Origin of the sequence: Acidovorax sp. KKS102, from assembly GCF_000302535.1 — a bacterium.
GTDB lineage: Bacteria > Pseudomonadota > Gammaproteobacteria > Burkholderiales > Burkholderiaceae_C > Acidovorax.
In genome coordinates this window covers 684269-799611 of sequence record NC_018708.1, presented here as the reverse complement: position 1 = coordinate 799611, position 115343 = coordinate 684269, and the positions used below count along the sequence as shown (strand labels likewise).

The following is a 115343-nucleotide window of genomic DNA, read 5'->3' as shown; positions in this document are numbered from 1 at the left end:
GGCAGATCGTGCACCCGCTGGACTGGCAGACCGAGCGCCCCGTGCCGCTGCTGCGCAACGTGATGCGGCTGACCGCGCCCAACCCTGGCGTGATGACCGGCCCTGGCACCAACAGCTATCTGGTGGGCGACCCGGCCACGGGCTTCATCGCCATCGACCCCGGCCCGGCCGACGCCGAGCACCTGGACAAGCTCTGGCGTGCAGCGGGGGGCGACATCCGCATGATTGTGTGCACCCACTCGCACGCCGACCATTCCCCCGGCGCCGCGCCACTGCAGGCGATGTGTGTGCAGGCTGGCAAGGCACGCCCGCCCGTTCTGGGCCTGCCGTCCGCCCCCACGGCCCGCGCGGCCAGCCAGTTCACCCCCGACCGGGCGCTACAAAATAATGAGTTGCTCGTGCTTGAAGGACTAGCACCTGAAGGCAAAATCACCCATACCCTGCAGGTGATCCACACCCCAGGCCATGCGGCCAACCACCTGTGCCTGCTGCTGGTGGAAGACGCGCTGCTGTTCAGTGGTGACCACATCCTGAACGGCAGCACCACCGTGATCGACCCGCCCGACGGCAATATGGCCGACTACCTGGATTCGCTAGACCGGCTGGATGCGGTCTGCGCCGAGCTCGGCGTGGAGTTCATCCTGCCCGCGCACGGCTACGTGCTCGGGGGCCCGGTCCTCGGTGCCCGCAATGCCATCGCCAAGCTCAAGGCCCACCGCCTGGCACGTGAGGCCAAGGTGCTGGCCGCCATGCAGGCGCTGCCGCAAGGCAGCATGGACGACTGGGTGCGCCACGCCTACGACGATGTACCGCCGCGCATGTGGCCCGTGGCCCAGCGCTCGCTGCTGGCGCATGTGGAGCGCATCCGCTCTCTGCAGCCCGGCAACAACTGAGCCACAAGAACACCAAGACCACCTTCAATATTCAATGACCGACAAGAACCCCGACCCCACCCACATCCGCCTGGCCAAACGCGTGGCTGAACAACTGAACTGCTCGCGCAGCACGGCCGAGCAATTCATCGAGGGCGGCTTTGTGAGCGTGGACGGCCAGATCGAGGAGGCTCCCGGCGCGCGCGTGCGCCCCGATCAGGCGGTGGCCGTGGCGCCCGATGCCAGCCTGCTGGCGCTGACCCCGGTCACCTTGCTGCTGCACAAGCCCGCAGGGTTTGAAGCCGGTCTGGGCCTGCCGGGCGCAGCCACAGGGCAGGCGGCCCACGCCAGCCGCAGCCAGGGGGCGCCACAGGCACTCACGCTGCTCAATGCCGCGTCGCACCTGCCGGAAGACGCGTCGGGCATCCGCGTGCTGCAGCGCCACTTCAAGCAGCTCGAATGCTTCACCACCCTGCCCACCGAGGCCAGCGGCCTGGTGGTCTACACGCAAGACAAACGCATCGCGCGCAAGCTGGCCGAAGACATCGAGGTGCTGGAGCAAGAGTGCATCGTCGAGGTCAAGGGCGACATCGCGCCCAATGGCCTGCAGCGCCTGTGCCATGGACTCACATTCAACGGCCGCCCCCTGCCCCCCATCAAGGTGAGCTGGCAGAACGAGACCAAGCTGCGCTTTGCGCTCAAGGGCATCCGCCCCGGCCAAATCCCTGCCATGTGCGAAGTAGTGGGTCTGACGGTGGTGGGCATCAAGCGCATCCGCATCGGCCGCGTGCCGCTGGCCAAGGTGCCCGAGGGGCAATGGCGCTACCTGCAGCCGTGGGAGAAGTTCTAAGAATCTGCTCTAAGCGCTTACGGGCCCAGCGGCGCACTGCCGATGCGCAAGGGACAGGGGATGCACATATGCTCCTGAAAACATAGCTGTCAGCGCTTTTACAACAAGCGCTTCAGGCCTTTTCCATTTGAACTCCATCGATCCACACCGCTGCTACACTGCGCAGCACTCTGGAGGGAGTTCATGAACACAAACCAATCGTCAGGCGGCGCTGCGGGGCCGATGTCCAACTTCATGCCGATGAACATCGATGCCCACCCGCTCGAGTTCACGGGCAGCGGTGGCGAGTATTTCCGGGTCTGGATCGTCAACGTGCTGTTGTCCATCGTCACGCTGGGCATCTACACCCCCTGGGCACGCCGCCGCACCGCCCAGTATTTCTACAGCCACACGCTGGTGGCCGGCAGCCCCCTCGAATTCACCGCGCAGCAGCGCAAGATGGTGATGGGCTTTGTGCTGCTGATGCTGCTGACCATTGCCTACAACCTGGCCGCCAACACCGGGCAGGACACAGCGGTGGGCCTGTTCCTGCTGGCCGGCGCAGCGCTGGCGCCTTTCATCTGGGCCAGCGCCATGCGGTTTCGCCTGGGGGCCACGCGGTGGCGCGGGCTGCGACTGCAGTTCACTGCCAGCTGGAAAGAGGTCTACATCGCCAGCTGGCCTGTGTTTGCGCTGGCGCTGGTGTGGTTTGGCGTGTTTTATGGTCTGCAGCTGCTGTCGCCCGACCTGGCCCAGGCGCTGGAGGCCATCGAAGAAGAGGGCAAGAAACAACCCATGCCCCGCTTCACGCCCGCCATGGGCGGCTTGGTACTGCTGGGCCTGGTGCTGTCGGTGCTGTGCGTGATCCGCACCGAATACAACTTCAAGAGCCTCTTGGTGCTCAAGGCCCAGGTGGGTGCCGAGCGAGGCCGCTGGAAGCCGGTGTACATGGACTTCGTCAAGGTGTGGATGGCCACCGTGGCTGTGTTCATCCTGTGCGTGGTGGGGTTCTCGGCGCTGATCGGCATCCTCGCAGGCAGCTCCATCGCCCTGGTGGCCAGCCAGAGCGATCGCCTGGGCCTGTGGATGTTTGTGGTGATCATCGTGTCCATCATCGCGGGCATCTTTATGCTGATCCTGGCGTCGGCACCGGCCCGCGCATACCGCGAGGCACGCATGTTCCAGCTGATGTGGAACAACATCGGCGTGAGCCACGTGGCCCGCTTCAAGTGCCACCTCAAGAGCGGCCGCTACGTGTGGCTGCGCATCAAGAACATGCTGCTTACCCTGCTGACGTTGGGGCTGTACCGCCCGTTTGCGCGGGTCAGCGAATACCGCATGAAGTGCGAGTCCGTCACCCTGCACGTCAAGGGTGGCGTGGAGCAGGTGACCGGCGCCATGGTGCGCCAGCAGCAGGGTGGCCTGGGCGATGCGCTGGCGGATGCCGCTGGCCTCGACCTCATCGGTTGACCATGTCGGCGCCCGAGCACCCCGCCCTGGTCCCCGGGCGCTGGTTTGACGGCCAGAGCAGCAAGGCCCGTCCGGTGGTGGTGAGCCTGCGGCCCACACCGCAAGGCCCATCGCTGGTGCTGCATCCGCTCTCGCAGCCGGGTGCCGAACCGGTGGTCTTTACCTGGAAGCAGGTGGGCTGGCCGGAGGCCTGGAACGAGCGCAAGCCGCAGCCCCGCGTGGTCGTCGATCTGCGCGACCATGGCAGCGTGGAGATCGATGCCGTGGCCGAATGGCGCGCCGCACTGGCTGCTGCAGGCGAGCGCCCCGGCATCGCACAACGCATGCAGACCCGCTGGCCCGTGCTGCTGGGCGTGACGGCCGCCGCCGTCATTGGCCTCACGCTGTTCTACCGCTACGGCACACCCTGGGCGGCCACGCAGCTCACGCGGTTTGTGCCCATCAGCTGGGAGACCAGCGTGGCCGAGAACGTGCTCCAGCAGATGGACAACGGCACCCTGAAGCCCAGCAAGCTGCCCAAGGAGCGACAAGACCAGCTCAAGGCGCGTTTTGATGCCCTGGTGCAGCAGACGCCCCCTGGCCTGCAGCGTTACTCCGGCTACCGGCCGCCTTTGTCCCTGGAGTTCCGATCCGGTATGGGTGCCAATGCCTTTGCGCTGCCCGGCGGCAAGATCGTGATGACCGACGGCATCGTGAAGGCAGCGGCCGACAAGGGCCTGGACGACAACGCATTGGTGGGCGTGCTGGCCCACGAGGTCGGCCACGTGGTGCAGCGCCACACCACGCGCATGGTGGTGCAGCAGGGCGTACTCAACATGGGCCTGGGGCTGGCGCTGGGCGATGTGTCTGGCATCGTCTCTACGGGTGCATCCTTGCTGACCGGCCTGGCCTACAGCCGCAGCCATGAGCGCGAGGCCGACTGCTACGCCATCGCCGTCATGCGCCACGCCGCACTGCCCACAGCGCCCATGGGCCAGCTGCTGCTGGCGATTGCGCGCGAAGAGGCCCAGAAAAAGGACCAGGGCAAGGGCCCGACCGCCGCGGCATCGGCGCCCTCCTCCGGGGCCAGCACACCCGATGCAGTACGCCAGCGCAAGGTGGCTCAGGAGATCGGCTCGCACCCTGTCTGGTCGCTGCTGAGCAGCCACCCCGACACGGTGGAGCGTGCGACAGAGCTGGAGCGGGGGCAAGCACCCCATTGCGCAAAAAATTGAACACAGCCCCGCCACAGGGGCGGCGTGCTCACCACACGACCCTTGGCGAGTCGGGGTGGAAATAAAGTGTGAAGCGCGCCGATAAGCCGGATTCTGTGCACCACGGTTGCCCGCAGTGTGACCGCCATTAATCTGGGCCGGGTGTCGCCACCACGGCTCGGTGCTACCTACCCGCCAGCTCTGCGGAACCACATCAACGCTGGCCTACTTGGTATTGCTGCGCGTAGAGATTGCCCGTTTCACCCCCGGTGGTTTGCCTTGCGGCACTCCCCCGGGACTCGTCTCTGTTGCTCTGATCCTCACCTCACGGTGGGCAGCCGTTAGCTGCTACGCTGTCCTGTGCAGTCCGGACGTTCCTCCAGTGCCTGGTTTCCCAGATTGCACCAGCGGCGGTCTGGCGTGCTTCACGGGCGGGATTATCGCCCAGCACCCGATGCCCGCTCCCAGTCCAGCCCAAACCGCGCTAGGTACTTGCGCAGCCGGTCGGCGTCATTGATCACGGTGCGCTGCGTGCGCGAGGCCTGGAACAACAGGCGCCCCGCGTCCGACAAGGTGCGCGACTGGCGGCAGACTTGCAGCACGGCGGCCAATTGCAACTGGTCAAAGAGGTCCATGGACTCCACCACCTCGTCACCCAGCAAAGCCGCGAGTTCGTCGCGCCCCACAGCTCCTGCGACGGGAGCCAGACCATGGCGCGCATCGCTCGCGGGCTGCCACAGCCAGCGCAGGCGGGCAGTTTCGGCTTCGACCAGCGGCAGGCCAATGCGGCCGCTGTCGGCCAGCGTGGCCAGGCGTGTCACGCTGGCCGAGAGGTCGCGGAAGTTGCCGGTCCACAGCGCCTCGGGCGACTGGGCATAGCGCAGGTAGGCGGCGCGCGCCTCGTTGGAAAAGCGCACACTGCGGCCCAACTCTTCGCCCGCGCGCTGCAGCAGGTGATCCACGTTGGGCTCGATGTCCTCGGGCCGCTGGGCCAGGCCAGGCAGCACATAGCTCCAGAGGTTGATGCGCGCAAACAGATCCTCACGAAAGCGCCCGGCCGCCACCTCGGTGCGCAGGTCACGGTTGGTGCCCGCCACGAGCTGAAAGTCGCTCTCCACCTCGCGGTCGCTGCCCAGGGGGTAGAAACGCTTTTCTTCCACGGCCTTGAGCAGCATGGCCTGCTCGTCTGCGCCCAGCTCGCCAATCTCGTCGAGGAACAGCAAGCCTCTGTGCGCCGTGCGCAGCAGGCCCGCGCGGTCGGCCGCCGCGCCGGTGAACGAACCTTTCTTGTGGCCGAACAGGGTGGACGCGGCGCCATCACCATGCAACGTGGCGCAGTTCACTTCCACAAACTCGCCCTCCACCTGGTGGCGGGCCTTCTTCAGCTCGAACATGCGCCGCGCCAGGTGCGACTTGCCCGCGCCCGTGGGCCCGGTGAACAGGATGGGCGCGCGCGAGCGCACTGCAACGCGCTCCACCTCGTCGATCAGCGCGTTGAAGCGGGCGTTGCGCGTGGCAATGCCGCTTTTGAGGAACTGCACCGCGTCCTGCTGCTCGGCGCCAAAGCGCTGCGCGATCACGTCGTAGCGCGAGAGGTCCAGGTCGATCAGCGTGTAGCTGCCCGGGTCGCCCATCTGCTGGCGCTTGGGCGGCGAGGTTTGCACCAGCACGCCCGGAATGCGGCGCGACTCCACCAGCAAAAACAGGCAGATCTGCGCGACGTGCGTGCCGGTGGTGATGTGCGTCCAGTACTCCTCGCGCTCGGTGTCAAAGCGGTAGGCCTGCGTCCAGTCGTATAGCTGGGCATAGACCTCGCCAAAGTCCCAGGGGTCGGCGATGGGCAGCGGCACCAGGTTCACCGTGGTTTCGGGCGAGGCGGTGGCCATGTCCGCGCGCACCTGCTGGGCCAGCTCGCGGTGCGGCGGGGTGTAGAGCAGCTCCAGCCGTTCGATCACCACGTCCTCATGCTGCACCAGGGACACGGTGGGGCGCCATTTCTCCCACCGGCCAGCGCCCTTGCCAGAGTCCAGCTGAGTGCCCAGGAACCCGATGACCACCTTGTCTTTTCGCATATTTTTATCTATTTAACTAGCTTTCATTCTAGTTATCTTGATATCCAAGCGCTCAATCAATTTCACCCAACAGGAAATACCCTTTACAAATCAACAACTTGCGCACACCTAACGACTTGCATTGCAAGCTGGCACACATCTGGCAATAGAAGAAGCATCCAGCGCAAGCGGTGACCGCTCACAGGCTGGGGTTAGGACAAATGTTCGCCCCACCGGTGCCGGGCGTCCGGGGCCTTCGGGTTCTGTTGATGTTCTGCATGCCGCACATCGCCAACGCTGGGTAGCGGCACGGTCGCGGTGACCACTCCGAAAGGATGTATCTGGTTCGACTCCAGGCGTGCCACCACTGGTAGCTCAGTCTGGTAGAGCCCCGCCGAAAGGCGGTTGTCGCAGGTTCGATTCCTGCCCACGGTCGCAAGACCTTGTTTGGAAGTACCGGTCGAAAGACCACCCGCCGAACGCGGGGAGAGGCCCCGAGGTTGCGCAGCGACCGCAAGGGATTCACCCCGTCAGCCGGCGGCGGTTTGTGCCAGCACCCGGCACAGCCCGCGCCCGCAGCCAGCCGTGCTGCCGCCCTCCCCTCCTGGGGGCTGAGGCAGTAACCACGGCGCACTGCTAGGCCCAGGCTGCACCCCCTGGCACCCCGCCATCGCTGTAACGGCAACCCGATACGACAACGAAGAAGAGAGAGGAAAAAGAGATGCTGACGAAGATGTTCCAACGCGCCACCGTGAAGAAAAACGAACGCGCCCTACTGCTGCGCAACGGCAGCTTTGACCGCGTGCTGCGCAGCGGCACCTACTGGCTGTTTGCGGGCACCGACCAGTTGCGCGTGGAAACCTTCGCCCTGGAACAACCCGCCTTCACCCACGGCCTGACCGAGTACCTGATGGCGCAAGAGCCCGCCGTGGTGGCCGCCGAGTTTGTGCAGGTGAGCCTGTCGGAAACCTAAGTGGGCTTGCGCAGCGAAAACGGCGTGCTGGTCGAGATCTTGCCGCCCGGCACCCGCCGCCTTTATTGGAAAGGCCTGGTGGAGGTGAGCGTGCAAGTGGTGGACCTGCAATCGGGCGCTGAACTGCCCGCCGCACTGGTGGCGCGATTGACGCAAACCCAACTGCGCCAGCGCAGCGTGACCGGCTTGGCCGGTGTGCTGCAGGTGCAGGTGCCCGAGGGCCAGTGCGGCCTGCTGACGGTGGACGGCAAGGTGGAACGCCTGCTCACGGCTGGCACCTACGCCTTCTGGAAGTACGGCCGCACTGTGGCCGTGGAGCTGGTGGACCTGCGCCTGCAAGCCGTGGAGGTGTCAGGCCAGGACATCATGACCCGTGACAAGGTAAGCCTGCGCCTGAACCTGTGCGCCACCTACCGCTACACCGATGTGCTGCGCGCTTTTGCCCAATTGCAAAAGCCTGCCGACCACCTGTACCGCGAGCTGCAGTTTGCGCTGCGCGCCGCCGTGGGCACCCGCACGCTCGATGAGCTGCTGGAGAACAAGACGGTGATCGACGACGTGGTGACCGCACACATGGCCGCCAAGCTGTTGCCCTATGGCATGCAGCTGGAAAGCGTGGGCGTGAAGGACATCGTGCTGCCGGGCGAGATGAAAACCATCCTGACCCAGGTGGTGCAAGCCCAGAAGCAGGCCGAGGCCAACGTGATCCGCCGCCGCGAAGAAACCGCCGCCACGCGCTCGCTGCTCAACACCGCCAAGGTGATGGAGGACAACCCCGTCGCCCTGCACATGAAGGAGCTGGAGACGCTGGAGCGCGTGGCCGAGCGCATCGACAAGATCTCGGTGTTTGGCGGCCTGGACCAGGTGCTGAATGGCCTGGTGAAGATGCGCTGAGCCACGGGTGAAAAGGATATGGGCGCGCTGGCACAGAAGGGAGCGCCACTGCCAAAAATGTTGTTATTGCGGGCAGCTCGGGTAACACCGAGTACAGCGGGAGAGTCGGTGAACGGGCAAAGTTGAGGATGCAGGTGCTGGCTCCGATGAAGGGTCTGCCACTGGCGCGCGTTTCCAACCGTTCACTGGGCCAGTGGATTCAAGCACCCTGGTCGCTGTATTGATGCGGGTTCGAATCCCGTCGCGTCCACCAGACAAAGCAGAAAAGAGAACTGCCATGAAAAAGAAGAAAACCGGAGCCAACTCAGTATTGGAATACACACCAAGCAATGTGCTGGAAGCCGCGACACAAGCGGCCTACAAAGCGTTTGCGCATTACCAAGCACCGGATCACCTGCTGGACGTGTGTACCGCCTGCTGCATGAATGCCGAGCTGGAGCGTGAGATGCGACACCTTCCTCTGCGCCAACTGACCCAGAGGCATTTCTACGAGTACAACGATTCGGCCAAGAGCCAGGTGCAGCCTGCGCGCGAGATCAAATACCTGGCCCCACGGCTGCTGGAACTGCTCGCCGAAGGTGCCCGGCTGCACCACTCCACCGAGCTGTACCTGGACCGCTTGGGGCGGTGCGAGCCCGGTTCGTTTTCAGCGACGGAACAGGCGGCGCTGCAGGGCTTTGCGCTGGCGTACTTTGCACAAGGGTTGGAGCAATGGCCCGCAGCCAGCGATTCGCTCTTCCAGGGCGATAACGCCTTCTCCATCTTGCTCATGTGGGCCTATGCCCGCGTGCCGCTGGAGCCCCTGCTGCAACACTGGCTGGAATGCGAAAGCGACGCATCGACCCTGAACTTTGTAGACGCGTGCTATTGGGACTATGTGTGGTACTCCAACCAGATGGGCAATGCGTTTGCCACGGATGAGGTCGAATACAAACGCACCATGGAGGAATGGCTGAACAGGCCAGCCACCAAAGCGCGTTGGACAGAAAAGCTCATGCGGCTGGTGGATGCGGGCCCTGCCAGTTCCTGGTTGCCAGCGGGGGCCGTGGACCACCATTGCTACCCGCTCCCGGAGCGGATCACCGCGGTCTTTGACGCAATGGCTGCATGACGAACATCGCCACAAAAAAGAAATACAACGAAGAAACAACGAGAAAAGAACCATGAACTACGAACAACTCGAAATCCCGAACGGCGTGCCCGTGAAGATGTGGACGAACGGCGTGCCCGTGGAAGAAGACGCCAAGAACCAGCTGCGCAACATTGCGCGCCTGCCCATCGTGTTCAAGCACGTGGCGGTGATGCCCGATGTGCACCTGGGGATCGGTGCGACCATCGGCTCGGTGGTGCCCACCCTCAAGGCCATCATCCCCGCTGCGGTGGGGGTGGACCTGGGGTGCGGAATGATGGCGTGCAAAACCACGCTCACGGCCAGCGACCTGCCGGACAACCTGTCTGGCGTGCGCACCGCCATCGAACGCGCCGTGCCCGTGGGGATGACCCCCAAGCGTTTCGGCCGCGACAAGGGAAGCTGGGATACGCCGCCCGCCGAGACCGACCGCGCCTGGGCCGCGCTGGTGGATGAGTTCGACGAGATTTGTGAAGCGCACCCGCGCATCAAGAACACGAACAACTACAAGCACCTCGGAACGCTCGGAACGGGCAACCACTTCATCGAGATCTGCCTGGACGAACATCAGTCCGTGTGGGTGATGCTGCACTCCGGCTCACGCGGTGTGGGGAACGCCATCGGCACCCACTTCATTGAGCTGGCCAAGAAGGACGCCGAGATGAACCAGCGCAATCTGCCCGATAAGGACCTGGCGTACTTTGAAGAAGGTGCGCAGTACTTCGGCGACTACGTGAAGGCCGTGGGGTGGGCACAAAAGTTTGCCGCCGCCAACCGCGAAGTGATGATGGGCCGCGTGATCGCCGCGCTGCGCAAGGTGATCCCCAAGCCGTTCGAAACGCACATTGAGGCGGTGAACTGCCACCACAACTACGTGCAACGCGAGACGCACTTCGGGCAAGACGTGTTCGTGACCCGCAAGGGCGCGGTGAGTGCAGAGCAGGGCAAGCTGGGGATCATCCCGGGGAGCATGGGCGCCAAGAGCTTTATCGTGCGCGGAAAAGGCAACCCCGAGAGCTTCAACAGCTGCAGCCACGGCGCGGGCCGCACCATGAGCCGCACCAAGGCCAAGAAGCTGTTCACCGTGGAAGACCAGATCAAGGCGACCGAGGGCGTGGAATGCCGCAAGGACGCCGACGTGATCGACGAGATCCCGATGGCTTACAAGAACATCGATGCGGTGATGGCGGCGCAGGAAGACCTGGTGGAAGTGGTGTACACGCTCAAGCAGGTGGTGTGTGTGAAGGGGTGACGCAAATGCAACGACAAGCAGTCCGCTTGAGCGACGGTAGCTGCGCATTCCTTTTTCAATCCCTTGACGGGCATTGGGCCTGTCCGGTGTGCGGGAGTTTTGGGCTGCTCAATCAACCTTATCTGGATGGCGGAGGAGCCTCATTCGAAATGTGCCAGTGCGGATTCGAGTTTGGGTACGACGACGACCCCGGGGCGTCGAAATTGGCTGTACCAGAAGTGCAGGCAAATTGGGCGGCGTGGAGAGATCGGCTACTCACGCGCACTTCAGGTGGGGAGCGCGCCCAACTCGTCCTCAATCTCCAATTGATTGGTGTTCAAGTGACAGATTGACCGCCAACCAAAACCTTCAGCCTGCTCGAAGCGGGCTGCTTATGAAAATTCATAGCTAGTAGCGCTTACCCAGTAAGCGCTACAGCCCATTTTTATGCATACAACAGAACAACAAGAAATGCTGCGCTCCGCCCACCCGGTGGAGCCCCACATGCGCACGCAGGTGCTGGAAGCCCTGCGCGACATCGAAGCCCGGAACGACGTGACAGTGCTGTTTGCCTGCGAATCCGGCAGCCGGGGCTGGGGCTTTGCCTCGCCCGACAGCGACTACGACGTGCGCTTTATCTACGTGAACCGTCTGCCTTGGTACCTGACGGTGGCGCCCGGGCGTGACGTGATCGAGCTGCCGATCAGCGGCGACCTGGATGTGAACGGCTGGGACCTTCGCAAGGCCCTGGGCCTGCTGCGCGAGTCCAACCCCACGCTGCTCGAATGGCTGGGCTCACCCATCGTCTACCGCGAAGAGGCAGACACCATGGCGCAGTTCCGCGCGCTGGCGGCGCAAGTGTTCTCCAACGCCAAGGGCTGGCACCACTACGCATCCATGGCCAAGAAGAACTTTCGAGAGCACCTGCAGGCCGACGCGGTGCGCTACAAAAAGTACCTGTACGTGCTGCGCCCGCTGCTGGCCGCGCGCTGGATACGCACGCAGCCCGGTGTGCCGCCTATGCGCTTTGCCGAGCTGGCCCAGCACACGCTCCACCCCGTGCACGATGCAGCACTGGTCGCCGAGATCAACGCCCTGCTGGAGGTGAAGATGCGCGCAGGCGAAGCCGCCACCAGCCCGCGCTGGCCTGGCATCCATGCGTTCATCGAAGCCGAGCTGGCGTGCGATGCGGCCGAGCCGGTGCAGCCGCTGCCCGTGCCTGGGCATGCCGCGCTGGATGCGCTGCTGCATGACACGGTGCTGCGGTTCAGCAAGCGCCCCAAGGGTGCGGCGGAGACATCGCCATGACAGAACGCTCTGTAACGCCCCTCACCCTCGACGGCTCCACCGGCGAAGGCGGCGGGCAAATCCTGCGCACGGGCCTGGCCCTGTCCATGGTCACAGGCCGCCCGCTGCACATCAATCGCATCCGCGCCGGGCGGCCCAAGCCGGGCCTCATGCGCCAGCACCTGGCCTGCGTGCAGGCGGCGGTGGCTGTGTGCGGCGGGCAGGCCGAGGGCGCGGAGCTGAACTCGCAGACGCTGGTGTTCACGCCCGGCGACGTACGGGCGGGCGACTACCGTTTTCAGATCGCCACCGCAGGCAGCTGCCTGCTGGTGCTGCAGACGGTGCTGCCCGCGCTGATGCTGGCCGACGGGCCGAGCAAGGTCGAACTGGCGGGCGGCACGCACAACCCGATGGCGCCGCCGTTTGATTTTCTGGAGCGCGCCTTTGCGCCGCTCGTGCGGCGGCTAGGGGTGGGGCTGGAACTGCAACTGCAGCGGCGGGGCTTTTACCCCGCCGGGGGCGGCGAGCTGGTGGCGCACATCGCACCTGCCACACCCGCCCGACCTCTGGCGCCGGTGGATGTGCTGGAGCGCGGCCCGTTGCAAAACGGCTGGGGCGAGGCGCTGGCACCCGGCCTGGCGCGCCACATAGCGACGCGGGAGCTGGAGGTGCTGGGCCAGCGCATGGGCTGGACGTTTGAGGGCGGACAACTGCGCCAGCCGCCCACGCGCCAGAACGAAGGGCCGGGCAATGCGCTGATCGCCACGCTGGAGTACGCGCAGGTGACCGAGGTGTTTTGCCAGTTGGGCGAACGCAGCCTGTCGGCCGAGCAGGTGGCCAAGCGGCTGGTGGACGAAGTGCGCGCCTACCAGCGCAGCACCGGCGCGCTGGGCCCACACCTGGCGGACCAGTGGATGCTGCCGCTGGCCCTGGCGGTGTGGCGCAGCGGGCAGGCTGCCAGCTACACCTGCAGCGAGGTGACGCAGCACACGGACACCAACGCGCAGACCATTGCGATGGGCCTGCCGGTCCGGGTGCAGATCACGCCCGCAGCGGGCGCCATGCGCGTGGAGGTATCGCCCCTGTCTTGACAGGCGCTGCAGCGGCCGCCCCATACCCTGGCTATATCCATATGGCCAGAGCCGTAGAACAAGTGGTTCAGAATGCGCGTCACAGACCTTCCACTTTGTGTCCAACCCAACGCTTAACAGGAGACGCCATGAAAGTTGACAACATTCTGCAAACCATCGGCAAAACGCCCCACGTGCGCATCAACCGCCTGTTTGGCCCTGGCGCCAATGTGTGGGTGAAGTCGGAGCGCAGCAACCCCGGCGGTTCCATCAAGGACCGCATTGCGCTGGCGATGGTGGAGGACGCGGAAAAGTCTGGCGCGCTCCAACCCGGCGGCACCATCATCGAGCCCACCAGCGGCAACACCGGCATCGGCCTGGCGCTGGTAGCGGCCGTCAAGGGCTATAGGCTGATCCTCGTGATGCCCGACAGCATGAGCATCGAGCGCCGCCGCCTGATGCTGGCCTATGGCGCGCAGTTTGACCTGACGCCGCGCGAAAAGGGCATGAAGGGCGCGATTGCCCGTGCCCAAGAGCTGCAGGCGCAGACACCCGGCGCGTGGATTCCGCAGCAGTTCGAGAACCCCGCCAATATCGACATCCATGTGCGCACCACGGCGCAAGAGATCCTGGCCGACTTCCCTGACGGGCTGGACGCCATCATCACCGGCGTGGGCACCGGCGGCCACCTGACGGGTACTGCGCGCGTGCTCAAGGCGAAATTTCCGCAGCTCAAGGTGTTTGCGGTGGAGCCCACGGCCTCGCCCGTCATCTCGGGCGGCGCGCCCTCGCCCCACCCCATCCAGGGCATTGGCGCGGGCTTCATCCCCAAGAACCTGGACACCAGCGTGCTTGACGGCGTGATCCAGGTCGATGCCGAACCCGCGCGCGAATACGCCCGCCGCTCTGCGCGCGAAGAGGGCATCCTGGTGGGCATCTCGTCCGGCGCTACCTTGGCCGCCATTGCCCAGAAGCTGCCCGAGCTGCCCGCAGGCGCCAAGGTGCTGGGCTTCAACTACGACACGGGCGAGCGCTACCTGTCGGTGGAAGGCTTCCTGCCGGCCTGATGGCCGCCGACGCGCCCCGCGCTATCACCAGGGCCCTTCGGGGCCCTTTTTTTTGGGCAGCGCAGCACAAGGCCACGGCCAGCCGTCCTACAGCGATAACGCGCTCGGGCCAGAACAATCAAGGTTCGCACCGGCCCACCTTTGCGGTGGCTTCGCCGGAGCCCCTTCCAACGATTGCAACTGCCCATGGCCCCGAACTCCGCGACAGACTCTCAGCCTATTGCGTTCAAGGTGCTCACCGTGAACGTGCACAAGGGCTTCACCACCTTCAACCGGCGCTTCATGCTGCATGAGCTGCGCGAGGCCGTGCGCGACGTGGCGGCGGACCTGGTGTTCTTGCAGGAAGTGCTGGGCACGCACCACCGGCATGCCAGCCGGTTCGCCAACTTTCCGCAGGTGCCGCACTACGAGTTTCTGGCCGACTCCCTCTGGTCGCAGTACGCCTACGGGCGCAATGCGGTTTACGACAACGGCCACCATGGCAATGCGCTGTTGTCCAAGTTTCCTATCACGCACTACGAGAACCACGACATCTCGGTGAGCGGGCCCGAGCGGCGCGGGATGCTGCACTGCGTGCTGCAGCCCCCGGGGCACCATCTGCCCGTGCACGCAGTCTGTGTGCACCTGGGCCTGCAAGAGGCGCACCGGCAGCACCAGCTGCGCCGCGTATGCGATCTGGTCAACAGCTTTCCCGCCAATGAGGCTGTGGTGCTGGCTGGGGATTTCAATGACTGGCGCCACCGCGCACACGACATCCTGCACCGCGAAGCGGGCTTGCAGGAGGTGTTTGTGCAGGCCTTTGGCCGGGCGGTGCGCACGTTTCCCGCGGCGATGCCGCTGCTGGCGCTTGACCGCATTTATGTGCGCAACGCCACCGTGCACTCGCCGCTGACGCTGCCCAAGAAGCCGTGGGACAAGCTCTCGGACCATGCGCCCCTGGCTGCGGAGATCCTGCTATGAAACGCCCTGCCTTCAGCACGCCCCGCGCCCTGCGCGCACCCCGGTCCTCGCGCTGGGTGCCCGGCAACCATTTTGAGTTGCTAGAAAACGGCGAGGAGTTCTTTCCCCGCGTGTTCCAGGCCATTGCCGACGCCCGGCGCGAGGTGATGCTGGAGACCTTCATCCTGTTCGAGGACAAGATCGGCCAGCAGCTGCACGCGGCGCTGCTGGCGGCCGCCCAGCGGGGTGTGGAGGTACACGTGCTGGTGGACGGCTTTGGCTCACCCGACCTGTCAGACCGGTTTGTCGGCAGCCTGGTGGAGGCGGGCGTGCACTTTCGCATCTTTGACCCGGGCCGCCGCTTCCTGGGCCAGCGGCTGAACATGCTGCGCCGCATGCACCGCAAGATCGTGGTGGTGGACGGGCACCTGGGGTTCATTGGCGGCATCAACTACTCGGCCGACCATGTGGCCGACTTTGGCCCCGAGGCCAAGCAGGACTACGCCGTGCAGGTGCGCGGCCCCATCGTGGCGCAGATGCACCACTTCACTCGCGAGGCTGTTCTGAGCCGCCAGGAGCGCAAGCGCCACCAGGCTGCCGGCATCACCGGGCGCCCGCACGCGGGCACCGCGCACGCGATGTTTGTGACACGGGACAACCAGCAGCACACCAACGACATCGAGCGCCATTACCGCGTGGCCCTGCGCGCAGCGCGCAGCCGGGTCGTGATTGCGAATGCCTACTTCTTCCCCGGCTACCGCTTCATCCGCGAGATGCGGCGCGCCGCGAAACGGGGGGTGGATGTGCGCATCATCCTGCAAGGCCAGCCCGACATGCCCATCGTGAAGACGGCGGCCAGCCTGCTGTATGACCACCTGCAGCGCGCAGGGGTGCGGGTGTACGAATACTGCGACCGCCCGCTGCACGGCAAGGTGGCGCTGGTGGACGAGGACTGGTCCACCGTGGGCTCCAGCAACCTCGACCCGCTGAGCCTGTCGCTGAACCTGGAGGCCAACGTGATCATCCAGGACCGCGCCTTCAACACCCACCTGCACAGGCGCCTGTCGCACCTGATGGAGCACAGCTGCAAGCAGGTCGAAGCCACAGCGCCCAGCCGCTGGAACGGCCTGCGCCTGCTGCGCAGCTATGCGGTGTTCCATCTGCTGCGCTGGTTCCCCGCCTGGGCGGGCTGGCTGCCCCGGCACGAGCCCCACATCACGCTCGCCAACCCGGGTGCCGCAGAGCCCGCAGGCAGCCCCGCCACCTGAGCGGGCAGGCGCACCCCATGGCCACCCCCACGCTGCACGCGGACACCCAGGCGGGCGGCGCCACCGACGCCCTGCAGGCGCCATCCAGCAGAAGCAGCAACCGCCACACCCCCAGTGGATGGCGCTACTGGCCGCAGCAGGCCTGGTGGCCCTGGCTCACCCGGGGGCTCGCCATCGCCTTCTTTGCGGTGGTTGCCGCGCTGATCTTTCGGCAGGCGCGCACGGTGGACTGGCCCGCCGTGCTGCAAGCCCTGCGCGATCTGCCCACCGCCGCACTGGCGCTGGGCGGCGCGCTGGCGCTGCTGAGCCACTTCACCTACGGCAGCTTTGACTGGGTGGGGCGCCATTGCAGCGGCCACCGCCTGCCGCGTGGCACCACCCTGGCCATCGCCATGACGAGCTATCCGTTCACGCTCAACCTGGGCTCGCTGATCGGGGGGGTGGGCGTGCGCTACCGGCTGTATGCCCGGCGCGGCGTGGCCCCCGGCACCATCGGCCAGGTGGTGGGCACCAGCATCGTGACCAACTGGGTGGGCTACCTGCTGCTGGCCGGGGTGCTGGCCTGGCTGTGGCAGCCGCCTGCAGTGGCCGGGTGGACGGTAGCGCCCTGGCAGTGGCGCCTGGGCGGCACGGTGCTGGGCTGCTTGCCGCTGGTTTACCTGGCACTGTGCGCGGTGCGCAGAGGCCGTGCAATCACGCTGCGGGGTCACGCTTTTCCACTGCCGCGCTGGCCCGTGGCTCTGTGGCAGATCGCGGCATCGGCCACCAACTGGATGCTGATGGGCGCCGCACTGTGGGCGGTGTTGCAACACCAGGTGCCCTACCCCGCCGCCCTGGCCACCGTGCTGCTGGGGGCCGTGGCCGGGCTGGTGCTGCGCGTGCCTGCAGGCCTGGGCGTGCTGGAGGCCGTGGGCGTGGCGCTGCTGGCCACCGACGCATTGGGGCAGGAACAGGTGCTGGCGGCACTGCTGGCCTACCGGGCGCTGTACTACTTTGGGCCCTTGGTGCTGGCGGCCGTGGCACTGGGCGTGGCCGAGCTGCGATGGCGCCAGCGGCCTGCCCAGGACGCCTAAACACGTCCTGACAACAAAAATTCAGCCAAAACCGCCGGATGCGCTAGTGCAAAATGCCTTGATTGCTATCATTTTTTATAGCCAGCGCCTCCCACACCCCGGTCGCGTAGGCCGGTGGGGTTCCGCCCGCTGCGCAGACCCCGTATCATCCCGGCCCCACGCCATTGCTTTTCGCCCGATCGACACGGGCCCGCAAGACCATGATCCGACTCTCTGAAATCCGGCTGCCGTTCACCGCTGCCGAAGCCCCCGAGGCGCCCCTGCGCGCCGCTGTCACCCACATCCTGGGCATCTCCGACGCCGACATCGCCCACCTGCACGTCTTCAAGCGCAGCTTTGATGCCCGCAAGGCCGATCTGCTGGCCGTGTACATCGTGGACATCACGCTGGCCCAGCCCGAGCGCGAAGCCGCGCTGCTCGCCCAGTTTGCAGGCAACCCGCACATCCAGCCCACGCCCGACATGGCCTGGCACCCCGTGGGCCAGGCACCTGCCAACCTGCCCCTGCGCCCTGTGGTGGTGGGCTTTGGCCCCTGCGGCATTTTTGCGGCACTGGTGCTGGCGCAAATGGGCTTCAAGCCCATCGTGCTGGAGCGCGGCAAGACCGTGCGCGAACGCACCAAAGACACCTGGGGCCTGTGGCGCAAGCGCGAGCTGCATGCCGAAAGCAACGTGCAATTTGGCGAAGGCGGCGCAGGCACCTTCAGCGACGGCAAACTCTACAGCCAGATCAAGGACCCACGCCACCTGGGCCGCAAGGTGATGAACGAGTTCGTCAAAGCCGGTGCTCCCGAAGAAATCCTGTATGTGGCCCACCCGCACATCGGCACCTTCAAGCTGGTGAAGGTGGTGGAGAACCTGCGCGAGCAGATCATTGCGCTGGGCGGCGAGATCCGCTTTGAGCAGCGCGTGACGGACGTGATCATTGAAGGCACAGGAGCCAATCGCCACCTGCGCGGCCTCAAGGTGCTGAACCAGGCCACGGGCGAAACCACCGAGCTGCGGGCCGACCATGTGGTGATGGCGCTGGGCCACAGCTCGCGCGACACCTTTGCCATGCTGTACGAGCGCGGCGTGGCGATGGAGGCCAAGCCGTTCTCCGTGGGCTTCCGTATCGAACACCCGCAGGGCGTGATCGACCGCGCCCGCTGGGGCCGCCACGCGGGCCACCCGCTCTTGGGTGCGGCCGACTACAAGCTGGTGCATCACGCCAGCAATGGCCGCGCGGTGTACAGCTTTTGCATGTGCCCCGGCGGCACCGTGGTGGCCGCCACCAGCGAGCCGAACCGCGTGGTGACCAACGGCATGAGCCAGTATTCGCGCAACGAGCGCAATGCCAACGCGGGCATGGTGGTGGGCATCGACCCGCGCGACTACCCGCAGGACGCGCAGGCGTTTGAAACCCACCTGGGCCAGACCTACGGCGTGGAAGCAATGCCCGCCGGGCAGTTCCACCCGCTGTCGGGCAGCGTGCTGCAGCGCCAGCTCGAATCCAACGCCTTTGTGCTGGGCGGGCGCGACTACAGCGCGCCGGGCCAACTGGTGGGCGAGTTCATTGCCGGCAAGCCATCGACCCAGCTGGGCAGCGTGGAGCCGTCGTACAAACCCGGCGTGGCCCTGGGCGACCTGCACGCCGCCCTGCCCGGCTACGCCATTGAGGCGCTGCGCGAGGCCTTGCCGGTGTTCGGCCGAAAGTTCAAGGGCTTTGACATGCACGACGCGGTGCTGACGGGCGTGGAGACGCGCACCTCGTCGCCGCTCAAGATCGGGCGCGGCGACAACCTGCAAAGCCTGAACACGCCCGGCCTGTACCCGGCGGGCGAAGGCGCCAGCTACGCGGGCGGCATTCTGTCGGCGGGCGTGGATGGCATCAAGGTCGGTGAAGCCGTGGCGCGCAGCCTGCTCGGCGCGGCCGCATGATGCGGGCGCCCAGCCTGCCGCAGTTTGCAGCGGCGACCCTGGCCATGGCCGCCGTGGTGCTGGCGTCCAACATCCTGGTGCAGTTCCCGCTCAATGACTGGCTCACCTGGGGCGCCATCACCTACCCGGTGGCTTTTCTGGTGAGCGAACTTGTGAACCGCGCCCACGGCCCGCAGCAGGCGCGGCGGGTGGCGTGGGTGGGGTTTGCGGTGGCGGTGGCGGCCTCGCTGGTGCTGGCGCCGGTGCGCATTGCCATCGCGTCGGGCACCGCGTTTTTGCTCTCGCAGTGGCTGGACATCAGCGTGTTCGACCGCCTGCGCCACGGTACCTGGTGGCGCGCGCCGCTGGTGGCCACGCTGCTCGCAGCGGTGCTGGACACCGCCGTGTTCTGGAGCATTGCGTTTGCAGGCACCAGCGACCCGTGGGTCACCTGGGCGCTGGGGGACCTGGGCGTGAAGCTGGGGCTGGGGGTGGCGCTGCTGCTGCCATTTCGCCTGCTCATCGGCCGCCAGCTGGCAACGCACCACCGCGCGGCCTGAGCCGCACGGCGCCCGTCTTCTTTCCGCTTCTTTTTACTTGCGCTGCAAAAAGTCCACGGCCAGCGCGGCCAGACTGCGTGCGCCGGTGGGCAGCTGGTCTTCGTCGATGTCGAACAGCGCAGAGTGGTTGGGCGGCGCCTTGGCAAACTCCTTGCCCTTGGGTGGCGCACCCAGGAAGTAGAAGAAGCCCGGCACGACCTTCTGGAACTCCGAGAAGTCTTCGGACCCAGCGACCTTGGGGATCACCATGGTCTTGCCGCCCATCGCCAGGTTCAGCGCGGGCAGCGAGGCCTGCGTGAGCTGGGCGGGGTTGGTGGTCACGGGATAGGCCACGGGGCCAAAACGCACGCTGGCCTTGGCGCCGCTGGCAGCAGCAATCGACTCGGCCGTGGTGGTGATGCGCTTGAGCGCTTCCTGCCGCATGTCTTCGTCAAACGTGCGCAGCGTGCCCAACATCTCCACCTTGTCGGGGATGATGTTGTAGCGCGTGCCGCCCTGGATCTGGCCGATGGTGACCACGGCCGGTTCCTGGCTGATGTTGAGCTGGCGGCTCACCACGGTCTGCAGGCCCATCACCACCTGGCTGGCGGCCACGATGGGGTCGATGGTGGCCCAGGGCGACGAGCCATGGCCACCCCGCCCTTCCACATGGATGGTGATGTTGTCCGACCCGGCCATCAGCGGGCCGCTGCGGTAGCCCACCACGCCACCAGGCAGGTTGGAGGTGATGTGCAGCCCGTAGATGGCCTGCACGTCCTTGAGCGCACCGGCTTCGATCATGGCCTTGGCGCCGAAGCTGGGCACCTTGCCGCTGGCATCGGGCTCCACCGGCGCGCCCTCTTCGGCGGGCTGGAAGATGAACTTGATCGTGCCGGGCAGCTGGGCCTTCATGCCCGCCAGCACTTCGGCCGCGCCCATCAGCATGGCGGTGTGGGCGTCATGGCCACAGGCGTGCATCACAGGCACTTCCTTGCCCAGGTAGTTGGCCTTGGCCTTGCTGGCAAACGGCAGACCGGTGTTCTCCTGCACGGGCAGCGCGTCCATGTCGGCGCGCAGGGCCACCACCTTGCCGGGCAGGCCGCCCTTGAGCGTGCCCACCACGCCGGTGCCGCCCACGCCGGTCTGCACTTCCATGCCCAGCTTCTTCAGGTGCTCGGCCACCAGCTTGGCGGTGCGCACTTCCTGGCCCGAGAGTTCGGGGTGGGAATGGATGTCGCGGCGCCAGTTGACCATCTTGGGCGCCACGGCCGTCACGGCGGCGTCGATGGCCTGCAGGCCGGCGGCATCCAGCGCCTGGGCCTGGGCGGACGATGCGAACGTGAGCCCGCTGAGAAGCAGGCCGGTGGCCAGCGAGATGGCAGAGAGGGGTTTGTGCATGAGGCAGATCCGTGCAGGAAGTGAAAACAAAAGGGAACGCAGCAAAAAACGCACGTTCATGCTACGGGCCCACCCCGCGCTGCAGACAAGCGAAAATGGCCATCCACAGAGCCAATATCGCCATGCCCCGTTCTTCTGTCCTGTCTGCGACGGCACCGGTTTTTCGCATCGACATCCCGCTGCTGCCCGAATCAGCGGTGGGCAACGCACTGCAGTTCATCGACCTCTTGCGCGGCGCCAACCTGCTGGCCGGCCTGCGAGGTGGTGCAGGCTCGCCCCGCCTAGCCTGGCGGCTGCTGGATGCCCAGGGCCAGCCCCTGCCGCACCAGCCGGGCCCGCTGGCGGTCTACACGCAGCCCACGGCGGCGCCGGCCGACAGCCCCGCACAGGCCTGGTTCATCCCCTCGTTCCACGCGGCCGACATCCCGGCCATCCGCGATGTGGCGTCGCGCCACCGCGCCCTCTCGCGCCAGATCGGCATTGCGCTGGATGCCGGGCACAAGGTGCTTACCGTGGGCAACGGTGCCTGGCTGGCGGCGCAGAGCGGGCGCCTGCAGGGCCGCCGCGGCTGCCTGCCGTGGTTCTACCTGGCCGGGTTTGAGCGGGACTTTCCCGAGGTGGGGCTGGACGCCGGTCACGACCTGAGCGATGACGGCCCCTGGCTCAGCTGCGCGCTGCCCCACAGCCTGGGGGAGATGGCGATTGCTCTGGTGCGCCACGCGCTGGGCGATGCGCTGGCCCAGACCTGCGCCAGCGTGCTGCGGCCCGACCACGACCGCGCCCGTGCCGCCCTGCAGGCCAACGCGCAGCAACACATCCCCGCCACACGCGACAGCACCCTGGCCCGCGCCATGGCCTGGATGGAGAACCATCTGGACGAACCGTACTCGCTGGCCCGATTGGCCGAAGCGGCGGCGGTGAGCCCGCGCACCTTGCTGCGGCACTTTCAGCAGGAGCTGTCGCAGTCGCCGCTGGACCACTTGCACAGCCTGCGCTGCGCACGCGCCAAGGTGCTGCTGGAGGTGACGCTGGAGAGTGTGCCCAGCATTGCGGTGGCCTGCGGCTATGCCGACCCGGCTGCGTTCCGCCGCATCTTTGTGCGCTACACCGGCATGGCACCGGGGGAGTACCGCAAGCGCCACGCCTTGCGTGCGCCGCGCAGGCGCTGGCGGGTGGATGTGGGGGCATGAGACGCAGCAGCCTCTCCGCCCCGCTGCGAACGCGGTCCCACCACCGTTCCTCCTTGACCTGAATCAACACCCGCAGCGGACAGCGCGCAACACTGGAAGCCCTTGGGCCGACCATGCATCCGCACGCGCGGCGCAAGGGTTCGCGCCCAGCGCGCCTTCACCGGAGCCACCCCATGTCCACTGCCGCACCGACCACATCCCCGGCACCTGCCCCTGCATCGGCGAGCCTCGCCAAACGGCTCGGCCTGCTCGGCGCCCTGGTGGCGCTGCTGGCCGTGCTGGCCTTGCCCACCCCGGCCGGGTTGCCGGTGGCGGGGCAGACCATGCTGGCCATCCTCGCGTTCGCGGTGATCGTCTGGATGACCGAAGCGCTCGAATACTCGGTGAGCGCGGTGGTGATCGTCGCGCTGATGGTGTTCTTGCTGGCCTACGCACCCAGCGTGGCCAAACCCGATGGCGCGGACATGGGCACGGGCGCGGCGCTGAACCTCGCACTCTCGGGCTTTGCCAACAGCGCCGTGGCGCTGGTCGCTGCCGCGTGTTTCATTGCGTCGGCCATGACCGCCACGGGGCTCGACCGGCGCATCGCGCTCACGGTGCTGTCCAAAGTCGGCGCCCAGACGCACCACATCGTGATCGGGGCCATGGTGGTGGGCTTTCTGCTGTCGTTCATCGTGCCCAGTACCACGGCGCGCGTGGCCTGCCTGATGCCGATCATGATGGGCTTTGTGCTGGCCTTCAAGGTAGACCGCAAGAGCCGCTTTGCCGCGCTGCTGGTCATCACCACGGCGCAGACGGCCAGCATCTGGAACGTGGGCGTCAAGACCGCCGCCGCGCAGAACATGGTGGCCATCGGCTTCATCGAAAAGCAGCTCGGTGCGCAGATCACCTGGGGCGAATGGTTTGTGGCGGCCGCCCCATTTGCAGCCCTGATGACGGTGGCGCTGTTCTTCATCATGACGCGCATGATGAAGCCCGAGATGAAGGAAATTGCGGGCGGGCAGGAGACCATTCGGCAGCAGCTGGCCGAACTGGGCCCGATGACGCTGAACCAGTGGAAGCTGCTGGCCGTGGTGCTGGTGCTGCTGGGGTTCTGGTCCACCGAGAAGGTGCTGCACGACTTTGACACCACCTCCACCACCATTGCTGCCGTGGCGCTGATGCTGTTTCCGCGCATCGGCGTGATGGACTGGAAGCAGTCGCAAAAGGGGTTCCCGTGGGGTACGGTGGTGCTGTTCGCGGTGGGCATCAGCGTGGGCTCTGCGCTGCTGCAGACCAAGGCGGCGGGATGGCTGGCCCAGCTCATCGTGGGCCACCTGGGCCTGCAGATGGCGTCGGCCTTTGCCATCCTGATGCTGCTGTCCGCGTTCCTGATCGTCATTCACCTGGGCTTTGCCAGCGCCACGGCGCTGGCGTCCACCATGATTCCCATCGTCATCAGCGTGCTGTCCACCGTGCAGACGCCTGGCATCAACATCGTGGGCATGACGATGATCCTGCAGTTCGTGGTGAGCTTTGGCTTCATCCTGCCGGTGAACGCGCCGCAGAACATGATCGCCTACGGCACCGACACCTTCGACGCGCACGACTTCGTGCGCACCGGCATCGTGATCACGCTGACCGGGGTGATCCTGCTGGTGGTTTTTGCGCTGACCTACTGGCCGTGGCTGGGGCTGATGGTGACCCGCACCTGACCTGCAGGCTTACCGCAGCGCCTTCTGGCCCCCAGCGGCTGCAGGCAGGCGGAAGGCCTCCACCAGCTCGGCCAGTTGCTGCGCCTGCACGCGCAGGCCTTGCGCGGCGGCGGACGACTCTTCCACCAGCGCGGCGTTCTGCTGGGTCATCTGGTCGAGCTGCGAGACCGCCTCGCCCACCTGGCTGAGGCCCGTGGTCTGCTCGCGGGCGGCAGTGCTGATCTCGCCAATGATGGTAGCCACCTGCTGCACGGACTGGACGATCTCGCCCATGGTGCTGCCAGCGGCGTGGACCAGCTGCGTGCCCTCGTCCACCTGCCGTACGCTGTCGCTGATCAAGCCCCCGATCTCCTTGGCCGCCGTGGCCGAGCGCTGGGCCAAGCTGCGCACTTCGCTGGCCACCACCGCAAAGCCCCGCCCCTGCTCGCCCGCACGGGCCGCCTCCACGGCAGCGTTCAGCGCCAGGATGTTGGTCTGGAAGGCAATGCCATCGATGACGCTGGTGATGTCCGCTATGCGGCGCGACGACAGCGCAATGCCATCCATGGTGCCCACGACACGGTCCACCGCCTCGCGCCCGCGCTGGGCGACGCTGCTGGCGCCAGTGGCCAGGGTGCTGGCCTGCGCAGCCGCGTCGGCGCTGTGGCGCACGGTGGCCAGCAGCTCCTCCATGCTGGCGGCGATCTCTTCGAGGTTGGAGGCCGTCTGCTCGGTGCGGGCCGACAGGTCGCTGTTGCCCGCCGCGATCTCGCTGCTGGCCCCGGCCACCGACGTGCTGGCCTGGCGCATGCCCACCACCAGCTCGGCCAGCCGCGCCTGCATGCCGCCCAGGCGCGCCAGCAGCGCTTGCAGTTCGTCGCGGTTACCCGCCTGCGGCGCGGGCACGGGGGAGGTGAGGTCGCCTTCGGCAATGCGGTCAGTCACTTCGGACGCATGGGCCAAGGGCTGCAGGATGGAGCGCGACAGCAGCCAGGCGCAGGCCAGGCTCAGCAGCAGGCCCACCAGCGAGCCCGCTGCCAGCAGCGTGATGCCCTGGCTCTCGCTGCGGGCCGCAGCGGCGCGCGCCTCGGCCACGCGCTGGCGCTGGTAGTCGGCCAGCTTGTCCACGGCAGCGGCATAGGCGTCAGCGGCAGGGCGCAGCTGGTTGGCAATGGCGTCGGGCGGCAAGGCCTCGCCCGCCTTGCGGCGCTTGACGAGGTCGTCCCGAACCGTGCGAAAGCCGTTGCCGGCCTTGTCAATGGTGTCGAACAAGGCCTGCGATTCCGGGTCTGCCGCCAGCTCGTCCAGGCGCTTGCGTACTTCGGACGAGCGGGCCGAGGTGGTCTTGCGGTCGGCGTCGATGCGTGCCGCATAGGTGGGGTTGTTATCGATCTCCAGCAGCGTTTCGGCGCGGGCCGAGCTGAGCACCACGATGGCGTGCAGCTCCCGCGCCAGCAGCGCGCGCTCGGACGACGCACCGCCCAGGTCGTCCGCAATGTCCTGCAGCCCGGCCAGCCGCCAGATGCCCACCGCCGCCGACAGGGACATGACGAGGCAGACCACACCAAAAGCCAGGGCCAGGCGGACGGCAACACGTGCGTGGGAGATGGACATGGGAGGCTCTCGTGAGGGTGATTGGGACAACGCGGGCCTACCGTTCAGGGAGGCACCCGTCGGGAATGTATCGACAAAAGGTTACAAGTCCTTGAGCCGGCACACAACAGGCCCCACCCTGCCGGAGCGCCAAAGCAACAGCCGCCCAACAGCTGCCCGCACACCCACAAAAAAAGCCGCCACAGTGCAAGACTGTGGCGGCCCTCGGGTCGGTCAGGCGCAGCGCCTGCAGCGGGTTAATGCTGCTGCTGAGCGTTTTGCAACGCAGCAATGCGCTCTTCGATGGGCGGGTGGGTGCTGAACAGCTTGCCAATGCCACCGGCGATGCCCATGGCCGCCACGCTCTTGGGCAGCTCGCCGGGGTGCATGCCGCCCAGGCGGGCCAGCGCGTTGATCATGGGCTGGCGGCGTCCCATCAGCTGGGCAGCGCCTGCGTCGGCGCGGAACTCGCGCTGGCGGCTGAACCAGGCCACGATCATCGCGGCCAGGAAGCCCAGCACGATGTCGAGCACGATGGTGGTCACGTAGTAGCCGATGCCGGGGCCCGAGCTGTTCTCGTCGTTCTTGCGCAGAAAGCTGTCCACCGCATAGCCAATCACGCGCGACAGGAACACCACAAAGGTGTTCATCACGCCCTGGATCAGCGTCATGGTCACCATGTCGCCGTTGGCGATGTGGGCCACTTCATGGCCGATCACGGCCTCGACCTCTTCGCGCGTCATGCCCTGCAGCAGGCCGGTGGACACGGCCACCAGCGCCGAGTTCTTGAACGCGCCCGTGGCAAAGGCATTGGGGTCGCCTTCAAAGATGCCGACTTCAGGCATGCCGATCTGGGCCTGGTCGGCGAACTTGCGCACGGTCTCGACGATCCAGCGCTCGTCGGGCGAGCCGGAGCCGTCGATCACGCGCACGCCCGAGGTCCACTTGGCCATGGGCTTGCTGATGAGCAGCGAGATGATCGCGCCGCCAAAACCCATGACCAGCGCGAAGCCCAGCAGCGCGCCCAGGTTCAGGCCGTTGGCCGTGAGGTAGCGGTTGACGCCCAGCAGGCTGGCCACCACCCCCAGCACGACAACGACGGCCAGGTTGGTCATCACAAACAAAAGGATCCGCTTCATGGAATGGTTTCTCCGTGGGGTAAACAACAACGAGTGTTTGCTGGCTCAGATGGGGGCCGGGTGCCGCGCTTCAAGCGCCGCCACCCTGGGTGACAACGGCACCCGCCCCATGGCCGCGATTGCATCGCGCTATGGTAGGTGCAAACCCCGGCCAGGGCCTTATCACACAAGGCTTGGCGGGAATTACGGCACAGGCGCTGCGCGCAAGGGCCGGAACACCTGCGCATCGTCATAGAAGCCCGGCGCCTCGTTGGCAGGCCACCAGCCGGGCACGCCCAGCACCGGCAGCGGCGTGAAGGGCTTGGTGGACCATGCCGAGGCTTCTACCTGATCGGCCAGCCACCCATCCACATACGCTATTGAATTCATAGCTACCGGCGCATGAAATACGTGCGCCACCATGGGTTTTCGTGGAGAGACCAGCTTTTCGAGCAGTGCGTGCCCGAACAGCACCAGCCGGGCCTCGCGCCACAGCGGGCGCAGGTCGATGAACAGGCGCTGCCAGTCCCTCGCCCGGAGCGCGTCCCACAGGGCATCCGGCGCCTGCAGCAGTGCGCCGTTTTCATCAAACACCGTGAGTGCATCGCGCAGCGGTCCGCGCACGGCCTGCACGCCATCGGCGGCGATGGCCTGGGCCTGCAGCTGGTTCAGGCGCCGCTTGGTTCGCGGAAACTGCAGCCAGACCAGGCCGTTGAAGAAGTCGTGCAGGTTGTCGCGCGTGGGCACACGGCGGGTGTCCCAGATGTACTGCTCGTAGGCGGTGCCTTCGGGTAGGTCGGACTGGGGGACGAAGACCACCGGGGCAGCCTGTGGCGCTGCGGTCTGCAATGTCTGGTGCACCGATGGGTCATCCTGCAGCAGCTGCTGGGCCAGGGGTTGGCCCAGGGCGCGCCACGGCGCCAGCCAGGGAGCGCTCCAGTCGATGGCGTCGAAAGGCTGACTTACACCAGCCGCCACGGCAGGGCTTCACCGGCGCGCAGGGGCTTGAGTTCGGCTTCGCCAAACGCAAAGCTGTCGGGCGGTGTCCACGACTCGCGGCGCAGGGTGATGGTGCCGGTGTTGCGCGGCAGGCTGTAGAAGTCCGGGCCGTGGAAGCTGGCAAAGCCTTCGAGCTGGTCGAGCGCACCGGCGTTGTCGAATGCCTCGGCATACATCTCGATGGCGGCGTGGGCGGTGTAGCAGCCCGCGCAGCCGGTGGCGTGCTCCTTGAGGTGCGCCGGGTGGGGTGCGCTGTCGGTGCCCAGAAAGAACTTGCCGCTGCCGCTGGTGGCGGCCTGCACCAGGGCCACGCGGTGCGTTTCGCGTTTGAGCACGGGCAGGCAGTAGTAGTGCGGACGCACGCCGCCGATGAAGATGGCGTTGCGGTTGTACAGCAGGTGGTGCGCGGTGATGGTGGCGGCCGTGAAGCGGTCGGCCTGCATCACGTAGTCGGCCGCGTCCTTGGTGGTGATGTGCTCGAAGACGATCTTCAGCTCGGGGAAGTCGCGGCGCAGCGGGATGAGTTGCTGCTCGATGAACACGGCCTCGCGGTCGAACAGGTCGATGTCGCTGCTGGTGACCTCGCCGTGCACCAGCAGGAGCATGCCGGCCTTCTGCATCGCTTCGAGCGTTTTGTAGGTCTTGCGGATGTCGGTCACGCCCGCATCGCTGTTGGTGGTGGCGCCTGCGGGGTAGAGCTTGCAGGCCACCACGCCGGCGGCCTTGGCGCGCACGATTTCTTCGGGCGGCAGGTTGTCCGTCAGGTACAGCGTCATCAGCGGCTCGAACTGCATACCGGCGGGCACGGCGGCCAGGATGCGCTGCTTGTACGCCAGGGCCTGCTCGGCCGTGGTGACCGGTGGGCGCAGGTTGGGCATGATGATGGCGCGGCCGAACTGGGCGGCCGTGTGCGGCACAACGGTGTGCAAGGGCTCGCCGTCGCGCACATGCAGGTGCCAGTCGTCGGGGCGGGTGATGGTGAGGGTTTCGGGGGCTGCAGTCATGGGTGTGATTGTCCCATTGTGGGCAAGAGGCTCCCAAACGCTCTCATTTTCATAGCTGTCAAGGCATATGAACGTAGCGCTACCGAGCAAAATCGCTCAAAACCGGCGCGCTACGGGCAGGTGGACCGGTTTATTCGGCGGTGATGCCCGCGCGTTTGACGACTGCGCCGAACTTCACCATGCGGTCGGCCATCATCTTTTCGAACGCAGCGGGCGGCATCTCTTCCGGCACGATCACGCCCCGGTCCTTGAGGTTGGCCACCATGGCGGGCGACGTGGCCACCTGGCGCACGGCTTTGTACAGGGTCTGCACCACAGACTCGGGCGTGCCGGCCGGGGCGGCCAGACCGGTCCAGGAGGTAAGGTTCAGCTCGGGGTGGCCCACCTCGGCCATGGTGGGCACGCCCGGCAGCTGCGGCAGCCGCTGGTCGGCGGCCACAGCCAGGGCGCGCACCTTACCCGCCTGGATATGCGGCAGCATGATGACCAGGTTGTCGAGGATGAACTGCACCTCGTTGCCCAGCACGCCCGTGATCAGCGGCGTGCCCCCACGGTAGGGAATGTGCGTGGTGAACACGCCCGTGGACACCTTGAGCATTTCCACATTGAGCTGGCCCATGCTGCCCACGCCGCCGCTGCCGTAGTTGAGCTTGCCCGGGTTCTTCTTGGCGTAGTCGATGAACTCCTTGAAGGTCTTGAACGGCAGGCTGCTGTGCACCACCAGCGCGTTGGGCTGGCGGCCCAGGATGGCGATGTTCTCAAAATCCTTGACCGGGTCGTAGCCGATCTTGGGCTGGGTCAGCGGGTTGGCCAGGTGACTGCTTTGCGACGACACGACCAGGGTGTAGCCATCGGCCTTGGAGCGCGCCACATACTGCGCGCCCACCGAGCCACCCGCGCCGGCGCGGTTTTCCACCACGATGGGCACGCCCAGCACGCGCGACAGCGGCTCGGAATACTGGCGCGCCATGATGTCCACCGACCCACCCGGCGGGAAGGGCACCACCAGCGTGATCGGGCGCGAAGGGAACTTGTCTTGCGCCATGGCGGGCAATGCAGCAAGGCCTGCGAGGCCCAGGCCAGTGGTCAGGAGATGGCGGCGGGAAGTGGTGGCGGTCATGGCAGTCAAGGAACTCAGAAAACGGGTCAAAACAGGTCCAGCAGGTCCCACAGGGACGGAAAGAATCAGGGGTGTGCCAGCACGGCCAGTGCCACGGCTTGTGCGCGGGGCACGAAGGTGGACAGCTCGCAGTACTCGCGCTCGGTGTGCGGGTGGCCGCCCACGGGGCCGGTGGCGCACAGCGTGGGCACGCCCACCGAGGCGGTGAGGCCGCTGTCGGCCGCGCCGCCGGTGAACTCGCCCTGCACCTCAAAGCCCAGCGCACGCGCGCCCTGCTGGTACAGCGCCAGCAGGTAGTCGGGCGTGGGCTTCATGGGCAGAGAGCGGCGCGTGGTGGTGATGCGGCCCTGGGTGCGGGGCACGCATTCATCTTCGACGATGGCGCGCACGCGCTCCAGCAGGTCGTCAGGGTTGGTGTCGGCGGTAAAGCGCAAGTCCACCTCGGCGCGCGCGTGAGGGGCCACCATGTTGGGCACGATGCCGCCCTGCACCACGCCCACGTTGCAGGTCACGCCCGTGGCAGTGTCAGTCAGCGCGTGCAGCGCCAGCGTCTTGCGCGCCAGGGCGTCAATGGCGCTGGCACCTGCGGCGTGGTTGATGCCCGCATGTGCGGCCACGCCCTGCACCTCGAACTCCACCACCATCGAGCCCTTGCGGCTGGTGACCACGTTGCCGCTGACGCGGCCGGGCTCGGCATTGAACACTGCACGCGCGCCACGCACGCGGGCCATGATGAGATCGCGCGTGGCGGGCGAGCCGACCTCTTCGTCACACGAGAAGAACAGGTGCAGAGGGGCCTTCAGCCCACCGCAGCGTGCAAAGGCCTCGGCGACAAACACATTGAGCACCAAGCCCGACTTCATGTCGGCCACGCCGGGGCCATAGGCGCGCCCCGCTTCTTCGCGGTAGGGGCGCTTGGCCACCGTGCCATCGGGAAACACCGTGTCCATGTGCCCCATGAGGATGATGGGCGCGCCATCGGCTGCAGCGCCCTCTGCCGGGTTGACCTGCGCGTGCAGCAGCACGCCATAGCCGGGCACGGGCTCGAACTGCACGGGCACGCCGGCCGCCTGCAGGCGCTCGGCCAAAGCATGCGCCACCGCCGTCACGCCCGCTTCATTGCGGCTGCCGCTCTCGATGTTGACCACTTTTTGCAACAGGTCTTGCATGGCCTGCTGCTGCCGGGCCAGCCAGTCCAGCACCTGAGCATGCACCGGCAGTCGGGTTTCGTTCGGGGTATTGAGCATCTTTGTCCTTGGGAAACGCCCGGGTGGGGGCAAAATTTGGGTCGCAGTGTTGCATGCGACTCCGGGCTTTGCAACGTATTTTGCACGATTGAGTACTTTATGAAATCATCATTGCAAGAATCCACCGCCTTGCTCACCGAGCGGCTGGCCCGCCAGGACGCCGACCTGACCGCCAGCGAACGGGCGCTGGCCGAGGCCCTGGGGCGCGACTACCCCCACGCCCTGCTGGAGTCCGCCACCGCCCTCGCTGCGCGCACTGGCACCAGTGCATCGACCGTGGTGCGGCTGTTTGCCAAGCTGGGCTACGGCAGCTATGCCGAGGCCCAGCGTGAGGCGCGGGCCGAGGTCACTGCCCTGCTGCAAACGGCCGGGCAGCGCGCCCCAGTCACCATCGGCACCCGACGCAGCCTGCAGCAGTGTGTGGACGATGCGCTGCTGCACGACCAGCACAACCTCACCACCACGCGCGACGGACTGGACATGGCGGCCTTCGAGGCCATGGTGACGCGCATCGCACAGGGCAAGGGGCGCATTTTTGTGCTGGCGCAGATCAACAGCGCCCCGGTGGCCGCCTGGCTGGCGCTGCACCTGAACATGTGCCGCCCCGGCGTGCACGAGCTGGGGGCTGGCGCGGTGGACGCAACCGACCAGCTGCTGTGGATCCAGCCCGAGGACGCTTTGCTGGTGTTCAGCATCCGCCGCTACGCCAGCGGGCCGGTGAAAGTGGCGCAGCGCTTTCGCGACGCGGGCGCCCAGGTGCTGGCCATCACCGACAGCGCCGCTGCGCCCTTGGCCGCCATGGCCCACCTCCGGCTGCAGGTACGCACATCCAATGCGTCGCCGTTCGACTCGTACACCGCTGCGTTCTTCCTGTGCAATGCGCTGGTGTCGGCCGTGGCGCAGCTGCGGCACAAGGCGGTGTCCGAGGCGCTGAAGCGGCGCGACGACCTGTGGACGGATTTTGAGTCCCAGCTCATTGTGGAAGGCCCTTCGCCCTCCGGTCGAAGGGGCAAGCGCTAGCCTGCGCGCAGCACGCGTCTCCAGCAACCGGGGGGCCATGAAAAAAGCGCTCCGAGGAGCGCCTTTTCGTTGCACCGCGCCGTGCGACGCGGAGTGCAAGGCAGCATTCAGTGCTGCAGGATCTTGTTGAGAAAGTCCTTGGTGCGGGGCTGGCGCGCATCGGGGTTGTTGAAGAACTCGTCCTTCGAGCAGTCTTCCAGGATCTTGCCGCCCACGTCCATGAAGATCACGCGGTTGCTCACCTTGCGCGCAAAGCCCATTTCGTGGGTCACACACATCATGGTCATGCCTTCGTTGGCCAGGCCCACCATCACGTCCAGCACTTCGCCGACCATTTCGGGGTCGAGCGCCGACGTGGGTTCGTCGAACAGCATCACGATGGGGTCCATGGAGAGAGCGCGCGCGATGGCCACACGCTGCTGCTGGCCGCCCGAGAGCTGGCCGGGGAACTTGTCCTTGTGCGCAATCAGGCCCACACGTTCCAGCATCTTGAGGCCGCGCTTCTTGGCGTCGTCCGCGCTGCGGCCCAGCACCTTGATCTGCGCGATCGTCAGGTTGTCCGTCACCGACAGGTGGGGGAACAGCTCGAAGTGCTGGAACACCATGCCCACACGGCTGCGCAGCTTGGGCAGGTTGGTGCTGGGGTCATGCAGCTTCACGCCATCGACCGTGATCTCGCCCTTCTGGAAGGGTTCGAGCGCATTGATGGTCTTGATGAGCGTGGACTTGCCGGAGCCCGACGGGCCGCACACCACCACCACTTCACCCTTGTTGATGGTGGCCGAGCACTCGTTGAGTACCTGCACCGGGCCATACCACTTGGATACGTTCTTGAGTTCGATCATTTCTTTTTCCTCAATCCAATCTCTTTAGCACCAGCGTCGATCAGCGGATGATCGCGATCTTCTGGTGCAGGCGCTTGACCATCCAGGACAGCGCGTAGCACATCACGAAGTACAGAACCGCAGCCGCCAGGTACGCCTCGATCGGACGGCCAAAGTTCTTGCCTGCCACTTCAAAGCCCTTGAGCATGTCGTAGGCGCCAATGGCATAGACCAGCGACGTGTCCTGGAACAGGATGATGGTCTGCGTGAGCAGCACGGGCAGCATGTTGCGGAACGCCTGGGGCAGCACCACCAGCTTCATGTTCTGGCCGTAGGTCATGCCCAGCGCCTGGCCTGCATACACCTGGCCGCGCGGGATGGACTGGATGCCCGCACGCATGATTTCGCTGAAGTACGCCGCTTCAAAGGCGATGAAGGTGATGACGGCAGACACTTCCGCACCGATAGGGCGGCCGATGATGGCCGGCACCAGCAGGAAGAACCACAGGATCACCATCACCAGCGGGATGGAGCGCATGCCGTTGACGTAGATGGTGGCGGGCACATCCAGCCACTTCTTGCCCGACAGGCGCATGAGCGCCAGCACGGTGCCGAACAGCACGCCGCCTACGGTCGCCACCAGCGTGAGGATCAGGCTGAAATACAGCCCCTTGAGCACGAAGTTGGAGATCAGGTCCCAGTTGTAGAAGGAGAAATCGAGATTCATATCAATGCCCCCCTCCGGCCGCGCCACTCACAACCATGCCCGGGATGCGCGCACGCTTTTCAATGAAGGCCATGATGCGGTTGATGGCAAACGCCGAGAGGATGTACAGCGTAGTCACCGCCAGGTAGACCTCAATGCCGCGCGAGGTTTCTTCCTGCGCCTGCATGGCGAACATGGTGAGTTCGGCCACCGACACGGCAAACGCCACGGACGAGTTCTTGAAGATGTTCATCGTCTCGCTGGTCAGCGGCGGAATGATGATGCGAAACGCCATGGGCAGCAGCACATAGCGGTAAGTCTGGAACGTGGTGAACCCCATGGCCATGCCGGCGTACCGCTGGCCGCGTGGCAGGGCCTGAATGCCCGAGCGCACCTGCTCGGCGATACGCGCCGAGGTAAAGAAACCCAACGCCAACACCACCAGCGCAAAACCGGGCACGCCGCGCAGCACCGGGAACAGGGTGGGCAGCACGTGGTACCAGAGGAAAATCTGCACCAGCAGCGGAATATTGCGAAACAGCTCGACCCAGGCATTACCCAGCCGAACGATCATCGGACGGTCCTGCAACGTGCGCAGCGTACCGATGATGGAACCCAACACAAGTGCCAGCAGCAGCGCCAGCAGCGAAACGGACACGGTCCAGCCCCAGGCCGACAGCATCCAGTCCAGGTACGTGATGTCGCCGCCCTTGCCAAAGCAGCTTTGCACGACTTCCCGGTCCATGGTGTCCTGGCAGAACACCTGCCAATCCCAACTCATAGGAGCACCCCTTCAAATTTTGGTTATGCGTTGGGCGCCACCCTTGGCCCACCCAACAAAAAAGCCCCTTCAAACCGGTTGGCCGAAGGGGCACAAGCGTTGCGAAGATTACTTCTTGGCGTAGTCTTCCATGGGCTTGTCGTTGGGGTTGGCCCAGGCTGCCTTGGTGGCGTCAGACATGGGCAGACCGATCTTGGTGTTGGTCGGTGGCACGGGTTGCATGAACCATTTGTCGTACAGCTTGGCCAGCGAGCCGTCGGCGATCTGGCGCTTGATGGAGTCGTCCACGGCCTTCTTGAAGGCAGGGTCGTCCTTCCGCAGCATGCAGGCGATGGGTTCCACGCTCAGAACTTCACCAACGATCTTGTAGTCGGCGGGGTTCTTGGACTTGGAGATGTTGGCAGCCAGGATGGAGCCGTCCATCACGAACGCGTCAGCGCGGCCGGTTTCCAGCATCAGGAAGCTGTCAGCGTGGTCCTTGCCGAACACTTCCTTGAAGTCGATGCCGCCAGCACGTTCGTGCTTGCGCAGGGTCTGCACGGAGGTGGTGCCGGTGGTGGTGGCCACAGTCTTGCCGTTCAGGTCCTTGATGGAGTTGATGCCCGAATTGGCCTTCACCACGGTGCGCACTTCTTCCACGTAGGTGGTCACGGCAAAAGCCACGTCCTTCTGGCGGGCGGCGTTGTTGGTGGTGGAGCCGCACTCCAGGTCCACAGTGCCGTTGGTCACCAGGGGGATGCGGTTCTGCGAGGTGACGGGCTGGTACTTGATGTCCAGCTTGGCCAGGCCCAGCTGCTTCTGGATGTCGTGCAGGACGATTTCACCCATTTCGGTGTGGAAACCCACGTACTTGCCGTTGCCCAGCGTGTACGAAAGACCCGAAGACTCGCGCACGCCGAGCGTCACGCTGCCGGAGGCCTTGATCTTGGCCAGAGTGTCATTGGCCTGGGCAAATACGCTGCCAGCAGCCAAGGCGGTCACGGCAACCGCGAGCAAATGTTTCTTCATAGGGATCTCCTTGTGTTGAAAACGAAAAAAGGGGCGGATTTTAGAGACAAGGGCCTGCCGGGGGTAACCAGTCAGAACCACACTCCAAAAAGGGGTAGTACGCAACCCAGAGTATTAGTCAGAACGGGACCTGGTCTGTAGGGTATTTCCAGAAGTCGCGCAACAAGTAACTGACCGGCAGGTTCAGCACCGTGTTGTTGGGCGGAATGGGTTTGTTGAACCACTTGTCGTAAATCGGATAAATCTCGCGGCTGGTGATCAGGCGGCGCATTTCCTCGTCCACCAGCTTTTTGAACTCGGGGTCGTTCTTGGGCAGCATGATGGCCAGGGGCTCGGTCGTCATGAAGCGGCCCACCACCTTGAGCGCCTTGGGGTCGGGCCGCCCTGCAGCCAGTCCGTACAGCAGCACGTCGTCCATCACAAACGCGTCGGCCTCGCCCTTTTCCACCATCTCCACGGCCTTGGCATGGTCGGGCGCCTCCACGATGGTGATGCCCATCAACCGTTCACGGTTGGCCTGGTCGGCCGCCTTCAGGGGCGTGGTGCCTTTGGTGGACACCAGTTTCTTGCCATTGAGGTCCTCCACCTTGTCAATGCTGCTGGAGGCCTTGACCAGGAGCCGTGCTCCAGTGATGAAGTGGGGAACGGTGAAGGCCACCCTCTGGCGCCGCTCGGCATTGTTCGTCGTGGAGCCACACTCAATGTCGGCCTTGCCCTGTTCGATCAATGCCATGCGGTTGGCCGAGGTGGCAGGCACCAGATCGATCTCCATGTCCTTCTTGCCGGTCTTCTTGCGCACCAGCTCGGCCATGCGCAGGCACAGGTCCATCGCATAGCCCACAGGTTTGCCCGACTGGCTGTCGATGTAAGAGAAAGGCACCGAGGATTCGCGGTAGGCAATGACCAGCTTGCCGCCCCCGGCCACGCGTTCCAGCACGCTGGTCTGCGCAGACGCACCGACCGCACAGCACAGTGCTGCGAGGCCCCAGGCCCATACCCAATGCTGAATTTTCATACGATGCCTCTGTGACGGAATGAACCGGGTTTGCAATCTTCGTGCCACCGTGGGGCCCTTCCAAGGCACACGCTGCGCTCTACCGATCCGGCGATGGCGCAGACTGTACGTGTCCAACCGATGAAATTCCAATGCCGTTTGGGCGCACAACTATGCAAACTGTTTATGTCCGTATTTACCCTTAGCATGAGGCCGCTTGGGCCTGCAGGTAGGTCCACAGCGCTTGCGCTGTGCCTTTGGGGGCATCCTTGCCATTGGGCTTTTCGCGGTAGGCGCGCACATCCATGGTCATTTGCAGGCCTTCGGCGTCCGGGGGTGCGGCACTGACGAGGCGGCGCGAGCGCAGTTCCTTCTTCACGGCGCTGTGCGGCAAGAAGGCCACGCCGTGCCCTTCCAGCGCCATGGCCTTGAGGCCCTCGGCCATGTCGGTCTCGTACACGCGCTCCAGGTGGATGGGTGTCTGCGACTGCTTGAGGATGAGTTCGGTCACCCGCCCCAGGTAAGCGCCGGGCGCATAGCCCAGGTAGGGCAGCGGCTGCCCCGCTCGGCCCGGCAGGCGGTGCACGGGCTGGCCGTCAGCGTCGGCCTTGCTGTAGGGCGATAGCACCTCCTGCCCCAGGCTGACCATTTCATAACGGTCGGCGTCGAGCTGAAACGGCTGCGAAGGGTGGTGGTAGGCAATCAGCAAATCGCAACCGCCCTCCACCAGCCGCATCACGGCGTCGTGCACATTCAGCGCAATCAGGCGGCTTTTGAACGGGCCGAACTTGTCGTGCAGGCTGGACACCCAGGCCGGGAAGAACGTGAACGCCAGCGTGTGGGGCACAGCAAACTCGATCATGTCCTTGCCCGCGCTGGTGTGCGCACGCAGCATGGCGCGCGTGTTCTGCAGCGACTGGAGCATCTCCAGGGCCTGGTCGTAGAGGGTTTTGCCGGCCGGGGTCAGCCGGGTGGGGTAGGAGCTGCGGTCCACCAGATCGGTGCCGGCCCAGGCCTCCAGCGCCTGGATCCGCCGCGAGAACGCGGGCTGGGTCACATGCCGCAGCTGCGCTGACCGGCTGAAGCTGCGGGTTTCCGCAAGACTGACGAAATCTTCAAGCCACTTGGTTTCCATCGGCGCATTATCCGCGCGCGGGCTGGAGCCTGCTGGCCGCAGGCATGAGGGTTTACACAGTGCGGACGCGGCGCACCAATGGTGTGCATGCATAGCAACCCATCGCATAATAGAAAGCGGCGCCTACAGCGCTCCGCGTCGAGGCCCCTGGTGCACAACACTGCCGGGCAGGGCGACCCGCCTATCCCGTGTTTGTTCTCCTCCTCCCCCTGCCCCATGTCCTCCTCCTCTCCCCAAGGGCCTGCGACCGACGCACTGCCCGGCGCCGCGAGTCCCGAGGCCGAGCCCCGCTCGCTGCGCCTTGAAGACTGGCTCACCGTCATCGTCATGGCGGCCCTCGCACTCATCACCTTTGCCAACGTGCTGGTGCGTTACTTCACCAACTCCTCGTTTGCCTGGACCGAAGAAATCTCGGTGTTCCTGATGATCGCGCTGGCGCTCATCGCAGGTTCTGCCGCCGTGGCGCGCGACCAGCACATCCGTATCGAATACTTTGCCGAAGGCGGCTCTGCGGTGCGCAGCAAACGCCTGTCCATGCTGGGCGCGGCCACGGTGGCCCTGCTGTTTGGCGTCATCGCCGTCCTGAGCGTGCGTGTGGTGTGGGACGACTACAGCTTCGGCGAAACCTCGCCCGGCATTGGCGTGCCGCAGTGGTGGTACTCGATCTGGCTGCCTGTGTTCTCGGCGCTCATCACGGCGCGCGCCATCGGGCTGTTCATTCGCCGCAGCCGCAGCACGGTCAACGATGCCGCCCCGGCGCCCCAGGACGCGCAACCATGATCGCCACGCTGCTTTTTGTGGCCTTTTTGGGCCTGATGTTTGTGGGCGTGCCCATTGGCGCCGCGCTCGGCCTGGCCGGTGCCGCCGCCATCGCACTGGCCAATGCCGACAGCCAGTGGTTCGGCCTGCTGGCCGTGCCGCAGAACTTCTACGCGGGCCTGGGCAAATACCCGCTGCTGGCCATCCCGATGTTCGTGCTGGTGGGCTCGATCTTCGACCGCTCGGGCGTGGCACTGCGCCTCGTGAACTTTGCCGTGGCCATCGTCGGGCGCGGCCCGGGCATGCTGCCGCTGGTGGCCATTGCGGTGGCCATGTTCCTCGGCGGCATCTCGGGCTCCGGCCCGGCCAATGCAGCCGCCGTGGGCGGCGTGATGATCGCGGCCATGTCGCGTGCGGGCTACCCGCCCTCGTTCTCGGCCAGTGTGGTGGGCGCGGCTGCGGCCACCGACATCCTGATCCCGCCCTCGGTGGCGTTCATCATCTACTCGGTGCTCGTGCCGGGGGCCTCGGTGCCCGCGCTGTTTGCGGCGGGCATGGTGCCCGGCGTGCTGGCTGGTGTGGCGCTGATCGTGCCCGCCGTGTGGATGGCGCGCAAACACAAGATGGGCGCGCTGGAGGCCGAAATGCCCCGCCCCCCATTCTGGAAGAGCCTGCGCGAGGCCACCTGGGGTCTGGCAGCGCCGGTGCTGATTTTGGGCGGCATGCGTGCGGGCTGGTTCACGCCCACCGAGGCAGCCGTGGTGGCCGTGTTCTACGGCCTGTTCGTGGGCATGGTGATCCACCGCACGATCACCGTGCGCGACCTGTTTCCCATCCTGCGTGAATCGGGCGAGCTGTCGGCGGTGATCCTCATCGTGGTGTCGCTCGCGGGCATCTTTGCGTATTCACTCTCCACGTTAGGCGTGATCGACCCGGTGGCCAACGCCATCGTGAATTCGGGTCTGGGCGAGTACGGCGTGCTGGCGCTGCTCATCGTGCTGCTCATCACCGTGGGCATGTTCCTCGACGGCATCTCGATCTTCCTGATCTTCGTGCCGCTTTTGTTGCCCATCATGCAGCACTACCAATGGGACCCCGTATGGTTCGGCGTGATCCTGACCCTCAAGGTGGCGCTGGGCCAGTTCACCCCGCCGCTGGCCGTGAACCTGATGGTGTCGTGCCGCATTGCCGGTGTGCGCATGGAATCCACCGTGCGCTGGGTGGGCTGGATGTTGTTTGCCATGTTCCTCGTGATGGTGGCCGTGATCGCCTTCCCGCAACTGGCCCTGTGGCTGCCCGCCAAGCTGGGCTACTGACCTCTTTTGATGAATTTCTAACCAGGAGACTGAAACAATGAAACTGCGCACCTTCCTCACTTCGGCCGTGGCCGCTGCCGCTGCCCTTGCCTTCACTGCACCGGCTGCCATCGCGCAAACCGCGTACAAGAGCGAATACCGCATGTCGCTGGTGCTGGGCACGGCCTTCCCCTGGGGCAAGGGCGGCGAGCTGTGGGCCAACAAGGTGCGCGAGCGCACCAATGGCCGCATCAACATCAAGCTCTACCCCGGCGTGTCGCTGATCCAGGGCGACCAGACGCGCGAGTTCAGCGCGCTGCGCCAGGGCGTGATCGACATGGCCGTGGGCTCCACCATCAACTGGTCGCCCCAGGTCAAGCAGCTCAACCTGTTCTCCCTGCCCTTCCTGTTCCCTGACTACGCCGCTGTGGACGCGGTGACGCAGGGTGATGTGGGCAAGCAGATCTTCACCACGCTGGATAAGGCAGGCGTCGTGCCCCTCGCCTGGGGTGAAAACGGCTACCGCGAAATCTCCAACTCCAAGCTGGCCATCAAGAGCCCTGCCGACCTCAAGGGCCTGAAGATCCGCGTTGTGGGCTCGCCCCTGTTCCTGGACACCTTCACCGCGCTGGGCGCCAACCCCACGCAGATGAGCTGGGCCGATGCACAGCCCGCGTTTGCCAGCGGCGCCGTGGACGGCCAGGAGAACCCCATCGCCGTGTATCAGGCAGCCAAGCTGCACACCGTGGCTCAGAAGCACATCACCATGTGGGGCTACGTGAACGACCCGCTGGTGTTCGTGGTGAACAAGGACATCTGGGCTTCATGGACCCCTGCGGACCGTGAGATCGTGAAGCAGGCCGCCATCGACGCCGGCAAGGAAGAAATCGCTATTGCCCGCAAAGGCATGGTCGAGGCCGACAAGCCCCTGCTCAAGGAAATCGCGGCCAACGGCGTGACCGTCACGCAGCTGTCCGCCGCCGAGCGCGACGCGTTCGTGAAGGCCACGCGCCCCGTGTACGAAAAGTGGAAGGGCCAGATCGGCGCCGACCTCGTGGGCTCTGCCGAGAAGGCCATTGCTGCACGCAAGAAGTGACCCTTGAGTGGGTCCGTCCGTTACCGGTGCGCGACAGTCGCCCGGTGTTTGCCAAAGCCCCGCCATGGCGGGGCTTTTTGCTGGGTGGGCGCGAAAGCGACAGCTGGGGAAGCGCCCGCGATTTCACTATTCATTTGATAGCACCTAATGCATATTGCACTAGCGCTACCGGCCGCTTTCACTTCAAATCATCGGGAACTGGGTGCTTGACCGCGTTTTTGCGCAGCTTGTGCTCCACTGCCTCGGCCAGGTCCACGCCCGCGTGGTCCGCGAGCTGCAGCAGGTACAGCAGCACGTCGGCCACCTCATCGGCAATGGGCTCCTTCAGCGCCGGGTCCTCACGCACGGCGAGCGACTGCTCCGGCGTCATCCACTGAAAGATCTCGGCCAGCTCGGCCGCCTCGACCATCAGCGCCATTGCCAGGTTCTTGGGGGTGTGGAACGGCTGCCACTGCCGCTCTGCCGCAAATGCGCGCAACCGGGCCTGCAGCGCCGTCAGATCGACAGACATTCCATTGCTCCTGATTCAATAGCTACAAGCGAATATTCCACCTGCGCTAGCGGCCTGAAATACCTGAAACCCATCACACCGGCGTGACCGGTGCCTCGCCCGCCAGGTGGCGCCGGGCGTTCTCCATGAACCGGTCTACCGAGGCCTGCACGGCCTCGGGCGACCAGCCCGCCACGTGCGGTGTGAGCACCACGTTGTCCAGGTCCAGCAGCTCGGCCGGGGGCGCGGGCTCGCTCTCGTACACATCCAGGCCCGCTGCGGCTATGCGGCCTTCGCGCAGGGCTGCGGCCAGGGCAGCGGTGTCGATCACGCTGCCGCGCGCGATGTTGACCACCACGCCACGCGGGCCCAGCGCATTCAACACATCTGCGTTGACCAGATGCTTGGTACCCGCCCCCCCAGGCGTGGCGATGACAAGAAAGTCTGCCCACTCGACCAGCGCTGCCACATCGGCAAAGTAGCGGTAAGGCACATCGGTGCGGGCGCTGCGGTTGTGGTAGCCCACCTCGATCTCGAAGCCCAGGGCGCGCTGCGCAATCTTCTTGCCAATGGTGCCCAGGCCGATGATGCCCAGGCGCTTGTGCGACACATTGGGGGGCAGCGGCAAAGCGGTGCGCCAGATGCCTGCGCGGGTGGCCTTGTCCAGCGGCAGGATGCGGCGCTGTGCGGCAATCAGCAGGCCCCAGGTGTGGTCGGCCACGCAGTCGTCGTTGGTGCCTGCACCGGTGGCCACCACAATGCCGCGCGCCTTGGCATGGGCCACCGCCACGTTCTCGTAGCCTGCGCCCAGTGCGCAGATGAGGGTGAGCGCGGGCAGCGCATCGATCTGCGCCGGGCTCAGGCCCACCGAGCCGATGGTGAGCACGACCCGCACGCGGCTGCCGTGCTGCGCGATGGCAGCGGCGGCCTGCGGCGCGTCAGGGGCGTAGATCACTTCAAAGGTCTGGGCCATCTGGGCGATGTGCTCTTCAGACAAAAACATGAGGGCGAGAAGGACGGGCTTCATGGATGACAAATCGCGAAACAAATGAAAGAGAGAAAGACGCGGTTCAAGCGGAGGCATCGCTTTGCTGGAGGGACCACATGCTCGCGTAGCGGCCCCCCAAGGCCAGCAGCTGCGCGTGCGTGCCGCGTTCGATGATGCGGCCCGCGTCCATGACCAGGATCTCGTGCGCTTCCACCACCGTGGACAGGCGGTGGGCAATCACCAGCGTGGTCTTGTTCTGCGCCACGCCCTGCAGCTCGGCCTGGATGGCGCGCTCGTTGGCGGAGTCCAGCGCGCTGGTGGCTTCGTCAAAGATCAGGATGGGCGGGTTCTTGAGCAACGTGCGCGCTATCGCCACGCGCTGCTTTTCGCCGCCCGAGAGCTTGAGCCCCCGCTCGCCCACCATGGTGGCGTAACCCTTGGGCGTGCTGGCGATGAAGTCGTGGATGCGCGCGGCGCGGGCAGCGGCTTCGATCTCGTCCTGCGTGGCACCGGGGCGGCCGTAGGCAATGTTGTAGGCCACGGTGTCGTTGAACAGCACGGTGTCCTGCGGCACGATGCCAATGGCCTGGCGCACGCTGGCCTGCGTCACGCTGCGGATCTCCTGCCCCGCAATGGTGATGCGGCCTCGCTGGATGTCGTAGAAGCGGAACAGCAGCCGCGCCAGCGTGCTTTTGCCCGAGCCCGAGGGCCCGACCACTGCCACCGTCTTGCCCGCCGGAATCTCGAAGCTGATGCCCTGCAGGATGGTGCGCCCGCCCTTGGGGTCATACGCAAACACCACGTCCTCGAAGCGCACGGTGGGCTGGTCCAACCCTGCCAGCGGCTGGGCGCCGGGGGCATCGGCCACCTCGCGCTCCTTGTCCATCAGCGTGAACATCTTGTCCAGGTCGGTGAGGCTTTGCTTGATCTCGCGGTAGATCACCCCCAGGAAGTTGAGCGGGATGTAGAGCTGGATCATGAACGCGTTGACCATGACCAGGTCGCCCAGCGTCATGCGGCCATCGACCACGCCCTGCGTGGCGCGCCACAGCATGGCCACCAAGCCCACGGCAATGATGAGCTGCTGGCCGGTGTTGAGCATGGACAGCGTGGTCTGGCTCTTCAGGCGCGCACGGCGCAGGCGCTCCAGGCTTTCGTCGTAGCGGCGGGCCTCAAAGCCTTCGTTGTTGAAGTACTTCACCGTCTCGTAGTTGAGCAGCGAATCCACGGCCTTGGAATGCGCGGCCGAGTCGAACTCGTTGGCCTCGCGGCGGAACTGGGTCCGCCACTCGGTCACCAGCACCGTGAAGGTGATGTACAGCGCCAACGCCGCCAGCGTGATCCACGCAAACCAGGCGTCGAACTTGATGGCCAGCACCGACAGCACCAGCACCACCTCGACCAGCGTGGCCACCACGTTGAACAGGGTGAAGGAGATCAGCGACTCGATGCCGCGCACACCGCGCTCGATGTCGCGCGTCATGCCGCCGGTCTGCCGCTCCAGGTGAAAGCGCAGGCTCAGGGCATGCAGGTGCTCAAAGGTCTGCAGCGCAATCGAGCGCGCCGCGCCCTGGGTGGCCTTGGCAAACACCAGCTCGCGCAGCTCGGTGAACAGCGAGGTGGACAACCGCAGCGCGCCATAGGCCACCAGCAGCCCCACGGGCACCACCAGCAGCGCGGTGGGGTCACCCGGCTTCAGGCTCATGGCATCGACCAGCGTCTTAAGCAGGATGGGTACGCCCACGTTGGCGAACTTGGCGCCCACCATGAAGACGATGGCGGCGATCACGCGCCACTTGTATTGCCACAGGTAGGGCAGCAATCGGTGCAGGGTGGCCCAGTCCGACTGGACCGGCGCGGGGCTGGCGGCCGTGCCACTGGCAGTGGCACCGGCAGCGGTGGGGGCAGTTTCGCCGTGGTGGCGCATGGGGGACAATTCCGGTTGTTGTTTTTACCGACCTGGCTGATGCCCAGGTGGTTTTTCTCGGGGCGCAAGGCCTGGTGAAACCACCGGTTTCCCCAAGGATTGGCTCAGCCCCAACCGAGATTGTGCCCATGTCTGCTGTTTTCAGCCCACCACCCGCCGCATTGCCCACCGACAAGGAACTGGTGCTCAAGGTCATCCCCATGCCCGCCGACACCAACGGCAATGGCGACATCTTTGGCGGATGGGTGATGGCGCAGGTGGACTTGGCGGGCTCCGTGCTGCCCGCGCGCTACATCCAGGGTCGCATGGCCACGGTGGCGGTCAATGAATTCATCTTCAAGCAGCCCGTGCGCGTGGGCGACATCCTGTCGTTCTTCTCGGCCATCACGCGGGTGGGCAACACCTCAGTCACCGTGGAGGTGGAGGTGTATGCCGAGCGTTTTTCCGCCCAGGGGCAGTATGTGAAAGTGACCGAGGCGCGCCTGACGTACGTGGCCATCGACCACCAGGGCAGGCCGCGCCCGGTGCCGAAGCACAACGCGCCTGCGTGAGCGAATTAGTAGCAGCCCAGGTGGGTGGGCCGCGCCGGGCGGCGCCCGCCCGTGCAACGGTCCAGGGCTTGGATCAAGCCGCCAACGCGGCGGGCTCTGCCCTCAATGGCGCTGCGGCGCGCTGTGCACTGCTGGACGAGGAGGTAGAAAACCCAGCCTCGATCTCACCCGCCAGCTGGCCGCCCTCTTCCACCACGAGCTTGCCGTAGCGGATCTTGCCATTGACCTTGCCCGAGCTGTAGATCACGAGCTTCTGCCGCACGGTGAGCGTGCCGTTGAACTCGCCGTGAATCTCGGCAATGTCGATCTCGGCCGAGCCCTTGAACGCTCCGTTCTCCGAAATCTGGATCACGCGCGAGTCCATCGTGGCCTCGACGGTGCCCTCGACCACGAGGGTGTCGCAGTCGGTGATCTCCACGCCCTTGAGCTTGATGTTGGGGCCCACCGTGAGCTTGCTGCCCGAGCTGTCGCTGGCGCTGCTGGGCCTGGGGGCTGCCGCTGGGGGCACCGGCTGTGCCGATGCGGCACCGTTGTTCACCGCATTGCTCCCCAATACGGAGCCTGAGGTGGTGCTGCTGCGGGGTTGGAACGATTCGGGTTCACGCTTGCCAAAGAAGGGGTTTTGCACGGCCATCAGATCTCCTTGAAAAGAGGCCATGCTAGGTTTGCGGCGCGCAAAAAAATGCCCTCGTTACGCAAGAACCGTAACCAAACGGTTCGATGGTTGCATGCGCTTGCAGGGCTTGCGGGATCACACATCCGTAAGAGCCTGTTTACGATCTCCCAGGGGTCGCGCAGCGGTCTTTGCGGGATGGGATGCAAGGCGCGGTGCGCAGTGGATAGCTTGGCTATCCACAAGCGCCGCAACGCTGCAGACCGCCCGCAAAGGCCACTGCCCGGAGGGTTGGAGCGAAATCGGGTGATTGAACGCCCCGGTTACTTGCATGGGCATCAGCCCATGCGGCGCACCCGAGGCATCCACTCATTCCGATTGCGCTCCAACGCGATCCCCTGCGAGATCGTAAACAGGCTCTTACATCCTGCGGCGCACGCGTCAGGACACGATGTAGGCCGCCGCCCCCGCCGACATGATCTGCCCGTCTGGCCCGAGAAACTCCATGCGCGTGGTGGCAACACGGGAGCCCAGGCGCAGCACCTGCGCGCGCAGTTCGAAGTGGCTGCCAATGCCGGGGCGCAGGTAGTCGATGCGCAGGTCGATGGTGCCCAGCTTGGAAAAGCGGTGCAGGCGCTGCTCGGGCGGCTCGTCCAGGTGCTTGGCGCCAATCGCGGCCATCACGGCCAGCCCACCCATGGCGTCGAGCCCAGCGCTGATCACGCCGCCGTGGATGCGGTTGTAGGCGTAGTGGCCCACCAGGTCGGGCTTCATGTCGATGCGGCCCACCACGCCGTCAGGCGCCAGGGCGGTGATCTTGAGCCCCAGAACCTGGTTGAACACGATTTTTTCTTCAAAGATGGACTTGAGCCCGGCAATGAACTCGGGCTCGAAAGCCTGGGGCTGGGAGGGAATGGTTTTGCTCATGGTGTGCTGTGGGCGGCCCGGCGGGGCGTTGCGCCTGCCGGAGACCGATGACTCCTGTTTTTATAGCTGCTGGCGCTTGATACACCAGCACCTGCGCCCATTTTGGCTCAGAACTCGCCGTGGCGCCCTTGCCCGGCCGCAAAACGCGAGGCTCCGCGCAGCGCCTCGGCCAGGCATTCCCGGCCACCCGCCCACTCCCGCAGCAGCGCCTGCTGCAGGGGCAAGCCCTCGGCGGCCAGCGCGCTGGCACGGTCGGCACGCAAGGTGGGCTGCGGAAAGGCGGCCAGCTGGTGGGCCAGCGCCAGGGCGGCTTCCAGCGCCTGCCCAGTGGGCACCACGCGATTGCACAGGCCCATGCGCAGGGCCTCGTCGGCCTCGACCTTGCGACCGGTCAGGATCAAGTCCAGCGCATGCGACAGGCCCACCAGGCGCGGCAGCCGCACGGTGCCGCCATCAATCAGAGGTACGCCAAAGCGGCGGCAGAACACGCCCATGTACGCGTCCTCTGCCATCACGCGCAGGTCGCACCACAGCGCCAGCTCCATGCCGCCCGCCACCGCCGCGCCTTCGATGGCCGCGATCACCGGCTTGGACAACTGCAGACGGCTGGGCCCCATGGGCCCGGGCGGGTGGACGGTATCGGCCGTGAAGTCCAGCGTGTCTGCGAGCGCCTCAGGGGTGACGCCGTCGGCCAGCAAACGCGCGCCCGATTGCAGGTCCCAGCCCGCGCAGAAATGCCCGCCAGCCCCCTGGAACACCGCCACATGGGCACTGTCGTCTTGCTCAAAGGCCACAAAGGCAGCGTGCAGCGCGTGGGCGGTCCCGGCATCGACGGCGTTGCGCACGCCAGGCCGGCGCAATGTCACCAGCGTGACACCACCTTGCGTTTCAACCTCTACCGACATGTGCGTCTCCTGTGGCGGGGGGGCCGAAACCTGCTCTCCCACCCGACGTTATTCCTATTGCGCAGGGTGCAGCACTGCGTCAATATGCGCCGCAACCTGCTCACAGGCCCCATCAGGGTTAGCCCCGAGTGCGGTCTGTGCCGGGCACGTGCACCATTATTTATGCAAAGCAATCGCTTTGTAAAAATATTCTGCAGGTCTTGTGCCCACAGGGTTTCACAAAGTGCGTGCTGCCAGCCGCCACACGCTTTGCGCCCACCGGCTCAGGTCTCAATCTGGAGAGCCAGTGTGCAATTTGTGCAACTGTTGATCAGCGGTGTCTCCCAGGGGTGCATCTATGGCCTGATCGCGCTGGGCTTTGTGCTCATCTACAAGGCCACGGAGACCGTGAGCTTTGCCCAGGGCGAACTCATGATGCTCGGCGCCTTCTGCGGGCTGGCACTCATGACGGTGCTGGGCTTTCCCTTCTGGGTGGCGGTGATCGCCAGCATCCTGGCCATGGGCTGCTTCGGCGTGGTGCTGGAGCGCGCCGTGATCCGCCCCATCCTCGGCCAGCCCGCCTTCTCCATCGTCATGCTCACCATCGGCATCGGCTACGTGTTGCGCGGGCTGGTGACCATGATCCCCAACATCGGCACCGAGACGCACACGCTGCCCGTGCCCTACAAGGACCTGTCGTTTCGCCTCGGTGCGCTGGTGCTCAACGCCGAGCAGCTGGTGGTGATTGGCGCCACGGGCGTGCTGTGCGCGCTGCTGTTCGCCATGTTCCGCTACAGCAAGCTGGGCATTGCCATGCAGGCGTCGTCGCAGAACCAGCTGGCCGCGTACTACATGGGCATTCCGGTGCAGCGGCTCAACGGCCTGGCCTGGGGGCTGGCCGCTGCGGTGGCGGCGGTGGCGGGCCTGCTGCTGGCGCCCATCACCTTCGTGCACGCCAACATGGGGCTGATCGGTCTCAAGGCCTTCCCGGCCGCCGTGGTGGGGGGCTTTGGCAGCCTGCCCGGCGCCATCGTCGGCGGACTGGTGATCGGCATCGTCGAATCGCTCTCGGGCTTCTACCTGCCCGATGGATTCAAGGACACGGCCGCGTACATCGTGGTGCTGATCATGCTGATGGTCAAACCGAATGGACTCTTCGGCGAGAAGCTGAGAAAGAAAGTCTGACCCATGCGCTTTCTCTTCAAGACCTCGTACGAGCAAGACATTCGCCTCGCCAAGCATGGCGGCCATGTGTTCTGGTACAGCCTCCTGTGCCTGGCCCTCGTCGCCGCGCCCTGGGTGGCGCCTGAATACTGGCTGGCTCAGCTCACCTTTGTGCTCATCTACGCCATCGTGGGCCTGGGGCTGATGCTGCTGGCGGGCTTCACGGGGCTGTTCTCGCTAGGGCATGCGGCGTTTTTGGGGGTGGGGGCGTACACCCAAGCGGTACTCACGGGCATGGGCTGGCCGTTTGCGCTGTCGCTGGCCTGCGCGGCGGGGCTGTCGGCTGCGGTGGGGGTGGTGGTGGGGTTGCCCGCGCTGCGCGTGAAGGGCATCTATCTGGGCATGGCCACGCTGTCGTTCGGCTTTATTGTGGAAGAGGTGTTTGCGCGCTGGGAGTCGGTGACCGGCGGCAACTCGGGCAAGCACCTGGTGCCGCCACAGATCGCGGGCTACTCATTCGAGACCACGGAGTCGTTCTACTTCTTGTGCCTGGTGATCGCGGTGGTGAGCACGCTCGCCATCCTGAACCTGCTGCGCTCGCCCACAGGTCGCGCGTTTGTCGCCATCCGTGATTCAGAGATTTCGGCACAGAGCATGGGCATCCACCTCGCGCGCTACAAGACGCTGTCGTTCTCCATATCGGCCGCGCTCGCAGGCATCGGCGGGGCGTTGTACGCGCACAAGCTGCAGTTCATCTCGCCCGACCAGTTCAACATCCTGCAGTCCATCGACCTGCTGCTGATGATCGTGATCGGTGGGCTGGGCTCGGTGCACGGCGCCTTTTTGGGTGCGATCTTCCTGATCTCCATGCCGCAGCTCATCTCCCTGGGCAAGGACTGGTTGCCAGACTCCATCGGCCAGTCACCCGGCCTGCAGGCGGTGGTGTACGGCGTGGTGCTGATTGCGTTTGTGCTGTTCGAGCCCATGGGCTTGTATGGCCGCTGGCTCAAGGTGCGCACCTGGCTGCAGATGTTCCCGTTCTACCGCAAGGGCCTGTTCAAGCGGCAGAAGTCGTTCCAGAAATCGGATCGCTTGAAATGAGACACCCCCCTGAGTCGCTTCGCGCCTTCCCCCCGCTCTCGCTTCGCTGCGCTGCGCGGGCAGGGGGACAACGCCCTCGCTGCGGGGCGGCCCTTGCTCGGCGTTCTTGGCCTAGGCCACGCCAGTCTCAACCCACACGCAACAGTACGAGCGCAATGGAGGGAGCACTGTGACGACCGATGTGCTTCTCAGCGCCCAGAACCTCAGCGTGCGCTTTGGCGGCGTGCTGGCGGTCAACAACGTGAGCTTTGACGTGCGGCGCGGCGAGGTGTTCACCCTCATCGGCCCCAACGGCGCGGGCAAGACCACGGTGTTCAACCTCATCAGCCGCATCTACACGCCCACCACCGGCACCATTGCCTATGCGGGCCCCGGCGGCGCCATGCTGCCGCTCACCGACCAGCCGCCCCACAAGGTGGCGGGCCTGGGCATTGCGCGGACGTTTCAGAACATCGAGCTGTTTGAGCACGCCAGCGTGCTGCACAACCTGCTGATCGGCCGCCACACCCGGCAGCACAGCAGCCTGTGGGCCGAGATGTTCTTCACGCGCAAGGTGCGTGAGGGCGAAGTTCAGGCGCGCGAGAAGGCCGAGCAGGTCATCGACTTTCTCGACCTGCAGCACTACCGCGACACCATGGTGGCCGGCCTGCCCTACGGCGTGCGCAAGGTGGTGGAGCTTGCGCGCGCGCTGTGCACCGAGCCGCAGCTGCTGCTGCTCGACGAGCCCTCTTCGGGCCTGAACGTGGAAGAGACCGACGACATGGCCTTCTGGATCCAGGACATCCAGCACGAGCTGGGCATCACGGTGCTGATGGTGGAACACGATATGTCGCTGGTGTCCAAGGTGTCCGACCGCGTGCTGGCCATGAACCAGGGCGAGGTGGTGGCCATGGGCACGCCGCGCGAGGTGCAGACGCACCCAGGGGTGATCGAGGCGTACCTGGGCACCATCGATGACGTGAGCAACCTGCGCCGGCCTGCGGGTTCCAGCATGGGAGTCCGCACATGAACGCCGTGCTGTCCACCCCCGCCACCAGCCCGGCAGCCAGCGCCGCCGACCAGCCCCTGCTGCGCCTGCAGAATGTGGAGAGCGCCTACGGTCCCATCAAGGCCATCCGGGGCGTAAGCCTGCAGGTGCGGCGCGGCGAAATCGCCGCCGTGCTGGGCAGCAACGGGGCGGGCAAGACCACCATCCTCAAGACCATCAGCGGCATCATCGACCCCCGCAAGGGCTCCATCGAATTCCAGGGCGCCGACATCACCGCCAACGACCCAGCCGCGATCGTGCGCAGGGGACTCATGCATGTGCCCGAGGGGCGCGAGGTGTTCCCGCTGCTGTCCGTGCGTGACAACCTGCTGATGGGCGCCTACACCCGCGCCGACAAGGACGCAGTGGCGCGCGACATCGAGACGGTGTTCGGCTACTTCCCCATCCTGAAGGAGCGCGCCGCGCAGGATGCGGGCCTGCTCTCGGGCGGGCAGCAGCAGATGCTGGCCATCTCGCGCGCACTCATGGCCAACCCCGAACTCATCCTGCTGGACGAGCCCAGCCTGGGCCTCTCCCCCAAGCTCACCAAGGAGATCTTCGAGATCGTGGTGCGCATCAACCGCGAGCGCGGCACCACCATTCTGCTGGTGGAGCAGAACGCCAACATGGCGCTCAACGCATCGGACTACGGCTATGTGCTGGAGAACGGCCGCATCGTGATGGAAGACAGCTGCGAGCGCCTGCGCGAGAAGGACGACATCAAGGAGTTCTACCTCGGCATGAAGGACGAAGGCGTGCGGGGCGAGCGGCGGTGGAAGAAGAAAAAGACCTGGAGATGACATGAAGCTCCCCCTGAGTCGCTTCGCGCCTTCCCCCTCTCTCGAATCGCTGCACGAGTCGGGAGGGAGACGCCCCCAGCGCGGCGGGGCGGCCCTTGCGCGGGGGCACTGGCCTTGGCCCCGCCAGTTTCATACGCTGCAAATCAAGCAATGCGGAGTGGACCACTGACATGTCGAATCTTTGGGACCTCGATCACATCCAGCCCGCAGGCACCGACGTGCTGGCGGGCGACACCATCGCCGCCATGTTCTGGAACGCTGTGGCCGAGCGCGGCCCGCGCGTGTGGATGCGGCAAAAAGAGCTGGGCATCTGGAAGAGCTGGACCTGGGACCAGACGGCCGAGGCCGTGCGCGAGATTGCCGGCGGCCTGATGTCGCTGGGCTTTGCGCCGGGTGAGTGCGCATCCATCCTTTCCAACACCAACATCGAATGGGTGCTGGCCGACCTGGCCGTGCTGAGCTGCGGCGGCGTGGCCAACGGCATCTACCCCACCGATGCGGCGGCGCAGGTGCACTACCTGTGTGAAGACTCGCGCACCACCGTGCTGTTTGTGGAAGACGACGAGCAGCTCGACAAGGCGCTGGAAGTGCGCAACAACCTGCCCCTGCTGCGCAAGGTGGTGGTGTTCGACATGGAAGGCCTGCGCAGCCTGAACGACCCCGATGTGCTGAGCCTTGCGGCCCTGCGCGATCTGGGCCGCGCCTGGAATACACAACACCCCGACGCACTGATGCAGCGCGTCAAGGCCTGCCGCCCCGAAGACCTGGCCATTCTGGTCTACACCTCGGGCACCACCGGCAAGCCCAAGGGCGCCATGCACACACACGGCGCACTGACCTACACCGTACGAGGCTACAACACGCTCATCTCGCGCAGCGAGGCGGACGAGACCATGTGTTTTCTGCCGCTGTGCCACATCGCCGAGCGCATGGGCGGTGAATACTTCTCGCTCTACACCGGTGCGCGCCTGAACTTTGTGGAGAACCCCGACACCGTGCCCGAAAACGTGCGCGAGATCGCACCCACGGTGTTCACTGCCGTGCCGCGGGTGTGGGAGAAGTTCTATTCCGGCGTGATGATTGCCCTGAAGGAATCCACGCGGCTGCAGCAGGCGGCCTATGCCTGGTCGATTGGTGTGGGCACGCGCATTGCAGACCGCGTTCTGGCGGGCCAGCCGGTGGGTGGCCTGCTGAAGGCGCAGTTCATGCTCGCGCGCTTTCTGGCGCTGAACAATGTGCGCAAGCTCATCGGCATCCACCGCGCCCGCTTCCTGGTCACGGGGGCCGCACCCATTTCGCCCGAGCTGGTGAAGTGGTACCTGGCCCTGGGCGTGCCCATGCTGGAGGTGTGGGGCATGACCGAGACCTGTGGCGCATCCACGGGCGTGCCCGCTACCCGCATCAAGCCCGGCTCCATCGGTCCGGCAGCCAGCTACAACGAGGTGCGCATCGACCCCACCACCGGCGAGATCCTGGTGCGCGGCCCCAATGTGTTCAAGGGCTACCTCAACCAGCCTGAGAAGACGGCCGAAACCATCGACCCTGACGGCTGGCTGCACACGGGCGATGTGGGCGCCATCGACGCCGATGGCTACCTGCGCATCACCGACCGCATGAAGGACATCATCATCACGGCGGGTGGCAAGAATATCACGCCCAGCGAGCTGGAAAACGAGCTCAAGTTAAGCCCGTACATCACCGATGCGGTGGTCATTGGCGACAAGCTGCCCTACCTCACGGTGATCATCATGATCGACCAGGAGAACGTGGAAAAGTATGCGCAGGACCACGACGTACCGTTCTCCAACTACGCCAGCCTGACCCGCACGCGCGAGGTTCAGGAGCTGATCCAGGGCGAGATCGACCGCGTCAACACCAAGTTCGCCCGTGTGGAGCAGATCAAGAAGTTCTTCCTGCTCGACACCCAGCTCACGGCCGAGGATGAAGAGCTGACGCCCACCATGAAGCTCAAGCGCAAGCTGGTGCAGCAGAAATACGCCCCCCAGATCGAGGCCATGTACCGGTAGGCGCGCGCGGCAAGCAACCACAGGCCACGCCCATCAGGATAGGGAAAGTGCTGGTGCCCCACCCGGGGCATCGTTCTATAACGAGCGATCGTTTTTGTTTCGATCCAACCGAAGGAGACGTGCCATGAAGTTTCATCACATCGCCGCGCTGGCCCTCGTGGCCATGGCCGGTGCCTCCGCCCAGGCGCAGCCCAGCCAGGGCGTGAGCAAGGACACCATCACGCTGGGCTCCATCCAGGATCTTTCGGGCCCGCTGGCGGGGTTTGGCAAGCAGGTGCGACTGGGCATGATGCTGCGCGTGGACGAGGCCAACGAGCAAGGCGGCGTGAACGGCCGCAAGCTGGACCTGAAAGTGGAAGACTCGGGCTACGACCCCAAGAAAGCCGTGCTGGCCGCGCAGAAGCTTGTCAACCAGGACAAGATCTTTATGATGATCGCGCACATCGGCACCGCGCAGAACCTGGCCGCCATGCCCGTGCAGTTCAGCAAGAACGTGATCAACTTCTTCCCCGTGACGGCCGCGCGGGAAATGTACGAGCCCTTCCACAAGCTCAAGTATTCGTTTGCCGCCACTTACTACGACCAGATTCGCCTGGCCGCGCCCAAGCTCATCAAGGAAAAGGGCGCCAAGAAGATCTGCACCATTTATCAGGACGATGAGTTTGGCCTGGAGGTGATGCGCGGCGGCGAGGCAGCACTCAAGTCCATCGGCATGGACTTCACCGAGAAGACCTCCTACAAGCGCGGCGCCACCGACTTCTCCTCGCAGGTCGCCAAGATGAAATCGTCCGAATGCGACTTCGTGATCCTGGGCACCATCATCCGCGAGACGATTGGCACGATTGCCGAGGCGCGCAAGACCGGTTTCAGCCCCACCTTCCTGGGCTCCAGCGCGGCGTACACCGACCTCATCCACAAGCTGGGTGGCAAGCCGATGGACGGCCTCTACGCCACCATGACCGTGCAACATCCGTACCTGGATGAAGCTAGCCAGCCTATCCGCTTCTGGGCCAACAAGTACAAGACCAAGTTCAATGAAGACCCCACCGTCTTCTCGGTCTACGGCTACAACGCCATCGATGCCTTCATCAAGGCCGCCCAAAAGGCAGGCCCCAATCTGAGCACCGACAGCTTCATCAAGGCCATGGACACCATGGTGATACCGCCCGATATGTTCGGCAGCGCCGAGGGCACCTTTGGCCCGCAAAAGCGCCTGGGCAGCGACCTCTCGCGCCTGTCGCAGATCCAGGACGGAAAGTGGAAGGTGGTCTCCGACTACGTCAAGCCATGAGCGCCTGATCCGCTTCCTTCAAGCCGCCTTCGGGCGGCTTTTGCGTTTCAGGGGGTGCATCCGGGCCCAGTCAGTGGCAGAATTTAACCAAGCAGTAACTTTGCATAAATAACCTGGTTGCCCCACCATGATCGAACGCACCCTCTTCCAGCCCGACCACCAGGCCTTTGCCGACAGCTTTCGCCGCTTTATCGAAAAAGAAGTGACGCCCCTCCATGCCGACTGGGAAGACCAGGGCTACGTGGCGCGCGAGGTGTGGAGCCAGGCGGGCGCTCATGGCTTTCTGTGCATGAGCCTGCCCGAGGAATACGGAGGCGCCGGGGCCGACAAGCTGTACTCGGTGGCGCAGATGGAAGAACTGGCGCGCGCGGGCACCACCGGTATCGGCTTTGGCCTGCACAGCGAGATCGTGGCGCCGTACATCCTGCACTACGGCACCGAGGCGCAAAAACAAAAGTACCTGCCGCAGATGGCCAGCGGCGCCATGGTGGGCGCCATCGCCATGAGCGAGCCCGCCGCAGGCAGTGATCTGCAAGGCATCAAGACCACCGCCATCAAAAGCGCAGATGGGTCGCACTATTTGCTGAACGGCAGCAAGACCTTCATCACCAACGGCTGGCATGCCGACCTGGTGATCGTGGTCGCCAAGACCGACCCGGCGGCGGGCGCCAAGGGCACCAGCCTGTTGCTGGTGGAGCGCGGCATGCCCGGCTTTGAGAAAGGCCAGCGCCTCAAGAAGATGGGCATGAAGGCGCAGGATACGTCCGAGCTGTTCTTCAACGACGTGAAGGTGCCCGCAGAGAATCTGCTGGGTGGCCCCGCCATGGAAGGGCGCGGCTTTATCTGCCTGATGGAGCAGCTGCCCTGGGAGCGCCTGCAGATTGCCATCACCGCCGTGGCTGCCGCCCAGGCAGCCATCGACTGGACGCTGGACTACGTCAAGCAGCGCAAGGTCTTTGGCCAGAGCGTGGCGTCATTTCAGAACACCCGCCACACCCTGGCCGAGCTGCAAACGAAGGTGCAGGTGGCCCGTGTGTTCGTGGACAAATGCTGTGAGCTGATCCTGCGCGATCAGCTCGACACCGAAACCGCCAGCATGGCCAAGTACTGGACGACCGACCTGCAGTGCAAGGTGATGGACGAATGCGTTCAGCTGTTTGGCGGCTACGGCTACATGTGGGAATACCCCATCACCCGCGCCTATGCCGACGCACGCGTGCAGCGCATTTATGGCGGCACCAATGAGATCATGAAAGAAGTGATTGCGCGGGCCATGGGCCTGGGCAAATAGTCGCATGCACGACCGCGCCATGAGCCACGCAGTGCACGACGCCCAGCGCAACGCCCTTCGCAACGTACCAGTGGGCGCCGAATACCGTTACAGATACCAGGCGGCGCGCGCTTCCTCAGGGCTGAGTGGCGCACCGGGGCGGCGGTCGGTGACATTCAGCCAGGAGCGCACACCCTGGCTGCCGCTCAGCGCGCGCATCAGCAGCAAGCCTGCGCCAATGCCGCGTATGGCCGCCGAGCTGCGGCTGGGCGCCATGAAGGCCGCCACCGCCAGCGCGCTGGATGCTGCCAGCACGACATGGTGCTCCAGCGCAAACCCTTCGCGCGTGTCGTCGTATTCGATGGCGCTGCGCGCGATGCGCTGCAATGCAGGGGATGTATTTCGTTCCATAGCCAGAAATGTAGATAGCAACCGCCGAAAGATAGTGCAAAAACCACTGCACCCGCGTCAGAAAGCACCTTGTAGCGGCGTGGGCCAGCCCAGCGGCTTCACCACGATACCCGCTTGAAGTTCAGAGAAACCACCGGAGACCACTCATGACCGAAGCCTATGTATTCGACGCGCTGCGCACCCCGCGCGGCAAGGGCAAAAAGGACGGCACCCTGCACGAGGTCAAGCCCATCGACCTGCTGGTGGGCCTGCTGACCGAGCTGCAAGCGCGCCACCGCTTTGATACCGCCGCGGTGGACGACGTGGTCATGGGCATCGTCTCGCCCGTGGGCGAGCAGGGCTCGGTGCTGCCCAAGGTGGCAGCGCTCAAGGCCGGGTGGGACTTTCGCTGTGCGGGCGTGCAGGTCAACCGCTTCTGCGCGTCGGGCCTCGAAGCCGTGAACCTGGCCGCACAAAAAGTGAAGAGCGGCTGGGAGGACCTGGTGGTGGCGGGCGGCGTGGAGAGCATGAGCCGCGTGCCCATCGGCTCCGACGGCGGCGCCTGGGCGCAAGACCCAGAGACCAACTCCGCCACGCTGTTCGTGCCGCAGGGCATCGGTGCCGACCTGATCGCCACGCTGGACGGCTACACCCGCGCCGACGTGGACGCCTTCGCGCTCGAATCGCAGCGCCGCGCCACTGCCGCGCGCGCAGCCGGCTACTTCAAGAACTCCGTCGTGCCCGTGCGCGACTTCATTGGCCAGACCATCCTGGCCGAAGACGAATTCATCAAGCCCAAGACCACCCTCGAAGGCCTGGGCGCGCTCAAGCCCTCGTTCGAGCAACTGGGCGGCATGGGCTTTGACGCCGTGGCGCTGCAGCGCTACCCACAGGTGGAGCGCATCCACCATGTGCACCACGCGGGCAACTCGTCGGGCATTGTGGATGGCGCCGCCGCCGTGCTCATCGGCAACGAGGCCGCCGCCAAGGCCCATGGCCTCACGCCCCGCGCACGCATCGTGGCCACGGCGCTCAGCGGCGCCGACCCCACCATCATGCTCACCGGTCCCGTGCCCGCTGCCAAGAAGGCGCTGGCCCGTGCGGGCATGACCATCGACCAGATCGACCTGTTTGAAGTGAACGAAGCCTTCGCCGCCGTGCCCATGCGCTTCATGCGCGAGCTGGGCGTGCCCCACGACAAGGTCAACGTGAACGGCGGCGCCATCGCCATGGGCCACCCGCTGGGCGCCACAGGCGCCATGATCCTCGGCACCCTGATTGACGAACTGCACCGCCGGGGCCAGCGCTATGGCCTGGCCACGCTGTGCGTGGGCGGCGGCATGGGCATTGCCACCATCGTCGAGCGAATCTGATTGACTGGGAAGGAGACAACAACATGCAAACCATCCGCTACGAACTCATCCCCGCCCAGGGCACCGACGGCGAAGTTGTCGTCATCACCTTTGACGAAACCAACTCCCCCGTCAACACCATGTGCCGCCAGTGGCAGCAAGAGCTGGGCGAGGTCACGGCCCAGGTGCTGGGCGACCGCGAACGCTTGGGCCCCGCGCTCAAAGGCATCGTGCTGGCATCGGCCAAGACCAGCTTCTTTGCCGGTGCCGACCTCAAGGCCACCATGCGCCTCACACCCGCCGATGCGCCCAACGCGTTTGGCGAAATCGAGCGCATGAAGAAGCACTTCCGCACGCTCGAAACGCTGGGTATCCCCGTGGTGGCCTGCCTCAATGGCGCAGCGCTGGGCGGTGGGTGGGAGGTGGCGCTGGTCGCCCACTACCGCATCGCCGTGGCCGACCCCAAGATCCAGTTCGGCCTGCCCGAAGTCACGCTGGGCCTGATGCCCGGCGCCACCGGCGTGACCAAGATGACGCGCCTGCTGGGGCTGATGGGCGCGCAGCCCTACATCCTGGAAGGCAAGCTCTTCAACCCCGCCGAGGCGCTGGAACTGCAACTGGTGCACGAGCTGGTCGCTACGCGCGAGCAACTGCTGCCCGCCGCGCTGGCCCACATCGCCACCCACCCACACGCGGTGCATCCGTGGGACGACAAAAACTACAAGATGCCCGGCGGCACGCCGGCCAACCCCAAGATCGCGGGTGCCCTGACGGTGGCGCCCGCCATGCTCAAGAAGACCACGCGCGGCCGCTACCCCGCGCCCGAGGCGGCCCTCGCCGCGATGGTCGAAGGCGCCATGGTGGACTACGACACCGCCCTGCGCATCGAAAGCCGCTACCTCGCCCGCCTGATGACCGGCCCCGTGGCGCGCAACATGATCAACACGTTCTTCTTCGACATGAACGCGATCAAGAGCGGCAAGTCTCGCCCTGGCTCGGCCCCACGCTACAAGCCGCAAAAGGTCGGCATCCTGGGCGCGGGCATGATGGGCGCAGGCATCGCCTGGGCCCAGGCCAGCCGGGGCATTGCCACCGTGCTCAAGGACGTGAGCACGGAGAAGGCCGAAGCTGGCAAGGCCTACAGCGCCAAGCTCACCCAGGCCCGCGTGGACAAAGGCCGCATGACGGCCGAGGCGCAGCAGGCGCTGTTGGCCCGTATCACCCCCACGGCCAGCGCGGCCGACTTGGCAGGCTGCGACCTCATCATCGAAGCCGTGTTTGAAAACCGCGACCTCAAGGCCAAGGTCACCCAAGAGGCTGAGCCACAACTCGCGCCCGGCGGCTTCTTTGCCAGCAACACCTCCACCCTGCCCATCAGCGGCCTGGCCACGGCCAGCAGCCGGCCCGAGAAGTTTGTCGGCATCCACTTCTTCAGCCCCGTGGACAAGATGAAGCTGGTCGAGATCATCCGCGGCAAACAGACGGACGACGAAACCGTGGCCCGCGCGTTCGACTACGTGCAGGCCTTGGGCAAAGTGCCCATCGTCGTCAACGACTCCCGCGGCTTCTACACCAGCCGCACCTTCGGCACCTTTGTGATGGAAGGCGCCGCCATGCTGGGCGAAGGCATCCCCGCCGCCGCGATTGAAAACGCAGCCATGCAGGCCGGCCTGCCCGTGGGCCCCTTGGCCGTGCTGGACGAGACCGCGCTGACCCTGAGCGTGCATGTGCTGGACCAGACCCGTGCCGACTACGCCGCCGAAGGCAAGACCTACACCGCCACACCCGGCGAGCTGCTGGTGGAGCGCATGGTCAAGGAACTGAAGCGCCCTGGCCGCGCCGGTGGCGGCGGTTTTTATGACTACCCCGCAGGCGCCAAGAAGCACCTGTGGCCCGAGCTGAAGCCTCTGTTCGAAAAGCCGGGTGTGGAATGGAGCGTGCAGGAGATTCAGGACAGGCTGCTCTACCGCCAGGCCATCGAAACCGCGCGCTGCCTGGCCGAGGGCGTGCTGACCAGCGTGCATGACGCGAACATCGGGTCGATATTTGGGATTGGGTTTCCGGCGTGGACGGGGGGGGCGATGCAGTTTGTTTATGGAACTGGGATGGAGACGTTCCTGAAGCGCGCGGATGAACTGGCGGCGAAGTATGGAACCGGCTTTTCTCTAGATGCGAAAGCTCGAGAGACTGTGGAAAGGTATCGTCCGAGTTATTAGTACAACCTCCATCAGTCGACGCCGACCAAGCTCATTCAGGGTGCTCTGCGTTGGGTCCGTCACGCCCCGAAAGCAATGACTGCGAGCTGCTGCGCCAAAAGATCGTTGAACAGCATTTCAAGGCAACCTAAGCTAATCAGACTTACGCTAGGCAGTAACACAAGCAAGGCGTGCTAGGCTGGGCGCCATACTGAATATTTGTCGCGCTGAGGAGCGTTTGATGAAACCTCTCGACTGGAGCTACGAACTGCATGTATTTGGCACCAAGCCAAAGGCACTGCCGTTGCTGGACTTCGGCGAACTGGCGAAACGTTTTGCTGAGTTGCTTGGCAGCCCCGGGGCTGTTCACTTCGGAGCACTTCGCACGGGCAGTGCCCGCATTCAGGCCAAAGTTGATGAACCTGCTGCTGTAGCTGTACAGATGCAATTGGTTGAAGCTCGATCCAAGGGGCAAACCATGACAAAGGTAGTTCGCATCGACGAGTACCTGCGCGCAAAAGGTTGGCATGGCGAAGTTCGCAATCGAGACGGCGCTACCTTGTTGGCATTTCCTGGTGCGCTGAACGTCACTGCCCCGCAAGAAGAACGCGTCGTCCAGCAAGTGGATAGCGTAGTTGGCAAAGTGATCAAGATCGGGGGGCGGGACGAGACTGTTCCCATGACCCTCGAAACGCCCGAAGGTGAATACATTGACGTGACTATTCGAGGGCGGGAGTTAGCAAAAAGGCTGGCCCACTATCTGTTCGGAGCTGAGATCAGAGTCCACGGCCTCGCAACATGGAAACGGGATAGCGATGGCCAATGGTCCTGCACAGGCGTACTTGTCGATGAGTTCGTGGAGTTGGACGGAACGCCAATAGTTGATCTCCTGGAGCGCTTGAGTGAGCTGCCAGGCAATGATTGGCACAAGGTGGGTGATCCGATTGCCGAATGGAAGAAGTCGCGGGGAGAAGACTAATGCGCGTACTTGTGGACACCAATGCACTGATCTACCTGCTAGACAAGCGCTCACCACGGAATATTCAGGATCGGCTAAAGGGGTTGGTCGAAGACATTGACAAGACGCGAGGTCAACTAATCATCCCCACCCTGGTCGTCACCGAATATTTGGTTGGCGCAGGGTCTGCTGGCAAAGCCCTGCTCGACGCGCTGATGAGTAGCCGCTTCGTATTGGTCGCACCTTTTGATCATGTGGCGGCAGAAGAATGCGCAGCGATGCAAGCGACCGCAAACGCCACAGGCAACAAGCGCCATCCTCTGGGACGCAATACTGCCTGGCAAAAGGTCAAGGTTGATCGGCAAATATTGGCGATTGCAAAGGTACGCAACGCCTCCGTCGTTGCAGATGATGAAGATGTCTGCAAATTGGCGAAAGACTGGGGTATCCCATTTGCAACCACTTCGGAGCTACCCCTCCCCGAATGGGCCAAGCAGCTTCATTTGGTCGGTGTTCCTCCGCCATCAATCAATTCACCAACGACCTTAAGGCCGATCAAGGTTTAGCGCCGAGATTGGAAACCAACATGTCGGCTGTAGGTAGAGAACCCCTCGTCCTTGCAAATTGATCGCGCCCCGATCAATTTGCAAGGAAACGGCCGAGGATCTACCTCATCACGACCATGCGATCCGATCGCTATTTAATGTGTAGCTATTAGTGCTTATCCATTAAGCGCTAGAGGCCAAAAACACCTAAAACCGCGAGGTATCGACACCCATCAAAGCGCAGTCGCAGCCTCCAACGGTTTCAACCCCAACATCCCCCGCGCCTCCTCCGGCGAAGCCACCCTCCGCCCCGCATTGCGCGCGTACTCCGCCAGTTTCTCAATCAACGGCCCATTCGAATCCGCCTTGGTCCCATCCGGCAGATAGAACGTGTCCTCCAGCCCCGAGCGCAAATGCCCACCCAGCTCGGCCACGCGCTGGTGCACGGGCCAGATCTCGCTGCGGCCGATGACGGTGGCTTGCCAAGGGGCGTCCTTGATTTTCAGCTTGAGCAAGATGGGCAGCAGGTCCGGGTCGGCGGGCATGCCGGATTCGACGCCCATCACAAAGTTGTACTCGGGCAGGCGCTCGGTGTACATGCCGGTCTGCACATACATCTCCACGCAGCGCACGATGCCCACGTCAAAGCATTCGAACTCGGGCAGCGTGCCGGTTTCCAGCATCACGTCGATGAAGTCCTTGACCTTGGCGGGCTGGTTGTCGAACAGCATGGGCGGCCAGGCCCAGGTGCCGTTGCTGCGCACCTTCAGGTAGTTGAGCGAGCCTGCGTTGCACGCGGCCATCTCGGGGCGGGTGGCGCGCAGGCAATCCAGCGGGCCCTGGTAATTGGGGCCGACCACGCCGGTGGTCTGATTGATGATCAAACCCGGGCAGGCCTCGCGCATGGCCTGCACGCAGTCGCGCGCCACCTGCGGGTCCCAGCTGGGCAGGTGGCCTTTGCCGGGCTCCTGGTTGCGAAAGTGCACGTGCACCACGGCCGCGCCTGCGTCGTAGGCGCGGCGGGCTTCTTTTGCCAATTGCTCGGGCGTGACGGGCACGTGATGCTGGCCGGGGTCGGTCAGCACGCCGGTGATGGCGCAGGTGATGATGGCTTTGTTGCCGTGGTCGGTGCTGTGCATGGTGCCTGTCTCCTTCAAATGCCGAGCTGCCTGGCAGCCAGGTCTTTCATGATTTCTTCAGCACCGCCGCCGATCATCATCACCTTGACCTCGCGGTAGATGCGCTCGCTGACGGTACCGCGCATGAAGCCCATGCCGCCGAGGATCTGCACGGCCTGGTCGGCGCAGAACTGCATGGTTTGGGTGGCGTGGTTTTTCAGCAGGCACACACTCGCTACCCATTCCGGTCCGGTGCGGCCCGCGTCGGCCTGCGCGGCCACGGATTCGCACCACGCGGCGGTGGACTGGATGCGCATTTGCATGTCCACCAGCTTGTGGCGGATGACCTGGTGCTCGACCAGCGCGGCGCCAAAGGTCTTGCGCTGGCGGGCCCAGGCCAGGGCCTCGTCGTAGCAGGCCTCGGCAAAGCCCAGGGCCGATGCGGCGAGGCCAAAGCGCTCGCCGTTGAAGTTGGCCATGATGATGCGAAAGCCCGCGCCCTCTTCGCCCAGCAGGTAGCGGGCGGGCACGCGCACGTTGTCAAAGCGCAGGTGGGCGGTGTCGGAGCAGAGCCAGCCCATCTTGTCGAGCTTGCTGCGCGACAGGCCTGCGCTGTGGCCGGGGATGAGCAGCATGGAGATGCCTGCGCTGCCTTTGCCGCCGCCGGGCCGCCCCAAGGCGGCAAGCGCCCCCTCGGGGGGCAGCGACCCATGCGAAGCAGGGGAGCGTGGGGGCTCATGGTCTCTGCCAGCGTCGCCAGTCCTCACAGCCACCGTGATCCAGTCCGCGCGCATGCCAGAGGTGATGAACACCTTTTCGCCGTTGACGATGTAGTCGTCACCCTCGCGCCGCGCGGTGGTCTTGAGCTGGGCTACGTCGGACCCGCCACCGGGTTCGGTAATCGCCAGTGCGGCAATCTGCTCGCCCGCCAGCACCGGTGGAATGACCTCAGCGCGCACAGCGTCGCTGCCATGCGCCAGCACGGGCGGTAGACCGATGTTGTGCGACAGCAGGCTGGCCAGCACGCCGCCGCTGGCGCCGTGGCGGCTGAGTGCGCGCCATAGCGGCATGCGCAAGGCGTAGCTGGCAGGCGTGCCGCCGTACTGCTCGGGGTAGCCCAGACCCAGCAGGCCCAGGTCGGCCGCGCGGCGGTACAGGCTGCGAGGGAATTCACCGGCGGCATCCCACGCGCCCACATGCGGCGCGATCTCGGTGCGGGCAAAGCGGGTGACGGTGTCGGTGAGGGCAGTGCGGTCTTCGTCGCTCACAGAGCTTGCGCCGGACGTGGCGGTCATGCGGGCGCTCCTTGCGTGGCGGGTGCAAAGCGGGCCAGCACCTGGCCGGGCGACACCTGCTGGCCGGGCGCTACCAGCAGCTCGGCCACGGTGGCGGCTGCGGGGCTGGCCAGGCTGTGTTCGAGCTTCATGGATTCGATGACCACCACCGTATCGCCCGCCGCCAGCGCCTGGCCTGCGGCGACGGGCAGCGCGACCACCTTGCCGTTGAAGGGGGCGCGCAATTCGGTGGCGCCACCGGCGGCGCCCGCGCGGGCTGCCGGCTCCCACGATGCGTCTTCCACCCAGCCGTCCACGCCGCCGGTTTGCCAGTGCCAGCGCCTCGGGCCCACCGCCACGGAATACACACCGCGCTGGGGCAGTTGCAAGGTCACAGGTTCTGCCCCGGCCTGCTCCACTTGCAGCCGCCCACCGCCCAGCTCGCGCACGGCGATGGTGTGCACCTCGCCCTGGTGGCGTAGCCGAAGGGGCCTGGCCATGGCACAAGGCAGGTCCGACATCGGATTTGAAGCAAAAATGGCCGATAGCGCCGAAGGAATATGCACTGATAGCTCATTATTTGATAGCGACCGCTGCAGCTCCTGGGCATGCTCCGCCAGGAACGGCACCAGCGCCCGGCCGCTGGCAAACACGGGGTGCTGCAAGCAGGCCGCCAGAAACGCGCGGTTGGTGGGCAGGCCCAGCACGCGGGTGCTGTGCAGCGCGCGCACCAGCGCGGCAATGGCCTCGGCCCGCGTCGGCGCGTGCACGATGAGCTTGCCCAGCATCGCGTCGTAGTGGGGGGTGACCTCGGCCCCCTCCTCCAGCGCGTGGTCAAAGCGCAGCGCGCCCAGCGCGGCCCGCTCGAACGCAGTGGCTGGTGGCGCGCTGAACTGCAGCACGCGCCCGGCGTGGGGGCGAAAGTGCGCGTCTTCGGCGCACAGGCGCACCTCAATGGCGTGGCCTTGCAGATGCACTTGGTCTTGCGTGAGCGGCAGCGGTTCGCCGCGCGCCACGCGGATCTGCCACTCCACCAGGTCCAGCCCGGTGAGCGCTTCGGTCACCGGGTGCTCCACCTGCAGGCGGGTGTTCATCTCCATCAGGTAGAAGTCTTCACCATCCAGCAGAAACTCCACCGTGCCCGCGCCTACGTAGCCAGCCGCCTGCGCCAGCGCCACGGCGCAGGCGCCCATGCGCTCGCGCAATGCGGCATCCACCGCTGGGCTGGGTGCCTCTTCAATGATTTTCTGGTGGCGGCGCTGCACCGAGCAATCGCGCTCGCCCAGGTGGATGCACGCTCCGTGGGCGTCGGCAAAGACTTGCACCTCCACATGGCGCGGCTGCAGCAGCGCGCGTTCGATGAGCAGGTCGCCACAGCCAAAACCCGCTAGCGCCTCTGAACGCGCACTGGCCAGTGCGGCGGGCAACTGCGCCAGGTCGGTGACCAGGCGCATGCCCCGCCCTCCCCCACCGGCCACAGCCTTGACCATGAGGGGTGTGCCAATGCGCGCAGCCTCGGCGGCAAAACGCTCGTCGCTCTGATCCTCCCCTGCATAGCCGGGCAGGCAGGGCACGCCATGCGCCTGGGCCAGCGCCTTGGCACCGGCCTTGCTGCCCAGGGCGCGGATGGCCGCGGGTGGTGGGCCGATCCACGCCAGGCCCGCATCCACCACGGCCTGGGCGAAGTCGGCGTTCTCGCTGAGGAAGCCATAGCCGGGGTGCACCGCATCGGCCCCGGTGGCGCGGGCGGCGGCGAGCAGCTTGTCGGTGCGCAGATAAGTGTCGGCACTGGCCGCACCGCCCAAGGCAACGGCCTGGGTGGCTTCGCGCACATGGAGGGCGTTGGCATCGGGGTCGGAGTAGACCGCGACGGTGTCGATGCCCATGCGGTGGGCGGTTTGGATCACCCGGCGGGCGATTTCGCCGCGATTGGCGATGAGGATTCTTTTCATAGGCTGTGCCCTCGCGGCTCCATCGCCCACCGACACGCTGCGCATGCGCCGGCAATTTGCTTCGCCATGCCTTCGGCATGAACAGCCCGATTCGCGATGAATAACTTGTTCATGGCTTCGCACTCCAGGGCGGCGCCTTACGCGCAGCAAACGCCGCCAGCCCTTGCGGCGCCTCAGGCCCGCGCAGCGCTTGCGCAAAAGCCATCGCCGCCGCATCCAGCAGCGCGGGCAATGGCGTCTCGGGCTGGGCCAGCAACAAACGTTTGGTGGCAGCCACGGCCTGCGGCGCTGCGGCGGCGTGGCGCGCGATGGCGGCTTGCACAGCAGCCTCCATGTCACCAGCGACCACCTCATCCACCAGCCCCGCACGTTGAGCCGTCGCGGCATCCCAACGCTCGCCCGTCAGCAAACACCGCCGCGCTGCAGCTGGGCCCAGGCGCCGCAAGACAAAGGGCGCGATCTGCGCAGGCACGATGCCCAGCGTGACCTCGGGCGTGGCGAATTGCGCGCTGGTGTGGGCCAGCACCTGATCGGCGCAGCACACCAGACCAAAGCCGCCGCCCATCGCGGCGCCCTCCACTGCCACGATGAACCACTGCGGCAGCGCACACAGGGCCTGCAGCAGCGCGCCAAAGCGGCGGTTCAGCGGCACTAACGGGTCGGATGCGCCCGCAGCCGGGGGCTGACCTATGGTCTTGGCAAAACCGCCCAGGCTGCCACCCGCGCAGAAATGCCCACCGGCACCGCGCAACACCACGCCACGCAGGTCGAAATCGGCCGCAGCCTGTTCGCACGCGGCTATCAAACCGTCAACCATCGCCTCGGACAGCGCATTGCGACTGGCCGGGTCGTTGAGCGTCCAGGTTTCCACACTGCCGCTGGCCAGCGGCGCGCGTTCGATCAGCAGCGAATCGGCCATGTCAATGCGCGGGCCGCTTGGCGATGCCCATGAGCTTGGCGAGGATGCCCAGCATCACCTCGTCCGCACCGCCGCCAATCGACGCCAGCCGCCCGTCGCGGTACATGCGCGAGACCTTGTTCTCCAGCGTGAAACCCATGCCGCCCCAGAACTGCAGGCAAGTGTCGGGCACCTCGCGGTTCAGGCGGCCGGCCTTGAGCTTGGCCATGCTGGCCAGCTCCAGAACGTCCTGGCCGTTCACGTACAGGTCGCAGGCGCGGTAGGTCAGCGCGCGCAGGGCTTCGATCTCGGTCTTGAGCTCGGCCAGCTTGAACTGCACCCACTGCTGGTCGGCCAGCGTGCTGCCAAAGAGCTTGCGCTCCTGCGCGTAGTCGATGGTCCACTGGATGCAGTGGTTCAGCGATTCGAGCGTACTGGCGGCGCACCACAGGCGCTCTTCCTGGAACTGCTGCATCTGGTAGATGAATCCCTGGCCTTCGGCACCGATGCGGTAGCGCTGCGGCACGCGCACTTCGTCAAAATAGATCAGCCCGGTGTCGCTGCTGTGCATGCCAATCTTGCGGATCTTTTGCGCCACTTCAATGCCCTTCGTGAGCTTGCCGCCGGGCCCGTCGCGCATGGGCACCATCACCAGGCTTTTGTTTTTGTGCACGGGGCCCTCGCCCGTGTTGACCAGCATGCACATCCAGTCGGCCTGCAGGCTGTTGGTGATCCACATCTTTTGGCCGGTGATCACGTAGTCGTCACCATCCTTGCGGGCCACGCTCTTGATGCCCGACACATCGCTGCCCGCCGCAGGCTCGCTCACGCCGATGCAGCCCACCATGTCGCCCGCAATGGCTGGCGCCAGAAACTGGCGCTTGAGCTCTTCGCTGCCGTGACGCGCCAGCGCCGGGGTGCACATGTCGGTCTGCACGCCAATCGCCATGGGCACGCCGCCGCAGTGGATGTGGCCCAGTGCCTCGGCCATGGCGAGGCTGTACGAATAGTCCAGCCCCTGGCCGCCGTATTCCTCGGGCTTGCACAGGCCCAGCAGGCCCAGGTTGCCCATCTTCTTGAAGACCTCGTGCGCGGGGAAGATCTCGGCCGCCTCCCACTCATCCACATGGGGGTTGATCTCCTCGTCGATGAAACGCTTGAGGGTCTTCTGGATCTCGCGGTGCTCGTGCGTGAACTGCATGGTGCTTGTCTCCTGCGGTTGTTGTGCTGTGGTGTTGGTATGCCTGCAAACCTCGATCACGAAAGCTGAAACTGCCCCAGCGGCTGGGGCCGCCCGTTGAGCACCAGCTCCACCTGGTGCGCGCCGGGGTAGTGGGTGCGCGTGGTCATCTGCTGCAACGACAGCGTCTTGCCCACGGCCACGGTGGCACCGGGCGGTATGTCCAGCGTCTGCAGCTTGAACACCTTGGGCGCCGCACCGCCGTGGGCCTTGACGTAGTGCACCTTCAGGTCGGCCAGCACGCGCTGGGCCTGGGGTGTGGGGTTGTGCAGCTCGGCCTCGATGCGCACCTTGTCGCCAATGCGCGCGCGGGCGGGCACCACGCGGGCGGCCCGCACGTCCAGCGCCACGGCATGGCCCACGCCCAGGGCGTCGAGTGCGCCAGCGTCGCCACGTTTGATGAGAAAGCGGAGACCGTGGCGCACCAGGGCTTCACGCGGTGCGGGTGCGCCCTGCAGCCAGGTGCGCGCGGTGCCCACGGCCAGGTCGGGGTGGTCCTTGGCGATGTCGCCCAAGTGGTTGGCGACCGAGCGGCGCACGTAAGACGATGGGTCGTCCTTGAGCGCACCGAGCAACGGCAAGGCCAGCTGCGGGTTGGCCTGGAATGCTGGCAGGCGCGGCGCCCAGGGCAGGCGGGGCCGCGTGCCTTCGCTCACCAGACGGCGCACATGGGCGTTGTCGTCCTGCGCCCAGTCGCGCAGCCGCGCGAGCGTGTCGCCCTGCCGGTGCAGCAGGTAGGGGCGAATGCAGAATTCTGCGGTAAAGCGCTGGGTGAGCGCGTGCTGCGCGGCCATGGCCGCCTCGAAATGCGGCAGGCCGTGTGTGCCGATGTACATGCTGTGCGGCAGGTACAGAAATGCGCTGTAAGGGCGGTCACCCGCATCCGGCTCACCCGCAGCATCCAACCCCATGGGTGGGTCCATCGAATCGACCAGCACGCCCAGCGCGCGCGGCACGTCTTGCGGCAGGTGGGCCTGCAGGGCCTGGGCGATGCGCTGGCCGCGCGCCATCAGCTCCAGCGATTCGTAGCCGGGCTCAATCTGGCGCAAGAAGGCCTGGGTATCGAAAGACCGCCACGCGCGCCGCACCATGGCCGCGATGCGCGGGGGCACGGTGTCGTTCAGCAGGTATTTGAGAGGCTCGGCCATCGTAGGGCTTGCGTGCGAAGCGCTTACATCCGCGCCACGGCAAAGCTCAAGGGCCGCAGCGTGCGGGCCTGGGCCTCGGCGCAGGTGTCCAGGCAAAACGCCAACACGGCCCGCGTGTCGCGCGGGTCGATCACGCCGTCGTCCAGCAGCAGGCCGCTGGTGTAGAACGCATCGGCCTGGGCCTCGAACATGGCGACGATCTTGTCGAACTGGGCTTGCGACTCGGCCGGGTCGGGGGTGATGCCTTTGCGCGCCAGCGCTGCCTCGGTCACGATCTGCATCGTGCGCGCCGCCTGCTCGCCGCCCATTACGGCCGTCTTGGCGCCCGGCCAGCTGAACAGAAAGCGCGGCGCATAGCCCCGACCGCACATGCCATAGTTGCCCGCGCCAAAACTGGCGCCGCACTGGATGGTGATCTGTGGCACGGTGGCGTTGGTCACGGCCTGGATCATCTTGCTGCCGTGCTTGATCATGCCGCCCTGCTCGCTATCTTTGCCGACCATGTAGCCCGTGGTGTTCTGCAGGTAGATGATGGGGTGGCCCAGCTGGCACATCCACTGGATGAAGTGGGTGGCCTTGTTGGCGCCCGCCACGTCGATGGGACCGTTGTTGCTGATGAAACCCACGGCATGGCCCTGGATGTGGCCCTGCGCGCACACGGTGGCCATGCCGTAGCGGGCCTTGAATTCGAGCAGTTCGGAGCCGTCCACCAGCCGCGCCATCACCTCGCGCATGTCCACAGGTTGGCGCAGGTCGGCGGACATCAGGGACAGCAGATCGTCGGCAGGCAAGGTGGGGCCGGGTGCGCTGGTTCGCGGGGGCATGTTCCACCCCAGCTGCGCGACCACATCGCGTGCCAGGCCGATGGCCTCGCGGTCGTCCTGCGCCAGGTATTCGCCCAGGCCCGAGACGGCAGTGTGCATCTCGGCCCCGCCCAGTTCTTCCTCCGTTGCGATCTCGCCCGTGGCAGCCTTGAGCAGCGGGGGCCCGGCCAGAAACGCGCGCGAGCGGCCCTGCACCATGATGACCACATCCGACAGCCCCGGCATGTAGGCGCCGCCTGCGGTGCCCGAGCCGTGCTGCACGGTGATGACCGGAATGCCCGCCGCCGACAGCCGCGCGAGATTGCGGAACAGCGTGCCGCCGTGCACGAAGCCCTCCACCCGGTAGCGCATGAGGTTGGCGCCTGCGCTCTCCACCAGGTGGATGAACGGCAAGCGGTTTTGCAGCGCGATCTCCTGCACGCGCAAGATCTTTTCCAGGCCCATGGGCTGGATGGCGCCGGCTTCGATGCCCGAGTCGCTGGCCACGACCATGCAGCGCACGCCACTGACAAAGCCGATGCCCGCGACCATGCCTCCACCAGGCACGGACTTCTCTGGGTCTTTCACGTCCTGCAGGTAGCCCGCCAGCGTGCACAGCGGCAGCCAGGGTGCACCCGCGTCCAGCAGCAGCGCCACACGCTGGCGCGGCAACAGCTGGCCGCGCTTTTCAAACTGGGGGAGCGACCGGGCCGAGGCGGCGGCGGCACGCTCTTCCAGCGCGCGCAGGGCATCCAGGCGGGCCTGCAGCGCCGCGCGGCGCTGCGCGGCCTCGGCGCTGCCAGGGTTGAATCGGGAAGTGAAGACGGCGGTCATGCGGCCTCGGTCTTCGGGGTGTGGGAAGGCGCAAACACCTGCGGCACCTGCGCGCGATGAAAGCCGTCAAACGGCCGCACGGCCGGGTGTGCTGCGGCGGTGGCACCGGGCGGGCGCTGCGGCCAGCCCATGCGCACCTGGGGTCGGGCGCCGTCCACCCGCAACGTGGTGCCGCTGATGAAGCTGGCTGCCGGGCTGAGCAAAAAGATGATGGCCGCCGACACCTCGGCCTCGTTGCCAAAGCGGCCGAGCGGAACGGTGCGCGGCATGGCACGCAGCATGTCTGCCGCCTCGGGCGGGTAGTTGTCCATGCCGCTGGAGGCAATGTAGCCCGGCGCCACAGCGTTCACGCGCACACCGCTGTGCGCCCATTCGAGTGCAGCGGTTTCGGTGAAGCTGACCATGCCCGCACGCGCCGCGCCGCTGTGCCCCATGCCCGGCATGGAGCCCCACATATCGGCCACGATGTTGACGATGGAGCCACCGTGCGATGCCATCCACTGCCGGTAGCACTCGCGCGCCATGAGAAAGCCGCCGGTGAGGTTGGTGTGCAACACGGCCTCCCAGCCCTTGGCGCTGATGGATTCGAGCGGCGCCATGAACTGCCCACCCGCGTTGTTGACCAGCGCATCGATGCGGCCCTGGGCAGCAAGGATCTGCTGCACCAGCGCGACCACGCCTTCTTCAGAGCGGATGTCGCACACCTGGCATGACACGCGGCCGCCATCGGCGGTGATCTCTTCGGCAACAGCCAGCAGCTTTTCAGGCTTGCGCCCCACCAGCACCACATGCGCGCCCAGATGCGCCAGCTCGTGCGCCGTGCACCGGCCTATGCCCGAGCCCCCGCCGGTGACCACCACCACCTGCCCCTGGAACAGGCCCGGAGCAAACACAGACTGGTAGGCGTTGCGCGCTGTGGGGGCCATGGTGATTCGACCTTGCTTGAGTTTTTATTGGCGGATGAAGAGAGCCAGCGCCTCGTCGGTGAGCGCGTCAAGCGACTTGCCCTTTTTGGGAGAGAACCACTGCACCGCCCAGTTGAGCGCCCCAAAGATGAACAGCCGCGCCACACCGGGCTCGGCCTGCAGGGCGCCCTGCTGTGCCAGCGCTTCCAGCACGGGCATCCAGGTGGCCTCGTAGCTGTCCTTGATGCGGGCAATGCCCTTGCGCTGCGCAGGCGTGAGCGAGCGCCATTCGTACAACATCACGGGGATAAAGCTGCTGCGCGGGCCGAGCAGGATCTCGAAGTGGTGACGGATGAGCGTGTGCAACTGCTCGCGTGCTGCGGCGGTGGCGGGCAGTGCATCGAGTGCCTGCTGCTGGCTTTGTGTAGCCATGGTCATGCCCTCGCTCATCACGGCGTAGAGCAGCGCGCTTTTGCTTTCGAAGTGGTAGAAGGGCGAGCCGCTGTGCATGCCTGCCGCCGCCGCAATGTCGCGCGTGCTGGTGGCGGCGAAGCCCTGGGTGCGGAAGAGCTTGGCCGCGCCGTCCATGAGCTTGCGGCGGCGGTTGCCGTCGTCGAGTTCTTCGGCGGTTTTGCGGGGGCGGCCGCGCGGGCGACGGGTGAGGGTTGGCTCTGCAGGGGTTGGATTGGGTGCGGCCTTGCTGCGGGGGCGGGCCGGGGGGTTCTTGGGAGCGGGGGCGATGGCGCTGGTGCGCGGCATGGGTGAATCCATGCGGGCACGATAGCAAAACTGTTTATTTTTAGCAAGCAAGTGCTTTGTAAAAATAGATGGCTTGTTCCATCAAGCTTGCCATGAAGTGCTATTCGAGGTGAAGCGCTTGTATCTATTGCCTGATTTGCTATTCATTTGAAAGCAGATGACATGCCTATGCGAAGAGCGGAGGCCGGGAGTCGCCCGGCGTGCGAGTAACGTTCTTTCGTCTCGCCGAAAGAAAGTTACCAAAGAAAGGGCGACCCTACTGCGCGCGTCCCTTCGCTGCGCTACGGGCAACCTGCGATGCTCGGACAGGGGCTGCGCCGCAGAACTCACTGCGCGCTACGCGCTCCGTTCAAACAACTGCGGCAAGTCAGTGCACGAAGTGCGTGTGTCCTTCGGCACACGCACGCACCCCCTGCCCTGCGCTTCTCGGCGCTCGCAGAAGGGAACCCAAAAACGGACATCCACACGGGCCATTGCTTCGCTGCGCTGCGCTCGGCCCCGTCTCGCGGGCGCAAGCGCCACGCGCTGCGGACACTGAGCCGAGCGCAGCGATGGCCCGTGTGGCTGTCCGGCTGTTCGGCTGTCCATCCCCTGCTGGCTGCGCCTGCGGCGGGGCGCTTGCGGGGTGGGCATGGGCGTCGAAGCGCCCATGCTTCGTACTCTGACTCGCCGTGGCTGTCCGAGCGGCGCGCGCAGCGCAAAGCGAGTTCCACGGCGCACCCCGCAACCGCCCCGCCGCAGGTTTGCCCCGTAGCGAAGCGCAGGGGTCGCGGACTTGGGGTCGCCTTTTCTTTGGTGACTTTCTTTTGGCGAAGCAAAAGAAAGTTACTCGCACGCCGGGCGACTCCCGGCTCCCGCACTCAAAACGGGCATGCGGTAGCCGCCGCACAGAAGCCTCGACAGGCCCAACCCGAACGGATGGGGCGAGAACGAACTATAAAAACAATAGCTGCCAGCGCTTTCTGCATAAGCGCCTGCAGCCAAAAAAACCTTCAAACTCGGCGACTCAAACCGCGCTGAAATCTGGCCTTCTCTTTTACCGAAAGATCGTTCAGCCCGCTACGCGGTCTACACCGCTATCGCGCTGGCCAGATTTCAGCTCTTGCTGAAATCTGGCTTTCTCTTTTCCATAAACGCCGAGAACGCTTCGCGCGCCGCAGGCTCACGCAACATGCGCCCAAAGCTCTCCCCCTCTTCCGCCATCACCTCCAGCACCTTCGCCGTCTGCCCACCCTTCATCAACCGCTTGGTTTCGATGAGCGACGACAACGGCTTGGCCGCCAGCTTTTTGGCCTGCGCCTGGGCATAGGCATTGCACTCCGTCGGCGGCACCACGCGGTTCACCAGGCCGACTTCCAGCGCCGCCTCGGCCATGAAGGGCTCGCCCAACAGCAAGGCCTCCGCAGCACGGTGATACCCCAGCATCTGCGGCACCAGCAGGCTCGATGCCGCCTCGGGGCACAGGCCCAGATTCACAAAAGGCATCGAGAAAGCCGCGTTGTCGCCCGCATAAACCAGGTCGCAATGGAACAGCATCGTCGTGCCAATGCCCACGGCCGGGCCGCAGACCGACGCGATCACGGGCTTGGGGAAGGTGGCGATGCCGCGCAGAAAGCGGAACACCGGCGAGTCCTGCGTGGCAGGCGGCTGCTGCAGAAAGTCGCCAATGTCGTTGCCCGCGCTGAAGATGGCGATGTCGCCCTGGAACACCACCACGCGCACGCTGGCGTCGGCCTTGGCGGCGTCCAGCGCGTCGGCCATGGCGGCATACATGTCGCGCGTGATCGAGTTCTTCTTGTCCACGCGATTGAACGTGATGGTGGTCACGCCCGCTTCAGAATGGACGAGGATGTCTTGGGTGGCTTGGGTCATGGTGGTGAAGGTTCCGGGGTCTGATGGATGTGAACGAGAGGAATGGTGCACGGCGCAGGGCAACAGGCCGACTTCCTACTCCTTGTAGTAAACGATTTGGTGGCTGGTGGCGAGCATGGTGCCCGCTTCGTTCCACAGCTGCACGGTCTGGTCAAAAAAGCCGTTGCGGAACTCCTGCCCGCGCGCCTGGCCGAGAAGATAACCCGTGCCCGTGGCCTGCAGTTGTGCGGCGCTGGCATGGAAGTAGACCGTGATCGACACCGTGCCCGCCGGCACATGGCGCGCACGGCGCAGCCAGACGCGGGGAAAGAACACATCGGCCAGGGCCGCGAGCGCCACAAAGTCCAGCGGGCGAGGTGGCGCATCGCGCATCCACAACTGGGTCAGGCTGTGGTCGCCACTGCCGTCCCACTCGCGCGGAATGGCGCCGGTGACGGGGCGCATCTCGTAGCGGTTGAGCCACTCCACGCCAAAGCCGGGGGGAATGGCAGGCTGTGCCGAGGGTGCAGGCACTTCGGGCATGGGCACATCGCCCACGCTCCAGGTCTCGCGGCGCACGGCGGTGACGGCCGTAGCGGTGGTGGTGACCACCTGCGCCCCGTCATCACCCGCCTGCAGGATCGACAGCGTCCAGTGCTGGGTCGAGCGGTTGGTGCGCACGGGCGTGGCCTGCACGGTGAACGCACCAGCGGTCAAAGCGCCCGCATAGTTGACGGTGAGCGACAGCGGATCGCCCAGCCGGTCGGGGTGCTGCAAGATGGCCTGTAGCAGCGTGGCGGCGGTGACGCCGCCGAACGGTCCGACCATGTTCCAGTAGCCAGGGTGGGTCTGCCCTTCGTACTGGCCCGGCGCGGAAGAGGACGAGGCCGTCAGCTGTACCGCATCGTCCAGCGGGTGGGCAGCGGACGCAGTGGAAGAATGGGAGGAAGAAGTCATGCTGCGAGTGTGCCGCGAAACAGCCGCTCAGGCCGTCGTGCCGGAGACTTCGGCGTGCGATACACCGCCGCCCAAGGCCGCCAGCGCCGCTGCGGCGCGCGGCCACAGGCTCTGACGGAACTGGTCGCGAAAGAAGCCAAAGTGTCCGATGCGCCGCACCTGCAAATCGGCGGGCGTGATGCTCTCCACGCGGCGCTCGGTGTTGGCGTACAGGTTCACCAGGTTGTGCGTGCCGCGCAAGGTCATCAGCTCGTCGTCCGCCATCGACAGCGCCAGCACCGGAAAGCGCACCGCGCCATAACTTTGCGCCACGGCCGGCCCCTCGGCCCCCACGCTGTAAGCGGGGTCCAGACACCAGCGCCGCCACTGCAGGATCACCCCCGCAGGCAGGTCGCCCACCTTCTTGAGCGTGCGCCCCGGAAAGTACCCGCACAGCCGCGTGGCCAGTGGCACCAGCACCCACCAGAAGTACGGAACGATGCGCTTGAGCTGCGGCGCGTTGTCGCGCCAGTAGCCGCTGCCTGCGGCCACACTCAGCAGACCCGCCACCTGCTCGGGCTTTTTCAGCAAGCCCGGCAACTGCGCGCCCAGGCTGTGGCCCAGCAAATACAGCGGCTGCGACGGCAACGCGGCCTTGGCGGCTGTGATCACCGCCTCGTAGTCCTGCGCCCAGTCGAACAGATCCGCCTTCACATCGCGCATGGCGCCCTGCAGCGAATCGCCATGGCCTCGGTAGTCGAACGTGGTGACCCGAAACCCCTGCTGCGCCATCCACAGCGCAAAGGCCTCGTAGTACGACTGCCGCACCCCCATCGCGCCGCCGATGACAACGCTGGCGCGCGGAGCGCGCTCGGGTTCGTAGACACGCAGCGCCAAAGACACCGCCCCATTGACCTGCAAGGTTTGCTTGTTCATGTCTGTCTCCTTAGCTCAATGCCGATCTGCGCCGGCTTGAATGGAAAACAAAAACAGGCAGTGCACTTCCCCCTGCCTTCACACTCCGCCCTCAAAGGCGTAGCGAGCGGGATCAGCTGCTAGGCGGACGGAGCGCAGGAACCGGAACGTACTTGCGGTACGTGAGGATTGCGAGCACCGCCCAACGACGCAGATGGCCCGCGCAGTAGCCAGTTACAACGCCTCGATGATGCCGGCGGCGCCTTGGCCTGTCCCTACACACATCGTGACCATGCCGTACTTCAGCTTGTGCCGACGCAGCGCGTGCACCACCGTCGCCGCGCGAATCGCACCGGTCGCCCCCAGCGGGTGCCCCAGAGCAATCGCGCCGCCCATCGGGTTCACGTTCGCAGGGTTCAGGCCCAGCGTGTTGATCACGGCGAGCGACTGCGCCGCAAACGCCTCGTTCAGCTCGTACCAGCCAATGTCGTCGCTCTTGAGCCCCGCATACCGCAGCGCCGCAGGAATCGCCTCGATGGGACCAATGCCCATGATCTCGGGCGGCACGCCACGCGCGGCGTAGCTCACAAAGCGGGCCAGGGGCGTCAGGCCAAACTGCTTCACCGCCTTTTCGCTGGCCACGATGAGCGCACCGGCGCCATCGCTGGTCTGCGAGCTGTTGCCCGCCGTGACGCTGCCACGCGCCGCGAACACGGGCTTGAGCTTGGCCAGGCCTTCCAGGGACGTGTCGGGGCGTGGGCCTTCGTCCAGGTTCACGGTGCGGCGCTTTTCCACCACTTCGCCGGTGGCGAGGTTGGGCGAACGCTCCACGATCTCGATGGGCGTGATTTCGTCGGTGAACTCCCCTGCCTTTTGCGCCTTGATGGCGCGCAGGTGGGATTCGAGGGCGAACGCGTCCTGCGCTTCGCGGCTCACCTTCCACTGCTGGGCAACCTTTTCTGCCGTGAGGCCCATGCCGTAGGCAATGCCCACATCTTCGTCGCGCGCAAACACCTCGGGGTTGAACGAGGGCTTGTTGCCACCCATGGGCACCAGGCTCATGGACTCGGCGCCACCGGCGATCAGCACATCGGCCTCACCCACGCGGATGCGGTTGGCAGCCATCTGCAGCGCGGTGATGCCCGATGCGCAGAACCGGTTCACGGTCACACCGCCCACAGGGTGATTGAACGCCAAGCCCACGGCGATGCGGGCCATGTTCATGCCTTGCTCGCCTTCGGGGAACGAGCAGCCAATGATGGCGTCTTCAATCGCCTTGGGGTCCAGCGTGGGGACCTGGGTCATCGCACTCTTGATGGCGGCGACCAGCAGGTCGTCAGGCCGGGTGTTCTTGAAATAACCGCGGCCCGAGCGCCCGATGGGCGTGCGCGTGGCGGCGACGATGTAGGCGTCCTGGACTTGTTTTTGAGCCATGGTGAAACTCCTTCAATTCTTGGGAGGGCGGCTGGAAGGAACCCAGGCCCACGTAAATACACATTCGACCGGCTCCACACCGGCTTCGTCGGTCACCGTGACCGCTACTTGCACCTCGCCCTTGTCGCTGGCCTGCATGGCGGCGCGCTGCTCGGCGGTGAGCGTGGCCACGGCCTTCAGGCCGCCCGTGGCGCGCTTCCTGAACGCCATCGAAAGTTCCTTGGCCAGCGGCAGGCAGTCATCGCGTACGTTCATGCCCACGACCATGCCCGTGGCCGTTTCGGCCAGCAGGTTCATGGCCGAGGCGTGCACGCCGCCGATGTGGTTCTGCACGCGGTGCTCGTTGGCAAGATGCACCTCGACACGCTCGGGCGTGAGCGACACGAACTTCACCCCGGCCGTGCCGGTAAAGGGCACAGCCCGGCGCAGGATGATGTTCTGCACGAAGCCGCGCATGAAAGCGGGCGCCTCGTCCAGGCGCATCAGCGAGCGCTGGAGTTTGTTGGGGGCTGAGCTCGTCATGGTGACGCCGGTCAGTTGCGGACGGGTTTTCCGGTGGAGAGCATTCCGAGAATGCGCTCGTGCGTCTTGGGCTGGGCGATCAGGTGGCAGAACACCTTGCGCTCCAACGTGAGCAGGTATTCCTCGCTCACCATCGAGCCCGCATCCACATCGCCGCCACAGACCACCTCGGCGATCATGGCGCCGATCTTGAAGTCGTAGGCGCTGATGAAGCCGCCGTCGCGCATGTTCACCAGCTGGGCCTTGATGGTGGCCAGGCCGCTGCGGCCCGCCACGGGGAACAGGCGCTTGTGCGGTGCACGCCAGCCGCTCGCGGCCATGGACTTGGCTTCGTTGATGGCGACGAACAGCAGCTCGTCCTTATGGGGCACGATCACGTCGCTGTCCAGCAGGAAGCCCAGCTTGCGCGATTCGATGGCGCTGGTACCCACCTTGGCCATGGCCGCGGCGGTGAAGCCTTCGGTCAGGAAAGGCAGGATGTCCTTGCTGGTCGAAGCGGCCATGTTCTCGGCCGCGCGGCGGGCGATGTAGGTCAGGCCGCCGGCGCCGGGCACCAGGCCCACGCCCACTTCGACCAGGCCGATGTAGCTTTCCATGTGCGCCACACGCTTGGCCGAATACACGGCCAGTTCGCAGCCACCGCCCAGCGCCATGCCATGGATGGCAGCCACCACCGGCACCTGGGCGTAGCGAATGCGCATCATCAGGTTCTGCAGCTCTTGCTCAATGCTTTCCACCGCGTCGGCGCCGCCGACCATGAAGGCGGGCATCGTGGCTTCCAAGTCCGCACCCACGCTGAAAGGCGCGTCGCCGGACCAGATCACCATGCCTTGGTACTCAGACTCGGCCAGTTCCAGCGCCTCCATCAGCGCTTCCATCACCTCGGGGCTGATGGCATGCATCTTGTTCTTGATGCTGGCGATGAGCACTTGGCCGTCCAGCGTCCAGGTGCGCAGAGCCTTTGATTCGGCAATGGTGGTGCCAGCGGTGCGCCAGTCGGGCAGGCTGGTTTCGCCCAGCAGCGCCTCAGGGAAGATCTGGCGCTCGTACACGGGCAGTTGGCGGCGGGGCACAAACTTGCCTTGCGATGCGCTCCACGAACCTTGCGCGGTGTGCACGCCACCGGCCTCGGCCACGGGGCCCTTGAAGACCCACTCGGGCAGCGGTGCCTTGCACAGGGCCTTGCCCGCGTCGATGTCTTCCTGGATCATCTTGGCGACTTCGAGCCAGCCTGCTTCCTGCCACAGCTCGAAGGGGCCCTGCTTCATGCCAAAGCCCCAGCGCATGGCCTGGTCCACGTCGCGCGCGTTGTCGGCGATGGTGCCCAGGTGCACGGCGGCGTAGTGGAAGCTGTTGCGCAGGATGGCCCAGAGGAACTGGCCGGGCGCGCCTTCGGCGTTGCGCAGCAGGCGCAGGCGTTCGGCGGCGGGCTTCTTGAGCATGCGGGCGTACACCTCGTCAGCCTTCTGACCAGCAGGCACATACTCTTCGCTTTCGAGCTCGAAGCGCATCACGTCGCGGCCGACCTTCTTGAAGAAACCTGCCTTGGTCTTCTGGCCCAGGTTGCCCAGCTCCAGCAGCTTTTTCAGCACGGCGGGCGTGCCGAAGCTTTCGTAGAAGGGATCGGTCTCCAGGCTCAGGTTGTCCTGCAGCGTCTTGATGACGTGGGCCATGGTGTCCAGGCCCACCACGTCGGCGGTGCGGAAGGTGCCGCTCGATGCACGGCCGAGCTTCTTGCCCGTGAGGTCGTCCACCACGTCGTAGGTCAGGCCGAAGTTCTCAACTTCCTTCATGGTGGCCAGCATGCCGGCGATGCCCACGCGGTTGGCCACGAAGTTGGGCGTGTCGTGCGCGCGCACCACGCCCTTGCCCAGGCCGCTGGTCACAAAGGCTTCGAGCTGGTCGAGCACTTCGGGCTGGGTGGTGGGGGTGTTGATCAGCTCCACCAGCGTCATGTAGCGCGGGGGGTTGAAGAAGTGGATGCCGCAAAAGCGCGGCTTGATGCTCTCGGGCAGCACTTCGCTCAATTTGGTGATCGACAGGCCCGAGGTGTTGGACGCCAGGATGGCGTGCTTGGCCACGTGGGGCGCGATCTTGGTGTAGAGGTCGAGCTTCCAGTCCATGCGCTCGGCAATGGCCTCGATCACGAGGTCGCATTCCTTGAGCAGGTGCATGTGCTCTTCGTAGTTGGCCTGCTGGATCAGCGCCGCATCGTCGGCCACACCCAGGGGCGAGGGCTTGAGCTTCTTGAGGCCTTCGACGGCCTTGGTGACGATGCCATTCTTCGGGCCTTCCTTGGCAGGCAGGTCGAACAGCACCACGGGCACCTTCACGTTGACGAGGTGGGCGGCAATCTGCGCGCCCATCACGCCTGCGCCGAGCACGGCGACTTTTTTCACTTGGAATCGGGACATGGGTTGGGTTCCTGGTTGGGGCGCTGCGCGACACCGCTGGGGTGCGCGCGGCCACGGGAATGGGGTTTACTGGACGCGGATCCAGGTTTGCGTGCGACCAAACGGGCCGATCGAGCCGCGCACTTCGAGCTTCTTGCCGCCCTCGATGGGGGTCATGCGCAGGGTGTAGTTGCGACCGTTCTCGGGGTCGAGAATCTTGCCGCCCTCCCACACTTCTTTGCCGTCGGCCTTCTTGGCGCCACGGATGATCTCCAGCCCGAGAATGGGCTTGCCCTTGCGGTCATCCGAGCATTCGTCGCAGACCTCGTCGGGCTTGGCGTCCTTGGACAGGCGCTTTTCGAGCGCTCCGTGCAGCACGCCGCCGCCAATGTCGCGGATGCGGATCTCGGCCTTGGCCTCGCCGGTCTTGTCATCGATGTTGCGCCACAGGCCTTCGGGCGTCATCTGCGCCCAGGCCGGCAGCGCGCCCGCTACCAAAACAATAGCTACTACCGCTTTGAACATCTGCGCTCCCTGGCAAAAAGGCTTGAAATCCGCATCCGGCGCCGATCAGGCCAGGGCCAGATCGGTGTCCATCAGCACCTTGCTGCCGGCACGGGCGGTGCGCATCAGCGTCGCCGTTTCGGGGAACAGCTTGGCGAAGTAGAAGCGCGCGGTCTGCAGCTTGGCACCATAGAACGGGTCGGTGTTGCCAGCGGCAATTTCGCGCAGGGCGACCTGGGCCATGCGGGCGAACAGGTAGCCGAACACCAGGTGGCCGGCCACGCGCAGGTAGTCCACGGCGGCGGCGCCCACTTCGTCGGGGTTTTGCATGCCCTTGAAGCCGATCTCGGTGGTGAACTTGGTCATCTGGTCACCCAGCATGGCCACGGGGTTGATGAACTCAGCCATGCGCTCGTTCACGCCCTCTTCTTCCACCAGCTGGCCAATCAGCTTGCCCAGCTTTTTCAGCGTGGCGCCGTTGTTGCCCAACACCTTGCGGCCCAGCAGGTCCAGCGACTGGATGGTGTTGGTGCCTTCGTAGATCATGTTGATGCGGTTGTCCCGCACGTACTGCTCCATGCCCCATTCCTTGATGAAGCCATGGCCGCCGAAGACCTGCATGCACGCATTGGTGCTGATGTGGCCGTTGTCGGTAATGAAGGCCTTCACGATAGGGGTCAGCAGGGCCACGAGTTCTTCGGAGTCCTTGCGCACCTTTTCATCGGGGTGGCTGTGCACCTTGTCCAGCAGCAGCGTGCAGAAGATCTGCAGCGCGCGGCCACCCTCGGCATAGGCCTTGGCGGTGAGCAGCATCTTGCGCACATCGGGGTGCACGATGATGGGGTCGGCGTCTTTGTCCTTGGCCTTGGGGCCTGACAGGCTGCGCGACTGGATGCGGTCCTTGGCGTAGGCCAGGGCGTTCTGGTAAGCCACTTCGGTCAGGCCCAGCGACTGGTTGCCCACCCCCAGGCGGGCGGCATTCATCATCACAAACATTGCGGCCAGGCCCTTGTTGGGCTGGCCCACCATGGTGCCGATGGCGCCGTCCAGCGCGATCTGCGCGGTGGCGTTGCCGTGGATGCCCATCTTGTGCTCCAGGCCCGTGCAGAAGATCGGGTTGCGCTCGCCCAGCGAGCCGTCGGCATTGACGTTGAACTTGGGCACCACAAACAGGCTGATGCCCTTGCTGCCCTTGGGCGCATCGGGCAGGCGAGCCAGCACCAGGTGAACGATGTTGGCGGCCATGTCGTGCTCACCGGCACTGATGAAGATCTTGTTGCCGGTGATCTTGTAGGTGCCGTCGGCCTGGGGTTCGGCCTTGGTGCGCATCAGGCCCAGGTCGGTACCGCAATGGGGTTCGGTCAGGCACATGGTGCCGGTCCATTCGCCGCTGGTGAGCTTGGGCAGGTACAGGGCCTTCTGGGCGTCGGTGCCGTGGGCGTGCAGGGCTTCGTACGCGCCGTGCGACAGGCCGGGGTACATCGTCCAGGCCTGGTTGGCCGAGTTCAGCATCTCGTACAGGCACTGGTTCAGCACAAAGGGCAGGCCCTGGCCGCCGTAGGCCGGGTCGCAGCTCAGCGCCGCCCAGCCGCCTTCCACGTACTTGGCGTACGCGTCCTTGAAGCCGGTGGGGGTCTTCACTTCGTGCGTGGTCTTGTTCAGCACGCAGCCTTCGGTGTCGCCGCTGATGTTGAGCGGGAACGCGACTTCGGCGGCAAACTTGCCGGCCTCTTCGATCACGGCGTTGATGGTGTCCACATCCACTTCGGCGTGGGGGGGCATCGCCTTGAATTCATCACTCACCTTGAGCACTTCGTGCATGACGAATTGCATGTCGCGCAGGGGCGGCGTATAGGTAGGCATGGGTTTACTCCTTGGATGGGGTGGTTTGGTTGGAAACTTTGCGGCGCGCCACCGTGGGTGCCTTGGCGGCCGCCGCCGGCGCGCTGTAACGCGCCAGGATGTTGTGAAAGCCCACGACGGCCCGGTCGATGGAGCCCGGGGTCTGCAGGAACCGCGCTTCGTAGTGCAGCGCGAGGATCAGGCCGTGAATCTCGAAGAGCATCTGCTCTTCCTTGGTGTCGGCCCGCAGCTCGCCCAGCTCCTTGCACTGCTCGATGGCGCGGCGCATGGCGGCATGCCAGGTCAGCACCGAGCTGGCCAGTGCGTCGCGCACGGGGCCGGTGCGGTCGTCAAACTCGACCGCGCCGCTGATGTAGATGCAGCCCGAGTCGATTTCGATGGAGGTGCGCTTCATCCAGTTGTCGAACAGCGCCGACAAACGCGCCACGCCGCGCGGGGCGGACATGGCGGGGTAGAACACTTCCTGCTCGAAGCGGGTGTGGTATTCGCGGATCACGGAGATCTGCAGCTCTTCGCGCGAGCCAAAGTGGGCGAACACGCCCGACTTGCTCATGCCCGTGACGTCGGCCAGCGCCCCGATGGAGAGACCCTCCAGCCCGATGTGGGTGGCCAGGCCCAGCGCCGCCTCGACGATGGCCGCCTTGGTCTGCTGGCCCTTTTGCAGTGCACGGCCCGTACCGCTGCGAGCGCGCGGAATGCGGGTGACCTGGCGGGATTCGGGGGTGGAGGACATGGGCACGAATAAAAACGAACGTTCGTTCTATTCTGCAGCAAATTCCCCGCGCACCCCAAGCCCCCGGAAAAAATAGGGAGACGTACCCAAACCACCCGTTGCAGCCGCGCCACCCTTGCTGGGTAACGCTGCCTCGGACGTCTGCTGGCTACAGCATCAGCGCCAGACTGGCTTCCAGGTGCTCGGTGGGCAAGCGCCGAAACCCCGAGCGGGCATAACCCTGCAGCCGCCCGACCACAAAGGCCGTCAACACACTGGCCGCCACCTGGGCGTCCACCGTGGGCGTGTTGGAGGCGGCCGTGGTGGTCCGCAGGCACTGGCGCAGGGTGGATTCAATGCGGTCAAAAAACTGGTTCATGCGCTGCTGCAGGCGCTCGTGCTCGAACACCAGCGCGTCGCCCACCATCACCCGCACCATGCCCGGGTTGCGCTCGCCAAACTGCAGCACCAAGGCCACGATGCGGGCGGCCTGGCGCGCGCCCGCGTCGGCAGGCTGTGCGGGGTCGGGCACGTCGCGCCCAGTGATCTGCTGCACCAGCGTGAACACCGATTGCTCGATGAAATCGATCAATCCCTCGAACATCTGCGCCTTGCTGGCGAAGTGGCGGTACAGCGCCGCCTCGCTGACGGACAGGCGTGCGGCCAACGCGGCGGTGGTGATGCGTTCAGCCCCCGGCTGCTCCAGCATGGCGGCCAAGGCCTGCAGGATCTGGATGCGCCGCTCCCCGGGCTTGGGCCGCTTGCGGGCAGCCGCAACATCACCCGCTTCGGCGGTACTGGCGGACTCGGGGAGGGGCGAGATTTCAGACATGCAGGACAGGGACTCCGGTGGGCCCCGCGCCCGGAACACATGCCACCGGGCATGGTCGGATCACGGCAGGGCGTGGATCACGATGTCACGTCTTGCCACAGCCAGGAGGGGCTGGGCCGCCACCTGTTTGCACAAGTCAATCGTGTATGGAAATGATTCTCGCACAGGCCCCAAAGCGATCCCCGCAGGCCCTGGCAGGCCTCAGGGCACGCACCACTACAGCGGGAACACCACGGCCACCACGAGCCCCCGCCCCTGGGGGCCGGTGCCCAGCGTCAGCGCGGCGCGGTGCACGCGGGCAATCTCGTCCGCAATCGCCAGCCCCAGGCCGGTGCCCTCGCCGCCCGCACCGGGCACGCGGTAGAAGCGCTGCAGCACGCGGGTGCGCTCACTCTCCGGCACCCCCGGGCCATCGTCCTCCACCTCCATGTAGGGGCGCGGCGGGCCCAGACGCCCCTGGCGCAGTCCGCAGCGGATGGTGACCACGCCCCCCGGCGGGGTGTACTTGATGGCGTTGTCCACCAGGTTGGACAACAGCTCGCGCAGCAGCCAGCCGTGGCCCGTGACATGCACCAGCTGCACATCGAGCCCCAAATCCAGGCCCTTGCCGGTAGCGGCGTCCAGAAAGTTTTCGAGCAGCGATTCGCACAGGTCCTTGAGGTCCACCCGCTGCGGCGGTTGCGCATCCAGGCTGCGGGCATCGGCCCGGGACAGGGCCAGCAGCTGGTGCGCCAGCTGCGAGGTGCGGCGCGTGGCATTGCGCAGCTTCTCGATCTGATCGACTCCTAAAACAATAGCACCTTGCGCACGATCTTCATGCGCTAGCGGCATTTTTCGGTCGAAATCCGGAAAAGAGGTGCGGGGCGGCGCTGCCGCCTTGGCCATCATGGCCCAGGCCTCGACCTGGGCCTGCAGGCCTGCCAGCGGCGTGCGCAGCTGGTGCGCCGCGTCGGCCACAAAGCGCCGCTGCCCCTCCGCCTGCGCATTGACCAGAGCAAACAGGCGGTTGAGCGAGTGCACCAGGGGGCGGACCTCGTCGGGCGATGCGGCCTCGTCGATGGGACTGAGGTCCCGCGGCGAGCGGCGCTCCACCGCCTCGGCCAGGCCCACCAAGGGTTTGAAGGCCTGACGCACCGCCCAGTGGATCGCAAAACCCGCCGCTACCAGGAGCACCAGGTTGGGCAGCAACACGCGCAGCAGCAGTTGTTGCGCCCATTTCTGGCGCGGGTCCGACCCGTCGGCCAGAGCCACCACCAGCTCGCCCGCCCCGGTGCGCCCGCGCTGTGCCGCCACCCGGTACGTCACCCCGCCGAATTCCACGCTGTGGAACTCCGGGGCCTGGGTGGTGGGCACGGCGCCATGCACCCAACCCTCGCCCAGCAGCAGGCGGCCGGAGGTGTCACGCACGCTGTAGGCAGCAAAACCGGCGTTCTGGCGCAGAAAATCTTCAATGGGCGGCGCAAGCAAGAGCAACGGCGGGTCGTTGTCGTGAATGGGTGGCGCCAGCACCGAATCGGCCAGTGCCGGCAGCAGCCGCACCAGCCGCTGGTCATGCTGGCCAGCCGCCTCGTCGGCCGAACGGTAGTCCAGCCAGACCCCCACCAGCGCGAGCACACACAGCGGCAACACCAGCATCAGCAGCAGCCGGGTGCGCAAATCCGACGTCATCGCGCGCAAACCGGGCCGCCGGGAGGAGTTCTTCTTCCAAAGCATGGCGAGGCGGCCGAAAGATGCGGGTGGGGGAATTGCGGCTCAGGGGGCCTGCAGTTCGAGGCGGTACCCAAAGCCCCGGATGGACCGCAGCGCCACGCCATGGGGCTCCAGCTTGCCCCGCAGGCGCGAGACATAGACCTCCACCGCGTTGGGGGTGATCTCTTTGTCCCAGCCGGTCAGCGCCTGGAGCAGCTTGTCTTTGCTCGCGGGCTTGGGCGCGTTGATGAGCAGGTATTCAAGCACCGTCCACTCGCGGGGCCCCAGTTCGATGACCTGCTCACCCGCTGGCGTGCGCATACTGGCCCGGCGCCCGGCCGTGTCCAACTCCAACGGGCCAAAACTCAGCACGGCCGTGGTCGCAGCCTGGGAGCGGCGCAGCAGTGCCCGCAGGCGCGCCAGCAGCTCGGGCAGTTCAAACGGCTTGACCATGTAGTCGTCCGCCCCCAGGTCCAGCCCCTGCACTCGGTCATGCAGCGCGTCGCGCGCTGTCAGGATCAACACGGGCATCGCAGGACTCGCCATGTCCGGGCGACGCAGGCGGCGGGTCAGTTCCAGGCCGTCCATGGCGGGCAGCCCGATGTCGATGATGGCGGCGTCAAACGACTCGGCGCGCAGCACCTCTTCGGCCCGTTCGCCGCTGCCCACCCAGTCCACCGCATAACCCGCGTCGGTGAGCCCCAGCTTGATGCCGCTGGCCACCATCACATCGTCTTCGACCAACAGCAGGCGCATGGAGCCCTCGCGCAGGGAGATCAGTGGGACCGGATCATGGTGCCGTAGGCCTGGTCGGTCAGGATCTCCAGCAGCATGGCATGGGGCACACGCCCGTCAATGATGTGCACGGCATTCACGCCGGCTTTGGCTGCATCCAGTGCGCCGGCGATCTTGGGCAGCATGCCCCCCGAGATCGTGCCGTCGGCAAACAGCTCGTCGATGCGACGGGCCGTCAGGTCGGTCAACAGGTTGCCGGCCTTGTCGAGCACCCCGGGCGTGTTGGTCAGCAGCATCAGCTTTTCAGCCCGCAACACCGTGGCCAGCTTGCTGGCCACCACATCCGCGTTGATGTTGTAGCTCTCGTTGTTCTCGCCAAAACCAATCGGGCTGATGACGGGAATGAACGCATCGTCTTGCAGCGCTTTCACCACGCTGGGGTCGATGGAGACGATATCGCCCACCTGCCCCACGTCGTGTTCGATGGTGGGGTCCTTGCTGTCCACCATCTTGAGCTTTTGCGCGCGGATCATGCCGCCGTCCCGGCCCGTCAAACCCACGGCCTTGCCACCAGCCTGATTGATCAGACCCACGATGTCCTGCTGCACCTCGCCCGCCAGCACCCATTCGACCACCTCCATGGTCTCGGCATCGGTCACACGCATGCCCTGGATGAACTCGCCCTTCTTGCCCAGTCGATTGAGCGCGGTTTCGATTTGCGGGCCGCCACCGTGCACCACCACCGGGTTCATGCCCACCAGCTTGAGCAGCACCACGTCCTCGGCAAAGTCGGCCTGCAGGGCCGGGTCCGTCATGGCGTTGCCGCCGTACTTGATGACCATGGTCTTGCCATGGAACTTGCGGATGTAAGGCAGCGCCTGGGCCAGGATTTCAGCCTTGTCGCGTGGGGCAATCGAAAGAAGGTCGGTCATGGAGGCGTGCCATCCGGAGAAAACAGTGAGGCGCAAATTGTGCCGCATTCGCCGGGCACGCGAACACAAGAAGACTTCAGTGCCGCAACCAGTTCGGCACTTTGAACCGCACGATGGCCAGATAGGCCATCACATAGCTGACTACAAACAACCCGCAAAACGCCATGAGCAAGGGGGTGTTGTTCCAGAACAGCACCGCCGGCACCACGGTCAAGAGCGTGAAACCCCACAGATAAGGTGACGTGCGGTTGTTGCGCATGAGCACCCGACGAGACTCATCATCGTGAAATACCCCGCGCACGATGCGGCGGTAGATGAGCTGGTGGAAGTGCAGAGCATCCGCCACCCCCGGAGAAACACCCCGCACCGCCTTGCGGTAAATGGAAAAGATCGTTTCCCACACCGGGTAGATCAGGAGCAGCATCGGGAACCAGGGGGATACGTCCGCATTGCGCTGCACCAGCGAGATGCTGGCCATGGCGATCACCACGCCCCATACATACGCGCCCCCATCTCCGGCAAACAACATGCCGCGCGGGTAGTTCCAGACCAGAAAGCCGCCGGTGGCCGCAGCGGTGGATACGAGCAGTGCCGCCAGCGCACGATCGCCCACCTGCAGCGCCACGTGCGCCAAAGCGAGGCACACGATCAAGGCAACCATTCCCGCCAACCCGTTGTACCCGTCGATGATGTTGAAGGCATGGGGCAGGCCTGCGACGGCAAACAAAGCAATGAGGCTCCCGACCCAAGGAGCTGCTACTAAAAACGCATCTGCAAACGGGAATTCGAGGCGTTTAACCGTCATGCCTAACAAAAACACAGCAAGAGCACCCGATGCCGCGGTGAGCCCCAATCGATACCGAACAGGTAGTCGCTGGGTCATATCCTCCGCAATTCCGCCCCCCGCCGATGGCAGCATCACCAATAGCCAGAGCCCCACCCACGCATCAAGCCTCAGCGAGGCCAAGTCTCCGAAACCGGTCTGAACCACACCCAAGCCCCACCCACCAATCATGCCCAACAACACTGCCACTCCACCAAGTCGAGGTACGTCCCCCAGGTGAAACCGTTGTGGCATGGCTTCACCATAAGCTCGTGCGTGCAACCTCATATAGCGCACGACAAACCCAGCTGCCAGCACAGACACAACAAACGATACGAAAGCCATCCAAATCATAACGAGCCCATGGTATGCATACATTGTCACCGGTCGTGTAACCAACGACATGCGCGGGAGCTCGGCGCAAACGTCTCCTCACAATTATTCTGCCCGCTAACATAGAGGTCTTACACATCTGCGCCCGCAGGACAGTACTCGAGCTGATGCGAAAAACCGGCAATCTAGTGCAAAGCTCTGACCACCCAACATCTGCTCCGGAGAGACCTCTCTCCAGCTGTACTCATGGCATGAGCCAACCATTGACCTTGGTAACAATCGATTGACGGTCTTCCCCAGCAAGGGACTCCAAACGCAGGCTGGAAAGCATATAGACGTAGCGCGCTTGCGCCAAATCACGTAGTGCCAGGATCCTTTGCTGCTCTGCGTTTAGAACATCCAGGGACGTTCGCATGCCAGCCTTAAAAGACTTTTGGTTAGAGAGTAGCGCCTGATCAGCAGAACGCACTGCTTGCTCTAAAGCCGCCACACGCAAAACACCCTCCGTCACCCCTCGGAATTCGCGATGGACGCGTACACCCAGATCTCGGCGCGCAGCTTCAAGTAATTCGCGTGCTCGATCATGCGCAGCGACGGCCTGACGCACTGTAGAACTGACATAGCCCCCAGAGTACAAGGGCACCGATAGCTGGAGCCCAATCGTTTTGTTGTCATAGCGCGAATTAACGCTTGTCACGCTGTCACTATTGGTGCGTGACCATTGCGCTACCAAATCCAAAGTCGGTTTATGACCCGTCTGCGCCTTCTCGATCTCCAGACGCGCCGCTTCAACTTGCGCTCTTAAAGAAGCCAGCTCTGGACTGGCCCGCTCGGCGCGTTCTACCCAGGCATCCAGGCTGGCCGGCACAGGAGCGGAGGGAGAAAATCTAGCAACATCAAGTACCGCCAATGCGTCCACTTCGCTCCCCGTAATGACCGCGAGTCGTCGGTGGGTGAACTCAACATTTTGCTGAGCCTCCAGCTCCTGCGCCAGCGTCAAATCTAATCTGGCCTGGGCTTCATCTACATCGGTGCGCGTACCTGATCCTGCCGCAAACCCCTTTCGCGCAGCATCCACCTGAGTGGTATACGTCTTCTTCTGCGCACTCACCAAGCTCAACTGGTCTCTAGCGAGCAAAGCGTCAAAATATGCCTCAGCCACCCGAGTAACGAGCGCCTGCTCATCTCTCTCCAGAGCCGCCTCGGCATCTTCCAACTGTGCCTGCGCCTGGCGTACCGACGCGTTTATGAGGGGACGATAAATTGGCTGACGTACCGACAGCGCCTGACTGCCACTGTAATATTGGCTTCTGGTTGTGACTGGCTGACCCAAAAAGTTTCGCGTCTCGCTGGTCAAATCGTTGTGGGTGCGCCCTGCGCTCAAGGATACGTTCGGCAGTAGTTGCGCACGTGCCTGCGGCAACCTCTCTCGGCCCGCATCAGCAGCAGACCGAGCTGCGCGAATAGTTGCATCGTTTTCGCTCGCGGCACGATACGCCTGATCAAAATCCAGGGCCCACACGGGCAGCGCCGCAGCCGCACTGAGCAGTACACCGAAAGCTCCCAGTACACGGCGGGAGCCATGGGTTGCCGAAAAGCTCTGTCCTCTTTTCATCGCTCACTCCTCCTTCATGGATGCAGCCAGACGCTTTGTCAGCGGATGCAAGAGATACGTGAGCATCGACCGCTCTCCTGTCTTGATCACAAGTTCAGCCGGCATACCAGGCTGCATCTGACGCGAGCCTAAGGTCTTGACACCTTCCGGCGTAACCCCCACCCGAGCGAGGTAATAAGACACCTGAGGATTCTGGGGGTCAGATAACAAGTCACCTGAAACTGACACCACTTTGCCAGCCACCACCAACTGTGGCGAGTGAGCGAAGGCCGAGAAGCGAATGTCAACAGGCAGGCCTGCATGTACTTTGTCGATCAGGTTTGGCGCCACGTGCGCCTCCAGCAGAAGCGCCTGATCCACGGGAACAATATCCATTAACTTCTGCCCGGGCTGCACCACACCGCCAACGGTCTGTGCGGCCAGCCCCACCACCTGACCAGCTACAGGGGCTTTGATCTCAAGCCGCTCCATGTCCGCCTTGACCGCCACAAATTTCTCAGCATCGGACAGCACCTCGCGGGTCACGTCCGCCAGTTGCGACTCCACCTCCTTGCGATACTCCTGCTGGCGAACGATCGTCCGCTGACGAAGTTCAGCAATTGACCGACGTACACGAGTTACATTCCCAAGAAGATCGGCAATGGAAGAATTGGACTCCGCCACCATGCGCTCCAACTCGAGTTGCCGATTGCGAGGCGCATAACCCTCTTTGACCATTTCACGTGTATTGCCCAACTCCTCACTGAGGAGCGCCAACTGACTGCGACGGCTGGCAAGCATGCTCTCGTACGCCTGCAACTGCGCTTGCTGCCCCTCAATACTCTCATTGATACCCTGGATATCCGCTCGCAAAGCCTCTTGCCGGGCGCGGAACAGCTGCTCCTGCGTGACCATCTGCTGACGAATCAGCGGGTCGGACTGCGCGGCCTTGAGATCCGGGTGGAACGTTACCGTGCTGCTGCGCGACTGCTCGGCCAGCAAACGGCCCTGCATCGCGCGCAGTCCCAGATAGCGCTGGCGCACCCCTTCATAGTTGGCACGTGCAGTGGCCTCATCGAGTCGAATGAGAACCTCATCCTCTTTGACCACTTGGCCTTCGCGCACTAGAACCTCTTTGACAATGCCACCTGTCAGGTGTTGTACAGCCTTGCGTTTTGTATCTATAGCCACCATGCCTTGGCTCGGCACCCCTTCATCCAGCGGCGCGAGCGCAGCCCAGAGAAGAAAACCGCCCAAGCCCAAGCCCAGCGCCCACAGGCCTATGCGTGCCGGACTCTTGGTATCGGAAGCGGAGGGAGACTCCTGAGCTGCGGCGGGTGCCGCCAACGCGCCGCCCACCTCGGGGCTAGGGCGTTTGGGGGAAACGTCTTGAATGGCCATGACAATCTCGGCTAAAAAATGGTGTGATCGAGGGGAAAAGAAGAAGTAGCACCTATGCGGCAGCAGGAAGCGAATGCGCTGGGGCATCGGTATCCGGCGTCGCAGTGGGGGGTGGCTGACGGCCAGCCTGCAACGCAGTCATCACCGCATCGCGCGGCCCCTCTGCATGCACCCGGCCATCGCGCAGAACCAGCAGCCGGTCGGCAACGGCCACCACACCGGGGCGATGACTGATGAGAAACACGGTCTTGCCCTTGGCCTTGAGCTCGCGCACTGTTTTGAGCAGTGCTGCTTCACCAGCATCGTCCAGATTGGCGTTGGGTTCGTCCAGCACCACCAGCGCAGGGTCCCCGTAAATGGCACGCGCAAGCCCAATGCGCTGGCGCTGCCCCCCCGAAAGCAGGCTTCCCGCCTCCCCAATCGAGGTGTCATAGCCCTTGGGAAAACGCAGAATCATTTCATGCAAACCTGCGGACTCGGCTGCAGCGATTACCTTGGGCGAATCCATTTCAGTGAAGCGGCCAATGTTCTCGGCAATCGAGCCCTCAAAAAGTTCAATGTCCTGGGGCAGATACCCCAAATGCGGGCCAAGCTCGGTACGATTCCAGCCCTGGATCGGGCGCTCATCGAGCAACACCTCGCCCGACACCTCGGGCCAGATGCCCATGATCACGCGTGCGAGCGTGGACTTGCCCGAACCCGACGGCCCCAGTACCACCGTTACCGTGCCCGCAGGAACCTCCAAATCAATACCTTTGAGTATTGGCTCATCGCGTCCTGAGGCGGTGGCCACCACACCGTGCAAGGCAATGGCTCCGGTGGGCGGCACTCGGGTTAGCGCCGGGTCGCGCTCAGGGTGCGCCTCCAGCAGAGCTTCAAGGCGTGCAAACGCGTCGCGCGCCCCAATGAACCCACGCCAGGAACTGACCAACTGATCAATCGGAGCCAACGCACGCGTCATCAGCACATTGCCCGCAATCATGGCGCCCGGCGTCATCTGACCATCGATCACCAGCAACGCACCAATCCCGAGAGAAAGCGACTGCTGCGAATAGCGAATGAACTTACTCCAGGCCGTTACACGCCCGGAAATGCCCTGCGCAGCGTGGGCATCCCGCAGCGCCTTGTCATTGCGCACCGCCCAATGACCACGCAGATTACCAAGCATGCCCATGGACTCCAGCACCTCGGCATTACGCAGCTTGCCCTGCAAATAGGCGTTTACTTCGGCCTGTGCTTTGCTAGCAGCCCCCTGCGGCGCGATGGTGTGGCGGTGTCCGAACCATGCCAGCGCCATCTGCACCAAGGTAAAAAGAATGGCCGCTACACCTAGCCAAGGGTGCAGCAAGAACAAAACTCCGATGTATATGGGCGTCCATGGCGCATCGAAAAAAGCAAATACCCCATTACCCGTCATGAATTGGCGCAACTCGGTCAGGTCAGCAAAGGCCCGCGACGGGTTGTGGCCGGACTGCGACAGATAGGCTTCAAAGCTGGCATTGAATACCTTGGTACCAAGCATCTCGTCCAGGCGCACACCCGTGCGCACCAAGAGCCGCGAGCGCGACCACTCGGAAAACGACATCATGCCGAGCAAAAACAAGGTCACCAGCGACACCGCCAGCAACGTCAGCTCGCTGCCGCTGACCAGCACGCGGTCGTACACCTGCAGCATGTAGAGAGTGGGGGTCAGCATCAGCAAGTTAGCCACCATGCTGAAAATCCCCACCATGAAAAACTCGCGGCGAAAAGCCCACAAAGTACGGGTCAGATCACTGCGGTCGAAAAACTTGGAATTGGTCATAGTGTTCTGTGTAAAAACCCCGCCGTCACGCTGCGGCTGGCGCCAGCAGGCCCACCGGCTGCGACGCCGGCCGCGCCTGTGCTGACTCCTGCGACGCTTTGGTCAATGCCGCCAGCACCTCGTCACGCGGACCAAAGGCCTGCTGCGTGCCATCGCGCATCACCAGCATCAGATCGGCCACTGCCAACACACTGGTGCGGTGAGTCATGACCACGAACGTAGTGCCACGCGCCTTGAGTGCCGTGATGGCGGCAGCCAGTGCCGCATCGCCTTCCTCGTCCAGGCTGGAATTGGGTTCATCAAGCACCACAAACACAGGGTTGCCATACAGCGCGCGTGCCAGAGCCGCACGCTGTCGCTGCCCACCAGACAGCATCGCGCCGTCGCGCCCCACAGCGCTGTCGTAACCCTGTGGCAATGACATGATGTGCTCATGCAGGCCCACCAGCTTTGCCGCCTCCTCGACCCGGGTGCGGTCCACCGGACCAAAGCGGGCAATGTTCTCAGCCAGCGTCCCCTCGAACAACTCCACCCCTTGAGGCAGGTACCCTACGTGGGGGCCCAGTTCAGCCTTGTTCCAAATGAATACATCCACCCCATCAAGACGCACCTTGCCCACGGCTGCTGGCCACAGCCCCGTGAGCAGCCTTGCCAACGTGGTCTTACCCGAGGCAGACGGCCCCACCACCGCGAGCACCTGACCAGGCAGAATAGAGAACTGTATGCCGCGCACAATGGCGGCTGGCGAACCCGGGGCACCCGCCGTCACCCCCTCAACCGCCAGCGCACCCTTGGGTGGCGGTAACTCCATGGCGGGAGGGCGCTTGGGCAACTGGCGCAGCAGCTGATCCAGCCGGGCCCAAGCCATGCGCACACTCACCACCGCACGCCACTGGGAGACAATCTGCACCAGCGGTGCCAGCATGCGCCCGCCCAGCACCGAGGCGATGATCATCATGCCCGAACCACCGTTGAGCTGGTTGCGCAGCAATAGCCAAGCACCAAGCCCCAGAAGGAGCGAACCCATCACCTGCTGTACGAACTTGGAAATGGCCTGAAATACACCCGCTACATCCGAAGCTTGCGCTTGCAGCTTCAAAAACTCGCTCTGCCTGTTCATCCACAGGCGGTGGATATTGCGCAGCATCCCCATCGACTCGATCACTTCGGCATTGCGCAATGAACCATCGGCATATTGCTGCGCCGCAATCGCCGTGCGGTTGGCCAGGGCCAACGGCGGCTGGCTGCCGCGTTCGTTCAGCCAAGCAACCGCCGTCTGCACAACAGCCCCTGCCACCGCAGCCCAACCCAGTACCGGGCTGATGGCAAAAATCAACACCATAAACACCAGTGCAACTGGCGCCTCCATCATCGCCACCAGCACCGGCGCATGCAGAAAATCGCGTACCGTTCTGAAATCGCTCATGGACTGCGGCGTGCCACCGGGGACACGCTTGAGGCTAGCCTCAAACACCACGTCGAAAATGCGGCCGGACAACTGTCGGTCCAGTGCGTGGCCGGCACTCCGCAAAATTTCGTTACGCGCCCAATCGACCACCTCCATCACAGCGTACACGCCCAGCACTAGCACAGTCAGCATGGCCAATGTCAGGTGATTGCGGCTGCTCACCACACGGTCGTACACCTCCAGCATGTAACCAGTGGGCGCCAGCAAGAGCAGGCTCCCCACCAGGCTAAACCATGTCGCACGCACCAAATAAGGCCGGAGAGTGATCAGCGCCTCGCGCAACTCCGAAGGGGTTTTCTGTTGACTCATTCAGTTTCCTCCACCATCACATACTCTGGAATTTCGCCCTGCTCGGGCTGGGCCGCCTCTAACTCGGCGCCTGCCGGCTTCGTTTGGTTACTGTCAACTTCGGCCAACCAGAATGCCAACTGATACACGCCGTCAACCCGCCGAGACAGCACAATCTCGCGCAATTTGCGGGAATGGAAGGCCGCCTCGTCTTCAGGGTGCAAGGCCAACTGAAAGCGCATGCGTCCATCCAGCGTGAACATGGACAATTGACCGGATTTCAGACTGAGCGTGTGCCGGTCGAAATACACGGGACAGCTGTCGGCGAACCGCAACAACGGCAATGGCCGATTACCCAAACGCGTCAGGTTGAACGGACTATCGGGATGCTGGTAAACCTTGCGACAGGTACGCGACACGGAGTAGATGGCGTTGCACACCATTTGAGACCCGAGGGCAGGAAACTGCTCTCGCAGCTGGCGGTAGGCAAGATGGTGCAATGCCACCCGGTTCCACACCCGCGTTTGCCGCACCAGCGGCGCCAACGCATTGCATACCTGCGCAAAAACCCTCTGCAACGCCTGCAACCGGGCGTACTGCTCCGGAGACGCATGAAGAGGAACACACAGCACTAAATTCATATAGGAAGCGCATTCTATCGCGCTAAATAATTCCTATATGAATATATTTATGCCGTCGTCAACACGCAACACGAGGCCGCATTACACGCACAACTCCACAACACCTCAGCAGATACCTTTGAGGCAGACCACGCGTTGAGCGGAAGGATTTACTGGCGCCACGCAGGCACATCCTCGCAAGCAGCCTCGGCGCAAAAGCGCCCAACTCCTCAGCACGAAATCACCTCCGGCCATTCCAGCAGGGAGGTGCAAAATGTGCCTGCAAAAAGCACTTGAGCAAATTCAATCTGCCGCCTGTGCAAGACGAAGCGAGCACAACACCAACCCGTCCTTCCGGCGGAGCGCTGGGCGAGAGTCGCGTATGCCACTGTTGCCGATGCACTCAATGCAGCAGAGTCGTTCCCGCCGGGACGCTGGCCACTGCACTCTCGGTCACCCAATCTGGCCATACCTGCAAGGGCCAGCCAGCCTTGCGATAGTTGTCGTAGAGAATACAAAGCCACTGACGCAAAGGTTCTGGCGCCAGCACCAGCACGCCGATCGGGGTGCGTTCAACGCCGGAGCCGGTGCGCATACCCTTGAAAGTGAGCTGCACCGCCTGCGGAAGTTGAGCGACATTCACTTCGTGGACCAACCATGCCTCGTGGTCGGGTGCAGCAAGTACTGCGGGCTGGGGCGCCAGCTTCGCCCGGGCTGCCTGTTGTGCAAACCCTTGCATCACCTGTGCTCTCAGGGCATCGGGCGCCAACATGTCCGCCCTGGGCCCATCTGACCTCGGTACGCCTGCGCCCTGTCCCTGCAACTGCTGCACCAACGCAGCCACCAGCCGTTGGAGCAAACGCTGCGTGAACCAAGCAACAACCAACTCCCCGCCGTGCAAAGTTCCCGCCATGCGAATGCGATCCTCTGCCTCCACGTACTCGGTGGTAATGCGCTCAAACTGCTTCATGGCGGGGATGGAGGGCAACCCTCCTGCAGCGCAGAGCCCACACCAAATTGCACAGCCTCAAGCCGCAGACACTGCGGGTGCGTCGGACGACACCACATTGGACGCAGCCGGCATCGCAGCGGACAAGGCACCCACATAGGCGCTGCGTGCTGTCTGGGCAATGCCCAACTGCAACTGCAACCGGGCGATTTCGGCGTCCACTGCCTGGATATTCGTAATCTGAACGCGCGCAGCCTCGCTCAGGGCAGCCACGGAGTACTCGTTGCCGTTGAAGGTGAGGGATTCTGGCAAAGCCATCGTGATTCCTGTCTGAAAAGAAAAATAAAAACATGCCCTGACCGGGCGGCTTGAGAATTATCGCCCGCCCGCGCAATGGAACAGCCATCGCCGGCGAGACATTCCACCAAAACACGAGGAAGCCTCCACAAGGAGGTTACACCCCGGCTCGCTCGCTTTTGCACGCTCCGACCCGAAAATGGGTGTAGCCGGAGACAAAGAGCACAATCAATCGTATGCACTCCATTTGCTATCACGGCTTCCTCGGTGGTCCCCGAAGCATGGGCCGGGTGGGCCAGTATTTTTTGTCGCACCTGCTGCAAACCCAGCGCTACAGCGTCAGCTTTTCCCCCTTCCGCACCGACTTCATGGAGCCACGATGGTCTGCAAAAACTCGTGCGCTTCTGAACCCCAACCCCACCGTAGAAACCGTAGACCAGATGGTGACTTACGGGTCGGTGCTCGAAGCGCGCAAACCCCGGTGCGCCCGCCAGATGACACCGTGGTTGTTTTACGAAGCCGCCACACTGCCTGGCACCATCGTTAGCACCATCAACGCCAACGACCGCGTATATGCCTGCAGCAAATTTGTGCGAGATGTTTTCCTGGCCAGTGGGATCAAGATACCGGTTGACGTTCTCGGCCATGGTTTTGACCCGCAGCACTATCGCTACAGGGCAAGAACTTTGGATACGCCATTCATCTTCCTCTGTGTTGCGGAACACACTCCGCGCAAAAACCTCCCCATGCTCATCGAATGCTTTGAGCGCGCTTTTGACAACCGGGCCGATGTTCAACTGGTCATCAAGGTCGGCCTGCATGGGCCAGGCGACCTTCGCAGAGCAATCAAACACCCCACCAAGGTGCGCGTAGTGCACCAGCTTCTGGAGGACGATGTCGCCATGGCCCAGCTTTACCAGGCAGCCCACTGCTTTGTGCTGCCCACCCGCGGGGAAGGCTTTGGCTTGCCGTTTCTGGAGGCCATGGCGACCGGGCTTCCCGTGATTGCCACTGACTTTGGCGGGCATCTGGACTTCTGCACGCCCGAGACAGCCTACCTTATTCATAACCGGCGGCTGGTCGATGCAGACACGCGGTGTTTCCCGCACATTGCAAGCCAATGGGCGGATCCCGACGAAGAACACCTGGTGGTTTTGATGCGCCAAGTGGTCGCAGATTACGACACCGCCTCAGCCAAGGCACGCCTGGCGAGTGAGCGGGCCCATGCCTCCTGGACATGGGGCGCGCAATTGAGTCAGGTTTTTTAGCATCGCATGGCGTCAAGCACACGCGAAGCGCTGACAGTTCCAAGTGCAATCAAGCAATGGGACGCCCCGAACTCAGGCGTGAGGCTTGCCTGGGTCGCGCGATGCTCGCGCAGCCCTAGCACCTACCGGGCGTAACTGGGGCAAGACTGCCCCTCCCTTCGTCCACGGCAGATTCACCGCTGGGCATCGTCGATGGCCAAGCTGGACCTAGCAACGCGTCCAGAACCCGCAGCAACCGGACCGTATTGGCCTGCAGGCTGTGGCGCTGCTTGCCAACCCGGAAGGCCTTTTGCACAAGGTCTTCGTAGCGCTGCGTGTCATTCCACAATGCCACGACACAGTGACCTAGTGGTGTCACTTCGTCTTCCGCCGGCAATGCGTTGTATGGGGTCTGGTGGTACTTCTCAGGCAAGTTGAGCAAAATGCCCGCGTCCCCCACCATCTCCGGCATGCCACCCCGGTTGGTGCAGATGGCCGGAATACCGTTAAGCATGGCCTCGGCCAGCACCCGGCCGGCGCTCTCCCACCACAGGCTGGGCGCCAGCACCACCCTGGCGCGGGCATAGATGGGCCGCATATCGCTGGTGTTGGCGGTAACCACGACATTGCGGAGGGTATCGCGGGGCTGCCCCAGTGCATGGGTCATGGTGCGCACGGCGTCGGACCACTGGCCCCGGCTTTCCACCACCTCCAGCACAATGTCGGGGCGGTGCTGCTCCAGCCACAAGGCCAGGCGTGCCACCCACAGCGCCCCCTTTTCAGGCTTGGGGTTAATGAACAGCAGCCGCTCGGGCTCGCGCTGCGCAGCCACCACCCGGTTGGGATCAATGAAAGCGCCCACCGGGACGACGTCGACGCCCAGTCGTTGTTTGTAGAGACTGGCTGTGGCCTGCGAGTCAGTGAGGATCAGGTCCACATCCTGGCACCAGCGTTTTTTGGTGTAGTTGCCATTGGCCAGATAAAACACCACCGGGACACCACGCCGAGCGGCCTCGCTGGCGATCAGAAAATCAAAGGGCTGCCCCCCATAGTAAAAAACCACATCAGGCCGCTCCAGCTCTAGCGCCTGCTCGTACAGACCAAACCAGGCGCCCTCCTCCCGATTGGTCATTGCACCTCGATCGGTACTGGATGTAACCAGCAAACGGTGCACAAGCGTGCCATCCTCCACATTCACCAGGCTGCCTTCATGCTGCCTAAGCGCTGCCCATTGGCCCTGCAGACCTGCGGTGCCTCGCGCATGGTCAAACACGGCGGCCCCCAGAATGTCTACCGCCCAGCCCGCACTTTGCAGCTGGAGCAGCATTTGCCGTACGGCCATAGCGGCGCCGCTGGATGTATCCAGCAGGCAGTACACATTAGCCCACAGCAGCCGCTTTTTTCGCGGCACAGCAGAAGATGCCGCCTTGTGTGGTGGAGGCGTATTTTTGTCGTGGTTCATCTGACTGGCGGGCGTTCAAAGTTTGGCCCGTGCTCCATTCGACTTGCGGCGAAGACGCTGAGCACGTCGCGGTAAAAGCAATATAGCTTGAGGCAGATGGGTGGACATCTGACGAGATTGAGCAAGGGTTTTTGGCATCGCCGCAGTCACAGCACACGCGATGCGATGATCGCGCTGAGCAATGGCGGATCGTCCCAGGGCACATCGTGGTGCGCCGCGTGCAACCAGGGGCTATCAGGGTCGCGGGTCCATTCGTTGGGAAACAGCGCCACAAATGGCGGCCTGTCGCTCTGCTCAGCGTTTGCACCTGCGTGTTCGCCGCCAAAAGCCCGTGCCAATGCCTCGCAAAGGTCATGACCGGCCAGATGGCCCAGCGAACTCAAAGGAACGGGCCGCGGGTTGAGCTCCAGCACGAACAGGTTGCCCGTGCCCTCCTCCACCATAAGATCTACGCTGCACAGGCCGGTAAACCCCAGCTGGCGTACGAAAGTCGCCAGCATGGCGGCTGGGCGTGCATCATCTGCAAACTCAAACACACTGCATGGACCCGTAGCGCCTGGGTGGGTATGACGCTTGAGGGCAAAAACACTGTCCAGCAAACTGCCACCCTTGGCAGCGCCCGCACACATGGCAACAGTGCCATGAACGTACTGCTGCGCATCGATGTGACCGCCCGGATGAGCGCGGTGAAGGTCCTGATACGCCCACAGCAGCTCCAGCGGGTCGCGACAAATGCGAACCTGCTGGCCCGCAAAACCGTGCTCGCCCTTGAGAACCAGCGGGTACCCCAAGTTGGCTGCCGCCGTGATGGCGTCGTGCGCTGTACGCACGGGCAGTTGGCGCGGCACCGGAAGGCCCCACTCCAGGCAAAGCGCATGAATTGCGGTCTTACTGAGCGTGGCATGGTGATGATGCCCGGTGCCTACTGCCGCACGCACCAATGCAAGTACCGCCGCTGCCTGCGCCGACAACACCTGCCCGAGCGCGGACGCTACAACCAGCTGGAAAAAACGTACGGCACCCTCGCACCCGGGAATGAGCACGTCCGGCTTTTCTGCCTGTACCACCCCAAGCAGATCAGCCCACAACGTATCGCCGGACGCAGCCACGGTGACCGTGCCCGCAAAACGGCTGTGAGCCAGCAGATTGCCGGGCGAGCACAGCGATGCAACCTGCCAGCCCGCGCGGTGCAAGGCACGGGGCAGCCGGGCGGCCCCTAACCAACCGGGGCTGAGCAAAACGATCAAGGCCTTTGGCATGGAGTGCGCTTTGGTGGAAACTTTAGAAGGCGATGCTGTGGAGCGGCAGCGCAGACGGGAAACCGGTGCGCCCCAGCCAAGCTGACCACACCCCGGCCGCCATTGTCCATTTTCTGTTGCCAATTGTGCCGGGATGGCAGACCGGTTTGTACTAACACAGCCACCGGGCGGGGCGTAGATGAGAACCAGTCTGAATTGCGCAACTATCGTCATGCCCCGGCAGAGGGCTGCCCAGGCTCTGGTGCAATCGTACGCGTTGCCCGATCACGCCGCCAGTTTTGCTGGCGGCGCAGCTCCGCCAAGTTGCGCTGGAATGCCCGGTCAAGATCTTCATGGATGCGATTGACATTGCTTTGCCGCATGCTGGTCAGAATGCGCTGCTGCTGCAGCTGCCGGATGGCTTGCTCTGCTGCTTCGCGTTGCGGCTCCACCCACTCCCACGCGGCATAGATACGGCAAAAACTCAAGCAGGCCAAGGTCACAAAAAGGCCCTCTTCACCATCCGCATTCGACACGTCCTCGGTCAGCCAGTCCGACGCCGCAATGGCGGGGCTGTAGTCTTGCGCCTCGGACTCAAGGTGTTGGTATAGCAGTGGCGCCTTGGATCGGACGCTGGTCATTGTGCCGGCCGGATACCCCCCTTCAGGGACCAGAGACAGCTCTCCCGCCCATCGCAGGGCGGCAAATATGCTGTCGCGCTCGACGGGGGAGTGGTGGCGTGTATCGTTTACCCAGCGCAACGCACCAACGGCTGGAAGCAAATGCGCCACAGGTTCCAGTTCAAGCTGCAGGAACGGGCGTTGGATAACGCCAAGAAAATGGCTGTGCTCGATGCGGTCGAGGCGCAGCTTTTTCCAGGTGATGACGGCCAACTGGTGCACCAAGGCGCTCTGGGCAACGTCTGCCGGGGCAAAGTCGCGCAAAAACTGCTGCTCCAGCTCTTCAAAATGCGCCGGGTCTTCGCCCGGCAAAACCACCTGTGCAGCGTAAGCACCGGTGCGCAGCGCATTGCCAGCCACGGCTTGGCGGCCTGCGGCTGTGCGGGGACCGCCGGAGCGGGAAGATCGGGGAGTCGCCATGGTGCCTTATTTGAGAGATGGCTGAAAGGCTGCGCAGCGCACCCTGCTTTTGCAACCCCTTCATCGTCGAGGCGGTTGGCCGTGCTACCACTTGAACTGGATAGTATCTGGCGCGCCCGGCTCAAACAACTGGCGCACCACATCCAGGTCTGGCGTCTGTGCTGCCGGTGCTGGTGGGGTTGCAGCCAGCGCACGGGCTTGCAGCCAATCCCCCAGCAGCGCAATGTGTTGCATGGACAGCAACTGGCTGTACGCCAGTGCCACTGCGCCCTCCTGCATCAGGGCGTGCAGCGCGTCGGCCGGCAACTGCCGCAGCACCGCCTCGTCCACACGCCACAGCCCGGCCACCGGTTGCGGCTCGCCCGACGGCGACTGGAACACCACCTTCCAGGGTACTAACAAGCCTCGTGCATGCAGCGCGGCACAGGCGCGCTCCATCGTCTTGCCCCCCTGGGCCAGCCGGGTCAGAAAATCCAGCACATCCCGCACCAGCGGTGCAGCTGCACCGTCTGGGGCAAAAAACGGCTCGGCGCCTGCAGCGGCCTGGTCCACCGGGCGCACACGCGCGGCGGCCTCATCCACGCACAACAGCAGCCGCCCATCCGGCGCGGGCTGCAATGCAAACGGTGCGGCCCTGAAGACGGCCGGGATATAGGGCCCCGTCCAGCGCCCATCGGGTGCCACGCACAGGTTGGTGCCAGACGGCACCCCCAGCACCGCCACCAGCAGCCAGCGCCCCCCCTGCTCCACAAACGCCAACGGCATGCGGCTGGCCGCTGCGGGTGCCTCAAAACTCGCCAGCGGAGCCAACACTTGCGCTGCGGCCGCTTGGTAGTGCGCCGGGCGCTCCCAGCACAGCCCGGCATGGCGGCCGCGCGTTACAAACTGAAGAGAGGTGGGCGCGGCGTCTGGAGTCGTTGTCATGGGTTGGGCTTGTGGTCAATCTGCAAGGGCTAGTGTAGGCAGCCGGGCACGCGCCCCCGCCACACGGCCAGAGTTTACCCCTGCAATTTCACTGCAATATCGATAGCAAAATAACAAGCACACACCAGGACCAGAGCCATATTTTTTATGAAACTGTGGACCCAAGCTCTGTTGAAAGCCTTGGGGACTTGCACTAGCACCTTGCCAGGGCAGCAGGCAAAGAGCCGTGCGCAGCCAAACCCTCGGCCAGCATCAAACAGTGCGCGCCGCAGACCACACCGCAAGATAGTGGCCCAAAACCGTACCCCGAGCACCTTGCACCCGCCTCAGCCCTCCTAGCCCTTGCCCGCACCGGCAGCCGGGCTCACATGCACCTACAGGTGCATGCCTAATGCATCGTCCTATTGTGGCTGCAGCCTAATGGGCTACTCGCCCAACGAAGATGCCACTGCAGACACCGCCACCCCTGGCCCCCACCACAGGTATGGCGGCCCGCGAACAGACACGCTTTCCGCCAGCGGCTGTGCCAGGATGGCCAATGCCAAAACTGGGGCCCTAAGAAAACAAGGGGCGCTTTTCTTGCGAAAAGCGCCCCTTGGGAGCAACCGAGCGCCAAAGGCGCAGGTTGTTGTGGGTGAAATACGTCGCTAAGAGAACCCGGGCGAAGTTGTCACCCGGGCCACCTGCGCGGTATTAGACCGGTACAGCCGAAGCCGTGATGAAGCCGGCTTCGAAGTTGGCCGAAGTCACGCCCGTCAGCAGCACACCGCCATCGACCACGCCATCGCCATCTGCGTCGAAGAACAGCACACCCTTACCTGCTGCCGCAACTTCGCTGGGACCAGCAGCGCCAACGGCATCGACCGACGTCAGGAAGTAACGGACAGTGCCATTGATCTGGGCTTCCGCCGTAAACAATGCATCGGCAAAGGTCGCCTCTGTCACCAGGGTACCGTTCTGACCACCTTCCAGGTAGTTCGCCAGCGAGCCAACAACCAAACCTTGGAAGTCGATCTTGTCGGCGCCCGTACCGAAGTCCGTGACCAGGTCGAAGGTGCTTGCATCGGCCTTGTCAGACGAGGCACTGGAGCCATTAAAGCCACCTGTAGAAGAAGGCACCACAGTGAAACCACCGTTGTCTTCATTCAGATCGGTGATAACGATTTCACCTTGGAAGCCAACGTTTGCCGAAGCCGACAACGCACCACCGAGGGCGTTGATCTTGGCGGCCAAACCAGATGCTACGTCCTCCTCCAGAGTCGTCGTCGCGGTGTGCTTAACCTCGAACGTCGTATCGCCACCTGCAAGTGCGAAGCTCAAGGTGTAGACCTCACCAACCACAATGGCGTGGAGATGCGTGCCAATGGTGATGACGGTCTCCTGCGCCGCATCGACATTCGTGACTGCTTCCGCTGCGGTCGCCGCAACGCCTGCTGGCGGTGCAATGGCATCACCAAGCTCCAGAGTGGAGCCCAGAGCACCCCGCACCTCGACGGAGGTCCCGTCAATTACAGCAAAGAAGCCTGCAGCCAGGAAAGCGGTGCGAACCGAAGCGGCGATTGTCGCAGCGTCATCCCCGTTCACTACGTTCACTTGGACTGTCGCGAGCGTCGCGCCGTTATTGACGGTATACGGAATTGTCAAAACACCATCAGCCGTTGCAGGGCCAGTGATATTGACGCGCTCCCAGTCTTCACCCGGAACAGTGGGGGTGTCAGCACCAGTCATTGCTTGAGGCGTGCTGGTGCTGGTCGTGAAGCGGAAGATATCCGCACCACCGTTGCCGGTCTGTACGTCTACACCACCGCCACCCAGGATCACATCTACCTGGTTGCTGCCGATCAGCATGTCCGCACCAGCGCCACCCGTCAGGTTGAACCCGTTGGCTCCACCGGCTGCAGCCACGTTGATGGTGCCACCACCCACAGCAGTACTCAGCGTAGCTGTACCGTTGTTCACGGTGTCGGCTGTCGCAATGAACTCCGTGATGCCGGTAGCCAGGGCCGTGGCACCAGCAGACACCACCAGCACGTCGTCCGCGCCCGCTGAGGCCGCGCCGTTGCCGGCCAGGTCCAGGATGGTGTCGGTGCCAGCGGTCACCAGGAAGGTATCGCTACCGCCATTGCCCAACAGCTCGTCGTTACCTGCACCACCGTCGATGGTGTCGTTCAGGTTGCTGGCCTCGATGTAGTCGGCAAAAGCCGAGCCCACCACGTTGAAGCCCACCAGCGTGTGCGTGTCGTCGTACGCGCCGTTGTCGTGCAGGTCCACACGCAGCAGGCTGTCAGCATCGACCAGCGGGTCAGCGCTGATGGTGACGCCAGACAGGTCCACGTTGACGGTGCGGACATGTGGCCACAGGCTCAGGACGTTACCGACAACGGTGGTGTCGGAGGCATCGCCCACGATGTGCACCGTGCCTTCGCCTTCGATGACCACGCCACCTGCCAGAGCCTCGGCCTGGGCCGGGGTGATGGTCAGGCTGTTGCCAGCTGCGACGAAGATGTCAGACGCGCCATTGATACCGCTCAGGTCCACACCCGTCAGGTCCACGTCACCCGTGATGAACAGGTCCACGTTCAGCAGCGTCAGCTTGGGCAGTGGGTCGCCAGGCAGTGCAGGAGCGCCAAACACCACGTCGTCGGTGATGGTGAAGCGGCTACCAATAGCTGCGTTGGTGTAGTCAATGACCCATTCGCTGCCAGCGGCCAGGGTAGGCACGTTGGCGCTGTCGGGGTCCTTGCCCAGCGTAGCGGTGGTAACACCTGACCCTGCGATCAGCTGGAAGGCCTTCACCAAGCCATCGTTACCAGGAACCAGCGGGTTGCTGTCGTCGTTGGTGCCGTCCACCAGAGCCAGGATGCCCAGGTTCAGGGCGCCACCGAAGTTTGCAGCATTGATGGTGCTGAGGCCTGCGCCGATAACGCCAGCGTTGGGGTTGGCCAAGCTGGTGCTGCCCAGGTTGACGGTACCGCCTGTCGCCGCGATCGTGCTGTTCAGCAGAGTCGTCAACACACCGCCGCCGGATGCCAGGCTGGTGATGGATGCAGTGTTATTTGCATCGCCGTTGACAGTAAGCGCTGCACCGAGCACGGATGCATTGACACCAGCAATCGAGTTCAACTCGGTGGCCACAGCGGCTGCCACAGCACCCGCATTGGTCACATCCACACCAGTCAAGTCCACGTTGACAGAAGCAGCCACGCCGTTGAGAACGTAGTTGACCGTCAGCATTTCGTCGTTGGTGTCTGCTGCGTCGGCCACAAAGTTCACCACGGAGCCGGTCTTTTCACCAGTGTTGGTGAACGTCAGCGTCTCGATGTGCGCACCCAACTGGATGGCCGGGCTGGTGCCAGGCGCAGACAGGGTGGCGGTGAAGCCGGTGACATCTACCAAAACGGCAGGAGCGAGGTCGGCGTCGGTCGCGATCACCGAGGCGATCGTGACGTTGTTGGCGCCGGTCACGTCCAGGGTAGCCACGTTGCTCAGCGTCGTGCCTGGGGTGTAGCCGTAGGTGATCGTGCCGATCTGGATGGCGCCACCGCTACCGGCAGAACCGTTGCCCAGCGTCGTCAGACCCAGCGTGTCGATATTGACGCGCACCAGGTCCACACCCGAGTTGCCAGCGCCGACACCGATGTTGCCAACGATGTTGGGCAGCGTTGGCTGCACGTTCTCGACGCCAGAGCCCACGGCTTCGACGATACCGTTGTTGTTGTTGACAAACAGCTCGCTGGCCAGCGTGTCGCCGGTGCGGACAGCACGGTGCGAAACGATGGTCAGTGCGGTGAAGTCGATGTTGGTCAGGTCGGTGTCGGCAGGGTTTGCCACCACGTCGTTGATCAAGATGTTGCCCACCGTGGTCTGACCGCCCAGGTGGAGGGTCAGGCTGTTGAGGTGCTCTTCAGGTGCCACACCGACGTCGCTGAACGTGAGGTCGCCCACGGTAGCGAAGTGAACGATTTCCATGACGCGGTCGACAGCGTTCGACTGCAGCAGGATGTTCAGCTCGGCCAGCGTCATCACGTCCACACGCAGGATGGTGCTTGGCAGGGTGGTGAACAGTTGCTCCACATCGCCGCCTTCGTTGGCCAGCAGCGCTGCGTAGAACACCAGGCGGCCCAGGGCACCGTCGTAACCGGAGGTGTCGATACCACCCGCTGCTGCGATGCTGTTGAACAGCCAGACCACGTTAGTGGAACTGTCGTTGTTGTTGCCAATCGCCTCGTCCACGATGATGTCGCGAGTGGCTTGGGCTTCCGTGTTGAAGCGGATGGTCTGACCCAGCATGGAAGCGCTGGTGTTGGCCAGTTCCAACAGCGTGATGCTGAAGGTGCCCAAGTCAGTAGCGGTTTCCACCGTCACGTCGTTCTGCGCCAGCGTGATCGTGCCAGCTGGAATGATGCCACCGAAGTCATAGACCACGTCGTTGTCCAGGCCCTCGATGTTCACGACACCGGTGAACTGCGAAGCGTTGCCGTCGTCGTTGGTGTTGGCGCCGGCGACGATGTTCAGGCCGTTGGCCTGGTCGGCGCGCAGCTTCAGCGTAATGCCGTCGCCCAGCACGATGGCGTTAGCGCCCACATACGACAGGAAGACTTCGTTGTCAGTCAGGTCCACGGTCACCGGAGCGCCGTTGGTGTTGTCGAGGTACAGGGTGCCGTTGGCGCCCATATTGAACGACAGTTGACCTTCCCAGTAATCAACATTGGAGCCAATGTGCAGTTCGCTGCCTGCGGCTGCGTTGGCGAAGTTGAACGACCAGCCGGTGTCGGCAGGCACGTTCTCGTTCAGTTGATCGTTGTCCAGCCAGACCTTGGTCACGCCAGTGCCCGAAGTGAAGCTGAAGTTCTGGGAATCAACGTTCACCATGGTGCCAATGGTCAGTGCGCCGGAAGAACCGGAAGCATTGATCACAGACAGCGTGGCGCTGTCGATACCGTCTTCGTCGTTTTGCAGTGGGTCCACGCCCAGCACGGTGTTACCGGTGCCAGAGATGGTCAGCACTGCGAACGAGCTGCTGCCCAGAACGGCAGGAGTACCACCCAGCACGGTCAGCGTGCCGCCCACCAGGTTGTTGGCCAGAGCCAGCGTGCCGATGTCGTCGTTGTCAGTGTTGGTGATGTCCAGGTGGTCAATCGTGACATTGGCCGTGCCCGTCAGCGTCAGCGTGGCAGTGTCAGCATTGCCGTCAGTACCCACCGAGTTGAAGGCAATGTTGCCGTCAATCACCAGGTTCTGCGTGGCGTTGATGACAACGTTCAGCAGGCTGTTTTCGCTCGTCGTCGTAGGTACAGGGAACGGAGGCGCCGTGGTGATATTGCCATTGATCTCGTTCGCTGCCGTACCCACCGAGTTGATGGTCAGCGTGCCGAAGTATTGCTGGATCAGATCGCCGTCCTTGTTGGTACGCGTCGGGATCATCAGGTTTCCGTCCAGCGTCGAGTCACCTTGCAGCGTTAGCGTCAGGGTACGGACTTCGTCTGTGACATCCCAGTCGTTGAAGATCAGGCCCGTAGGCGTGGTCACACCAGCTTCGATCACGACGTTGCGGAACGTTGGTGCCAGGAAGCCCAGGTCCGAAGGATCGGCATACAGGCTCAGGGTCACGGAGCTTGGCAGGTCGTCGATGGAGAACTCGACATTGATGTCTGGCACACCCGAGAACGATGCAGCCAGTGCCTTGAGCACCGTGACGTCGTAGCCGGAGGCGTCGATCTGCACCGGGCCCACCACGCTGGTTTGCAGGTCTGCAAACTTGTACACGATGGTTGTATTGGCAGCGCCGTCCACATCCAGACCACCAGACCATTAGCCTGTGCGAAGTTGACCAGACCCAGGGTCTGACCAGCAGCCAACACGAACTGAGCGCCGTTGAGCACTGCAGCAGAGCCAGGAACCAGGGCGCCGCTGGTGTTGAACGTACCCAGATCCACCGAGGGCTCGCCCAGGGAGATCGTGATGGTGCCACCAGAGGTTTGCACGCCGTTCAGGTTGAAGCCCTCACCTGCGTCAAACACGCCGTCGCCGTCTGCATCAACCCAGAGGTCGCTTTGCTTCAGGTCGGTAATGACCACGTTGATTGGTGTGATGCCGTTAACACCATCCGTGTCAAAGCCGACAATGGAACCACTGCCTTGCAGTTGCTGGAACTGCGCAGCGGTCAGGGTCAGGGTGTGGCCTTCTTGAACGACGATGGAATCGACGTTGGTCAGGTTGACACCAGCGCCCAGCGTGACGTCAGCGTTCGCCAGCACGAGGTTGACCGTGGTGAAGTGTGAGTCCAGCGCGGTTGCGTCGAATGCACCACCAGCGTAGCCGTTGATGGTCAGCGCGGCGTTGCCGATGTCGGTGTTAGCGTCAGCGGTGCCGTCGATGACCGTCACGTTGGCTGCGCCCAGGCTTTGCAGCTGGCCGTAGGACAGCGTGAGAGCGCCACCTTCGATCACCTTGATTTCGCTGACAGCGGTGAGCACGTCGTCAGACAGGTTCACCGAGCCGTCGATGGTCAGAGCGATGTCACCGGTGCCGGTGAAGCCCAGGGCTTCGTCGGAGTCGGCTGTGTTGAGCGTCAGAGCCAAGGTGCCCGTGCCGTTGTTGACGACGTTCAAGCCGTCCACATCGGTGTCGGTCAGGTCCACGCTGCCCAGAGTCACGTTGGCCGTGCCGTTGACGGTCAGCGTAGCGACAGCAGAGCTGTTGTCGTTAGCGGTGACAAGGTCATCGCCGGTGACGGAGTTGAACACCACCCCTTCACGGATCACCAGTGCTTGGGTAGCGTTGATGGTGACGTTCAGCAGGTTGTTCTCTTCTGTGCCGGCGCCAAACGACTGCGACGTCAGTGCGCCAGTGATGATGTTGGCGGTGCCGCCGTTCAACACGTTGGCAGTGGTGCCCGTGGAGTTGATCGTGACAGTCTGCAGGTGCTTGGGGATGGCCGTTGTGTTGCCATCCTTGGACAGGTTGACATCACCGTCGAAGTACACCCCACCTTGCAGGCTCATGGTGAAGTCGAGGATTTCGACATTACCTTCCTGCTTGATGAATGCCACATCGTTAGTGATGGTGCTGCCGCCCTGGATAACCACAGTTTGTGTGGTGCCGGTGACGTAACCGTAGTCGTCGGTAACGACCTTGGTGACGCTGGCGGCCAGGCCTTCGAACAGCAGATCGACGTTTTGGCCGGCGATCAGCTGTGCGGTCATGTGCAGTTCGCTGACGTCGAAGCCGGAGGCGTCGATCAGATCTGCAGGGCTGTTAACAACGGTGTCTGTGAACTTGAGCACGCTACCGGCGGTGCCGGTGATATTCAAGCCGTCGGCCAGAGCAACACTTTCCAGCGTCAGCTTGAAGCCGCCGATGTTGATGTCGGCAGTACCGAGGTTGATGCCGTCCCAGTTTGCGGGCTGTGGGCTTGGCGTGCTCAGCGCCACGTCTTGAGCCAGCGTGACCGTCAGGTTCGCAGCCTCCACACCACTCAAATCAAAACCGTGAGCCACGTCAGCTTGGGTCAGACCGGTGATGTTCACCGTGAAGTTGGTAGTAACAGTTGTGCCGTCCGCCTTGACACCGGTGATGAGGCCAGCGATGCCGTTGCCATTACCCAATTGCTGGAACTGTGCAGCCGTCAGGTTCAGCACGGTTCCTTCAGGCACCACCAGGCCGTTGATTCCGGTCAGGTTAGTAGCGGCATTCAGCGTGATGGAAGGCTGAGCAGCCAGGGTCATGAGCGAAACCGTCACGCCTGTGCCGTAGTTGGCCACAGCAAAGGGCTCTTCGGCCAGACCTTCGAGGTTCAGCGTGGCAGTGTTGCCAGCGGCTGCGACCACGATGTCCGAGGCGCCGATGGCGTCGGCTTGTGCCATGGTCAGAGTGACGTTGGCGCCATTCGTCAACACCAGCTTGCTCACAGCGGTCAGGGTGTCATCAGACAGGTCCACCGCGCCAGTGACGTTCAGCACGATAGCGCCTGTGCCTGTGAAGCTCAGGGCATCGGTATTGCCTACGCCTTGGTCAATGTTGGCTTCGCTGATACCAACCGTCACTGTGCCAGTGCCGTTGTTGACAACGTTCAAACCATCGACATCGTCATCCAGAGTGTTCAGAGCACCCACGTTCACGTTGGATGTACCAGTCACCGTCAGTGTGGCGACGCCGTTGGCGCTGCCGACGTTGGTGAAGGTCACGCCCGTCATCTGCAGGGCTTGCGATGCGTTGATAGTGACGTTGAGCAGGTCGTTTTCAGTTGCACCCGTGCCGCCCGTCAGGGTGCCCATGATGTTGCCTGTAACGCCGCTCACGGGGTTGGCCATCGTACCCGTCGAGTTGATGGTGACCGTCTTGAGGTAGGTCTGCAGCGAACCAGCAGGGTCTGCTGCTGCACCCAGATCGACGTTAGCAATGCGTGTGCCGCCTTCCAGGTTCAGCACGAAGTTTTGCAGCTCCAGATTGCCTTCAGTGCGGTCGAAGAAGAGGTTGCCATTGACAACAGCGCCCGCAGAGATGGTGACCGTTTGGTCGATCACGCTGACGTAGTTGTTGTAGACGATCTTTTCGACACGGGCCAGCAGGCCGGTGAAGATGGCATCGACGTTTTGGCCAGACACCAGGCTGTCGAGGAATCGCAGGTCGTCAACGTTGTAGCCGGAGGCATCGATGCTTTCCAGATCAGCACCCAGATCACCGAACAGCAGCTTGATGGTGCTACCCACGCCGCCAGTGACGTCCAGGCCATTGGCTTGCTCAGCGGTGGCAACGCCCAGGGTTTGAGCATCAGCCAAGGTAACAGCAAAGCCGTTGAGGTCTGTGCTATCTGCCAGATTAACGTTTTCGGCCAGCGTGATCGTACCGGTAGCATTGCTCACACCGCTCAGCGTGAAGCCAGCGTCGATGTGGGCTTGCGTCAGGCCAGTGATGTTGATGACTGCGTTGGCAATGTTGCCTACTGGCAGTACACCGTCCAAGTCTGCCAAGGCCATGAACTGGTCGGCAGTCAGCGTCAGGGTGCTGCCAGCGGCCACGGTGACGGTGGCGTCGGTCAGCACGGTGGCTGCGTTCAGCGTAACGTTACCAGCAGCAATGGTCACAGTGCCCAGTTCGACACCGGCGCCCAGGTCGGCAGCGCTGAAGGCTTGGTTGCCCAGGTTGACGATGTTCAGGGTGCCATCAATGCCAGGGTGACCCAGCTTGATGTCACCCAGACCGATGTCGAGTGCTTGCGCAGCAGACAACGTCACCGTAGCGCCGACGTCGCCCACCTTGCCCAGGCTGACGGTATCCACATTGGTCAGCGTAGCCTTGGACAGATCGCTTGCGCCTTCACCGCGCACCACCAGGTTGAAGTTGGCAGCAGCGTCGGCGCTGAAGCTGGAATGGGTACCTGCCGTGACGCCATTGAGGGTCAGCGTTGTGGTGCCGTCGGCCGCCGTGAAGGCAAAGCCTGCACCGTTAGCAGCACCGCTCAGGGCCATGGTCAGGTCGCCGACGACGCCAGAAGCGTCGAAGGTTTCGAGACCAGCCAGGGTGACTGTGGTGGTGATGGTCAGGTTGTTGGCCGTGTTCAGGGCCACGTCGTCGAGGCTTGCACCGCCGAGGCTGCCAATAACGGTGTTGCCGCCAGTGACGTTGATGGTCAGGCCGGTGCCGTTGGTAACAACGCTGGCAACCTTTTGCACTTCGTTGGCAGGCAGAGCGGCCAGGCCAACGACATTCACCACCGCAGTGGCGCCGTCTGGACGGGCAAAGTCGGCCTGCAGGTTACCCACTGCGTAGCCGTCGAACTTGTCGTAAGCAACTTCCAACAGGAAGTCAACGCCACGCTCGGTGTTGCCAAAAATAACCGTATCACCAAAGTTACCACGCAGACCCAATGTCTTCAGGTCTTCGGTGACGCGGGACGTCCAGAACTCAACGGTGTTGTCGCCACCAGCGTTGCTGTCATCGATCTTGGTGACCACGTAGGTTTGCACGCCACGTGACACGAGGCCTGCGGTGCTGCTGGCCACAGAGTCTTGGGCGTCCTCACCATCAAGGGCGTCGTCGATTTCTACGTTGATGCGCACAGGTGCGTTGGCGGTGCCGTTACCGTAGATGGCCTGTGCCATCTGGAAGTGGCCCAGCGCCAGGTTGCTGACAGTACCGCCTGCTTCAGAGAAGTCCACCATGAACTTGTTGGTAGGCACGCCTTTGTCCATACCAAGTTCGATGGAGGTACCGCCCTTGATGGGCGCGCCCCACTCGTCGATGCCACCCTTCATGGGGGTGAAGGTCATGTCGGCCTCACCCACGATGCGCAGGAAGGTTTCGATGGTGCTGAATGGGCCAATGGTGCTGCCCTGGACATCGGTGTCGATGGTCAGGCGGCTGTAGCTGGGCGCGTCGGCTGGACGGTTGTAGCCATAGGTCACGCGGTCGATCAGAACATTGAAGCCCCATTCGGCGCGCTGAATGCCGTCGTCCGTGTTCGCACCAGTCTTGACAAAGTCGGTGGACAGCGAACCGCCCACATAGTCACGACTGTCGATAGTCGTACGGATTTGGTCGTTGTTGTTGAACGGATCAAAGTCGAGGCCTGCACCGGTGATGTACACCTTGCCGGAGACTTGGTCGGTATTGCCGTCGTCAGCGATCGAGATGCCGCCCGAAGCCACCTTGGTGTGCAGTTGTTGCGCGGTGAGCTTGAGGGTGGCGCCGTCGTTGATTTCGAACTTGAGGTCGACGCTGGCTGGCAGGCTGCTGAGCCAGGTGGCCCATGCGCCGGTGGTCACGTCGAGGTTGGCCGTGACGATGATCTTGATGTGCGCGCTGGTATTGAAAATACCGCCGTCGACTTCGATCGTTGTGCCTGCAGCCACCAGTGCCGCGACTTGCTTGTCGGTCAGCGTCAGCAGGGCCTTTTCACCGTCGGTGTTGGCTGGGTTGCTGCTGGTATAAGAGACATTGTCGTCGTCCAGCACGATCTTGGTGATGCCGGAGAGGGTGGCAGCGCGCAGGTCAGCCACCGTATCCACCACCAGGGTGATGTTGGTGCCGGTGATGCTGGAGCCCACCTTGGCAGTGATGTCACCTGTACCAGGGAAGTCGTCGTTGGCAGCGGACTGGGGATCGTTACCGCTTCCCAGGTTCACGACCGAGTTGGTGCCAGCGTTGATCTTGATCAGGGCGCTGTTGTCAGCGTAGTCGCCATCGGTGCCGACCACCGTAATGGTGTTGCCCGAACCACCAGCGTCCACGGTGATGTCGCGGCCTTCCACGCGGATGTCGTCAGCGCCCGAACCAGCGGTGACGTTGATGGTGGCAGCGGAAATGTTGATGGCATTACCACCGTTGCCAGCCGTGACCTTGACGGTACCGATGTTGGCGTCGGCGCTGATGTCCATGTCGTTGGCACCATTGCCAGCGACGATGGTCACGTTGCTCTTGTAGCCAACGCTGCTGCCAACGAGGTAGTCATACGAGTTGACCGAGACGACGTCGAACTTGTTGTTACCGTTGCCCACCGTCAGCACAGCTGTGGAGGCACGGTCAATTTCGAAGTGGTTGGCACCGTTGCCGGCGGTGATGGTCACCAGGTCGGTCGAGGTACCGCCGTCACGAACGATTTCGTAGTTGTTGTTGCCGTCGGCGTTGGTGATGGACACCTTGTCTGCGCCAATGACTTCGTAGTAGTTGTTGCCTACGCCACCCTGGATGGTGACGGTTTCGTCGTTGGCAGGCTGGCCTTCGTACTCAGCGGTCTGCACCGAGAAGCGGTCATTGCCTTGCGAACCCACGAAGGTGACGTTTTGCGACGCCGACAGCGTCAGGTTCACACCACCCGTATTGGCCGAGGCATTGATGGTGACCGGCGTGGCGTTGTGGAAGGATGGGTTCAGGTCGCCTTCGATGAACAGCGAAGCGGTGCCCGAAATGTTCAATGTGGTCAGGCCACCAGCATTGCCATCGACCAGATCAGCATTGGCAATGAAGTTGCCGCCGCCGGTGGATTCGATGTTGAGGGTGTTGGAGTTGTGAGCCACCACCAGCTGCGCGCCGTTGGCTGTTTGGCCTTGCACACCAAAGTTAACGTTGTGCAGCACGAGGTCAACGCCAGCGCCTTGCAGGTCGCTGAAGTTGAGCTTGACGTCCTTGCTGAACGCGCCATCCAGGGTCACCTCTGCACCATTGCGGATGCCGGTGACGGTCAACACACCTGGTACGGACGTGGCGCCACCAGCTGCGCCAGTGAAGTCACCTTCGGTAACCGTGAGGGTTTCGATCTGGCCTGCAGCAGACAGGTCGATGATGGAGGCGGTGTAGTCGCCA

General features: G+C 64.3%; 90 protein-coding genes, 1 tRNA gene, 1 other RNA gene and 1 pseudogene (2 of these 93 running past the window's edge). 35 read left to right on the top strand and 58 right to left on the bottom strand.

The features are described 5' to 3' along the window. The 4 genes from C380_RS03595 to C380_RS03580 form a co-directional block, all read left to right on the top strand. Positions 1-893 carry the 3' portion of an MBL fold metallo-hydrolase gene (locus C380_RS03595; RefSeq protein ID WP_015012529.1) on the top strand. 805 nt of this gene lie to the left of the window's left edge, so the window shows 893 of its 1698 coding nt (coding positions 806-1698); its start codon lies off the left edge, out of view; it ends in the stop codon at positions 891-893. A gap of 34 nt (positions 894-927) precedes the next feature. Then, entirely contained in the window at positions 928-1722 is a 795-nt protein-coding gene (locus tag C380_RS03590) for an rRNA pseudouridine synthase (protein WP_015012528.1), read from the top strand. Positions 1723-1905: 183 nt separating this feature from the next. Further along, entirely contained in the window at positions 1906-3171 is a 1266-nt protein-coding gene (locus C380_RS03585) for a YjgN family protein (RefSeq protein WP_015012527.1), read from the top strand. 2 nt (positions 3172-3173) lie between these two features. Further along, positions 3174-4385 (top strand): M48 family metallopeptidase, encoded by a 1212-nt coding sequence (locus C380_RS03580; protein ID WP_015012526.1) that lies wholly within the window; start codon positions 3174-3176, stop codon positions 4383-4385. Between the two features lie 66 nt (positions 4386-4451). Here the strand turns inward: C380_RS03580 and rnpB are convergent. Beyond that, an RNA gene (gene rnpB / locus C380_RS24160) (RNase P RNA component class A) lies at positions 4452-4791 on the bottom strand. A 10-nt stretch (positions 4792-4801) separates the two neighbouring features. Then, the gene (gene rtcR, locus C380_RS03575; protein WP_015012525.1) at positions 4802-6436 is read right to left on the bottom strand and encodes an RNA repair transcriptional activator RtcR; all 1635 of its coding nucleotides are present in this window, start codon (positions 6434-6436) and stop codon (positions 4802-4804) included. 342 nt (positions 6437-6778) lie between these two features. Here rtcR and C380_RS03570 point away from each other — a divergent pair. The 12 genes and pseudogenes from C380_RS03570 (at position 6779) to C380_RS03515 (ending at position 19804) form a co-directional block, all read left to right on the top strand. Next, a tRNA-OTHER gene (locus tag C380_RS03570) sits at positions 6779-6851 on the top strand. 297 nt (positions 6852-7148) lie between these two features. Further along, positions 7149-8282, top strand: a pseudogene (locus tag C380_RS03565) (slipin family protein). A gap of 277 nt (positions 8283-8559) precedes the next feature. Beyond that, the gene (locus C380_RS03560) at positions 8560-9393 is read left to right on the top strand and encodes a hypothetical protein (RefSeq protein ID WP_015012524.1); all 834 of its coding nucleotides are present in this window, start codon (positions 8560-8562) and stop codon (positions 9391-9393) included. Positions 9394-9445: 52 nt separating this feature from the next. Continuing rightward, positions 9446-10663, top strand: coding sequence for an RtcB family protein (locus tag C380_RS03555; protein ID WP_015012523.1), 1218 nt, complete (start codon positions 9446-9448; stop codon positions 10661-10663). Between the two features lie 450 nt (positions 10664-11113). Next, the gene (locus C380_RS03550; protein WP_015012522.1) at positions 11114-11950 is read left to right on the top strand and encodes a nucleotidyltransferase domain-containing protein; all 837 of its coding nucleotides are present in this window, start codon (positions 11114-11116) and stop codon (positions 11948-11950) included. Further along, positions 11947-13020, top strand: coding sequence for an RNA 3'-terminal phosphate cyclase (gene rtcA, locus C380_RS03545; protein WP_015012521.1), 1074 nt, complete (start codon positions 11947-11949; stop codon positions 13018-13020). The genes C380_RS03550 and rtcA overlap by 4 nt, the downstream gene beginning before the upstream one ends. 128 nt (positions 13021-13148) lie before the next feature. Then, positions 13149-14066: a cysteine synthase A gene (cysK, locus tag C380_RS03540; RefSeq protein ID WP_015012520.1), complete on the top strand. Its 918-nt coding sequence runs from the start codon at positions 13149-13151 to the stop codon at positions 14064-14066. Positions 14067-14252: 186 nt separating this feature from the next. After that, positions 14253-15026 (top strand): endonuclease/exonuclease/phosphatase family protein, encoded by a 774-nt coding sequence (locus C380_RS03535; protein WP_015012519.1) that lies wholly within the window; start codon positions 14253-14255, stop codon positions 15024-15026. After that, positions 15023-16273 (top strand): cardiolipin synthase ClsB, encoded by a 1251-nt coding sequence (clsB, locus tag C380_RS03530; RefSeq protein ID WP_015012518.1) that lies wholly within the window; start codon positions 15023-15025, stop codon positions 16271-16273. The genes C380_RS03535 and clsB overlap by 4 nt, the downstream gene beginning before the upstream one ends. A 17-nt stretch (positions 16274-16290) precedes the next feature. Continuing rightward, a complete protein-coding gene (locus C380_RS03525) occupies positions 16291-17346 on the top strand; it encodes a lysylphosphatidylglycerol synthase domain-containing protein (protein ID WP_015012517.1) in 1056 nt (351 codons plus the stop codon). A gap of 200 nt (positions 17347-17546) precedes the next feature. Continuing rightward, a complete protein-coding gene (locus tag C380_RS03520; protein WP_015012516.1) occupies positions 17547-19265 on the top strand; it encodes an NAD(P)/FAD-dependent oxidoreductase in 1719 nt (572 codons plus the stop codon). Beyond that, positions 19262-19804 carry a VUT family protein gene (locus C380_RS03515; protein ID WP_015012515.1) on the top strand — a complete coding sequence of 181 codons (543 nt, stop codon included), beginning with the start codon at positions 19262-19264 and terminating at the stop codon, positions 19802-19804. Before C380_RS03520 ends, C380_RS03515 begins: the two co-directional genes overlap by 4 nt. Before the next feature lie 33 nt (positions 19805-19837). On the opposite strand, the gene C380_RS03510 is transcribed toward C380_RS03515, so the two are convergent. After that, complete coding sequence (locus C380_RS03510) at positions 19838-21181, bottom strand: amidohydrolase (protein WP_015012514.1); 1344 nt, start codon at positions 21179-21181, stop codon at positions 19838-19840. Between the two features lie 122 nt (positions 21182-21303). Here C380_RS03510 and C380_RS03505 point away from each other — a divergent pair, with 122 nt between their 5' ends. Beyond that, entirely contained in the window at positions 21304-22371 is a 1068-nt protein-coding gene (locus C380_RS03505; protein ID WP_043566015.1) for a GlxA family transcriptional regulator, read from the top strand. Between the two features lie 173 nt (positions 22372-22544). Beyond that, positions 22545-24065, top strand: coding sequence for a DASS family sodium-coupled anion symporter (locus tag C380_RS03500; RefSeq protein ID WP_015012512.1), 1521 nt, complete (start codon positions 22545-22547; stop codon positions 24063-24065). A 9-nt stretch (positions 24066-24074) separates the two neighbouring features. On the opposite strand, the gene C380_RS03495 is transcribed toward C380_RS03500, so the two are convergent. The 6 genes from C380_RS03495 to C380_RS03470 form a co-directional block, all read right to left on the bottom strand. Beyond that, positions 24075-25658 carry a methyl-accepting chemotaxis protein gene (locus C380_RS03495; RefSeq protein WP_015012511.1) on the bottom strand — a complete coding sequence of 528 codons (1584 nt, stop codon included), beginning with the start codon at positions 25656-25658 and terminating at the stop codon, positions 24075-24077. Between the two features lie 236 nt (positions 25659-25894). Further along, entirely contained in the window at positions 25895-26776 is an 882-nt protein-coding gene (htpX, locus tag C380_RS03490; protein WP_015012510.1) for a protease HtpX, read from the bottom strand. 183 nt (positions 26777-26959) lie between these two features. After that, complete coding sequence (locus C380_RS03485; RefSeq protein ID WP_015012509.1) at positions 26960-27733, bottom strand: DUF3025 domain-containing protein; 774 nt, start codon at positions 27731-27733, stop codon at positions 26960-26962. Next, the gene (gene pyrC / locus C380_RS03480; RefSeq protein WP_015012508.1) at positions 27718-28758 is read right to left on the bottom strand and encodes a dihydroorotase; all 1041 of its coding nucleotides are present in this window, start codon (positions 28756-28758) and stop codon (positions 27718-27720) included. The genes C380_RS03485 and pyrC overlap by 16 nt, the downstream gene beginning before the upstream one ends. A 130-nt stretch (positions 28759-28888) precedes the next feature. Further along, a complete protein-coding gene (locus tag C380_RS03475) occupies positions 28889-29878 on the bottom strand; it encodes a tripartite tricarboxylate transporter substrate binding protein (protein ID WP_015012507.1) in 990 nt (329 codons plus the stop codon). A 65-nt stretch (positions 29879-29943) separates the two neighbouring features. Beyond that, complete coding sequence (locus C380_RS03470; protein WP_015012506.1) at positions 29944-31125, bottom strand: M20 family metallopeptidase; 1182 nt, start codon at positions 31123-31125, stop codon at positions 29944-29946. A 99-nt stretch (positions 31126-31224) separates the two neighbouring features. Between C380_RS03470 and C380_RS03465 the strand changes: the two genes are divergently transcribed. Further along, positions 31225-32145: a MurR/RpiR family transcriptional regulator gene (locus tag C380_RS03465; RefSeq protein WP_015012505.1), complete on the top strand. Its 921-nt coding sequence runs from the start codon at positions 31225-31227 to the stop codon at positions 32143-32145. A gap of 107 nt (positions 32146-32252) precedes the next feature. Here the strand turns inward: C380_RS03465 and C380_RS03460 are convergent, their stop codons facing one another. The 6 genes from C380_RS03460 to C380_RS03435 all read right to left on the bottom strand — a co-directional run bounded on the left by C380_RS03460 (position 32253) and on the right by C380_RS03435 (position 37593). Then, a complete protein-coding gene (locus C380_RS03460) occupies positions 32253-32990 on the bottom strand; it encodes an amino acid ABC transporter ATP-binding protein (RefSeq protein WP_015012504.1) in 738 nt (245 codons plus the stop codon). A gap of 40 nt (positions 32991-33030) precedes the next feature. Next, entirely contained in the window at positions 33031-33696 is a 666-nt protein-coding gene (locus C380_RS03455; protein ID WP_015012503.1) for an amino acid ABC transporter permease, read from the bottom strand. Position 33697: 1 nt separating this feature from the next. Further along, complete coding sequence (locus tag C380_RS03450) at positions 33698-34456, bottom strand: amino acid ABC transporter permease (RefSeq protein ID WP_015012502.1); 759 nt, start codon at positions 34454-34456, stop codon at positions 33698-33700. 108 nt (positions 34457-34564) lie between these two features. After that, positions 34565-35464, bottom strand: a complete 900-nt coding sequence (locus tag C380_RS03445; protein WP_015012501.1) for an amino acid ABC transporter substrate-binding protein — start codon at positions 35462-35464, stop codon at positions 34565-34567. A 118-nt stretch (positions 35465-35582) separates the two neighbouring features. Then, complete coding sequence (locus tag C380_RS03440) at positions 35583-36479, bottom strand: amino acid ABC transporter substrate-binding protein (RefSeq protein ID WP_015012500.1); 897 nt, start codon at positions 36477-36479, stop codon at positions 35583-35585. A 181-nt stretch (positions 36480-36660) separates the two neighbouring features. Continuing rightward, positions 36661-37593, bottom strand: coding sequence for a LysR family transcriptional regulator (locus tag C380_RS03435; RefSeq protein WP_015012499.1), 933 nt, complete (start codon positions 37591-37593; stop codon positions 36661-36663). 216 nt (positions 37594-37809) lie between these two features. Here C380_RS03435 and C380_RS03430 point away from each other — a divergent pair, with 216 nt between their 5' ends. Genes C380_RS03430 through C380_RS03420 form a run of 3 tightly spaced genes read left to right on the top strand, consistent with a single transcriptional unit; the run spans position 37810 to position 40743 of the window. Next, entirely contained in the window at positions 37810-38373 is a 564-nt protein-coding gene (locus tag C380_RS03430; protein WP_043565111.1) for a TRAP transporter small permease, read from the top strand. Then, positions 38370-39668, top strand: coding sequence for a TRAP transporter large permease (locus C380_RS03425; protein ID WP_015012497.1), 1299 nt, complete (start codon positions 38370-38372; stop codon positions 39666-39668). Before C380_RS03430 ends, C380_RS03425 begins: the two co-directional genes overlap by 4 nt. Positions 39669-39705: 37 nt before the next feature. After that, a complete protein-coding gene (locus C380_RS03420) occupies positions 39706-40743 on the top strand; it encodes a DctP family TRAP transporter solute-binding subunit (protein WP_015012496.1) in 1038 nt (345 codons plus the stop codon). A gap of 178 nt (positions 40744-40921) precedes the next feature. On the opposite strand, the gene C380_RS03415 is transcribed toward C380_RS03420, so the two are convergent. The 3 genes from C380_RS03415 to C380_RS03405 all read right to left on the bottom strand — a co-directional run bounded on the left by C380_RS03415 (position 40922) and on the right by C380_RS03405 (position 44148). Next, positions 40922-41254 (bottom strand): nucleotide pyrophosphohydrolase, encoded by a 333-nt coding sequence (locus tag C380_RS03415; protein WP_015012495.1) that lies wholly within the window; start codon positions 41252-41254, stop codon positions 40922-40924. 73 nt (positions 41255-41327) lie between these two features. After that, positions 41328-42260 (bottom strand): 2-hydroxyacid dehydrogenase, encoded by a 933-nt coding sequence (locus C380_RS03410; protein WP_043566012.1) that lies wholly within the window; start codon positions 42258-42260, stop codon positions 41328-41330. 43 nt (positions 42261-42303) lie between these two features. Next, entirely contained in the window at positions 42304-44148 is a 1845-nt protein-coding gene (locus C380_RS03405) for an ABC transporter ATP-binding protein/permease (RefSeq protein WP_015012493.1), read from the bottom strand. Between the two features lie 128 nt (positions 44149-44276). Between C380_RS03405 and C380_RS03400 the strand changes: the two genes are divergently transcribed. Beyond that, on the top strand, positions 44277-44699 hold the full coding sequence (locus C380_RS03400; RefSeq protein WP_015012492.1) for an acyl-CoA thioesterase: 423 nt from the start codon (positions 44277-44279) through the stop codon (positions 44697-44699). Between the two features lie 73 nt (positions 44700-44772). On the opposite strand, the gene C380_RS03395 is transcribed toward C380_RS03400, so the two are convergent. The 3 genes from C380_RS03395 to C380_RS03385 all read right to left on the bottom strand — a co-directional run bounded on the left by C380_RS03395 (position 44773) and on the right by C380_RS03385 (position 47144). Beyond that, positions 44773-45333 carry a polymer-forming cytoskeletal protein gene (locus C380_RS03395; protein WP_015012491.1) on the bottom strand — a complete coding sequence of 187 codons (561 nt, stop codon included), beginning with the start codon at positions 45331-45333 and terminating at the stop codon, positions 44773-44775. A 420-nt stretch (positions 45334-45753) separates the two neighbouring features. After that, positions 45754-46239, bottom strand: a complete 486-nt coding sequence (locus C380_RS03390; RefSeq protein WP_015012490.1) for a thioesterase family protein — start codon at positions 46237-46239, stop codon at positions 45754-45756. 107 nt (positions 46240-46346) lie between these two features. Continuing rightward, positions 46347-47144 (bottom strand): crotonase/enoyl-CoA hydratase family protein, encoded by a 798-nt coding sequence (locus tag C380_RS03385; protein WP_015012489.1) that lies wholly within the window; start codon positions 47142-47144, stop codon positions 46347-46349. Between the two features lie 288 nt (positions 47145-47432). On the opposite strand from C380_RS03385, the gene C380_RS03380 reads away from it, so the two are divergent. From C380_RS03380 to C380_RS03350, 7 genes are all read left to right on the top strand, one after another. Beyond that, positions 47433-48308, top strand: a complete 876-nt coding sequence (locus C380_RS03380) for a branched-chain amino acid ABC transporter permease (RefSeq protein WP_015012488.1) — start codon at positions 47433-47435, stop codon at positions 48306-48308. A gap of 3 nt (positions 48309-48311) precedes the next feature. Beyond that, positions 48312-49388 carry a branched-chain amino acid ABC transporter permease gene (locus tag C380_RS03375; protein WP_015012487.1) on the top strand — a complete coding sequence of 359 codons (1077 nt, stop codon included), beginning with the start codon at positions 48312-48314 and terminating at the stop codon, positions 49386-49388. A 169-nt stretch (positions 49389-49557) separates the two neighbouring features. Then, positions 49558-50397, top strand: a complete 840-nt coding sequence (locus C380_RS03370; RefSeq protein WP_015012486.1) for an ABC transporter ATP-binding protein — start codon at positions 49558-49560, stop codon at positions 50395-50397. Then, positions 50394-51215 carry an ABC transporter ATP-binding protein gene (locus C380_RS03365; RefSeq protein WP_015012485.1) on the top strand — a complete coding sequence of 274 codons (822 nt, stop codon included), beginning with the start codon at positions 50394-50396 and terminating at the stop codon, positions 51213-51215. The genes C380_RS03370 and C380_RS03365 overlap by 4 nt, the downstream gene beginning before the upstream one ends. A gap of 170 nt (positions 51216-51385) precedes the next feature. Next, a complete protein-coding gene (locus tag C380_RS03360; protein WP_015012484.1) occupies positions 51386-53242 on the top strand; it encodes a long-chain fatty acid--CoA ligase in 1857 nt (618 codons plus the stop codon). A gap of 124 nt (positions 53243-53366) precedes the next feature. Then, a complete protein-coding gene (locus C380_RS03355; protein ID WP_015012483.1) occupies positions 53367-54533 on the top strand; it encodes an ABC transporter substrate-binding protein in 1167 nt (388 codons plus the stop codon). A 127-nt stretch (positions 54534-54660) separates the two neighbouring features. Next, positions 54661-55824, top strand: coding sequence for an acyl-CoA dehydrogenase family protein (locus tag C380_RS03350; protein WP_015012482.1), 1164 nt, complete (start codon positions 54661-54663; stop codon positions 55822-55824). 87 nt (positions 55825-55911) lie between these two features. Here C380_RS03350 and C380_RS03345 read toward each other — a convergent pair whose 3' ends face one another. Beyond that, positions 55912-56214 carry a hypothetical protein gene (locus tag C380_RS03345; protein WP_225581100.1) on the bottom strand — a complete coding sequence of 101 codons (303 nt, stop codon included), beginning with the start codon at positions 56212-56214 and terminating at the stop codon, positions 55912-55914. A 146-nt stretch (positions 56215-56360) separates the two neighbouring features. On the opposite strand from C380_RS03345, the gene C380_RS03340 reads away from it, so the two are divergent. The 4 genes from C380_RS03340 to C380_RS24230 all read left to right on the top strand — a co-directional run bounded on the left by C380_RS03340 (position 56361) and on the right by C380_RS24230 (position 61264). Then, complete coding sequence (locus C380_RS03340; protein WP_015012480.1) at positions 56361-57566, top strand: acetyl-CoA C-acetyltransferase; 1206 nt, start codon at positions 56361-56363, stop codon at positions 57564-57566. Positions 57567-57589: 23 nt separating this feature from the next. Further along, on the top strand, positions 57590-59761 hold the full coding sequence (locus C380_RS03335) for a 3-hydroxyacyl-CoA dehydrogenase NAD-binding domain-containing protein (protein ID WP_015012479.1): 2172 nt from the start codon (positions 57590-57592) through the stop codon (positions 59759-59761). 220 nt (positions 59762-59981) lie between these two features. Further along, positions 59982-60719 (top strand): hypothetical protein, encoded by a 738-nt coding sequence (locus C380_RS03330; RefSeq protein WP_015012478.1) that lies wholly within the window; start codon positions 59982-59984, stop codon positions 60717-60719. Then, the gene (locus C380_RS24230) at positions 60719-61264 is read left to right on the top strand and encodes a type II toxin-antitoxin system VapC family toxin (RefSeq protein WP_015012477.1); all 546 of its coding nucleotides are present in this window, start codon (positions 60719-60721) and stop codon (positions 61262-61264) included. Before C380_RS03330 ends, C380_RS24230 begins: the two co-directional genes overlap by 1 nt. Positions 61265-61476: 212 nt before the next feature. Here C380_RS24230 and C380_RS03325 read toward each other — a convergent pair whose 3' ends face one another. The 30 genes from C380_RS03325 to C380_RS03180 all read right to left on the bottom strand — a co-directional run bounded on the left by C380_RS03325 (position 61477) and on the right by C380_RS03180 (position 97090). Then, positions 61477-62382: a 3-keto-5-aminohexanoate cleavage protein gene (locus C380_RS03325; protein ID WP_015012476.1), complete on the bottom strand. Its 906-nt coding sequence runs from the start codon at positions 62380-62382 to the stop codon at positions 61477-61479. A gap of 14 nt (positions 62383-62396) precedes the next feature. Next, positions 62397-63656, bottom strand: coding sequence for an acyl-CoA dehydrogenase family protein (locus C380_RS03320; RefSeq protein WP_015012475.1), 1260 nt, complete (start codon positions 63654-63656; stop codon positions 62397-62399). Continuing rightward, positions 63653-65587: a biotin carboxylase N-terminal domain-containing protein gene (locus C380_RS03315; RefSeq protein WP_015012474.1), complete on the bottom strand. Its 1935-nt coding sequence runs from the start codon at positions 65585-65587 to the stop codon at positions 63653-63655. Before C380_RS03315 ends, C380_RS03320 begins: the two co-directional genes overlap by 4 nt. Before the next feature lie 109 nt (positions 65588-65696). After that, entirely contained in the window at positions 65697-66506 is an 810-nt protein-coding gene (locus C380_RS03310; protein WP_015012473.1) for an enoyl-CoA hydratase/isomerase family protein, read from the bottom strand. A gap of 1 nt (position 66507) precedes the next feature. Beyond that, on the bottom strand, positions 66508-67686 hold the full coding sequence (locus C380_RS03305) for an acyl-CoA dehydrogenase family protein (RefSeq protein ID WP_015012472.1): 1179 nt from the start codon (positions 67684-67686) through the stop codon (positions 66508-66510). A gap of 56 nt (positions 67687-67742) precedes the next feature. After that, entirely contained in the window at positions 67743-68873 is a 1131-nt protein-coding gene (locus C380_RS03300; RefSeq protein ID WP_015012471.1) for a DNA alkylation repair protein, read from the bottom strand. A 23-nt stretch (positions 68874-68896) separates the two neighbouring features. Next, positions 68897-70510 carry an acyl-CoA carboxylase subunit beta gene (locus C380_RS03295; RefSeq protein WP_015012470.1) on the bottom strand — a complete coding sequence of 538 codons (1614 nt, stop codon included), beginning with the start codon at positions 70508-70510 and terminating at the stop codon, positions 68897-68899. Further along, on the bottom strand, positions 70507-71436 hold the full coding sequence (locus C380_RS03290) for an SDR family oxidoreductase (RefSeq protein ID WP_015012469.1): 930 nt from the start codon (positions 71434-71436) through the stop codon (positions 70507-70509). Before C380_RS03290 ends, C380_RS03295 begins: the two co-directional genes overlap by 4 nt. Positions 71437-71460: 24 nt before the next feature. Continuing rightward, the gene (locus C380_RS03285) at positions 71461-72186 is read right to left on the bottom strand and encodes a TetR/AcrR family transcriptional regulator (RefSeq protein ID WP_043565109.1); all 726 of its coding nucleotides are present in this window, start codon (positions 72184-72186) and stop codon (positions 71461-71463) included. Between the two features lie 1083 nt (positions 72187-73269). Further along, positions 73270-74046: an enoyl-CoA hydratase gene (locus C380_RS03280; RefSeq protein ID WP_015012467.1), complete on the bottom strand. Its 777-nt coding sequence runs from the start codon at positions 74044-74046 to the stop codon at positions 73270-73272. A gap of 75 nt (positions 74047-74121) precedes the next feature. After that, a complete protein-coding gene (locus C380_RS03275; RefSeq protein ID WP_015012466.1) occupies positions 74122-74982 on the bottom strand; it encodes an acyl-CoA thioesterase II in 861 nt (286 codons plus the stop codon). Between the two features lie 27 nt (positions 74983-75009). Further along, positions 75010-75897 (bottom strand): alpha/beta fold hydrolase, encoded by an 888-nt coding sequence (locus C380_RS03270; RefSeq protein WP_015012465.1) that lies wholly within the window; start codon positions 75895-75897, stop codon positions 75010-75012. Between the two features lie 213 nt (positions 75898-76110). Further along, on the bottom strand, positions 76111-77310 hold the full coding sequence (locus C380_RS03265) for an acetyl-CoA C-acyltransferase (RefSeq protein WP_015012464.1): 1200 nt from the start codon (positions 77308-77310) through the stop codon (positions 76111-76113). 12 nt (positions 77311-77322) lie between these two features. Next, positions 77323-77832, bottom strand: coding sequence for a DUF4442 domain-containing protein (locus tag C380_RS03260; RefSeq protein WP_015012463.1), 510 nt, complete (start codon positions 77830-77832; stop codon positions 77323-77325). 11 nt (positions 77833-77843) lie between these two features. After that, positions 77844-80246 (bottom strand): 3-hydroxyacyl-CoA dehydrogenase/enoyl-CoA hydratase family protein, encoded by a 2403-nt coding sequence (locus C380_RS03255; RefSeq protein WP_015012462.1) that lies wholly within the window; start codon positions 80244-80246, stop codon positions 77844-77846. Between the two features lie 66 nt (positions 80247-80312). Continuing rightward, the gene (locus C380_RS03250) at positions 80313-80750 is read right to left on the bottom strand and encodes a DUF2147 domain-containing protein (RefSeq protein WP_015012461.1); all 438 of its coding nucleotides are present in this window, start codon (positions 80748-80750) and stop codon (positions 80313-80315) included. A 45-nt stretch (positions 80751-80795) separates the two neighbouring features. Further along, positions 80796-82592 carry an acyl-CoA dehydrogenase C-terminal domain-containing protein gene (locus tag C380_RS03245; RefSeq protein ID WP_015012460.1) on the bottom strand — a complete coding sequence of 599 codons (1797 nt, stop codon included), beginning with the start codon at positions 82590-82592 and terminating at the stop codon, positions 80796-80798. A 4-nt stretch (positions 82593-82596) separates the two neighbouring features. Continuing rightward, positions 82597-83325 carry a TetR/AcrR family transcriptional regulator gene (locus C380_RS03240; RefSeq protein ID WP_015012459.1) on the bottom strand — a complete coding sequence of 243 codons (729 nt, stop codon included), beginning with the start codon at positions 83323-83325 and terminating at the stop codon, positions 82597-82599. Positions 83326-83473: 148 nt separating this feature from the next. Further along, complete coding sequence (gene slmA / locus C380_RS03235; protein WP_015012458.1) at positions 83474-84136, bottom strand: nucleoid occlusion factor SlmA; 663 nt, start codon at positions 84134-84136, stop codon at positions 83474-83476. A 216-nt stretch (positions 84137-84352) separates the two neighbouring features. Further along, positions 84353-85804: a sensor histidine kinase gene (locus C380_RS03230; RefSeq protein ID WP_015012457.1), complete on the bottom strand. Its 1452-nt coding sequence runs from the start codon at positions 85802-85804 to the stop codon at positions 84353-84355. Between the two features lie 84 nt (positions 85805-85888). Beyond that, the gene (locus tag C380_RS03225; RefSeq protein WP_015012456.1) at positions 85889-86581 is read right to left on the bottom strand and encodes a response regulator transcription factor; all 693 of its coding nucleotides are present in this window, start codon (positions 86579-86581) and stop codon (positions 85889-85891) included. 20 nt (positions 86582-86601) lie between these two features. Beyond that, positions 86602-87492, bottom strand: coding sequence for an acetylglutamate kinase (gene argB / locus C380_RS03220; RefSeq protein ID WP_015012455.1), 891 nt, complete (start codon positions 87490-87492; stop codon positions 86602-86604). Positions 87493-87568: 76 nt separating this feature from the next. Beyond that, positions 87569-88669: a glycosyltransferase family 4 protein gene (locus C380_RS03215; protein ID WP_015012454.1), complete on the bottom strand. Its 1101-nt coding sequence runs from the start codon at positions 88667-88669 to the stop codon at positions 87569-87571. Between the two features lie 223 nt (positions 88670-88892). Continuing rightward, positions 88893-90263, bottom strand: coding sequence for a TolC family outer membrane protein (locus C380_RS03210; RefSeq protein WP_015012453.1), 1371 nt, complete (start codon positions 90261-90263; stop codon positions 88893-88895). A gap of 3 nt (positions 90264-90266) precedes the next feature. Further along, a complete protein-coding gene (locus C380_RS03205; protein WP_015012452.1) occupies positions 90267-91643 on the bottom strand; it encodes an HlyD family type I secretion periplasmic adaptor subunit in 1377 nt (458 codons plus the stop codon). A 52-nt stretch (positions 91644-91695) separates the two neighbouring features. Beyond that, entirely contained in the window at positions 91696-93447 is a 1752-nt protein-coding gene (locus C380_RS03200; RefSeq protein WP_015012451.1) for a type I secretion system permease/ATPase, read from the bottom strand. Positions 93448-93472: 25 nt separating this feature from the next. Further along, a complete protein-coding gene (locus C380_RS03195) occupies positions 93473-95224 on the bottom strand; it encodes a type I secretion system permease/ATPase (protein WP_015012450.1) in 1752 nt (583 codons plus the stop codon). Further along, positions 95221-95844, bottom strand: a complete 624-nt coding sequence (locus C380_RS03190; RefSeq protein ID WP_015012449.1) for a hypothetical protein — start codon at positions 95842-95844, stop codon at positions 95221-95223. The genes C380_RS03195 and C380_RS03190 overlap by 4 nt, the downstream gene beginning before the upstream one ends. 382 nt (positions 95845-96226) lie before the next feature. Next, positions 96227-96793: a hypothetical protein gene (locus C380_RS03185; protein WP_015012448.1), complete on the bottom strand. Its 567-nt coding sequence runs from the start codon at positions 96791-96793 to the stop codon at positions 96227-96229. A gap of 57 nt (positions 96794-96850) precedes the next feature. Continuing rightward, positions 96851-97090: a DUF6447 family protein gene (locus C380_RS03180; protein WP_015012447.1), complete on the bottom strand. Its 240-nt coding sequence runs from the start codon at positions 97088-97090 to the stop codon at positions 96851-96853. A gap of 215 nt (positions 97091-97305) precedes the next feature. On the opposite strand from C380_RS03180, the gene C380_RS03175 reads away from it, so the two are divergent. Continuing rightward, complete coding sequence (locus C380_RS03175) at positions 97306-98337, top strand: glycosyltransferase family 4 protein (protein ID WP_015012446.1); 1032 nt, start codon at positions 97306-97308, stop codon at positions 98335-98337. 115 nt (positions 98338-98452) lie between these two features. Here the strand turns inward: C380_RS03175 and C380_RS03170 are convergent, their stop codons facing one another. The 6 genes from C380_RS03170 to C380_RS03145 all read right to left on the bottom strand — a co-directional run. After that, positions 98453-99778, bottom strand: coding sequence for a glycosyltransferase family 4 protein (locus tag C380_RS03170; RefSeq protein WP_015012445.1), 1326 nt, complete (start codon positions 99776-99778; stop codon positions 98453-98455). Between the two features lie 146 nt (positions 99779-99924). After that, on the bottom strand, positions 99925-101037 hold the full coding sequence (locus C380_RS24845; protein ID WP_015012444.1) for an ATP-grasp domain-containing protein: 1113 nt from the start codon (positions 101035-101037) through the stop codon (positions 99925-99927). Positions 101038-101246: 209 nt separating this feature from the next. Next, entirely contained in the window at positions 101247-102056 is an 810-nt protein-coding gene (locus C380_RS03155; RefSeq protein WP_015012443.1) for a hypothetical protein, read from the bottom strand. A 144-nt stretch (positions 102057-102200) separates the two neighbouring features. Next, on the bottom strand, positions 102201-103040 hold the full coding sequence (locus tag C380_RS03150; protein WP_015012442.1) for a SapC family protein: 840 nt from the start codon (positions 103038-103040) through the stop codon (positions 102201-102203). Positions 103041-103733: 693 nt separating this feature from the next. After that, on the bottom strand, positions 103734-106274 hold the full coding sequence (locus C380_RS25470) for a hypothetical protein (RefSeq protein ID WP_238544103.1): 2541 nt from the start codon (positions 106272-106274) through the stop codon (positions 103734-103736). 2372 nt (positions 106275-108646) lie between these two features. Next, on the bottom strand, positions 108647-115343 hold the 3' portion of the coding sequence (locus tag C380_RS03145) for a hypothetical protein (RefSeq protein ID WP_043565101.1). 1541 nt of this gene lie beyond the right edge of the window; 6697 of the gene's 8238 nt are visible here — the last part of the coding sequence; its start codon lies off the right edge, out of view; the stop codon is at positions 108647-108649.

Coding starts and splice junctions, on each gene's coding strand:
- C380_RS03405 (WP_015012493.1), bottom strand. CDS start 44,148: ATGCGCCACCACGGCGAAACTGCCCCCACCGCTGCCGGTGCCACTGCC.
- clsB (WP_015012518.1), top strand. CDS start 15,023: ATGAAACGCCCTGCCTTCAGCACGCCCCGCGCCCTGCGCGCACCCCGG.
- C380_RS03420 (WP_015012496.1), top strand. CDS start 39,706: ATGAAACTGCGCACCTTCCTCACTTCGGCCGTGGCCGCTGCCGCTGCC.
- C380_RS03410 (WP_043566012.1), bottom strand. CDS start 42,260: ATGAAGCCCGTCCTTCTCGCCCTCATGTTTTTGTCTGAAGAGCACATC.
- C380_RS03415 (WP_015012495.1), bottom strand. CDS start 41,254: ATGTCTGTCGATCTGACGGCGCTGCAGGCCCGGTTGCGCGCATTTGCG.
- C380_RS03185 (WP_015012448.1), bottom strand. CDS start 96,793: ATGAAGCAGTTTGAGCGCATTACCACCGAGTACGTGGAGGCAGAGGAT.
- cysK (WP_015012520.1), top strand. CDS start 13,149: ATGAAAGTTGACAACATTCTGCAAACCATCGGCAAAACGCCCCACGTG.
- C380_RS03300 (WP_015012471.1), bottom strand. CDS start 68,873: ATGGCCGAGCCTCTCAAATACCTGCTGAACGACACCGTGCCCCCGCGC.
- C380_RS24230 (WP_015012477.1), top strand. CDS start 60,719: ATGCGCGTACTTGTGGACACCAATGCACTGATCTACCTGCTAGACAAG.
- C380_RS03335 (WP_015012479.1), top strand. CDS start 57,590: ATGCAAACCATCCGCTACGAACTCATCCCCGCCCAGGGCACCGACGGC.
- C380_RS03455 (WP_015012503.1), bottom strand. CDS start 33,696: ATGAATCTCGATTTCTCCTTCTACAACTGGGACCTGATCTCCAACTTC.
- C380_RS03590 (WP_015012528.1), top strand. CDS start 928: ATGACCGACAAGAACCCCGACCCCACCCACATCCGCCTGGCCAAACGC.
- C380_RS03205 (WP_015012452.1), bottom strand. CDS start 91,643: ATGGCCATTCAAGACGTTTCCCCCAAACGCCCTAGCCCCGAGGTGGGC.
- C380_RS03295 (WP_015012470.1), bottom strand. CDS start 70,510: ATGACCGCCGTCTTCACTTCCCGATTCAACCCTGGCAGCGCCGAGGCC.
- C380_RS24845 (WP_015012444.1), bottom strand. CDS start 101,037: ATGCCAAAGGCCTTGATCGTTTTGCTCAGCCCCGGTTGGTTAGGGGCC.
- C380_RS03210 (WP_015012453.1), bottom strand. CDS start 90,263: ATGAAAAGAGGACAGAGCTTTTCGGCAACCCATGGCTCCCGCCGTGTA.
- C380_RS03550 (WP_015012522.1), top strand. CDS start 11,114: ATGCTGCGCTCCGCCCACCCGGTGGAGCCCCACATGCGCACGCAGGTG.
- C380_RS03345 (WP_225581100.1), bottom strand. CDS start 56,214: ATGGAACGAAATACATCCCCTGCATTGCAGCGCATCGCGCGCAGCGCC.
- C380_RS03515 (WP_015012515.1), top strand. CDS start 19,262: ATGATGCGGGCGCCCAGCCTGCCGCAGTTTGCAGCGGCGACCCTGGCC.
- C380_RS03500 (WP_015012512.1), top strand. CDS start 22,545: ATGTCCACTGCCGCACCGACCACATCCCCGGCACCTGCCCCTGCATCG.
- C380_RS03365 (WP_015012485.1), top strand. CDS start 50,394: ATGAACGCCGTGCTGTCCACCCCCGCCACCAGCCCGGCAGCCAGCGCC.
- argB (WP_015012455.1), bottom strand. CDS start 87,492: ATGACCGACCTTCTTTCGATTGCCCCACGCGACAAGGCTGAAATCCTG.
- C380_RS03400 (WP_015012492.1), top strand. CDS start 44,277: ATGTCTGCTGTTTTCAGCCCACCACCCGCCGCATTGCCCACCGACAAG.
- C380_RS03475 (WP_015012507.1), bottom strand. CDS start 29,878: ATGACCGCCACCACTTCCCGCCGCCATCTCCTGACCACTGGCCTGGGC.
- C380_RS03340 (WP_015012480.1), top strand. CDS start 56,361: ATGACCGAAGCCTATGTATTCGACGCGCTGCGCACCCCGCGCGGCAAG.
- C380_RS03275 (WP_015012466.1), bottom strand. CDS start 74,982: ATGACTTCTTCCTCCCATTCTTCCACTGCGTCCGCTGCCCACCCGCTG.
- C380_RS03260 (WP_015012463.1), bottom strand. CDS start 77,832: ATGACGAGCTCAGCCCCCAACAAACTCCAGCGCTCGCTGATGCGCCTG.
- C380_RS03175 (WP_015012446.1), top strand. CDS start 97,306: ATGCACTCCATTTGCTATCACGGCTTCCTCGGTGGTCCCCGAAGCATG.
- C380_RS03270 (WP_015012465.1), bottom strand. CDS start 75,897: ATGAACAAGCAAACCTTGCAGGTCAATGGGGCGGTGTCTTTGGCGCTG.
- C380_RS03470 (WP_015012506.1), bottom strand. CDS start 31,125: ATGCTCAATACCCCGAACGAAACCCGACTGCCGGTGCATGCTCAGGTG.
- C380_RS03445 (WP_015012501.1), bottom strand. CDS start 35,464: ATGAAGAAACATTTGCTCGCGGTTGCCGTGACCGCCTTGGCTGCTGGC.
- C380_RS03525 (WP_015012517.1), top strand. CDS start 16,291: ATGGCCACCCCCACGCTGCACGCGGACACCCAGGCGGGCGGCGCCACC.
- C380_RS03375 (WP_015012487.1), top strand. CDS start 48,312: ATGCGCTTTCTCTTCAAGACCTCGTACGAGCAAGACATTCGCCTCGCC.
- htpX (WP_015012510.1), bottom strand. CDS start 26,776: ATGAAGCGGATCCTTTTGTTTGTGATGACCAACCTGGCCGTCGTTGTC.
- rtcR (WP_015012525.1), bottom strand. CDS start 6,436: ATGCGAAAAGACAAGGTGGTCATCGGGTTCCTGGGCACTCAGCTGGAC.
- C380_RS03450 (WP_015012502.1), bottom strand. CDS start 34,456: ATGAGTTGGGATTGGCAGGTGTTCTGCCAGGACACCATGGACCGGGAA.
- pyrC (WP_015012508.1), bottom strand. CDS start 28,758: ATGACTGCAGCCCCCGAAACCCTCACCATCACCCGCCCCGACGACTGG.
- C380_RS03350 (WP_015012482.1), top strand. CDS start 54,661: ATGATCGAACGCACCCTCTTCCAGCCCGACCACCAGGCCTTTGCCGAC.
- C380_RS03240 (WP_015012459.1), bottom strand. CDS start 83,325: ATGTCCTCCACCCCCGAATCCCGCCAGGTCACCCGCATTCCGCGCGCT.
- C380_RS03580 (WP_015012526.1), top strand. CDS start 3,174: ATGTCGGCGCCCGAGCACCCCGCCCTGGTCCCCGGGCGCTGGTTTGAC.
- C380_RS03535 (WP_015012519.1), top strand. CDS start 14,253: ATGGCCCCGAACTCCGCGACAGACTCTCAGCCTATTGCGTTCAAGGTG.
- C380_RS03265 (WP_015012464.1), bottom strand. CDS start 77,310: ATGGCTCAAAAACAAGTCCAGGACGCCTACATCGTCGCCGCCACGCGC.
- C380_RS03285 (WP_043565109.1), bottom strand. CDS start 72,186: ATGGATTCACCCATGCCGCGCACCAGCGCCATCGCCCCCGCTCCCAAG.
- C380_RS03390 (WP_015012490.1), bottom strand. CDS start 46,239: ATGAGCAAAACCATTCCCTCCCAGCCCCAGGCTTTCGAGCCCGAGTTC.
- C380_RS03395 (WP_015012491.1), bottom strand. CDS start 45,333: ATGGCCGTGCAAAACCCCTTCTTTGGCAAGCGTGAACCCGAATCGTTC.
- rtcA (WP_015012521.1), top strand. CDS start 11,947: ATGACAGAACGCTCTGTAACGCCCCTCACCCTCGACGGCTCCACCGGC.
- C380_RS03255 (WP_015012462.1), bottom strand. CDS start 80,246: ATGTCCCGATTCCAAGTGAAAAAAGTCGCCGTGCTCGGCGCAGGCGTG.
- C380_RS03150 (WP_015012442.1), bottom strand. CDS start 103,040: ATGACAACGACTCCAGACGCCGCGCCCACCTCTCTTCAGTTTGTAACG.
- C380_RS03440 (WP_015012500.1), bottom strand. CDS start 36,479: ATGAAAATTCAGCATTGGGTATGGGCCTGGGGCCTCGCAGCACTGTGC.
- C380_RS03330 (WP_015012478.1), top strand. CDS start 59,982: ATGAAACCTCTCGACTGGAGCTACGAACTGCATGTATTTGGCACCAAG.
- C380_RS03200 (WP_015012451.1), bottom strand. CDS start 93,447: ATGACCAATTCCAAGTTTTTCGACCGCAGTGATCTGACCCGTACTTTG.
- C380_RS03215 (WP_015012454.1), bottom strand. CDS start 88,669: ATGATTTGGATGGCTTTCGTATCGTTTGTTGTGTCTGTGCTGGCAGCT.
- C380_RS03460 (WP_015012504.1), bottom strand. CDS start 32,990: ATGATCGAACTCAAGAACGTATCCAAGTGGTATGGCCCGGTGCAGGTA.
- C380_RS03425 (WP_015012497.1), top strand. CDS start 38,370: ATGATCGCCACGCTGCTTTTTGTGGCCTTTTTGGGCCTGATGTTTGTG.
- C380_RS03560 (WP_015012524.1), top strand. CDS start 8,560: ATGAAAAAGAAGAAAACCGGAGCCAACTCAGTATTGGAATACACACCA.
- C380_RS03435 (WP_015012499.1), bottom strand. CDS start 37,593: ATGGAAACCAAGTGGCTTGAAGATTTCGTCAGTCTTGCGGAAACCCGC.
- C380_RS03320 (WP_015012475.1), bottom strand. CDS start 63,656: ATGACCGCCACGTCCGGCGCAAGCTCTGTGAGCGACGAAGACCGCACT.
- C380_RS03385 (WP_015012489.1), bottom strand. CDS start 47,144: ATGTCGGTAGAGGTTGAAACGCAAGGTGGTGTCACGCTGGTGACATTG.
- C380_RS03465 (WP_015012505.1), top strand. CDS start 31,225: ATGAAATCATCATTGCAAGAATCCACCGCCTTGCTCACCGAGCGGCTG.
- C380_RS03170 (WP_015012445.1), bottom strand. CDS start 99,778: ATGAACCACGACAAAAATACGCCTCCACCACACAAGGCGGCATCTTCT.
- C380_RS03230 (WP_015012457.1), bottom strand. CDS start 85,804: ATGACGTCGGATTTGCGCACCCGGCTGCTGCTGATGCTGGTGTTGCCG.
- C380_RS03585 (WP_015012527.1), top strand. CDS start 1,906: ATGAACACAAACCAATCGTCAGGCGGCGCTGCGGGGCCGATGTCCAAC.
- C380_RS03195 (WP_015012450.1), bottom strand. CDS start 95,224: ATGAGTCAACAGAAAACCCCTTCGGAGTTGCGCGAGGCGCTGATCACT.
- C380_RS03250 (WP_015012461.1), bottom strand. CDS start 80,750: ATGTTCAAAGCGGTAGTAGCTATTGTTTTGGTAGCGGGCGCGCTGCCG.
- C380_RS03180 (WP_015012447.1), bottom strand. CDS start 97,090: ATGGCTTTGCCAGAATCCCTCACCTTCAACGGCAACGAGTACTCCGTG.
- C380_RS25470 (WP_238544103.1), bottom strand. CDS start 106,274: ATGCTGACGGTCAACTACGTTCTCAACGGCGTGGCTGCTTCTGTCAAC.
- C380_RS03280 (WP_015012467.1), bottom strand. CDS start 74,046: ATGACCCAAGCCACCCAAGACATCCTCGTCCATTCTGAAGCGGGCGTG.
- C380_RS03355 (WP_015012483.1), top strand. CDS start 53,367: ATGAAGTTTCATCACATCGCCGCGCTGGCCCTCGTGGCCATGGCCGGT.
- C380_RS03245 (WP_015012460.1), bottom strand. CDS start 82,592: ATGCCTACCTATACGCCGCCCCTGCGCGACATGCAATTCGTCATGCAC.
- C380_RS03325 (WP_015012476.1), bottom strand. CDS start 62,382: ATGCACAGCACCGACCACGGCAACAAAGCCATCATCACCTGCGCCATC.
- C380_RS03310 (WP_015012473.1), bottom strand. CDS start 66,506: ATGGCCGATTCGCTGCTGATCGAACGCGCGCCGCTGGCCAGCGGCAGT.
- C380_RS03520 (WP_015012516.1), top strand. CDS start 17,547: ATGATCCGACTCTCTGAAATCCGGCTGCCGTTCACCGCTGCCGAAGCC.
- C380_RS03305 (WP_015012472.1), bottom strand. CDS start 67,686: ATGCAGTTCACGCACGAGCACCGCGAGATCCAGAAGACCCTCAAGCGT.
- C380_RS03430 (WP_043565111.1), top strand. CDS start 37,810: ATGTCCTCCTCCTCTCCCCAAGGGCCTGCGACCGACGCACTGCCCGGC.
- slmA (WP_015012458.1), bottom strand. CDS start 84,136: ATGTCTGAAATCTCGCCCCTCCCCGAGTCCGCCAGTACCGCCGAAGCG.
- C380_RS03290 (WP_015012469.1), bottom strand. CDS start 71,436: ATGGCCCCCACAGCGCGCAACGCCTACCAGTCTGTGTTTGCTCCGGGC.
- C380_RS03495 (WP_015012511.1), bottom strand. CDS start 25,658: ATGTCCATCTCCCACGCACGTGTTGCCGTCCGCCTGGCCCTGGCTTTT.
- C380_RS03190 (WP_015012449.1), bottom strand. CDS start 95,844: ATGAATTTAGTGCTGTGTGTTCCTCTTCATGCGTCTCCGGAGCAGTAC.
- C380_RS03315 (WP_015012474.1), bottom strand. CDS start 65,587: ATGAAAAGAATCCTCATCGCCAATCGCGGCGAAATCGCCCGCCGGGTG.
- C380_RS03505 (WP_043566015.1), top strand. CDS start 21,304: ATGCCCCGTTCTTCTGTCCTGTCTGCGACGGCACCGGTTTTTCGCATC.
- C380_RS03555 (WP_015012523.1), top strand. CDS start 9,446: ATGAACTACGAACAACTCGAAATCCCGAACGGCGTGCCCGTGAAGATG.
- C380_RS03225 (WP_015012456.1), bottom strand. CDS start 86,581: ATGCGCCTGCTGTTGGTCGAAGACGATGTGATGGTGGCCAGCGGCATC.
- C380_RS03510 (WP_015012514.1), bottom strand. CDS start 21,181: ATGCACAAACCCCTCTCTGCCATCTCGCTGGCCACCGGCCTGCTTCTC.
- C380_RS03360 (WP_015012484.1), top strand. CDS start 51,386: ATGTCGAATCTTTGGGACCTCGATCACATCCAGCCCGCAGGCACCGAC.